At 63.3% G+C, this 112,282-nt stretch carries 106 protein-coding genes and 2 pseudogenes (1 of these 108 cut by a window edge); 54 read left to right on the top strand and 54 right to left on the bottom strand.

Going from position 1 to position 112,282, the window contains the following annotated elements:
* On the top strand, nt 1–212 hold the 3' portion of the coding sequence (locus AC0QUY_RS16600) for a cysteine rich repeat-containing protein (protein ID WP_161854193.1). It extends 10 nt beyond the left edge of the window; only the last 212 of its 222 coding nucleotides appear in the window; its start codon lies beyond the left edge, outside the window; it ends in the stop codon at nt 210–212.
* 40 nt (nt 213–252) lie between these two features.
* Here AC0QUY_RS16600 and alr read toward each other — a convergent pair whose 3' ends face one another.
* The 3 genes from alr to AC0QUY_RS16585 form a co-directional block, all read right to left on the bottom strand.
* Nucleotides 253–1,488 (bottom strand): alanine racemase, encoded by a 1,236-nt coding sequence (gene alr / locus AC0QUY_RS16595; RefSeq protein WP_475387603.1) that lies wholly within the window; start codon nt 1,486–1,488, stop codon nt 253–255.
* A gap of 44 nt (nt 1,489–1,532) precedes the next feature.
* Entirely contained in the window at nt 1,533–3,038 is a 1,506-nt protein-coding gene (locus tag AC0QUY_RS16590; RefSeq protein WP_161854195.1) for a replicative DNA helicase, read from the bottom strand.
* Between the two features lie 803 nt (nt 3,039–3,841).
* Complete coding sequence (locus tag AC0QUY_RS16585; RefSeq protein ID WP_475387602.1) at nt 3,842–5,092, bottom strand: class I SAM-dependent methyltransferase; 1,251 nt, start codon at nt 5,090–5,092, stop codon at nt 3,842–3,844.
* 258 nt (nt 5,093–5,350) lie between these two features.
* Here AC0QUY_RS16585 and AC0QUY_RS16580 point away from each other — a divergent pair, with 258 nt between their 5' ends.
* The 3 genes from AC0QUY_RS16580 (at nt 5,351) to AC0QUY_RS16570 (ending at nt 7,555) form a co-directional block, all read left to right on the top strand.
* Nucleotides 5,351–6,391 (top strand): hypothetical protein, encoded by a 1,041-nt coding sequence (locus tag AC0QUY_RS16580; RefSeq protein ID WP_475387601.1) that lies wholly within the window; start codon nt 5,351–5,353, stop codon nt 6,389–6,391.
* A 97-nt stretch (nt 6,392–6,488) separates the two neighbouring features.
* The gene (locus AC0QUY_RS16575; protein ID WP_475387600.1) at nt 6,489–7,094 is read left to right on the top strand and encodes a TetR/AcrR family transcriptional regulator; all 606 of its coding nucleotides are present in this window, start codon (nt 6,489–6,491) and stop codon (nt 7,092–7,094) included.
* On the top strand, nt 7,091–7,555 hold the full coding sequence (locus AC0QUY_RS16570; RefSeq protein ID WP_475387599.1) for a PaaI family thioesterase: 465 nt from the start codon (nt 7,091–7,093) through the stop codon (nt 7,553–7,555). Before AC0QUY_RS16575 ends, AC0QUY_RS16570 begins: the two co-directional genes overlap by 4 nt.
* A gap of 44 nt (nt 7,556–7,599) precedes the next feature.
* Here AC0QUY_RS16570 and rplI read toward each other — a convergent pair whose 3' ends face one another.
* From rplI to rpsF, 4 genes are all read right to left on the bottom strand, one after another.
* Complete coding sequence (rplI, locus tag AC0QUY_RS16565; protein ID WP_475387598.1) at nt 7,600–8,193, bottom strand: 50S ribosomal protein L9; 594 nt, start codon at nt 8,191–8,193, stop codon at nt 7,600–7,602.
* 49 nt (nt 8,194–8,242) lie between these two features.
* Complete coding sequence (locus AC0QUY_RS16560) at nt 8,243–9,214, bottom strand: DUF2232 domain-containing protein (RefSeq protein ID WP_161854201.1); 972 nt, start codon at nt 9,212–9,214, stop codon at nt 8,243–8,245.
* 123 nt (nt 9,215–9,337) lie between these two features.
* Nucleotides 9,338–9,577 carry a 30S ribosomal protein S18 gene (gene rpsR / locus AC0QUY_RS16555; protein WP_002711478.1) on the bottom strand — a complete coding sequence of 80 codons (240 nt, stop codon included), beginning with the start codon at nt 9,575–9,577 and terminating at the stop codon, nt 9,338–9,340.
* A 5-nt stretch (nt 9,578–9,582) separates the two neighbouring features.
* The gene (rpsF, locus tag AC0QUY_RS16550; RefSeq protein ID WP_161854202.1) at nt 9,583–10,056 is read right to left on the bottom strand and encodes a 30S ribosomal protein S6; all 474 of its coding nucleotides are present in this window, start codon (nt 10,054–10,056) and stop codon (nt 9,583–9,585) included.
* 289 nt (nt 10,057–10,345) lie between these two features.
* On the opposite strand from rpsF, the gene AC0QUY_RS16545 reads away from it, so the two are divergent.
* The 10 genes from AC0QUY_RS16545 (at nt 10,346) to gmk (ending at nt 19,582) form a co-directional block, all read left to right on the top strand.
* A complete protein-coding gene (locus tag AC0QUY_RS16545) occupies nt 10,346–11,056 on the top strand; it encodes a TetR/AcrR family transcriptional regulator C-terminal domain-containing protein (protein WP_202639065.1) in 711 nt (236 codons plus the stop codon).
* Complete coding sequence (locus AC0QUY_RS16540; RefSeq protein WP_475387597.1) at nt 11,053–12,081, top strand: fatty acid desaturase family protein; 1,029 nt, start codon at nt 11,053–11,055, stop codon at nt 12,079–12,081. The genes AC0QUY_RS16545 and AC0QUY_RS16540 overlap by 4 nt, the downstream gene beginning before the upstream one ends.
* A gap of 64 nt (nt 12,082–12,145) precedes the next feature.
* Nucleotides 12,146–12,772: a LysE family translocator gene (locus AC0QUY_RS16535; protein WP_161854204.1), complete on the top strand. Its 627-nt coding sequence runs from the start codon at nt 12,146–12,148 to the stop codon at nt 12,770–12,772.
* Nucleotides 12,773–12,881: 109 nt separating this feature from the next.
* Entirely contained in the window at nt 12,882–13,835 is a 954-nt protein-coding gene (gene fabD / locus AC0QUY_RS16530; protein ID WP_161854205.1) for an ACP S-malonyltransferase, read from the top strand.
* 21 nt (nt 13,836–13,856) lie between these two features.
* Complete coding sequence (gene fabG, locus AC0QUY_RS16525) at nt 13,857–14,594, top strand: 3-oxoacyl-[acyl-carrier-protein] reductase (protein ID WP_475387596.1); 738 nt, start codon at nt 13,857–13,859, stop codon at nt 14,592–14,594.
* Between the two features lie 303 nt (nt 14,595–14,897).
* Nucleotides 14,898–15,137 carry an acyl carrier protein gene (locus AC0QUY_RS16520; protein WP_008969609.1) on the top strand — a complete coding sequence of 80 codons (240 nt, stop codon included), beginning with the start codon at nt 14,898–14,900 and terminating at the stop codon, nt 15,135–15,137.
* Nucleotides 15,138–15,234: 97 nt separating this feature from the next.
* Nucleotides 15,235–16,500, top strand: coding sequence for a beta-ketoacyl-ACP synthase II (gene fabF, locus AC0QUY_RS16515; RefSeq protein ID WP_475387595.1), 1,266 nt, complete (start codon nt 15,235–15,237; stop codon nt 16,498–16,500).
* Between the two features lie 127 nt (nt 16,501–16,627).
* A complete protein-coding gene (gene mltG / locus AC0QUY_RS16510; protein ID WP_161854208.1) occupies nt 16,628–17,920 on the top strand; it encodes an endolytic transglycosylase MltG in 1,293 nt (430 codons plus the stop codon).
* Nucleotides 17,921–18,037: 117 nt separating this feature from the next.
* Nucleotides 18,038–18,925, top strand: a complete 888-nt coding sequence (locus AC0QUY_RS16505; RefSeq protein ID WP_161854209.1) for a YicC/YloC family endoribonuclease — start codon at nt 18,038–18,040, stop codon at nt 18,923–18,925.
* Nucleotides 18,926–18,928: 3 nt separating this feature from the next.
* Complete coding sequence (gene gmk, locus AC0QUY_RS16500; protein ID WP_475387594.1) at nt 18,929–19,582, top strand: guanylate kinase; 654 nt, start codon at nt 18,929–18,931, stop codon at nt 19,580–19,582.
* Nucleotides 19,583–19,600: 18 nt separating this feature from the next.
* On the opposite strand, the gene AC0QUY_RS16495 is transcribed toward gmk, so the two are convergent.
* The 4 genes from AC0QUY_RS16495 to AC0QUY_RS16480 form a co-directional block, all read right to left on the bottom strand.
* Nucleotides 19,601–20,728, bottom strand: coding sequence for a hypothetical protein (locus AC0QUY_RS16495; protein ID WP_475387593.1), 1,128 nt, complete (start codon nt 20,726–20,728; stop codon nt 19,601–19,603).
* Nucleotides 20,729–20,897: 169 nt separating this feature from the next.
* Complete coding sequence (locus AC0QUY_RS16490; RefSeq protein ID WP_475387592.1) at nt 20,898–21,497, bottom strand: hypothetical protein; 600 nt, start codon at nt 21,495–21,497, stop codon at nt 20,898–20,900.
* Complete coding sequence (locus tag AC0QUY_RS16485; protein WP_161854212.1) at nt 21,460–21,969, bottom strand: hypothetical protein; 510 nt, start codon at nt 21,967–21,969, stop codon at nt 21,460–21,462. The genes AC0QUY_RS16490 and AC0QUY_RS16485 overlap by 38 nt, the downstream gene beginning before the upstream one ends.
* Before the next feature lie 34 nt (nt 21,970–22,003).
* Nucleotides 22,004–23,356, bottom strand: a complete 1,353-nt coding sequence (locus tag AC0QUY_RS16480; protein WP_475387591.1) for a caspase family protein — start codon at nt 23,354–23,356, stop codon at nt 22,004–22,006.
* Nucleotides 23,357–24,416: 1,060 nt separating this feature from the next.
* Between AC0QUY_RS16480 and AC0QUY_RS16475 the strand changes: the two genes are divergently transcribed.
* Nucleotides 24,417–26,000 (top strand): N-acyl-D-amino-acid deacylase family protein, encoded by a 1,584-nt coding sequence (locus AC0QUY_RS16475; RefSeq protein WP_475387590.1) that lies wholly within the window; start codon nt 24,417–24,419, stop codon nt 25,998–26,000.
* Nucleotides 26,001–26,046: 46 nt separating this feature from the next.
* On the opposite strand, the gene AC0QUY_RS16470 is transcribed toward AC0QUY_RS16475, so the two are convergent.
* Complete coding sequence (locus AC0QUY_RS16470) at nt 26,047–27,801, bottom strand: extracellular catalytic domain type 1 short-chain-length polyhydroxyalkanoate depolymerase (RefSeq protein ID WP_475387589.1); 1,755 nt, start codon at nt 27,799–27,801, stop codon at nt 26,047–26,049.
* Nucleotides 27,802–28,394: 593 nt separating this feature from the next.
* Here AC0QUY_RS16470 and AC0QUY_RS16465 point away from each other — a divergent pair.
* Nucleotides 28,395–28,565, top strand: coding sequence for a hypothetical protein (locus AC0QUY_RS16465; protein WP_475387588.1), 171 nt, complete (start codon nt 28,395–28,397; stop codon nt 28,563–28,565).
* 133 nt (nt 28,566–28,698) lie between these two features.
* On the opposite strand, the gene AC0QUY_RS16460 is transcribed toward AC0QUY_RS16465, so the two are convergent.
* Entirely contained in the window at nt 28,699–29,076 is a 378-nt protein-coding gene (locus tag AC0QUY_RS16460; protein ID WP_161854216.1) for a PRC-barrel domain-containing protein, read from the bottom strand.
* A gap of 230 nt (nt 29,077–29,306) precedes the next feature.
* Entirely contained in the window at nt 29,307–29,846 is a 540-nt protein-coding gene (locus tag AC0QUY_RS16455; RefSeq protein WP_475387587.1) for an RBBP9/YdeN family alpha/beta hydrolase, read from the bottom strand.
* A 108-nt stretch (nt 29,847–29,954) separates the two neighbouring features.
* Here AC0QUY_RS16455 and AC0QUY_RS16450 point away from each other — a divergent pair, with 108 nt between their 5' ends.
* Together AC0QUY_RS16450 and AC0QUY_RS16445 are read left to right on the top strand one after the other, a co-directional pair.
* Nucleotides 29,955–30,452, top strand: coding sequence for an Lrp/AsnC family transcriptional regulator (locus AC0QUY_RS16450; protein WP_475387586.1), 498 nt, complete (start codon nt 29,955–29,957; stop codon nt 30,450–30,452).
* Between the two features lie 98 nt (nt 30,453–30,550).
* Entirely contained in the window at nt 30,551–31,036 is a 486-nt protein-coding gene (locus AC0QUY_RS16445; RefSeq protein WP_475387585.1) for a VOC family protein, read from the top strand.
* 42 nt (nt 31,037–31,078) lie between these two features.
* Here the strand turns inward: AC0QUY_RS16445 and AC0QUY_RS16440 are convergent, their stop codons facing one another.
* From AC0QUY_RS16440 to lptF, 8 genes are all read right to left on the bottom strand, one after another.
* A complete protein-coding gene (locus AC0QUY_RS16440) occupies nt 31,079–31,663 on the bottom strand; it encodes a LysE family translocator (protein WP_475387584.1) in 585 nt (194 codons plus the stop codon).
* Nucleotides 31,664–31,976: 313 nt separating this feature from the next.
* Nucleotides 31,977–33,035, bottom strand: coding sequence for an alcohol dehydrogenase (locus AC0QUY_RS16435; protein ID WP_161854221.1), 1,059 nt, complete (start codon nt 33,033–33,035; stop codon nt 31,977–31,979).
* A 23-nt stretch (nt 33,036–33,058) separates the two neighbouring features.
* Nucleotides 33,059–33,913, bottom strand: a complete 855-nt coding sequence (gene rsmA / locus AC0QUY_RS16430) for a 16S rRNA (adenine(1518)-N(6)/adenine(1519)-N(6))-dimethyltransferase RsmA (RefSeq protein ID WP_475387583.1) — start codon at nt 33,911–33,913, stop codon at nt 33,059–33,061.
* The gene (gene pdxA, locus AC0QUY_RS16425) at nt 33,910–34,914 is read right to left on the bottom strand and encodes a 4-hydroxythreonine-4-phosphate dehydrogenase PdxA (RefSeq protein WP_161854223.1); all 1,005 of its coding nucleotides are present in this window, start codon (nt 34,912–34,914) and stop codon (nt 33,910–33,912) included. The genes rsmA and pdxA overlap by 4 nt, the downstream gene beginning before the upstream one ends.
* Before the next feature lie 3 nt (nt 34,915–34,917).
* Nucleotides 34,918–35,859, bottom strand: a complete 942-nt coding sequence (locus tag AC0QUY_RS16420; RefSeq protein WP_371419478.1) for a peptidylprolyl isomerase — start codon at nt 35,857–35,859, stop codon at nt 34,918–34,920.
* Nucleotides 35,860–35,930: 71 nt separating this feature from the next.
* On the bottom strand, nt 35,931–38,369 hold the full coding sequence (locus AC0QUY_RS16415) for an LPS-assembly protein LptD (RefSeq protein WP_475387676.1): 2,439 nt from the start codon (nt 38,367–38,369) through the stop codon (nt 35,931–35,933).
* A 56-nt stretch (nt 38,370–38,425) separates the two neighbouring features.
* Entirely contained in the window at nt 38,426–39,523 is a 1,098-nt protein-coding gene (lptG, locus tag AC0QUY_RS16410) for an LPS export ABC transporter permease LptG (RefSeq protein WP_475387582.1), read from the bottom strand.
* A complete protein-coding gene (lptF, locus tag AC0QUY_RS16405) occupies nt 39,520–40,689 on the bottom strand; it encodes an LPS export ABC transporter permease LptF (RefSeq protein ID WP_161854226.1) in 1,170 nt (389 codons plus the stop codon). The genes lptG and lptF overlap by 4 nt, the downstream gene beginning before the upstream one ends.
* Nucleotides 40,690–41,036: 347 nt before the next feature.
* Between lptF and AC0QUY_RS16400 the strand changes: the two genes are divergently transcribed.
* The 3 genes from AC0QUY_RS16400 to AC0QUY_RS16390 all read left to right on the top strand — a co-directional run bounded on the left by AC0QUY_RS16400 (nt 41,037) and on the right by AC0QUY_RS16390 (nt 43,659).
* The gene (locus AC0QUY_RS16400; RefSeq protein WP_475387581.1) at nt 41,037–42,539 is read left to right on the top strand and encodes a leucyl aminopeptidase; all 1,503 of its coding nucleotides are present in this window, start codon (nt 41,037–41,039) and stop codon (nt 42,537–42,539) included.
* A gap of 15 nt (nt 42,540–42,554) precedes the next feature.
* Nucleotides 42,555–43,007 carry a DNA polymerase III subunit chi gene (locus AC0QUY_RS16395; RefSeq protein ID WP_161854228.1) on the top strand — a complete coding sequence of 151 codons (453 nt, stop codon included), beginning with the start codon at nt 42,555–42,557 and terminating at the stop codon, nt 43,005–43,007.
* Between the two features lie 160 nt (nt 43,008–43,167).
* The gene (locus AC0QUY_RS16390) at nt 43,168–43,659 is read left to right on the top strand and encodes a hypothetical protein (RefSeq protein WP_475387675.1); all 492 of its coding nucleotides are present in this window, start codon (nt 43,168–43,170) and stop codon (nt 43,657–43,659) included.
* A gap of 20 nt (nt 43,660–43,679) precedes the next feature.
* Here the strand turns inward: AC0QUY_RS16390 and abc-f are convergent, their stop codons facing one another.
* From abc-f to AC0QUY_RS16375, 3 genes are all read right to left on the bottom strand, one after another.
* A complete protein-coding gene (gene abc-f, locus AC0QUY_RS16385; RefSeq protein ID WP_475387580.1) occupies nt 43,680–45,542 on the bottom strand; it encodes a ribosomal protection-like ABC-F family protein in 1,863 nt (620 codons plus the stop codon).
* A 70-nt stretch (nt 45,543–45,612) separates the two neighbouring features.
* Entirely contained in the window at nt 45,613–45,756 is a 144-nt protein-coding gene (locus tag AC0QUY_RS16380; protein ID WP_202639371.1) for a hypothetical protein, read from the bottom strand.
* 236 nt (nt 45,757–45,992) lie between these two features.
* Complete coding sequence (locus tag AC0QUY_RS16375; RefSeq protein ID WP_475387579.1) at nt 45,993–46,244, bottom strand: sulfur globule protein precursor; 252 nt, start codon at nt 46,242–46,244, stop codon at nt 45,993–45,995.
* Between the two features lie 322 nt (nt 46,245–46,566).
* Between AC0QUY_RS16375 and ndk the strand changes: the two genes are divergently transcribed.
* The gene (ndk, locus tag AC0QUY_RS16370; RefSeq protein ID WP_161854232.1) at nt 46,567–46,989 is read left to right on the top strand and encodes a nucleoside-diphosphate kinase; all 423 of its coding nucleotides are present in this window, start codon (nt 46,567–46,569) and stop codon (nt 46,987–46,989) included.
* Nucleotides 46,990–47,053: 64 nt separating this feature from the next.
* Nucleotides 47,054–47,893, top strand: a complete 840-nt coding sequence (locus tag AC0QUY_RS16365) for a TerC family protein (protein ID WP_475387578.1) — start codon at nt 47,054–47,056, stop codon at nt 47,891–47,893.
* Nucleotides 47,894–48,028: 135 nt separating this feature from the next.
* Here AC0QUY_RS16365 and AC0QUY_RS16360 read toward each other — a convergent pair.
* Nucleotides 48,029–48,148, bottom strand: a pseudogene (locus AC0QUY_RS16360) (PEPxxWA-CTERM sorting domain-containing protein); the annotation flags it as partial.
* 233 nt (nt 48,149–48,381) lie between these two features.
* Nucleotides 48,382–49,350: a hypothetical protein gene (locus tag AC0QUY_RS16355; protein ID WP_475387577.1), complete on the bottom strand. Its 969-nt coding sequence runs from the start codon at nt 49,348–49,350 to the stop codon at nt 48,382–48,384.
* Between the two features lie 286 nt (nt 49,351–49,636).
* Between AC0QUY_RS16355 and AC0QUY_RS16350 the strand changes: the two genes are divergently transcribed.
* Nucleotides 49,637–51,985, top strand: coding sequence for a xanthine dehydrogenase family protein molybdopterin-binding subunit (locus AC0QUY_RS16350; RefSeq protein WP_475387576.1), 2,349 nt, complete (start codon nt 49,637–49,639; stop codon nt 51,983–51,985).
* Between the two features lie 29 nt (nt 51,986–52,014).
* On the opposite strand, the gene AC0QUY_RS16345 is transcribed toward AC0QUY_RS16350, so the two are convergent.
* Both AC0QUY_RS16345 and AC0QUY_RS16340 read right to left on the bottom strand, forming a co-directional pair.
* Nucleotides 52,015–53,283: a DUF892 family protein gene (locus tag AC0QUY_RS16345; protein ID WP_475387575.1), complete on the bottom strand. Its 1,269-nt coding sequence runs from the start codon at nt 53,281–53,283 to the stop codon at nt 52,015–52,017.
* 809 nt (nt 53,284–54,092) lie between these two features.
* Nucleotides 54,093–55,070 carry a LysR family transcriptional regulator gene (locus AC0QUY_RS16340; RefSeq protein WP_161854237.1) on the bottom strand — a complete coding sequence of 326 codons (978 nt, stop codon included), beginning with the start codon at nt 55,068–55,070 and terminating at the stop codon, nt 54,093–54,095.
* A gap of 121 nt (nt 55,071–55,191) precedes the next feature.
* Between AC0QUY_RS16340 and AC0QUY_RS16335 the strand changes: the two genes are divergently transcribed.
* From AC0QUY_RS16335 to AC0QUY_RS16320, 4 genes and pseudogenes are all read left to right on the top strand, one after another.
* The gene (locus tag AC0QUY_RS16335; RefSeq protein WP_161854238.1) at nt 55,192–56,148 is read left to right on the top strand and encodes a hydroxymethylglutaryl-CoA lyase; all 957 of its coding nucleotides are present in this window, start codon (nt 55,192–55,194) and stop codon (nt 56,146–56,148) included.
* The gene (locus AC0QUY_RS16330; RefSeq protein ID WP_475387574.1) at nt 56,145–57,362 is read left to right on the top strand and encodes a CaiB/BaiF CoA transferase family protein; all 1,218 of its coding nucleotides are present in this window, start codon (nt 56,145–56,147) and stop codon (nt 57,360–57,362) included. The genes AC0QUY_RS16335 and AC0QUY_RS16330 overlap by 4 nt, the downstream gene beginning before the upstream one ends.
* A gap of 65 nt (nt 57,363–57,427) precedes the next feature.
* Nucleotides 57,428–58,414: a Bug family tripartite tricarboxylate transporter substrate binding protein gene (locus tag AC0QUY_RS16325; protein WP_475387573.1), complete on the top strand. Its 987-nt coding sequence runs from the start codon at nt 57,428–57,430 to the stop codon at nt 58,412–58,414.
* 83 nt (nt 58,415–58,497) lie between these two features.
* Nucleotides 58,498–60,386: pseudogene (locus AC0QUY_RS16320) on the top strand (aconitase family protein).
* Nucleotides 60,387–60,407: 21 nt separating this feature from the next.
* Here the strand turns inward: AC0QUY_RS16320 and AC0QUY_RS16315 are convergent.
* The 5 genes from AC0QUY_RS16315 to AC0QUY_RS16295 are packed head-to-tail and all read right to left on the bottom strand — an operon-like array spanning nt 60,408 to nt 62,388.
* Nucleotides 60,408–60,857, bottom strand: a complete 450-nt coding sequence (locus AC0QUY_RS16315) for a DUF1801 domain-containing protein (RefSeq protein WP_161854241.1) — start codon at nt 60,855–60,857, stop codon at nt 60,408–60,410.
* A gap of 17 nt (nt 60,858–60,874) precedes the next feature.
* Nucleotides 60,875–61,360, bottom strand: coding sequence for a DUF1801 domain-containing protein (locus AC0QUY_RS16310; RefSeq protein WP_475387572.1), 486 nt, complete (start codon nt 61,358–61,360; stop codon nt 60,875–60,877).
* Nucleotides 61,361–61,383: 23 nt separating this feature from the next.
* Entirely contained in the window at nt 61,384–61,590 is a 207-nt protein-coding gene (locus tag AC0QUY_RS16305; RefSeq protein ID WP_161854243.1) for a hypothetical protein, read from the bottom strand.
* A gap of 43 nt (nt 61,591–61,633) precedes the next feature.
* Nucleotides 61,634–62,068 carry an SRPBCC family protein gene (locus tag AC0QUY_RS16300; RefSeq protein WP_475387571.1) on the bottom strand — a complete coding sequence of 145 codons (435 nt, stop codon included), beginning with the start codon at nt 62,066–62,068 and terminating at the stop codon, nt 61,634–61,636.
* A complete protein-coding gene (locus AC0QUY_RS16295; protein WP_161854245.1) occupies nt 62,065–62,388 on the bottom strand; it encodes an ArsR/SmtB family transcription factor in 324 nt (107 codons plus the stop codon). Before AC0QUY_RS16295 ends, AC0QUY_RS16300 begins: the two co-directional genes overlap by 4 nt.
* A gap of 238 nt (nt 62,389–62,626) precedes the next feature.
* On the opposite strand from AC0QUY_RS16295, the gene AC0QUY_RS16290 reads away from it, so the two are divergent.
* Nucleotides 62,627–63,262: a class I SAM-dependent methyltransferase gene (locus AC0QUY_RS16290; protein WP_475387570.1), complete on the top strand. Its 636-nt coding sequence runs from the start codon at nt 62,627–62,629 to the stop codon at nt 63,260–63,262.
* 19 nt (nt 63,263–63,281) lie between these two features.
* Here the strand turns inward: AC0QUY_RS16290 and AC0QUY_RS16285 are convergent, their stop codons facing one another.
* Complete coding sequence (locus AC0QUY_RS16285; protein WP_475387569.1) at nt 63,282–63,686, bottom strand: four-helix bundle copper-binding protein; 405 nt, start codon at nt 63,684–63,686, stop codon at nt 63,282–63,284.
* A 216-nt stretch (nt 63,687–63,902) separates the two neighbouring features.
* Here AC0QUY_RS16285 and AC0QUY_RS16280 point away from each other — a divergent pair, with 216 nt between their 5' ends.
* The 11 genes from AC0QUY_RS16280 (at nt 63,903) to AC0QUY_RS16230 (ending at nt 76,475) form a co-directional block, all read left to right on the top strand.
* Nucleotides 63,903–64,277 (top strand): hypothetical protein, encoded by a 375-nt coding sequence (locus tag AC0QUY_RS16280; RefSeq protein WP_475387568.1) that lies wholly within the window; start codon nt 63,903–63,905, stop codon nt 64,275–64,277.
* A 79-nt stretch (nt 64,278–64,356) separates the two neighbouring features.
* Complete coding sequence (locus AC0QUY_RS16275) at nt 64,357–64,764, top strand: FixH family protein (RefSeq protein ID WP_475387567.1); 408 nt, start codon at nt 64,357–64,359, stop codon at nt 64,762–64,764.
* Nucleotides 64,761–66,164 (top strand): efflux RND transporter periplasmic adaptor subunit, encoded by a 1,404-nt coding sequence (locus AC0QUY_RS16270; RefSeq protein WP_475387566.1) that lies wholly within the window; start codon nt 64,761–64,763, stop codon nt 66,162–66,164. The genes AC0QUY_RS16275 and AC0QUY_RS16270 overlap by 4 nt, the downstream gene beginning before the upstream one ends.
* Nucleotides 66,161–69,322, top strand: a complete 3,162-nt coding sequence (locus tag AC0QUY_RS16265) for an efflux RND transporter permease subunit (RefSeq protein WP_475387565.1) — start codon at nt 66,161–66,163, stop codon at nt 69,320–69,322. The genes AC0QUY_RS16270 and AC0QUY_RS16265 overlap by 4 nt, the downstream gene beginning before the upstream one ends.
* 28 nt (nt 69,323–69,350) lie before the next feature.
* The gene (locus tag AC0QUY_RS16260; protein WP_475387564.1) at nt 69,351–70,856 is read left to right on the top strand and encodes an FAD-dependent oxidoreductase; all 1,506 of its coding nucleotides are present in this window, start codon (nt 69,351–69,353) and stop codon (nt 70,854–70,856) included.
* A 22-nt stretch (nt 70,857–70,878) separates the two neighbouring features.
* Nucleotides 70,879–71,832 carry an alpha/beta fold hydrolase gene (locus AC0QUY_RS16255; protein ID WP_475387563.1) on the top strand — a complete coding sequence of 318 codons (954 nt, stop codon included), beginning with the start codon at nt 70,879–70,881 and terminating at the stop codon, nt 71,830–71,832.
* Between the two features lie 322 nt (nt 71,833–72,154).
* Nucleotides 72,155–73,261: a TRAP transporter substrate-binding protein gene (locus tag AC0QUY_RS16250; RefSeq protein ID WP_475387562.1), complete on the top strand. Its 1,107-nt coding sequence runs from the start codon at nt 72,155–72,157 to the stop codon at nt 73,259–73,261.
* Between the two features lie 105 nt (nt 73,262–73,366).
* A complete protein-coding gene (locus tag AC0QUY_RS16245; RefSeq protein ID WP_475387561.1) occupies nt 73,367–73,930 on the top strand; it encodes a TRAP transporter small permease subunit in 564 nt (187 codons plus the stop codon).
* Complete coding sequence (locus AC0QUY_RS16240; RefSeq protein ID WP_161854256.1) at nt 73,927–75,351, top strand: TRAP transporter large permease; 1,425 nt, start codon at nt 73,927–73,929, stop codon at nt 75,349–75,351. The genes AC0QUY_RS16245 and AC0QUY_RS16240 overlap by 4 nt, the downstream gene beginning before the upstream one ends.
* Nucleotides 75,352–75,729: 378 nt before the next feature.
* Nucleotides 75,730–76,188, top strand: a complete 459-nt coding sequence (locus tag AC0QUY_RS16235; RefSeq protein ID WP_161854257.1) for a YidB family protein — start codon at nt 75,730–75,732, stop codon at nt 76,186–76,188.
* Between the two features lie 26 nt (nt 76,189–76,214).
* The gene (locus AC0QUY_RS16230; RefSeq protein WP_475387560.1) at nt 76,215–76,475 is read left to right on the top strand and encodes a GlsB/YeaQ/YmgE family stress response membrane protein; all 261 of its coding nucleotides are present in this window, start codon (nt 76,215–76,217) and stop codon (nt 76,473–76,475) included.
* A gap of 48 nt (nt 76,476–76,523) precedes the next feature.
* Here the strand turns inward: AC0QUY_RS16230 and ppx are convergent, their stop codons facing one another.
* The 4 genes from ppx to AC0QUY_RS16210 form a co-directional block, all read right to left on the bottom strand.
* Nucleotides 76,524–78,026, bottom strand: a complete 1,503-nt coding sequence (gene ppx, locus AC0QUY_RS16225) for an exopolyphosphatase (RefSeq protein ID WP_475387559.1) — start codon at nt 78,024–78,026, stop codon at nt 76,524–76,526.
* 12 nt (nt 78,027–78,038) lie between these two features.
* Entirely contained in the window at nt 78,039–80,237 is a 2,199-nt protein-coding gene (locus AC0QUY_RS16220; protein WP_161854260.1) for an RNA degradosome polyphosphate kinase, read from the bottom strand.
* A gap of 151 nt (nt 80,238–80,388) precedes the next feature.
* Nucleotides 80,389–81,066, bottom strand: coding sequence for a P-loop NTPase family protein (locus AC0QUY_RS16215; protein WP_161854261.1), 678 nt, complete (start codon nt 81,064–81,066; stop codon nt 80,389–80,391).
* A gap of 97 nt (nt 81,067–81,163) precedes the next feature.
* Entirely contained in the window at nt 81,164–81,706 is a 543-nt protein-coding gene (locus tag AC0QUY_RS16210) for a CDP-alcohol phosphatidyltransferase family protein (RefSeq protein ID WP_057839971.1), read from the bottom strand.
* Between the two features lie 150 nt (nt 81,707–81,856).
* Between AC0QUY_RS16210 and purM the strand changes: the two genes are divergently transcribed.
* From purM to AC0QUY_RS16195, 3 genes are all read left to right on the top strand, one after another.
* Complete coding sequence (gene purM, locus AC0QUY_RS16205) at nt 81,857–82,930, top strand: phosphoribosylformylglycinamidine cyclo-ligase (RefSeq protein WP_475387558.1); 1,074 nt, start codon at nt 81,857–81,859, stop codon at nt 82,928–82,930.
* Nucleotides 82,927–83,580 carry a phosphoribosylglycinamide formyltransferase gene (gene purN, locus AC0QUY_RS16200; RefSeq protein WP_475387557.1) on the top strand — a complete coding sequence of 218 codons (654 nt, stop codon included), beginning with the start codon at nt 82,927–82,929 and terminating at the stop codon, nt 83,578–83,580. Before purM ends, purN begins: the two co-directional genes overlap by 4 nt.
* Before the next feature lie 65 nt (nt 83,581–83,645).
* Nucleotides 83,646–84,377, top strand: a complete 732-nt coding sequence (locus AC0QUY_RS16195) for a glutathione S-transferase family protein (protein ID WP_161854264.1) — start codon at nt 83,646–83,648, stop codon at nt 84,375–84,377.
* Nucleotides 84,378–84,436: 59 nt separating this feature from the next.
* On the opposite strand, the gene AC0QUY_RS16190 is transcribed toward AC0QUY_RS16195, so the two are convergent.
* Nucleotides 84,437–84,640, bottom strand: a complete 204-nt coding sequence (locus tag AC0QUY_RS16190; RefSeq protein WP_057857829.1) for a cold-shock protein — start codon at nt 84,638–84,640, stop codon at nt 84,437–84,439.
* A 373-nt stretch (nt 84,641–85,013) separates the two neighbouring features.
* On the opposite strand from AC0QUY_RS16190, the gene AC0QUY_RS16185 reads away from it, so the two are divergent.
* The gene (locus AC0QUY_RS16185) at nt 85,014–86,153 is read left to right on the top strand and encodes an autotransporter outer membrane beta-barrel domain-containing protein (protein ID WP_475387556.1); all 1,140 of its coding nucleotides are present in this window, start codon (nt 85,014–85,016) and stop codon (nt 86,151–86,153) included.
* Nucleotides 86,154–86,199: 46 nt separating this feature from the next.
* Here AC0QUY_RS16185 and rnd read toward each other — a convergent pair whose 3' ends face one another.
* Nucleotides 86,200–87,348 (bottom strand): ribonuclease D, encoded by a 1,149-nt coding sequence (gene rnd, locus AC0QUY_RS16180; RefSeq protein WP_161854266.1) that lies wholly within the window; start codon nt 87,346–87,348, stop codon nt 86,200–86,202.
* Between the two features lie 534 nt (nt 87,349–87,882).
* The gene (locus AC0QUY_RS16175; protein WP_475387555.1) at nt 87,883–89,355 is read right to left on the bottom strand and encodes a protein adenylyltransferase SelO; all 1,473 of its coding nucleotides are present in this window, start codon (nt 89,353–89,355) and stop codon (nt 87,883–87,885) included.
* A gap of 193 nt (nt 89,356–89,548) precedes the next feature.
* On the opposite strand from AC0QUY_RS16175, the gene aspS reads away from it, so the two are divergent.
* Nucleotides 89,549–91,321 (top strand): aspartate--tRNA ligase, encoded by a 1,773-nt coding sequence (gene aspS, locus AC0QUY_RS16170; protein ID WP_475387554.1) that lies wholly within the window; start codon nt 89,549–89,551, stop codon nt 91,319–91,321.
* 1 nt (nt 91,322) lies between these two features.
* Here aspS and AC0QUY_RS16165 read toward each other — a convergent pair whose 3' ends face one another.
* A complete protein-coding gene (locus AC0QUY_RS16165; protein ID WP_475387553.1) occupies nt 91,323–93,305 on the bottom strand; it encodes a hypothetical protein in 1,983 nt (660 codons plus the stop codon).
* A 259-nt stretch (nt 93,306–93,564) separates the two neighbouring features.
* Here AC0QUY_RS16165 and AC0QUY_RS16160 point away from each other — a divergent pair, with 259 nt between their 5' ends.
* Nucleotides 93,565–95,874: an NADP-dependent malic enzyme gene (locus tag AC0QUY_RS16160; RefSeq protein ID WP_161854270.1), complete on the top strand. Its 2,310-nt coding sequence runs from the start codon at nt 93,565–93,567 to the stop codon at nt 95,872–95,874.
* A gap of 289 nt (nt 95,875–96,163) precedes the next feature.
* Complete coding sequence (locus AC0QUY_RS16155) at nt 96,164–96,616, top strand: DoxX family protein (protein WP_161854271.1); 453 nt, start codon at nt 96,164–96,166, stop codon at nt 96,614–96,616.
* 7 nt (nt 96,617–96,623) lie between these two features.
* Here AC0QUY_RS16155 and AC0QUY_RS16150 read toward each other — a convergent pair whose 3' ends face one another.
* The 7 genes from AC0QUY_RS16150 to AC0QUY_RS16120 all read right to left on the bottom strand — a co-directional run bounded on the left by AC0QUY_RS16150 (nt 96,624) and on the right by AC0QUY_RS16120 (nt 103,888).
* Nucleotides 96,624–98,042 (bottom strand): TRAP transporter large permease, encoded by a 1,419-nt coding sequence (locus AC0QUY_RS16150; RefSeq protein WP_161854272.1) that lies wholly within the window; start codon nt 98,040–98,042, stop codon nt 96,624–96,626.
* Nucleotides 98,039–98,632 carry a TRAP transporter small permease subunit gene (locus tag AC0QUY_RS16145; RefSeq protein WP_475387552.1) on the bottom strand — a complete coding sequence of 198 codons (594 nt, stop codon included), beginning with the start codon at nt 98,630–98,632 and terminating at the stop codon, nt 98,039–98,041. Before AC0QUY_RS16145 ends, AC0QUY_RS16150 begins: the two co-directional genes overlap by 4 nt.
* A 73-nt stretch (nt 98,633–98,705) precedes the next feature.
* Complete coding sequence (locus AC0QUY_RS16140; RefSeq protein WP_246738197.1) at nt 98,706–99,806, bottom strand: TRAP transporter substrate-binding protein; 1,101 nt, start codon at nt 99,804–99,806, stop codon at nt 98,706–98,708.
* 146 nt (nt 99,807–99,952) lie between these two features.
* The gene (locus AC0QUY_RS16135) at nt 99,953–100,462 is read right to left on the bottom strand and encodes a dihydrofolate reductase family protein (protein WP_475387674.1); all 510 of its coding nucleotides are present in this window, start codon (nt 100,460–100,462) and stop codon (nt 99,953–99,955) included.
* Between the two features lie 62 nt (nt 100,463–100,524).
* Nucleotides 100,525–101,481, bottom strand: coding sequence for a polysaccharide deacetylase family protein (locus tag AC0QUY_RS16130; protein ID WP_161854275.1), 957 nt, complete (start codon nt 101,479–101,481; stop codon nt 100,525–100,527).
* 157 nt (nt 101,482–101,638) lie between these two features.
* Nucleotides 101,639–102,211 carry a glutathione peroxidase gene (locus tag AC0QUY_RS16125; protein ID WP_475387551.1) on the bottom strand — a complete coding sequence of 191 codons (573 nt, stop codon included), beginning with the start codon at nt 102,209–102,211 and terminating at the stop codon, nt 101,639–101,641.
* A gap of 72 nt (nt 102,212–102,283) precedes the next feature.
* On the bottom strand, nt 102,284–103,888 hold the full coding sequence (locus AC0QUY_RS16120; RefSeq protein WP_475387550.1) for a L,D-transpeptidase: 1,605 nt from the start codon (nt 103,886–103,888) through the stop codon (nt 102,284–102,286).
* A 356-nt stretch (nt 103,889–104,244) separates the two neighbouring features.
* Between AC0QUY_RS16120 and AC0QUY_RS16115 the strand changes: the two genes are divergently transcribed.
* Nucleotides 104,245–104,793 carry a CreA family protein gene (locus tag AC0QUY_RS16115; protein WP_475387549.1) on the top strand — a complete coding sequence of 183 codons (549 nt, stop codon included), beginning with the start codon at nt 104,245–104,247 and terminating at the stop codon, nt 104,791–104,793.
* 40 nt (nt 104,794–104,833) lie between these two features.
* Here AC0QUY_RS16115 and AC0QUY_RS16110 read toward each other — a convergent pair whose 3' ends face one another.
* Nucleotides 104,834–105,124: a hypothetical protein gene (locus AC0QUY_RS16110; RefSeq protein WP_161854279.1), complete on the bottom strand. Its 291-nt coding sequence runs from the start codon at nt 105,122–105,124 to the stop codon at nt 104,834–104,836.
* A 382-nt stretch (nt 105,125–105,506) separates the two neighbouring features.
* Between AC0QUY_RS16110 and AC0QUY_RS16105 the strand changes: the two genes are divergently transcribed.
* The 4 genes from AC0QUY_RS16105 to AC0QUY_RS16090 all read left to right on the top strand — a co-directional run bounded on the left by AC0QUY_RS16105 (nt 105,507) and on the right by AC0QUY_RS16090 (nt 107,928).
* Nucleotides 105,507–105,668 (top strand): hypothetical protein, encoded by a 162-nt coding sequence (locus tag AC0QUY_RS16105; protein WP_202639068.1) that lies wholly within the window; start codon nt 105,507–105,509, stop codon nt 105,666–105,668.
* 44 nt (nt 105,669–105,712) lie between these two features.
* Nucleotides 105,713–106,111, top strand: coding sequence for a hypothetical protein (locus AC0QUY_RS16100; protein WP_161854280.1), 399 nt, complete (start codon nt 105,713–105,715; stop codon nt 106,109–106,111).
* Nucleotides 106,112–106,211: 100 nt separating this feature from the next.
* Nucleotides 106,212–107,438 (top strand): serine hydrolase domain-containing protein, encoded by a 1,227-nt coding sequence (locus tag AC0QUY_RS16095; RefSeq protein ID WP_475387548.1) that lies wholly within the window; start codon nt 106,212–106,214, stop codon nt 107,436–107,438.
* Between the two features lie 40 nt (nt 107,439–107,478).
* Nucleotides 107,479–107,928: a nuclear transport factor 2 family protein gene (locus tag AC0QUY_RS16090; RefSeq protein ID WP_161854282.1), complete on the top strand. Its 450-nt coding sequence runs from the start codon at nt 107,479–107,481 to the stop codon at nt 107,926–107,928.
* An 18-nt stretch (nt 107,929–107,946) separates the two neighbouring features.
* Here the strand turns inward: AC0QUY_RS16090 and AC0QUY_RS16085 are convergent, their stop codons facing one another.
* From AC0QUY_RS16085 to pdxR, 3 genes are all read right to left on the bottom strand, one after another.
* Entirely contained in the window at nt 107,947–108,174 is a 228-nt protein-coding gene (locus AC0QUY_RS16085; protein WP_161856652.1) for a DUF6719 family protein, read from the bottom strand.
* A gap of 20 nt (nt 108,175–108,194) precedes the next feature.
* Nucleotides 108,195–108,347 carry a hypothetical protein gene (locus tag AC0QUY_RS16080; RefSeq protein WP_202639069.1) on the bottom strand — a complete coding sequence of 51 codons (153 nt, stop codon included), beginning with the start codon at nt 108,345–108,347 and terminating at the stop codon, nt 108,195–108,197.
* Nucleotides 108,348–108,434: 87 nt separating this feature from the next.
* Nucleotides 108,435–109,934, bottom strand: a complete 1,500-nt coding sequence (gene pdxR / locus AC0QUY_RS16075) for a MocR-like pyridoxine biosynthesis transcription factor PdxR (protein WP_475387547.1) — start codon at nt 109,932–109,934, stop codon at nt 108,435–108,437.
* 62 nt (nt 109,935–109,996) lie between these two features.
* Between pdxR and AC0QUY_RS16070 the strand changes: the two genes are divergently transcribed.
* On the top strand, nt 109,997–110,734 hold the full coding sequence (locus AC0QUY_RS16070; RefSeq protein ID WP_475387546.1) for a pyridoxamine 5'-phosphate oxidase family protein: 738 nt from the start codon (nt 109,997–109,999) through the stop codon (nt 110,732–110,734).
* Nucleotides 110,735–110,789: 55 nt separating this feature from the next.
* Nucleotides 110,790–112,067, top strand: a complete 1,278-nt coding sequence (locus AC0QUY_RS16065) for an ArgE/DapE family deacylase (protein ID WP_475387545.1) — start codon at nt 110,790–110,792, stop codon at nt 112,065–112,067.
* Nucleotides 112,068–112,282 lie beyond the last annotated feature (215 nt).

Raw genomic sequence — 112,282 nt, 5'->3', positions numbered from 1 at the left:
TGCGCTTCGTCATTCCCGTGCTCGCCATCGGATGCTCCGGATCAGCGGTTGCTCAAACCACCGACCAGCGCGGCGCCTGCAAGGCGGACTATGACAAGTATTGCGCCGGTACGCTGCCCGGCGGTGGCCGTGTCGTTGCATGTCTAAACAAGCAGCAGCACCAACTCAGCGATGCCTGCAGACAAGTGTTGGCTAGCCGGAAGAAACAGTAGAACAGGGCAACACGCCGCGGAGCAACACAGAGAGCAACAACTAAGTGGAAGCGGCAGCCGGCTCCGCCGGAGGCGGAGCAGGGACCTCTGCAGTGGCATTGCCGCCCTTGTAGATCCGCGCATAGCGCTTGCCGAGGCTGGTCATCACTTCGTAGCCGATGGTGCCGAAGTGATGGGCGAGTTCGTCGACCGTAATGCCTTCGCCGATCAGCGTCACCATATGGCCGCGCCGCACCGCGTTCTTGTCGAGATCGGTGATGTCGACCGCCGTCAGATCCATTGAAATCCGCCCCGCGATCGGGCAGCGCTTGCCGGCAACCACCACCTCGGCGCCGCGGGTACCGTCATTGGAGCTGGCCGCGCGGAAGTAACCGTCGGCATAGCCCGCGGCGACGATCGCTATTCGGGTCGGACGCCGCGCCGTCCAGGTGCCGCCATAGCCGACGGTATCGCCGCGCTCGACGTTGCGGATCTGCACGATGCGGGCCTTCAGTTCGACGACCGGCTGCATCGGGTTGTCGGCCTCGGGCGTCGGATTGATGCCATAGAGCGCGCAGCCCGGCCGCACCATGTCGAACTGGAACTGGGCGCCGAGGAAGATGCCGGACGAGTTCGCCAGCGACGCCGGAACGCCCGAGAACAGGCTGGCGATTTCGCGGAAGGCTGTGAGCTGCCTGGCATTGGCGGGATTGTTGAGCAGTTCCGCCGAGGCGAGGTGGCTCATCACGAGCGTGATGCCGTGATCCCCGGCATTGATGCGCGGGATGATGCCCTGCGCCTCGGTCACAGTCAGGCCGAGCCGGTTCATGCCGGTATCGATATGGATGGCGGCGCCGCCCGACCAGCCGGAGCGGCGGCAGAACACGTCCCATTCAGCGAGTTCGTTGAGGTCGCCGATTACCGGCTTGCAGTCGATCTTGGCATAGGCGTCGCCGGTGTTCTGGAAGAAGCCGCCGAGCACGTAGAGCGCCGCTTCCGGCACCGCCGCACGGACCACGCGGGCCTCATCGAGCGTGGCGACGAAAAACGTCTTGCAGCCGGCGCCGGCAAGCGCACGCGCCACCTGCTCGGCACCGCAGCCATAGCCGTCCGCCTTGACGACACCGGCGCATTCGGCCGGCACCGCCGTCTTCTCGAGCTTGCGCCAGTTGGCGACGATGGCGTCGAGGTCGACCGTCAGCACGCCGGTTGCGGCGGCAAGTACGGCAGCCTGGTTCGCCTCGGGCGAGAGCAGGGTGCCCTGCGGAATGGATTTGGGATCAGGAGCGACGTTCATGCCACGGTTTTACGCGGCGGAACGCTGCGGTTCAACTGCTGCGCTCAGTGCTCATAGCTGCGGTCGGGCAGACTACCGTCGTGCGCAAGGTCGCTGAATCGCGTGAACTGGCCCTCGAACTGCAGGTCCACGGTGCCGGTCGGGCCGTGGCGCTGCTTGGCAATGATAACTTCGGCCTTGCCGTGCACCAGCGACATGTCGAGCTGCCACTTCTCGTATTCGGGGGTACCGATGCGCGGCTCCTTGTTCTGGAGGTAATATTCCTCGCGGTACACAAAGATCACGACATCGGCGTCCTGTTCGATCGAACCGGATTCACGCAGATCGGACAGTTGCGGGCGCTTGTCGTCACGGTTTTCGACCTGACGCGAGAGCTGCGACAGTGCGATGATGGGAACGTTGAGCTCCTTGGCGAGTGCCTTCAAACCGGTGGTGATTTCCGTCACTTCCTGCACGCGATTGTCCGAGCGCTTGCCCGATCCCTGCAGCAGCTGGATGTAGTCGATCACGATGAGGTCGAGCCCCTTCTGCCGCTTCAGCCGCCGCGCCCGTGCGGTAAGCGCAGAGATCGAAAGGCCGCCGGTTTCGTCGACATAGAGCGGCAGCGACTGTAATTCGATCGAGTAATCGCGGATCTTCTCGAAGTCGGCCTCGCTGATGCCGCCGCGGCGGATCATGCTGGAGGAAATGCTGGTCTGTTCGGCCAGGATACGTGTGGCCAGCTGCTCGCCCGACATTTCGCAGGAGAAGAAGCCGACGATGCCGCCATTGACGGTCTTCATCGTGCCATCGGCCTGAACTTCGGCGCGGTGCGCCTTGGCGATGTTGTAGGCGATGTTGGTGGCGAGCGACGTCTTGCCCATGCCGGGGCGGCCGGCGAGGATGATCAAGTCGGACGCCTGCAGGCCGCCCATCTTGGTGTCGAGGTCGCGCAGGCCGGTGGCAACGCCCGACAGGCTTCCGTCGCGCTGGAAGGCCTTGGCCGCCATGTCGACGGCGGTGGTCAGCGCCTGCGAGAAGCGCTGGAAGCCGCCGTCATAACGGCCGGATTCGGCGAGTTCGTAGAGCTGGCGCTCGGCGTCCTCGATCTGCGCGCGCGGGGCAAAATCCACCGGCGCGTCGAAGGCGACATTGACCATGTCCTCGCCGATCCGGATCAGGTCGCGGCGCAGCGACATGTCGTAGACCGTGCGGCCGTAATCCTGCGCGTTGATAATCGTGGTGGCTTCCGCCGCCAGCCGCGCGAGGTATTGGCCAACCGTCATGCCGCCGATATCGGTGTCAGCCGGCAGGAAGGTTTTCAACGTCACGGGCGTCGCGACCTTGCCCATCCGGATCAGGCTGCTGGCGGTCTCGAAAATGGTCTGGTGGATCGGCTCGAAGAAGTGCTTCGGCTCCAGAAAGTCGGAAACCCGGTAGAACGCGTCGTTGTTGACCAGGATAGCACCCAGCAGGCTCTGTTCCGCCTCGATATTGTGCGGCGCGCTCCGGAAGGCGGGAGTTCCCGCGTCGGGAGCAAGCTTGAGAACGTTCGAATCAGTCAGAGCCATGGCGTCAGGTTATGCAGTTGGTTTCCGGCGTTGCCAGCATTTCCGCAAGGGGGGCGGCGATAAAGCGCCTGTCCCGGGCAAAGCGGAAGCAAAAGCTCGCCGCTATGCACCGTTCTTCAAAAATGTGGATGAATCCGACGCGTGGTCGGCGCGAAGCTTGACGGGGTTTCGGCCGAAATCGGGCGCTGCCGGAGCGGCTTCCACGAAAATGCCAGGTAAAATCTTAGGAGAGCCTGAACCTTATCGTCACCCGGACAGACCTATTCCGACGGGGCGACGTTTTCGAGCCGCGACCTTAAGCGTTGATCAAACCAGCATCAGGTAGAGGAACGCGAACAGGGCGGCGGCCACGCCGATTGCTATCAAGGCATAATCGATCCGGATGTCGGACTCGAACGGAGCTGGGTAGGTCTGCTGGCTCATGGCGCGAGATGTACGACGGACCGCCAAAGGTCTCTGTGAAGTAGATCACATCGGATGTGATTTTCTTCGCGGCAGAATGGATTGGTTACGAAATCGGGAACGCGCTGGCGATTTTCGAGTTGCCAGTTGTAACGACCAAAGGGACAAGGCGATGGGTCAGCAACTCCAGGGATGGCGATCGGCAAGCAGCCAGCGCTTGTGGCTGTCGATGCTGATTGACGCTATGGAAGAGACTTCGCGCCCGGAACGGCGTGCCGAGCCCTGCGATGGTGAGTTGCTAGCCGCGCTGCGAGCCCAGCTCGCCCGTCCGGCCCTTCTTCGCACGCCTTACACTTCAGCTTACAGCCTGCGGAACTGACCCGCCCCCCACTTGCGGCGGCCTATTCGCCCGCCAGCCGCAGCCGCGGCTTCTTTCCGAGTTCCATGCGCCGCAGCCTCGCTTCTTCCCGGGTAATGTAGCCGCGCGTCATCGGCACGATCCCTTGGCGCTTGGTGAGCTGGATCTGGAAATTCATCAGGTTCTGCTTCCGGAACGACATCTCGGACGCCGCCAGATAAAATTCCCACATGCGGGCAAACCGCTCGTCGTAAAGGCGTACCGCCTCATCACGCCGCGCCATGAAGCGGTCGCGCCACGCCTTGAGCGTTTCGGCGTAGTGAAGCCGCAGGATTTCGATGTCGCAGACCAGAAGGCCCGCCTTCTCGATCGCAGGGATGACTTCGGAAAGGGCCGGGATATAGCCGCCGGGGAAGATGTATTTCGTAATCCACGGGCTCGACACATCGGGCCCTGTCGAGCGGCCGATCGAATGCAGCACCATGACGCCGTCGTCGCTGAGAAGTTCGGCGCAACGCCGGAAAAACGTTTCATAGAAATCGATGCCGACATGCTCGAACATGCCGACCGATACGATCCGGTCAAACGGGCCGGCAATGTCGCGGTAGTCGCTCAGCACGAATCTGGCCGACCCCGACAGGCCGTTCTCAGCGGCGCGGGCATTTGACGCCTGCAATTGCTCCGAAGACAGCGTGATGCCGGTAACATCGGCTCTGGCCATTTCGGCGAGATAGAGGCCGAGGCCACCCCAGCCCGAGCCAACGTCGAGCACGCGATTGCCGCGTCCGATCAGGAGCTTGGCGGCGAGGTGGCGCTTCTTGGCGAGTTGGGCATCGTCGAGCGTGGTATCCGGCGTTTCGAAATAGGCGCAACTGTATTGTCTGTCGGCGTCGAGGAAGAGCGAATAGAGCCGCCCGTCGAGATCGTAGTGATGGGCGACGTTGTTTTTCGCCCGGCCGCGCCAATTGAATTGTCTGATGTGCCTGCCGAAATAACGCAGCCACCACTGCAGCTTGGCCCAGCGCGGCAGCATTTCGGGCTGGCCGAGCAGGATCTCCAGCGCGTCCGCGATCGAGCCGTTCTCGACCACGAACGTGCCGTCCATATAGGCTTCGCCCAGCGCCAGTTCGGGATTGAGAAGAATCCGCAGTTGCGTGCGTTCGTTCAGGAATCTCGCCGATACTGCGTGGCCGGTTCCATCCCCGCAGGTAAATCTGGCCCCACTCGCGGACGTGAAGGTCATCGTGCCGCGGCGAATGAATTGACTGAGGAAATAACGCAACAACCGATCCATCGAAGCACCAATGGAGCCAGCGATTCGTTACATCGACACACCCAGGAAAAGTTGGTTCCAGAATGGCTCCATATTATCATAAGTACGATGGTGCCGCGGCGCTAGTGTGTTGGAGTCAAAGCCCTTATTCCCGAAAGCCACAATCACGCAGATGCGCAATAAGCGCGCTTCCATTCGCGTCATAATCGTCTAAAAGGTGACCCCGCCGGCGGCACGTGAGGACGCGTGCAGGCGATTCTACCTCTGGAGAAGCAGGGAATGTTGAGCCGAGCGCTCAGTTCAGCGACGGTGATGCTCCTGATCGGCTGCTTCATGGCAGGCGTGGCGCGGGCGCAAAATCTCGACGCCGGCAAGAGCCCCTCCCAAATCTTCTCGAGCACCTGCAATGCCTGCCACAAGAGCCCGCGTGGCCTGTTGAAGAACGTGTCGACGTCGTCGTTGCCGGGCTTTCTGCGCCAGCATTACACGACCGGTACTGACATGGCCTCGGTGCTGTCCTCCTACCTGATATCCAACGGTGCTGCCGACCCCCGGTACCAGAGCAAGGATCAGGCGAAGAAGGACGCCAGGCAGAAGGATGCCAAACAGGACGGCAGGACGGATCAGCCCGACCGATTCAGCTTCGGCCGCCGGCAGCCGCCGGCCCAGGAGGCCCGGCCGGACGCCGCCGGAACCTCGCCGCAAGGCGAGGGCACGCGTCCCGGCCGCGACGCGAAGCGGGCCGCACGGCCACAAACACCGCCCGAGGCGGCCAAGCCTGCAGATGGCGAGGCCCCGGTACGGGCGGCGACCGACAGCAAATCGGGCGGCAGGCAGAAGCAGGGCCGGCGCGGCAGGCCTCCGGTTGAGGAACCGCCGAAAACCGAGCAGCCGGTCCAGGGCGAAGCCTCAAAGGAGGATGCGTCCAGGGATGCCGCCAAGGATGCCGCCAAGGCCGAAACCGACGCGACCGATCCCGGCAAGACCGACGCGATCAAGAGCGAAGGCGACAAACCGGCCAGCGAGGCGGCGAAGTCCGTAGGCGAGCCGGAAAGACCGGCACGTGAGAGCCAATCCGAGACGGCCAAGGTCGATGCTCCCAAGGAGAGCGTCGGCAGCGAGCCGAATCCGCTGCGGCCCGATCCGGTGCCTCCGATCACACCTGCGCCGCCAGCATCCGCGGCCACCGCGCCCGATCCGGCTGCGAGCTCCCTCGAGGCCACGCCAGTGCCCGCGGCCCCTCCGCCGGCGACCGCTACGGCCCCCGCCGCACCGCCGGTCGCGCCCGCCGGCCCGCCCATGCCGCCTATCTCACGATAAAAATTCCAGATGCGGAATGTCGGTCGGCCACACCGCTTGACCATATCTAGAGCGTTGCTCTAGAGTGCTGATCTAGTCGAGATCGAGGCGACGGCGAATGAGCGCGGCACGCGAGGATCTGCTGGAAGCGGGATTGGCGGTGTTCGACCGCGACGGTTTCGAGGGCGCCACCGTGGCTGCCATCAGAACCCGCGCCCGGGCGTCCAACGGCAGCTTTTTCCACTTCTTCGGCTCGAAGAAGGAACTGGCCGGCACGCTCTTTCTGGAAATTCTCGCCCGCTACCATGCAGCCGTCATTGCCGCAGTCGATGAGCGCTGCGGCGCGCGGGAAGGCGTGGCGCGCCTGATCCGCGCCCATCTCGAATGGGTCGTCAGCTCCAGGCGCGAGGCGCGCTATCTGTTCGAGATTTCCCGCAGCGAGTGGACCGAGGAGATCCGCGGCGCGCAGCGCGCACAGAATTCGCGTCTGGTGGAAGCCGTCGAGCGATGGCGCGCACCGCTGGTCGAGCGCGGCGAATTGTTGCCGATGACGTCGTCGGTGTTCTTTAGCCAAATCATCGGACCGGCGCAGATATTTTGTCGCGCATGGCTGTCGGGCCGCGACCGCGCCGATCCAAGAGAGCAGGCCGAATTGCTGATCGCCTGCGCCATCCGCGCGGTGGTCGCGCCCGATGCGATCCAACAACCGGGAGAAGCCAAATGAATGCGAACAACGATCCCGACTTCGCCCCGATCGCGATCCGGATCCGCGACAATGTCGGCCGCCAGGGATTCATGAATCATATAGGGGCCGAACTGTCCGAACTGACCCGCGGCACGTGCACGCTTGAGGTCAACCGTCGGCCGGAGTTGCTGCAGCAGAACGGCCTGTTCCACGGCGGCGTCACCGCCTTTCTCGTCGACAACGCCACCACGATTGCTGCTGCGGCATCGCGCGGCCAATCGGCGCTGACGGCCGAATACAAGCTGAACCTGCTGTCGCCGGCGACAGGCGAGCGCCTGATCTGCCGCGCGCGCGTGATCAAGCCCGGACGTCAGGTTGCCGTGGTTGCGGCCGACGTGTTTTGCGTAACCGGTGGCATCGAGAAGCACACCGCGACCGCGCTCGCCTCGATCGCGATGCTGGACGAGAAGGCGGCTGCCAGAATTCCAAGCCCGGCCTGAGGGCCGGGCTTGATGTCGTCTTGAAGCGCCAGAGCGACAGAGGCTTACTTCTCGGTCGCGGCTGGGGCGACCTCGTCGTGCTGGGCTTCCGGATCGAAGAACTCGCCCGCGGCGGCGAGCGCCTCGGCGGCGGCGTCCTGATCTTCTTGACGGGTCGAAATGTCCTCGCCGCGGTTGATGCGCTCGGCTTCGTCGGCGCTGCGCGCCACGGTGACGCTCACGCTGACTTCGACTTCCGGATGCACGGCAATGGCGATCTCGTGCTTGCCGATGGTCTTGATCGGGGCGTCGAGCAGAACCTGGCTGCGGCTGATGGTGACGCCGTCGGCCTCGAACGAAGCGATGATATCGCGCACGCTCACCGAGCCGAACAGCTGGCCGGTCTCAGAGGCCTGACGCAGCACGATCACGTTGCGGCCGTTAATCTTCTCCGCGACCTTGGTGGCTTCGCCCTTGGCCTTGAGGTTGTTGGCCTCGAGTTCGGCCTTCATGCCGTCGAACTTGGCGCGGTTGTCGGCGGTGGCGCGCAACGCCTTGCCGCGCTTGAGCAGAAAGTTGCGGGCGTAGCCGTCGCGTACTTTGACGACTTCGCCCATCTGACCGAGCTTGGCGACGCGTTCCAACAAGATGACTTCCATTTTCGTTCTCCTTTGATGTTCGTATTCGATTGCGTGGATGTTTGCAGTTTCAGGATGCGGGCAGCGGTGGCGGCTTGCCGCGCAGATAGCGTTGGCGAAGTCCGAAGACGGCGTCGGCAAGCCCGAGCGCGATCATTGCGAGAACGGGCCAGCCGAACACGATAACGATCGCGTAGGCACAGCAGAGCCAGAAGCCGCGACTTTTGAGCGCCAGCGTCAGCGTGTGCAGCACGGCAAAGCCGGTGAGGCCATAGGCCATCATCAGCGCGGTGGTCGCGATCTGCGCGAACATCGCGGCGAGCCCGCCGATAAAACAAAAAGCCAGCGCGACCGATAGCGCCACCAGCGTCATCGGCGGCAATTCCGCGCTCCTCAGGTCAGGCCACGGCCGCTGCAGCCGGCCCGAGGTCGCGGTGACCTTTCCGGCAAGCCAGAGATTGAGCGTCAGCGTCATCGTGGCGACGACCGTTGCGGCGGCGGGAGCGATGATGGCGAGAGCGGTTACCCAGCGCTCGATATCTGCCGATGGCGTAGTTCCTCGCGGCGTCAGAATTCGCATGAGACCCCGGCGCAGCACGCCGTTGATGGCCTCGGCGTCGCCACCAAGCGTCAGCATGGCCGCGATCGTGGTCAGCGCGGCAAAGCCGGCGATCCAGAGCAGGATACGGCCGACCGGATACCATTCGAGCTGAACCGCAGCGGGTGCCGAACCGTCTTCAGCGGCGGCGGCAGGCAGCGGCCGTCCCAGCAGGGCAAGATGGCCGAGCCACCAGGCCGGCACGGCCACGGTAATCGCAAAGGCGATGCAATAGGCCAGGCCAAAAATCGCACCGAGGCCTGCGGCCGCGGCGATGCCGCCGATCGTCGCCGCTAGCGGACCCCATCCGAGCGCCACCACCATCAGCGGCAGCGGCGCCAGATAGAACAGCAGCAATGAGATCAGCGCGCCCGAGATGATCGAGGCGAACATCAGCGCCGACGCGCAGCCGGCGGCAAGACCAATGAGGACAATCGCGATCATCAGCTGTCCCGCTCCTTTCGAGCGGTTAGAGGTCGTCTCGACCCCAACCATCGGCGACCGGACGACCCCGGAAGCCTTATGAATGAATACGACCGGCGGCGCGGACGCCGCCGGTCGAAGATATTAGCGAATGACGTAGGGCAAGAGGCCGAGGAAACGCGAGCGCTTGATGGCGCGCGCGAGTTCGCGCTGCTTCTTGGCAGAGACGGCGGTGATGCGGCTCGGCACGATCTTGCCGCGCTCGGAGACGTAACGCATCAACAGCTTGGAATCCTTGTAGTCGATCTTCGGCGCATTCGGACCCGTGAACGGGCAGGTCTTGCGGCGACGGAAAAACGGACGGCGTGCACCAGCTTCAGCCATGATTCTTACTCCTCTTCCGTCGCTTCAACGGCTTCTTCGCGCGGACGGCGCGGGCCACGGTCGCCACGGAAGCCGCCGCCTTCACGATCGCCACGGAAGCCACCTTCGCGGTCGCCGCGGAAGCCGCCGCCACGATCGTCGCGCTCGCGGTCACGATCGGCCTTGCGCATCATCGCCGAGGGACCTTCCTCGTGCTCTTCGACGCGGACGGTGAGGTAGCGGATGACGTCTTCGGAGATTCGCTCCTGGCGCTCGATCTCGGTGACCGCAGCAGAGGGCGCATCGATGTTCATCAGCACGAAGTGTGCCTTGCGGTTCTTGTTCATGCGGTAGGTGAGGGAACGCACGCCCCAGTTCTCGGTCTTGGTGACCTTGCCGCCGAGCCCTTCGACGATGCCCGTCATCTGGGTGGTCAGCTCTTCGACCTGCTGGGTGCTCGCATCCTGACGCGCGAGAAAAACATGCTCATAAAGAGGCATGGGTGTCCTTTCCTGGTGTTGGCGCGGTTCCCGGCGGCAAGCCCTTCGAGACCTTCGGAAAGGACTCGATATTGCTCAGAAGGCGGAAGCACGGGACGACGGGCCGACTGGCCCTGCCACATCAATCCGAACGATGAATTGCTGAGACCGTCCGTTCAGCTCCCGGCCGGGATCCACGGATGCGCGGGTTATAAGGATTTTGCGCGGACTGGCAAGGCTTCGCGTGCTTCGAAAAAGCCGATCTTGACATATTTGTTTGTATATCATACAAATAAGGATCGGAGGTAAAATGGCTCCCAAGTCCGTTCAAACAACTCCGGAAATGCCGGCCGACGATCCCAGGCACGCGGCCCGCGCAACCAGGACCGCCGGGCGCCAGATGCGCTCGCGCCTGCTCGATGGCGCCAGCCGCCTGTTCAAGGAGCGGGGCCTTGCCGGCACCTCGATCTCCGACATTGCGGCGGCCGCAGACGCGTTTCCGAGCCAGATCACCTATTATTTCCGCACCAAGGAGGCGCTGTTCGTCGAGGCCGCTTGCCGCGAGATGCTCTATCTGGCGCGCGCGACCGAGCAGGCGGCACTCCAGGCCCACACGCCGCGGCAATACACCCTCGCACTGGCGGAGACGGTGACGGCGACAGATTCAGTGGCCTTCTTCGCCGAAGCCCTGACGCTCACCAGACGCCGCCAGGATCTCGCGCCGCTGGTTGAGCGCACGATCGAGCGCCTGCACAGCGAAGGCGCGCGCGCCTATGCGAGCCAGGTCGAGCGCCACGGCTGGCGCTCGCTCCGCGCGCCCGAGGAAAGCTCGCGGCGATTTTGGGCGGTCGCGATCGGCGTCATGGTCGAAGGTAATGCGATGGGGCGATCGGCCGAGGATTTGTGCGGCGAAATGCTGCGCGTACTCGGCGAGCAGGCCACGCCGCCGCCGGGGGCCGACAGCGCCAGGCTGCGTTTGGTTGACGACCATGACAAACCCGACGGGGAGGGATCATCATGACCGCACTCCGCATGCGTGCTCGCGATTTTCTGAGCGAGGATCAATTGATCGCCGTCCGCGAGCGCGTGACGTGGAAAGGCATCGCCCTGATCGCCCATGCCTGGGCGCTGATATTGGGCTCGATCGCGCTGGTCGCGTGGTGGCCCAACCCGCTGACCTTTCTGGTGGCGGTCGGCATCATCGGTTCGCGCCAGCTCGGGCTCGCGATCCTGATGCATGACGGCGCGCATGGATGCTTGTCGGCGGACGAGAAGGTCAATCTGACGCTCAGCCAATGGTTCTGCGCTTACCCGGTCTTTGCCGAAACCCGAGCCTATCGCCGCTATCACCTGCAGCATCATGCGCGCACGCAGCAGGAAGACGATCCCGATCTGATCTTGTCGGCGCCGTTTCCGATCACGTCGATGAGCTATCGGCGCAAGTTCTTCCGCGATATCACCGGACAGACCGGCTATCAGCAGCGCAAGGCGCAGTTCTTGAATGCGCTGGGGCCGAAGGAGTGGCCGCTGTCGCAACGCGCGGCGCATTTCTGGGAAAAACTTGGCCCGCAATGTGCGGTCAATGCCGTGATGTTTGCAGGCCTTGCCGCCGCCGGCGTGTGGTGGGCCTATCCGCTGTTGTGGCTATTGCCGCTGCTCACGTGGCAGATGGTGATCACGCGCATCCGCAACATTGCCGAGCACGCGGTCGTTCCCGACTCGAGCGATCCCTTGCGCAATACCCGCACCACGCACGCCAATTTCCTCGAACGGCTGTTCATCGCGCCTTATTATGTGAACTATCACCTCGAGCACCATTTGCTGTTCTACGTGCCCTGTTACAACCTGCCGCGCGTCCACCGCATCCTGTCTGAAAGCAGCTACGCGGAGCGGATGGAAGTGCAGCCGGGTTACGCTGCCGTGCTGCGGCTCGCGACCGCCAGACCCAACCACGAGGACCGTCCCGGCAAACTGGCAAGCATCGCGCGCCGGGCGCGGGCCGGGGCGGCGGAGGTTGGTGGCGACCAGGCCACAGGCGGGTTCTAGACAACACCTTGCGTACCCATAGGTGATGGCCTTGAGTGCCATCGGTCGTGGAGGACCTGCGCCAATGATCGATCTGACCACCTTGGTTGCCTATGCGGCGGTTGTGCTCGGCTTTGTTTTCATTCCGGGCCCTGCCACGCTCCTCACAGTCGCACGGGCAACGAGTTCGGGCACAAGGGCGGGAATCGCTACCGGCTTCGGGATCGCGGCCGGCGACATGATTCATACTTTCACGGCGATTGTCGGTATCTCGGCGATCATTGCCACTTCGGCGGTGCTGTTCAGCATCATCAAATATATTGGCGCCGCATATCTCGTTTACCTCGGCATTCGGGCGATTCTTGAGAGGGCGCCGGCAAATCCGACAGCAGGCACACTGCCAATTTCGGCCGGCAAGGCGTTCAGGCAGGCTATCTTGGCCGAGGTGCTGAACCCAAAAACCGCGCTTTTCTTCCTTGCGTTTCTCCCCCAGTTCGTGGTGCCTGAAAACGGATCGGTTGCGCTTCAACTGACGATCCTGGGGATCCTTTTTGTCCTGTTGGGGCTGGTCAGCACAGTGGTCTTTGCGGTGTGTGCGGGACGGCTAGGCAACTTTCTCCGTCGAAACCCCACCGTGCTGAAATGGCAGGGCAAGGTCGTTGGCGGCATCTATTGCGCGTTGGGCGCCCGGTTGGCGCTGCAGGAACGCTAAGCCTGCCGCCCCAATTCCGGCCTTCCAGATAATGCGTCATTCCGCAGCGCGGCTTGACATCCCGGCCTCGGTCAGTGTCTTACGGCCCCATTCTAACGAGGGAGCGCCGATGACGGCTGCATTTACGTTTCCGGGCCAGGGTTCCCAGGCGGTCGGTATGGGTAAGGCCTTGGCGGAGGCCTTTCCGGCCGCGCGGGCAGTGTTCGACGAGGTTGATTCGGCGCTCGGTGAGAAGCTGACGGCGATCATCTGGGATGGCCCCGCGGAGACCCTCCAGCTCACCGAAAATGCCCAGCCAGCGCTGATGGCGGTATCGATCGCCACGCTGCGGGTGTTGGAGACCGAGGCGGGCTTTTCCGTCGGGCGGGATGCGGCCTTCGTAGCCGGCCATTCGCTCGGCGAATATTCCGCACTGGCCGCGGCCGGCAGCCTCAGCGTCAGCGACACCGCGCGCCTGCTGCGCACCCGTGGTCTTGCGATGCAAAAGGCGGTGCCGGTCGGCGTCGGCGCGATGGCAGCACTGCTCGGGCTCGACTATGAGGCCGCGATGGCCGTCGCCAGCGAAGCCGCGCAAGGGCAGGTCTGCCAGGCGGCCAACGACAATGGCGGTGGGCAGGTGGTGGTGTCCGGCGACAAGGCGGCCGTCGATCGTGCCGTAGAAATCGCCAAAACGAAGGGCGCCAAGCGCGCGATGTTGCTCCCGGTATCGGCGCCTTTCCATTGCAAGTTGATGCAACCCGCCGCCGACGCGATGGCGCAAGCGCTGGTCGGTGTAACGATCAAGGCGCCGGCCTCGCCGCTGGTGTCGAACGTGCTTGCTTCGCCGATCACCGACCCCGACGAAATTCGCCGCCGCCTGATCGAGCAGGTCACCGGCACCGTTCGCTGGCGCGAGTCGGTCGCCTACATGGCAGCGCACGGCGTCACGCGATTCTTCGAAATCGGCGCCGGCAAGGTGCTGAGCGGACTGGTGAAGCGTATCGCCGACGGCGCGGTCGGCGTGTCGGTCGGGGGACCCAATGACATTGCCGCCGCCAAGGATGCATTGGCGGCTTCGGCCTAAAGCTCCCGGAAGGAGAGATTGATGTTCGATTTGACAGGCAGGACAGCGCTGGTGACCGGCGCGACCGGCGGCATTGGTGGGGTGATTGCGCAAGCATTGCACGGGCAGGGTGCGACGGTGGCAATTTCCGGCACGCGCCGCGACGTGCTGGAGTCGTTTGCCGGCAAGCTTGGCGATCGCGTCCACGTGCTGCCCTGCAATCTCTCCGACAGCGCGCAAGTCGAGGGGCTGGTGCCGGCGGCGGAAGCCGCGATGGGGCAGGTCGATATTCTGATCGCCAATGCCGGCATCACGCGCGACAATCTTTTTGTGCAGTTGCGTGACGAGGATTGGGATGATGTCATCCAGGTCAATCTGACTGCGACTTTCCGTCTCGCCCGCGCCGCAACCAAGCTGATGATGCGCAAGCGCTTCGGCCGGATTATTGCGATCACCTCGATCGTCGGCGTGACCGGCAATCCCGGCCAGGCCAACTACACCGCGTCGAAGGCGGGAATCATCGGCCTGATCAAGACGCTGGGCGCGGAATACGCCAAGCGTAACGTAACCGCCAATTGCATCGCGCCGGGCTTCATCAAGACGCCGATGACGGATGCGCTCAACGACAAGCAGCGCGAGACCATCCTGGCAAAGGTTCCTGCAGCGCGGCTGGGGACGCCCGAGGACATCGCCGCGGCGGCCGTCTATCTCGCCTCGAACGAGGCGGCTTACGTCACCGGCCAGACGATTCACGTCAACGGCGGAATGGCCATGATTTGAGCGAGTTATTGCCCCGATCAATGCGGCCAAAGGCCGTTTTCCGGGGTGGGTGAGGCTTGTAGTCAAGGCTTGGGAAGTATGGTAACCGAACCCCCGACGGATGGGCAAACAAGGCCATTGCAGGATTTTGAAACCCTGTATATTGGCGTGGCGACGCCTGCCGTTCGCCGGGGCTTTGTCGGCTACCACCGTGCCGAATCAAGACTATGCGCGATAGCGAAGGAAGTTTAACGACCACGATAGCTCGTAGCGTCTCTGTAGCGTCTTGGGGTCGGGTCCAATGGAACAAGCACGAGGTTGAAGATGAGTGAGATTGGCGAGCGGGTTAAGAAGATTGTGGTCGAACACCTCGGTGTTGAACCCGATAAGGTTGTCGACAACGCAAGTTTCATCGATGACCTCGGCGCCGACAGTCTCGACACCGTCGAGCTTGTGATGGCATTTGAAGAAGAGTTCGGTTGCGAGATTCCCGACGACGCCGCCGAGACGATTTTGACCGTTGGCGACGCGACGAAGTTTCTTGAGAAGAACGCGAAAAGCTGACGTCCCGGGCGGGTAGAGACAGAGCCGGACGGGCCGTTGTCGAACGGTCCCCCGGTTTCTTGTTTTGGGCCGCCGGTTTCGGCCTGGAGTTTCTGACATGAGACGTGTTGTCGTCACGGGGCTGGGCATGGTTACGCCGCTCGGCTGCGGCGTTGACACAACGTGGACGCGCATCCTCAACGGCCAGAGCGGCGCCAAGAAGATCGACACTTTCGAGGTCGCCGATCTCGCCAGCCAGATCGCTTGCGTGATTCCGCGCGGCGACGGCTCGGACGGCACGTACAATCCCGACCAGTGGATGGAGCCGAAGGAACAGCGCAAGGTCGACGACTTCATCGTCTTTGCCATGGCTGCGGCGCGCCAGGCGCTCGACGACGCCAACTGGCATCCTTCGGCCGAAGAAGACAAATGCGCGACCGGTACCCTGATCGGCTCCGGGATCGGCGGCCTGTCCGGCATTGCCGAAACGTCGCTGCTTTTGAAGGAGCGTGGGCCGCGCAGGGTATCGCCTTTCTTCATTCCGGGACGATTGATCAATCTCGCTTCCGGCTATGTCTCGATCGAGCACGGCCTCAAGGGCCCCAACCATTCTGTCGTGACCGCCTGTTCGACCGGCGCGCATGCGATCGGCGACGGTGCCCGCCTCATTGCGCTTGGCGACGCCGACGTCATGGTCGCTGGCGGAACGGAATCGCCGATCTGCCGGCTGGCAATGGCGGGCTTTTGCGCCGCCCGCGCGCTCTCGACCGGTTATAACGATGCGCCGCAAAAGGCATCGCGTCCCTACGACAAGGATCGCGACGGGTTCGTGATGGGCGAGGGCGCGGGCATCGTCGTGCTCGAGGAATACGAGCACGCGAAAAAGCGCGGTGCGCGAATCTATTGCGAAGTGGTGGGCTACGGCCTGTCGGGCGACGCCTATCACATCACCTCGCCGTCGCCGGATGGCGATGGCGGCTTCCGCAGCATGAGCGCGGCGATCAAGCGCGCCGGAATCGCGGTATCCGATATCGACTACATCAACGCCCACGGCACTTCGACGCAGATCGGCGACGAGATCGAGCTCGGCGCCGTGGAGCGGTTGCTTGGCAACGCCGCCTCGAAGGTGTCGATGTCGTCGACGAAATCGTCGACCGGGCACCTGCTCGGTGCTGCCGGCGCGATCGAGGCCATTTTCAGTATTCTTGCGATTCGCGATAACATTGCTCCGCCCACTATCAATTTGGAAAATCCGTCGGTGGAAACGGCGATCGATCTAGTGCCGCAGACGGCGCGCAAGCGCGAGATCAACGTCGCGCTGTCGAATTCCTTCGGTTTCGGTGGCACCAACGCCTCCGTGATCGTTCGGCGTGTGGCTGACTAACAAGTGTTTCGAACTACTCCACCGTTTTGCCGTATTCGGCGATGACTTCTACACGTGGGCGTATGCTATCGGCTGGGCAGGGGGATTGCCGGGCTGCGATTGAACCGGCAGGATTCAGGTTGCATCGATGAGTGAGAGGCCGCCCATTTCGCCACGAAGTCCGCGCGCTGCGCTGGAGCCGGAGCGGGTGCCGCCACCGCCGAAGCGGTCGGAGCGCGCCCGCAATCCATTCGTGGTGGTCGGCAATGCCATCATCACCATCCTGATCATTCTCATGATCGGGGCGGGGACAGTCTATTATTACGGCAGGCAGATCCTGGAGACGCCGGGCCCGCTCAAGGAAGACAAGATCGTCAACATTCCCGCGCGGGCCGGCAAGCGCGACATCGCCGATGTGCTGCTGCGCGAAGGGGTGATCAACGTCAATCCCTGGGCATTCATCGGCGGTGTGTTTGCGCTGAAGGCGAGCTCCGACCTCAAGCCCGGCGAGTATTCCTTCCAGAAGAATGCCAGCCTGCGCGATGTCATCGCCACCATCGTCGAGGGCAAGGTGGTGCAGCACGCCGTCACCATTCCCGAAGGCCTGACCTCCGAACAGATCGTGACGCGCCTGCTCGACAACGACATCTTCGCCGGCTCGGTGCGGGAAATCCCGCGGGAAGGTACGTTGCTGCCCGAGACCTACAAATTCCCGCGCGGGACCACGCGCGAGCAGGTGATCCAGCGCATGCAGCAGACCCAGAAGCGGGTGCTTGCGGAAATCTGGGAGCGCCGCAATCCGGATGTTCTGGTCAGGTCGCCGGAGCAGCTGATCACGCTGGCCTCGATCATTGAGAAGGAAACCGGCCGGGCCGACGAGCGCAGCCGCGTAGCGGCGGTATTCACCAATCGCCTGCGACAGAGGATCAAGCTGCAGTCGGATCCGACCATCATCTACGGCCTGGTTGGCGGCAAGGGAACGCTGGGCCGGCCGATCAAGCGCAGCGAGATTACGCAGCCGTCGCCCTACAACACCTACGTCATCGAAGGCCTGCCGCCGGGACCGATCGCCAATCCGGGCCGCGCGTCGCTTGAAGCCGCCGCCAACCCGGCGCGCACGCGCGACCTGTTCTTCGTGGCGGATGGAACGGGCGGGCACGCCTTCACCGAAACCTACGACGCGCACCAGAAAAACGTCGCCAAGCTCCGGGCGATGGAAAAGCAGATCCAGAACGACACCGTCGAACCAACAGAGGATGCGCCGCCGCCGACGGCGGCCGGCGGCGCGCCGGCCGACACTAATCCGACCGCGACGACGCGGCCGGGAGGGCAGAAAAAGCCGCCGCGTCCGGCAACACCCCCGGCGCCTGCGGCGGCACCGGCACCGGGCCGCCAGGGCGCCGCGCAGTCGACCACGACGCCGCCGGTGGTTCAGCGCTAAGGCCGGGGTTGTGCAGGTGTTCCGGCGACCGTCGGAACACAATTCCACTTTGGCGGAAATCGGCTTAAGGTCGCGCCGTCCCTATCGAGTCTCGAAATCCCAGGAAAGTGTTACGCGATGGCGCTATCGAGCATGACCGGTTTTGCCCGGAGCCACGGCGCCAGCGGTCCCTATACGTTCGAATGGGAATTGAAGTCGGTCAACGCCAAGGGCTTTGACCTGCGGTTGCGCCTGCCGCCCGGCTGGGATGAACTGGAAGCGTTGGCCAAGAAGCGCGCCGGCGAGGTGCTGTCGCGGGGCACGGTCTATGCCAATCTCAACGTCAAGCGCGCCAACGCGGTCTCGACCGTGCGCATCAATGAAGACGTGCTCGCTTCCGTCGTGAAGGTCGCGGGCGAACTCGCCGCCCGGATCGATGCGGTGGCGCCCAGCATCGACGGGCTGCTCGGCATCAAGGGCGTCATCGAGGTCGTCGAGCCCGAAAGCGACGAGGCGGAAGACAAGGCGGCAAGGGACGCGGCGGCCGCCGCCTTCGAGCAGGCGCTCGGCAACCTCGTCGAAATGCGCCGCCGCGAAGGTGCGACGCTTGGGCAAATCCTCAATCAGCGCATGGATGAAATCGAGAGGCTGGCGAAGAAAGCCGAGGCCGCGCCCGGTCGCAAGCCGGAGGCGATCAGGGCGCGCCTTGCCGAGCAGGTGGCGGCGCTATTGGAAACTTCCGAACGCTTCGACGCTGACAGGCTCAGTCAGGAAGCGATCCTGATCGCGACCAAGGCCGACATCCGCGAGGAGCTCGACCGCATCGCCTCGCATGTCGCGCAGGCCCGCGAGATGATCGGCAAGGGCGGACCGATCGGGCGGCGGCTCGACTTCCTCGCCCAGGAATTCAACCGCGAGGTCAACACCTGCTGCTCCAAGTCGAACGATCTGGAATTGACCCAGACCGGGCTCGAGATGAAGAACGTGGTCGAGCAATTCCGCGAGCAGGTCCAGAATCTGGAGTGACGGATGGTGGCTTCTGGTTTCGACGGGGTTGAGCGGCGTGGGCTGATGTTCGTGCTGTCGTCGCCGTCCGGCGCGGGCAAGACGACGCTGTCGCGTCTTCTGATCGAGCGGATGCCGGGTCTGAGAATGTCGGTGTCCGCCACCACGCGGCCGATGCGGCCAGGCGAGGTCGACGGCCGCGATTATTTCTTCGTCGACAAGCCAAAATTCGAAGCGATGGTCGAGCAGGGCGAATTGCTGGAATGGGCGACCGTGTTCGACAACCGCTACGGCACGCCGCGCGCGCCGGTCGAGGCCGCACTGTCGGCCGGGCAGGACGTGCTGTTCGACATCGACTGGCAGGGCACGCAGCAATTGCGCGAGAAGGCCCGCGCTGATGTCGTCAGCGTTTTCATTCTGCCGCCGTCCGCCGCCGATCTCGAGAAACGGCTGCATACGCGGGCGCAGGATTCGGACGAGGTCATTCGCGGGCGCATGAGCCGCGCCACCCACGAACTCAGCCATTGGGCGGAGTACGACTATATCGTCGTCAACCAGAACGTCGATGAAGCCTTTGCCGAGGTGCAGTCGATCCTCAAGGCAGAGCGGCTCAAGCGTGAGCGCCGCACGGGTCTCACCGAGTTCGTTCGCAAGCTGCAGCGGCAGCTGGAAAAATAGCCGACGCTTTCGTTTCGGTCAGGTCTGCGCGCTGCGGGCGAGGCGGGCCAGCATTTCCGTCACCTGCTGTTCGCGCTCCCGATCCTGCGGCACGCGCGCCCGCTCCTGAGGTACGCGCACTCGCTCTCGCTCTTGGGGTACGCGCGCGCGCTCTTGGGGTACTCGCACGCGCTCCTGCGGCATGCGGGCGCGCTCCTGCGGCACACGCGGCCACTCCTTGGGCACGCGGGTTTGCTGCACGGTCTCGGTGCGGCGCAGCCGGGCATCCTCGCCATGGAACATCGGCTGGGGCGAGGGCTGGGGCGCGCGCCGGGTGCGAGCGGAATCCCACATCTTGCCCCGCTTCTTGCGCATGGCGCGGCGTGCCCGCATGCGGCCGATCCTCACCATTGCACTGACCGTGATGCCGGCCAGCGCGAGCGCGGCGGCCACGACGAGAAACAGCATCTGCAGCGACGCGGTCGGCTTTGCCGGCACCGCCACCGGTTCTGCCGGGGCGGGCGTAATCTGATCCACTGCGGGCTGCTGCACTTCCGCAGCCGGCGGCGGCTGGTTTGCGGGCGTCGCGGCGGCGGCGACCTGGATAGCGGCCGGCGTGGTCGAAACGCTCGCGGCGGTCGGAGCATCGTTCCAGCGCATCGACGACAGCGGCGCCGGGGCCAGCACGTTCGGCATGGCTGCGCGCGGGCTGTTCTGAGCGAGCACCGTGCCGGTCGTGGGCGGCTCGGCTCTGGCGGGCTCGGCGCGGGCCGGCTGGGACACCCATTCGGCGCGCGCGTCGGAGATCGATTTGCGTGGGGCTGGCTGTGGCTGCGGCGCTTCTGCTGCGGCCGAAGACGGCGCAGGCGCCGAGGCAGGCGGTGCGGCACGCGCGAACTTGTCGTCGGCCTTGTCGTTCTCCTCGCGCAGATACCAGCACTGGCGCTTGGTCGTGCGATCGATGCGATAGTACCAGTGGCTGCCCGCAGGCGTCGCGCCCTTCGGCGCGGACAGGCAACTGTCCGCGGCCGCCTGGGCCACTTGCACGCCGGCTTCCGCCGCTGGCTCCGCCGCTTGGGCCCGGAGATCCGTCACAGTGGCCAGATTGGTTGCTGCCACAATGCCAGCAACGAACGCCGGGACGAATTTCACGGAACGGTACGACATCGATAACCCCGGCAACGCTACGCAACGCGACGCTTGATGCGCCCAATCTGGTCAGAGACTTGGGTCGCAATGAGCCGCAATTTCGGAGCGGTTGGGGTTTAATTGGGGCTTGCGCGCTGCCTCATATGAGGCAGGCTAAGGCCATGAAAGATCTGTGGAAAACTGGCTTCTATTGTTTAGAAGCAGTCCAACGTCCGGAACATCCGTCCGATCGCACGAACGAGCCGGAGCCGCTGCGGCCCGAGAAACGCCCGGTACTGGTCCAGCTCAAGCCCTGGACGGATCCGCCGCTCCGCGTCGCGCCATTGGCGCTGACCGATCCGGAGCTCAATTCGCCGGAAATACTGCCCCCGGAGATGACGAATCGCTCGGTGGCGCTGCCGCAGGGCGTGCCCACGGCAACGGAAACCCATGAGCCGTCGAAATTGCCGCCGCCACCGCCGCTGCCTTCACCGCCGCTTCGGCGCGACGCCCGTCGAGGCTCGTCGGATTCGGGCTTGGCACGGCGCACCGGTTTTGAGGGTTCGACCGTGCGCGGCGCCTCGCGCGAACCGGACAGCGATTTTTCGTCGTTGCCGATGCTGCCGCCGGCGCTGCCGGATTGCGCCAGCGCGGCGCTGTTGATCGCAACCAAAATTGCGAGTGGGAGGAGGCCAATTCGAAGCGAAGGTTGAGCCGAGTATTTCATAATGAAATGTTCCACAATTCCCCGGCTGTGATGGACAGCCGCGCTATTGCTTGGATGCTGTCCATCGGCCGCTGCATCCATCGGATTGCCGGAAAGTCCCGGAGCCGCTGCGGCCGGAAAGTCGGCCGACGCTGGTGGCGGTGACGCCGCTGGAATTGTTGATCGCGCTGACTGCGCCGTTCGGGCTGACCCGTCCGCTCACACCCTGCCCAATGATTCTGCCGCTGCTCACCACGACAGCGTTGCGGCTGCTGCCAGAGCACGTGGTGCCCACACTGTTGACGACCCACGCGCCGTCGAAACTGCCAACACCTCCACCGCTGCCCTGCGAAGCGCGGCGCGGCTCGTCCACCTCGGGCTTGCTGCGCCGTGCGGGCTTTTCCGATTCAGTTGCGCGGGGCGGCTCGCGCGAGCCGGACAGCGATTTTTCGTCATTGCCGATGCTGCCGCCGGCGCTGCCGGATTGCGCCTGCGCAAGGCCGGAGCCGAACGCGAGCGTGATCGACAATGCGAGGAGAACGGTCCAGATCGAATGGCGGGCGGCATCTTGCATGAACAGGTGCTTCCAAATCTCTTGAACAAAAATTCTAGCGGCCCGATCCATCCGCACAGACCGCGCCAATAATACGGCAAGATTTGCCAGCCTTGCCGCACTCGTCAAGCGCCGCGTCCCTGGCGCGCTGAACGGTGTCGCGCTGAACCAGCGACCAGGATTTTCCCGAAATCGCGAACGCGCCGCACCGCGCGCCGTAAAAACTCAGCTCGACCGGACATTTGCTGGTGCCGCAATTCTTCAGCGCATCATCGATCGCCGCTCGCCGCGACGAATGATTCCACGACATGCCCCATTTGTCGCTGTCGGGGCCGAACACGATCGAGCCCCACGGCTTCAGGTCTTCCATCTTGCGCAGCCGCGTCAGCACGCCTTCGGTGGCGTCGCCGGTCGGCGTCATCTTCACCTTCTCCTGAAACTTGGAGATCGCGGCGCGCATGCCGTTCTTGCTGTCGAGCGGCTCCGGATCGTAATTGAGCTCGAACAGGCGATCGCTCAATTCGCGCAGCAGGATGGGATCCTGGATCGGCGTGCGGTCGGGATCAGGGCGCAGCGTCGAGGTCAGCGGTTGAGGCGGTGGCGCGACGGCGACCTGCTGGGCTGATGGAGCAGGCGGCACGAAATAGAAATTGCCGTCGATCGGCGAGGACGACACCCAGGGCTGCTGCGATCCACCGGTCTGGCGTTTTACGGCAAGGCCGACCTGGTTGAAGGTCTGGAAGATATCGAGCCCGGCCTGCTTGATCGTCGTGGCAAGCGCCCTGGTGTAGGGACTGTGGCCGTCGGTGCCGTCGAGCGCGACATTGCCGGGCTGCGTCGCATAGGAGATCAGCGTGCCCTCCGGCGCGCGCATTTGCGCCAGACCGCCGTCGGAGGCGCGCAAGCCGCGCGCGCCGAACGGATTGTTCCGGCAGGCATCGAGGATCACCATGTTGAGCCGCGTGCCCGAGCCCTGCATCTGGCGCAGCACGAGATTGACGTCCACCATCTGGAAATCGACATCGGCCTCGCGCGTCGGATTGGCGCCGACCGGCACCAGATAATTCGAGCCGGACACCTGCACGCCGTGGCCGGCATAATAGAACAGCGCAACATCGGCGCCCTGGACCTGGCGGCCGAAATTCTGCACGGCGATATCCATCGCCGGCTTGTCCAGATCGAGCTGGGCACGGCCGCCGATCAGCGTGAAGCCGAGCGAGGCCAACGTCTCCGCCATCAGCGCCGCATCGTGGCGCGGGTTATCGAGCCGGGTCACGTTGTGATAGGCGGAATTGCCGATGACGAGCGCAACGCGCTTTTCGGCGGCGGCAGGCGTAACGAACAGCAGGGCGACCAAAACCGCCAGCGCCGCGATTTTCCAGATTTTCCCGCCGAAAGCCCCGCGCATAATCAAATAAAACCCATAATGAAACGACGACAGATTATCAGGCCGCGCGCGCTGCGAAAAGCGGTGCGGCAGTGCAAACAGGGGCTCATAGGGATTGTGCCGGTGCTCCGATGCGCGGATAGTTGTTTTCGATAGGTGCGACCGGCGGCTGGATACGACATTACGATCTCGCGGCGCGGGTGGCGCCCGAAGTTATGCGATCTACGATGCCCTCCTGAGATAGAGGGCGCAGGGAAAGCCGGGTGCCCATGACACCCGCAGTCGTGCGCAAGAATGCACACGGTGGACCGCAGGTGCGCCGGAACACCCGGCTTTCCCTGCACAGTGGTTTTAACGGCTTATGGCGCGCTCTCCCCGGAGACGAATTCCTCTTGCCTCCGTCGCTGACGGATTGGCGATCGATCGAAGGCCCGGTTGGACCCGACAATCTCCATCAGCTTGACACCAGCAACGGGTGCCAGAACCACACGCTTTTGCCGTCCGCAGCTTCCTCGAGCCATACGCCTCGACCGGCCCGTATGCTGCCGGAAGAAGTTTCGACTGAAGCGTTTAAGCGCCGGTCGTCTGCGCGCCATGTCCGCTCACGGAAGACCCGCCCTGCGAACACACCTCGCGCCCGACGCTGCCGCGTCCACCGCAACCCGTCCCAACGTTCGTGACGATGGCCAACGCCCCTCTAGCGGGACGGGATGGCAGGAGTTGTAGGTTTGATTTGGGTCACGCGTTAAGCGAAAAATTTTGAGCGAGGGGGAAATAAGTTTCTTGCCAGGAGGGGCAAATCAGTGATTGGGGCGCACGAGAAAATCGCGGGGGCGCGAAATCTCCATTGAGTGTCACCGTAATTCCCTGTCACTGCAATTATCGTGTCTCACTTATGGGTGCAGTCCAGGGCGGTCCAGCACAGTCACCGTAATTCCGCCCATAGGCAGCTGGCAGACCTCGCGTCCAATGCGAATTTTGCATTGGATGATGCAGGTGATGCGAATTAATCTGACAAGAGGTATCCACGACTAATTCGCGAGGCGCTGGAGCCTTACCGCCGCGCCGGAGATTCCGAAAAATGAAGTGCATCCCTGTCCTGTTGGCCGCAATGTCACTCGGCGTCATCCTGAACGACGGCGTATCCGCCGCAGGGACGGCCGACCTCGTCATCAGCGGCGGGACGATCTACACCGGGGCAGATGAAGCCCCGTTCGTGGGCGATATTGCGGTCACCGACGACAAGATCGTCTATATCGGCCCCCATGCCGGCGCGCCGACCGCAAAAACGGGCATCGACGCGCAGGGCATGATTGTCGCGCCCGGATTCATCGACGTTCACACCCATCCGGAGAGCTATATCCGCTCGAACGATGCGGCCAAGCGCCTGAACGCGCCGTGGCAGATGCAGGGGGTTTCAACCATATTCATTGGCGTCGATGGCAGGGGGGTGCCCGAGGTGGCCGCCGATCAGGCACAGCTCGAAGCGCAGAAGATTGGCACCAACGTCGTCAGCTATGTCGGTTTTGGCGCCGTGCGCGAGGCGGTGCTGGGCAAGGATGCCCGTGCGCCCAATCCTTCCGAACTGGAGCGCATGAAGCAGCTCGTCGCCAAGGGGATGTGCGAGGGCGCCATCGGCCTTTCCGCCGGCCTGTTCTATGCACCGCAGAGTTTCGCCCGCACCGACGAGGTGGTCGCGCTGGCCAGGGAGGCCGCCCGGCGCGGTGGCATCTACGACACCCACCAGCGCGACGAGAGCTCTTACTCCATCGGTCTCATGAACTCGGTGAGGGAGGTGCTGCAAATCGGCCGTGAGGCGGAAATCCCCGTGCATTTCGCGCACCTGAAAGCGCTCGGTATCGATCTGCAGGGACAAACGCCGGAAGTGATCCGCCTGATCGATGAGGCGCGGGCGACCGGTCAGAAGGTGACGGCCGACCAGTATCCATGGTTGGCGTCCAGCACCAGCCTCGACGCGGCGCTGGTGCCGCGCTGGGCGGTCGATGGCGGCTACGCGGCGATGATCCAGCGCTTCGACGACCCGACGGCGATGGCCAAAATTCGCGGTGAGATGATCGAGAATTTGCGCCGCCGTGGCGGCGCGGAATCGATCCTGCTGACCAGCATCGACCGGCCCTGGACCGGCAAGCGGCTGTCGGAAATGGCTGATACATGGAAGATCGAGCCGATCGACGCCGCCGTCAAGATTCTCCGCGCCAATGTCAGAGATTCGATCGCCTCGTTTAACATGATCGATAGCGACGTCGACCTGGTGATGAAGCAGCCATGGATCGTCACCGGTTCGGACGGTACCGATGGTCATCCCCGCCAGTACGCCACCTTTCCGCGGAAGTACGCTGTCTATGTGCAAGAGCGGCATGTCATCGACTTGAAGACTTTCATCCGGCAATCGACCGGCCTGTCGGCCGATATCTTCAAGCTCGATCGGCGCGGCTACCTGCGTCCCGGTTATTTCGCTGACGTCGTGGTGTTCGACCCCGCGCGCTACGCACCCAAGGCAGACTATGTGCGTCCGCGGGAATTGAGCGTCGGCGTGCAAACGCTGGTGGTCAACGGCGCGCTGTCCATTCAGGACGGCAAGATGACTGCCGTTGCCGCCGGCCGGGCGCTCAAGCACACGCCGCCGCCCGGGACTTGCCCTTAAGCGAGCGCCTAGAGCGGATTGGCCGAAGGCGTAATCCGCCAAGCCCTCAGGGTATGCTCTCCGGCCGCACATACCAGTCTTTGGAGGTCGCTTTCCTGTGCAGTGGGAAGGGATTGAACTGGTTGGCGAGGAAGATTTCGGAAAATCCCTGATCGCACGAACCAAAGCCAACGCTCGCGCACGGCGCTGAGTAGACCCGTAACCTGCCAGCACCCATGTGGGCCTGCCAATTGGCGGTCACGGCCTGCAAATTGCTCACGGTCACGTCGGGGCCCGAGCTGACTGAGCTCGTCGCGCCGGCGCGGTCCGTCGCCTGGGCTCGGGTCGAGTAGGTTCCTCCCGGCAGCCCGCATTCCTGGTATTTGAACTTGTCCTGGTTCACGCCTGCGGGTTTTCGTGCCCGCGTCCCCAGCTCGACTTCGACGCTGGCGAGCTGTCCCTCGGGATCGGATGCGGAGCCCGCCACCGTGATACAGTCGCCGCTGACCGAGGCGCTGCTGATCGTGACGCTGGGTGGGGCATTCGGCGGCGGCGATCCAAGCGTGATCGGATTGCCTGCTATGTTCGTGCTGGCGCCGTCGTTGTCTTTCGCGGTCGCGACCGGCACGTAGATGGCGTCCATATGCAGATTATCGAACGTCACGGCCCAATCGCTGGTCCCCGAAGCGGTTTTCGCTGGTTGAGGAAAGCGGCCATCGAGCCGCACCGTCACGCTCGCAACCGAGCCCGCGGAGGCGGACGCCGTCCCGTTCACGCTGATCGAATTTCCGGTGGCCTGAGCCGCGCTGATTGAGATCGACGGGGGTGGGGCTTCGAGGAACGGATGCGCCTTGAAGAAAGCCCATTGCAACTCGGTGGCGCTCGGCCCGGTTGGGTCGGCGAATTGTCCGCTGTTGTCGCCGACCCAATAGTGAGTACCGGTGCCGATGAAATCGCCACGCTTGCCTTCGTAAAAGACGGTCTCGACCACGGAGCGCTGCGGGCTGCCATACCTCGTCTGGGTGCAGGGCACGCCTTCAGCCGTACAATCCAGTGTCGCAGTCGGAGAGGGGCTAAGTCCGTAACGGCGGATCCAGGCATCCCGTATGTTTTCGGAGGCCAATTTATTCACCACGCAATCGTTGCGCGAATGAATGGCCATGATCGGAACTGGACGCTGCTCCTCGGGTTGCTGCTGCTCCGCTTTCATCGCGGCCACATTGGCGGAGACCGGCTTGAAACTGCCCGGATTGACGCAGACGAAACCTACTGCGGAGGAGGTCTCCGCGTAGGGCAAGCCCTCGACAGAGCCGGCCGCGGCAAAATAGTCGCTGTGAGCGACGGCGAGCGCCACCGACATTCCGGCGCCGGAGGACAGGCCGGTCACATAGCGACGGTTGGGATCGATCTTCAATTCGGCCTCGATCTCGCGTGCGATCTGGTGCAGGTCCTCGACCTCGCCGGCGCCCTTGTGAATGTGCTGGTCGAGAAAGAAGCCCCAGCAATTCGTCTCCCGCATGCCGTCATAGGAGGTGATGAAGGGATAAACCGCGATGAAGTTATCGCGCTCCGCCAGATCCTTGAAGCGCGTCTCGTTGATCATGTTGGCCTCGGTCTGGCGGCAGCCGTGCAAGATCATCACAAGCGGCACCGCATCCTGTCCCGTGTAGGTAGACGGCACGAAGACCTGATAGTGGCGATCGCGCGAACCTGCGTAGGATTTTGCCGTGAACACCTTCTGCCGCAACTCGCCGGCAGAAGCAGCTCCGCTGACCAGCCAGCAAAGAACGAGCGTCAACAATCGCCACAGGATGGGAAACATCGGACCCTCCGATCTTCAACGACACCGGTCATGCGACGCCGACTTTTGACATCCGATCAAAGTTTCGGCGTCACCAGATCGATAAGCCGTTGGCAGCGACAACAGTCGCATTGCGGCGATGGCGGTCGTGTGATCTAAAACACAGGTCCAAAGCATCTTTTCTTTGCGAAGAGACGGTGGAACAAAGGCAAGCTGAGAGGCGACGGAAAACTCCGCGGCCGGCGGACAGCGATGCTGCGGCAAGGATTACGGTGACAGTGCGCTTAATCCGCCGCCCGCGAAGCGCAATTGAGTGCACTGTCACCTTAATCCCAGTCTCGCAATTTGGGATCGGTTCGTTGCCGTGCCCCGGAGCGTATGAAGTAGTTGCGAAGTTGTCGTTGGCAGCTTCTTCGCTGGTCTGGTTTTGGGACGCGCTCGCAAGCGGCTTTGAGTCAAGGAACTCGAAAGTCGAGTAGGAGACCACCTGCTTTTCCTGCTGATCTCGCGGCAGCCGGCACGGATTCACTAGATAGAAACCATAGAAAATTATCTGGAAACTTTAGCGAAACAACTCGGCCGCTGGCGCGTCGGTTTGCCGGAGGGCAATCGTCATGACAGAGCGCCAGTTCAGAGAGCTAGAAACTGATATCGCGCGCTATCGGCTGCTGGAACGGGAGGTCACCGATCCACTTGCCGCGTGCCTGATCCACGTCATCATCCAGGAACTTGAAGCTGACCTTCAGAAGGATCGCGAGCCCGGTCAGCGACCTTGCCAGGGGTGACCAGCAAGCGTCGCCCGGCTAAACCAACGGGTCGTGCGAATGCGTGCCCGAGCCAGGCTCCGCGATATCCGGGCCTCACGTCCAGCAGGCCCGCATATCGCGTGCGCTCATGCGGTGTACTTGCTGCCTGGCGTTATAGACCACCTCGTCCTTCCCAGTACGTAGGCGTGCCGTAGTACTGGTGAGTGCGTGTTTCCCAGTCTCGATCCTGCCAGGAGTCATCACTGAACTCAGGCGCATCCCTCAGTTGTTGCTCGGTGATATCAGTTCGAAAACCAAGGAGCGATCTGTCATATTTCAGAGCGGCCCACGGGATGGGATAATGGCTATGGCCCAGCCCAACAAATCCGCCAAAGCTCATGACGGCATAGGCTACGCGACCTGACATCTTGTCGATGATGAGGTGATCGATCTCACCGATATTCTTTCCATCTGCTCCATAAACCTCGGTTCCATGAATGTCTTCGCTTGAGATGCACTGATGATCTGGATGGGCTGTTGCGCGGGCCATGGCTTCGGCTCCCTTCATAAGTGGGTTTTGTCGCCTTAACTCGGCCGCGACGGGGTCGTTCCTCGCGGCGAGAACATTTCACGGCGCGGCCAATAGTTCTTGTTGCGACGCAGGGAATTGCGATGAAAGCGCACTCAGCAGACGCTTAGGCTTCCCGGTACCAAGTTAAGTACACTGCAGCCGCAATTCGCGAGTGCTGTCGCTGTACTTCCGGCGTTACGCTCCGGATGTTAATCTGCCACTCCGGCCGCAAATGCCGTGAACAATGCCTTTCCCTGCGGCCAATCCCCAAGGTCGCTGGCCTCGTTGATGTGCCCGAGCGCTCCCACTTCGACAATGCTGCTGCCCCATTGGTTCGCTCTCTCGCGGGCATAGTCGACCGTGCCATATGGATCGTTCGCGCTCGCGACGATGAGTGAGGGGAAACGGAATTTGCTCGATGGCGGATTGGCGAAACGGGCGGCCTCGATGGGGAAGGCCTGCGCTTGCGGATCAGGGACGGCAGCGAGGAATGCGCCCGAGACCTGCGCGGTGGACGCCTGCTGCCAGTGGGCAACCAGAAGACAGGCGAGGCTGTGAGCGACAAGGATCGGCGGTCGTGACGCTGCGGCGACAGCGCGATCCAGCGCTTCGATCCAGTCCTTGAGGTCGGGCCGGTCCCAGTCGGCGGGCTGGAGGCGGCGGCAGCGCGGGTTGATGTTTTCCCATCGGGTTTGCCAGTGCTTCTCACCCGATCCGCCAATTCCTGGCAGGATAATGATGTCGGTCATGTCAGCTCCGTTGTTCTTGCAACGGGGCAGAATTGACGGCTTCCGCTCCGGGCTGGAATGGGCAATCATCGGAAAAGACGTCTTCTTGCCGATGGATTCAAGGTCTTCATGTCTTTTCGAGAAAGTTCTGTCCCCGCGCTGGACCCGACCGATGTTGCGATTATCGAAGCGATGCAGGAGGATGGGCGCATCGCGATTTCAGAGCTTGGCCGCAGAATAGGGCTCTCACAGCCCGCGACCTCGGAGCGGGTCAAGCGGCTGGAGGAGCGCGGAATCATCACCGGCTATACCGCCAAGATCAATCCGGCCGCGCTCGGCTTGCGGATGATGGCCGTCATCCGCCTGCGCACGACCCACGAGCATATCCAGTCCTGCCTCAAGCAGTTTTCCAAGATGCCTCAAATCATGGAGGTGCTGCGGCTGACCGGCGAGGATTGCTTCATTCTCAAGGTGTTCGTGCCCTCGCCGCAGGAGCTCGAAACGATCGTGGATACGGTCGCCCGGCACGGCGCGGTCACGACGTCGCTGGTCCTGCGCAGCGAGCCGCCAAAGCCGATCGGTCGCGCGCTGATGCGGAGAGGGGAGGCGTCTGCGCTCGATATATGACGGGCGTGTGTCGAGGCAGATTGAAATGCTGGGCTGGAGCAAATTGACGGGGTTGCCTATCTTGGCGGGAAGTGAAGTGGAACCGAAAGGGACGCGCGATGGCCAAGAACACAGCAAAGAACACGATTTGTCTCTGGTACGACAAGGACGCCGAGGCTGCGGCCCGCTTCTACGCCGAGACCTTTCCCGACAGCGCAGTGCACGCCGTCCACCGCGCGCCCAGCGACTATCCATCCGGCAAGGCCGGGGATGTGCTGACGGTCGATTTCACGGTTGCCGGCGTCGCTTGCCTCGGCCTCAACGGTGGTCCCGCCTTCAAGCACAACGAAGCCTTCTCATTCCAGATTGCCACCGACGATCAGGAAGAGACCGACCGCTACTGGAACGCCATCGTCGGCAATGGCGGGCAGGAAAGCGCGTGCGGCTGGTGCAAGGACAGATGGGGCGTTTCCTGGCAAATCACCCCGCGCGTGCTGATCGAGGCGCTGGCGGTTGGCGGCGCCGAAGCCAAGCGCGCGTTCGATGCGATGATGGAGATGAAAAAGATCGACGTCGCCGCGATCGAGGCAGCGCGGCGCGGCTGACGCTGCGGTTGCGGGCGGGGTTACGGCGGCAGGTGCGCTCAATCAAAACGCTGCGAGCGACGGCAGCCAGATCAGGCCCGCAATCGCGACCAGCGCGAATGCACCAAGCCGGTTGACGAGATCAGGATGCGTCAGGCGGTTAACGCCACGTCCCAGCATGGCGCCGAAGACGAGCCACGCAGCGCCGGCGGTGACGATCTGCAGCGATATCACGGTTAACCACGGCAACAATTCAAGCGGCGCAAGCTGAAGCGGCAACAGCAGGAAGGCGAAGATGATCGCTTTTGGATTGAGGAGGGTGGTGATGAGGACGTGGCTGAACGTTACTGCGGGGCCATCGCCGAACTCGCGCGAGCGGTGGCGCCAGAGCGTGACGGCGAGGCAGAGAATGTAGATCGTGACGATGGCGCGCAGGATGACCGCAACAATCGGGACGTCGAGCATCACGGGGCCGAGAACCAGCCGCAGCAATGCGATCGCCATGAGGTAGCCGCAGAGCTCGGCCGCCAGCAAATGCAGCGATCGGGAAATGCCGACGCCTGCGCCTGATGTGGCGAGCAAGGTGTTGGTCGGCCCGGGTACCGCCAGCAGGGAATAGGATGTCACGAGGAAGGTGAGGAAGGTCATGCAGCCATCTAACCGAGCTTGGGCTGCAGGATATTGATTTGCATCATGGGAGAGCGACGCGTTCGTCGTAACCGTCATCCCTGCGCAACGGCTTCGCCCGTCATGACCGGCCTTGTGTCCGCCTTCGCTAAAGCTTCGGCGGACTGGCACCTGAGCCCGGCGAAGCCTTGGCGTAGCCGGCTGCCGGGCATCCACGTCTTTGCTTCAATATAGCGAGAAAGACGTAGATGGCCGGGCATAGGCGAGCGGAAGCGACGCCGTCCTTCGGACGGCTATGACGGAAAAAGCTCACTCGACAGCCGCGCGTGCCGCTTCAGTTCTTCAGCACGATCCGCCCGACCACTTTCCCGGCGCGCAGTTCGTCGATCCATTTCTGGACGTCGGCCATCGGCTCTTCCTTCATCGGCGTCGGCTTGATCTTGCCGGCGCGGGCAAGCGCCATCAGTTCCTTGCCTTCGGCCAGCGTGCCGACCATGAAGCCTTCGATGGTCATGCGCTTGTAGACCCATTGCACCATCGGCAGGCTGAAACTGCCGCCCATCAGGCCGGAGACCACGACCTTGCCGCCGCGCGCGACCGTCGCAACCGCGAACGCCATCGATTTCTCGTTGCCGGCGAAATCGATGACGCCGTCAAAACCGCCTTCGGTCTCCTTGAGGATGCGCCTGACGACTTCCGGCTCGGCCGGATCGTAGGCGACCGCCGCGCCGTTCTGGAGCGCGGTCTCGCGTGCGGCGGGGGAGAGATCGGCGACGGTGATGTTCTGCTTGAACATCGCTTGCGCAAACGAAAGCCCCATCATGCCGACGCCGCCGAGACCGATCAGCAGCAGATTGCGCTGGCGCGGACGGTCGACCAGCCGCTTCAGCGCGCCATAGGCGGTCACCCCCGAGCACATCAGCGTCGCCGCCTGGTTGACCGGCAGCGGATCGTAGTCGAGCAGGTACTTGGCGTCGGGCACCAGCACGTGGGTGGCAAAACCGCCGTCGATGGAGACGCCGAGGAAGCGCTGCTTGACGCAGAGGTTTTCATCGCCAGCGGCGCAGTCGCGGCACTGGCCGCAGCCGATCCAGGGAAATACCGCCTGCTTCTTGCCGATCAGCTCCTTAGGCGCTTCGGGACCGACTTCATCGACGACGCCGGCGATCTCATGGCCGAGCGTGAACGGCAGCGTCATGCCGCGCGTGGTGTCGAGCCGTTTGCCGCCGCCGAGATCGGCATAGCCGTCCTGGATGTGCAGATCGGAATGGCAGAGCCCGCAGCGCTCGATGCGGACGAGGACTTCTCGGCCTTGCGGCTTCGGCGTGTCGATGATGGTCTCGCACAACGGCGCATCGAACTTGACGAGGGATTGACGGACCATTCGCGCCATGGCGTTCACTCCTTAGACGACATTTATTTTGTGTTTCGTATATCGGCCAATTCGCGGGCCATGGCAACAAAGCCGGAAATCGGAATGGTTTCGGCGCGCCGTGTCGGGTCGATCTGTGCGGCGGCAGCTAGCCTGGCCGGATCGACCGACAGCGATTTGAGGCTCTGGCGCAGCATTTTGCGGCGCTGGCCGAAGGCCGCGGCCGCCACCTGTTCGAGCGCGCGGCGGTCGCAGGGCTCAGGTGCCGTGCGCGGCAGCAGGCGCACCACCGAGGAGGTGACTTTCGGCTGCGGCACGAACGCGGCCGGCGAAATATCGAACAGGATTTTGGTCTCGCTGCGCCAGTTGGCGAGCACCGCGAGCCTGCCATAGGCCTCGTCGTTCTCTCTGGCGACGATGCGCTCGGCGACCTCGCGCTGAAACATCAGGACCATCATGTCGTACCAGGGCGGCCATGGCTCGATCGAGAGCCAATCCACCAGCAGCGCGGTCGCGATGTTATAGGGCAGATTGGCGACGATCTTGGCGCGCTCGCCACCGAGCATCGGGCGGGGATCGAAGGCTTGCGCGTCGGCATGCACGATTTCGAGCCTACCGGGATAGCGCTTGGCGATATAATCCAATGGCGCCAGCGCGCGCTCGTCGCGCTCGACCGCGATGACGCGTTTGGCGCCGAGCGCCAATAGCGCACGCGTCAGGCCGCCGGGGCCGGGGCCGACCTCGATGATGGTTGCGCCTTCGAGCGGACCTGCGGCGCGCGCGATCCGCGCGGTGAGGTTGAGGTCGAGCAGAAAGTTCTGGCCGAGCGATTTGCGGGCCGACAGGGAATGTTCGCGGATGACTTCGCGCAGCGGCGGCAGATCGTCGATCGCGCTCATTTAGGCTTGGTCGCCGCCATGCGCGCGGCGAGCCGCAACGCCGCGGCGAGACTGGACGGATTGGCCTTGCCGGTTCCGGCAATGTCGAAGGCGGTGCCGTGATCCGGCGACGTGCGAATGAACGGCAATCCCAGCGTGACGTTGACGGCGTCCTCGAACGCAATGGTCTTGATCGGGATCAGCGCCTGGTCGTGATACATGCAGATGGCGCAGTCGTAGCTCTTGCGCGCCGCGGCGTGGAACATGGTGTCCGCGGGCAGGGGGCCGCGGGCGTCGATGCCTTCCTGGCGCAGCGCCTCGACGGCAGGGGCGACGATGTCGATGTCCTCGCGGCCGAGCGAGCCGTCTTCGCCGGCGTGCGGGTTGAGGCCTGATAGCGCAAGGCGCGGACTAGCGAGGCCGAAATGGGCTTTCAGATCCGCAACCGCAATCCGGGCGGTCGCCACGATCAGGTCGGTCGAAAGCTGGGCCAGCGCCTCGCGCAGCGACAGATGGATGGTGACGGGAACGACGGCGAGCGCCGGCGACCACAGCATCATCACCGGCTGCGGCAGCTTCCCGCCATCGGCGGCCAGTTCGGCGAGAAACTCGGTGTGGCCGGGGTGGCGGAAGCCGGCGCGGTACAGCACGCTCTTGGCGATCGGGTTGGTGACGACGGCGCCGGCGCGGCCTTGCCTGACATGGTCGACCGCCTGGCGGATGGAGGCGAGCGCCGCGTTTGCGCTGGTGTCGTCGGGCTGTCCGGGCTGCGCGGTTGCGACTTCGCCGGTCGCGACCACGGGGAGGGCTTTCGCAAACGCCGCGCTCGCTTCCTCGGGGCAGGCATCTGCGAGTTCGACCGGCAATCCCAGGATCTTCGCACGCTCCGCGAAGAAGGCGCGGTCGCCGAGCAGGTAGAACGGCGGCAGGTCCAGCTCGCCGCGCCGCCGCCACGCTTCAAGGGCGATGTCGGGGCCGATGCCCGCGGGCTCGCCGGATGTCAGCGCGAGAGGCTTTGCCATGCATCAACGACATTCGATCATTGCGGCCTTGCGGAGATCGTTCAGATACGATTTCGACTTCGCCTCGTATTTCTGGGTGTACATCTTTTCCCGGATCTCCCGCTTCTTCGGCGTATCGATCTTGGTCGGCTTCCGTTCGCACAGCGCCACCATTTCCACGCCCTGCTTGGTGATTTCGGGCGGGGTCAGGCGGCCGACCGGCGTCTTGTCCAGGAGCTCGCGCAGCGGGCCCGGAATATCGGCCGAGGTCTTGGTGACGATGTCGCGGATCGCGGCGTTCTGCATCGACTTGAAGTAGGAGTTGGCCTGTTCACAGGACTGCACACGCTCGCGCAGGGATTCCGCCTCCTTGCGCCGCTGATCGATCGCGCCTTGCGCCGAGCCGCGCGGCACGATCAGCACGATCGGCTGCAGCCTGTATTCGAACGCGTCCACCTGGGTCGACTCGCCGCTTTGCTGGGCGGCAGCGTCCACGTCCTTTTCGCCGACCTGCAGGCTCTCCTTGTAGCGGCCGCGCACCAGGCTGCCCCAGACCATCTCGGCCTTGAGGCGGGCCTTCATCGTTTCCGCCCGGACACCCTGGCTCTCCAGCGATTTGGTCAACTGCTCCGGCGTAATCCGCATCCGCTGGCTCATTCCGGCATAGGCCTGATCGAGGTCGCTGCCGGTGGGATCGACGCCGTATCGCTTGGCTTCCTTGATCTTGACCTTGTCGCTGATCAGCTCGTCGATCACTTCCTGCCGCGGCATCTGCTTGCGCGTGGTCAGGAAGTTGAGCTTGGTGCGCTGCTCGATATCGAGGCTGGTGATGGGTTCGCCGTTGACCATGCAGGCCACCGTCTGCGCCTGCAGTGGCGAGACGCCGCCGGCCAGCACGGCGAGCGCGATGGCACAGCCGGCGGTCAGGGACCGAAGCCGGCGATGGAAAAGCGTCATGGTCGTCATGATCATGTCAGCCGTATCAACCAATCGTACCGCGTTGCGCGGCGTACTGTCCGGCAAGGTCGCGCCTCACGCTACTGGATGCCGCTGCTGCCGGACGTCGTGGACGAATTCGCAATGGTCCGCAGGCCGATCTGCAGCATGAAAGCGTGATTGAGCACCGGCGGCGTCGTCCCGGCCTGGTAGGTATAGGACGTGACATAGTTGGCAGCCAGCACGAAGCAATCGTCCACATAACCGGCGCCGATGATGTACTGGTTCAGCTTGTTGGCTTCAAGATCCCAGCGCGCGCCGCCTGATACTACCCAGTTCGACGCCAGCTTGATCGATGCAGTGCCGAGCAGGCCTTCGCGCCGGGTCAGATAGCCGAGCTCCGGCTGGGCGGCATAGTTGCCGTACAGCATGCTGACCGACCAGCGGTCGAACGAAGCACGTCCTTCGGCTTCGAAGCGATTGACGTTCCAGGTCGCTTCATCCATGCGCGAGCGCACGCTGAATGTGTAGGTCCGGTTCGGCGAATAGTTGACGCGGGCGACGTAGTCGGACCGGGTGTTCTGCAGGCCGGATTCGAGACCCGTGTTAGTCGCATCCCGCACCGCATACGAATTCAGGCCGAACAACTGGTAGGATTGTCCGAACAGCACATTGACGCTGCCGCCGCGATCGAATTGCGTGGTCGACTGAACGCCGACATTGGCGCGGCCGCCGCCTTCGACGCGGTCGTAGCCGGAGAACTTGTCGACCGCGAACAGGTTGGAAGCGTCGAACACCATGCTCTGCGCGTCTTCGTTCGGGAGCCGGCCGGCGAAGGTCTCGTTCGGACGAGCGATGACCTGCGCGATCGGCTCGATCGTGGTCGTGCCCCACGGCTGAACGTTGATGAAGGGGTAGCGATATTCGAGGCCGACCGCCGGCATCAGGCGGACCGCCTCGGTGTCGCCGACCGGAAGGAAGTTCGAGACGCCGGGCTGGTTCGAGATCGAGGCGCTGATGGCGTCGGCGCGCATGATCGCAAACGGCGTCCAGATCTGGCCGATGGGATCGGTGTACGAGCGCCGCCACTGCGCCTGAGCCGTCAGTCGCGTATAGGTGCCGGGCATACCTCGCAGCAGGCACTGCGAGGGGGTCCGGGCCAGCGGATCGGCCGATGCGTTCAGGCACAGGCCACCGGTGTTCGCCAACGTCGTGATCGGGTCGAAGGCCGCGGTCGTGCGCGACAGGCTGGTGAAATTCGTCAGGTAGCTGACCTCGCCGCCGAGGATCGGGTGGTTGATGACGTTGTTGTAGTCGATCACCGGATGGATCACCGGGACCTTGTCCTGGTTGCCGGAGAAGGAGAGGTAATAGATCGTGCGCGCGTCGAAGAAGCTGCGGTTGCCGACGCCGGTCAGATAGAGCTGCGAGATGGCTTCTGTCGGCAGGCTGAGGAACGAGCCCAGCGGATCCTTGTATTGGGCCAGCCGGTAGTCCGAGAAGAAGTAGTAGTCCGACAGCAGAACGCCGTCCCAGCCCCAGACCCATTTGTCGTTCAGCGCGAACTGGCCCTTGGTGTCGATGCCGCCGCGGAACTCGCGGTCGCCCGGCTGCCCGGCAAACGCGCCGGGGTCGAGTTGGTTAATGCCATAGCCGCGGATCTGGTACGAGCCGTTGATCAGCCGCTGGCGGAATTCGCCTTGGAACAGCACGCCCTGACGCGTGGTGAAGCGCGGGTTGAAGGTCGCGTCATAGTCCGGCGCGATCGCCCAGTAGAACGGGGTCTCGACAGCGTAGCCATAGGTCGAGTTGGTGCTGAAGATGGGCATCAGGAAGCCGGTCTTGCGCTTCACCGTCGGATCGGGCGTCGAGAAATACGGAAGATACGCCATCGGCACGCCGAAGAACTCGAGCTGCGCGTTTTCGAAGTACAGCATCTTGTCGGTCTGGTCGTGGATGATGCGCGCACCCTTGACCTGCCACAGCGGAGGCTTCTTCGGATTGTCCTTGCACGGCGCGCAGGCGGTATAGACGCCGTTTTCGAACACGGTGTAATTGCCGGCGGAGCGGTCGGCGCGCGTCGCCGCCATGCGCGTGTCATCAGGCGTATCGACGCGCAGCGAATCGACGAAACCGTCACGGTAGTCGTCGCTCAGATCCATGATGTTGGCGTAGGTGACTTTGCCTTCCGCATCCGTCAGGCGGATGTTGCCTTCCGCATGCAGACGCTTGGTCTTCTGGTCGTAGATGACCTTGTCGGCCTCCACGCTGGTGCCGTTGTAGAACATCTGCACGTTGCCGACCGCCGACACGCGCTGATTGTTGTAGTCGTAATCCACCTCGACCGCTTGCACGAGCATCCGGCCGTCATTGTTGGCCGGCCGCGGCGGCGGCTTGGGCGGGCGCGGATTGTAGGTGAAGCTTTGCGCCGAAGCCGGCACCGTCAGGGCAAGCTCAAGCGAGCCCGCAAACGCCAATCCGGCGAGCAGGGCAATCATAGGTACGCCAACGGCGGCCAAGCGGGCTCGATAGCAGCGCACGGTTGTGCGCCGCCTGAACGCAGGCGACCTCAACTGGCGGGCGGCGACAACGGCCACTACCCGTCCTCCTGGTACAGCAAAGCTAAGAAGCCGGTGAGGCCGCCCACACAGACGGGCAACCACGCCGCAGCGATGGGATGCATCAACTCAGCCTTGCTCAAATCCTCAGTAACTTTCGATAGAACGTAGAGCAGAAAGCCTGCGCCCACGCCACTCAAAACCATCTTCTGCACGCCGCCCATCCGGAAGAAGCGAAGACTGACGGAAGCCGCCAACATCACCATTGCAGCCAGCAAAAACGGCTGTGCGATGAGCTTATGGTACTGCAGACGGTAGCCTGCGGTCGCGAAGCCCGAGCTTTCGGACGAACGGATATAGCCAGGCAGTTGCCAAAAAGACACGGTTTCGGGGGTGGAGAAACTGTTGCGAACCTGGGCCGGGGTTAGCGTCGTCGAGAGGTAAAAGCTCTCCTGATCAACCGGAGGTTTATCAAGGGAGTATCTGCGTACCGATTTGAAGGCCCAGCGGCCTTCCTCGAGGGCGGCTTCGCGCGCTTCGATTCGCTCCTTGAACTGCAGCTCGGTATCGAATCGGAACACGGTCAGTCCGGTCAGCCGGACACCCTGCTGCTCGCTGCGGGCCGCGTTGATGATCGACTGGCCGTCGCTGTTGATCTGGTTCAGCCAGAAGCCGGATGCATCCTGGATGCCGCCACCGGGCGCCGAGCCGAACAGTTCGGCCTCCATCCGCTTGGACAATTCGCGCAGGTTCGCCGACATCGGGTTGTAGGCGACCGTTGCGAGGGTGCCGAGGATGATCGAGCTCGCCAGCGCGGGCGAGATGAATTGCCAGGCGGACACGCCGGCCGCGCGGGCGACCACAAGCTCAAGCCGCCGCGACAGCGCCAGATAGCAGGTCATGGCGCCGATCAGGACGCAGAACGGCATCAGCTTTTCGAGCAGTTGCGGCACGCGGTACAACGACGTCTGCGCCACCGTGATCGCGGATGCCGACGCCAGCCCGGAGGTCTTGCGGACCATCTCGATGTAGTCGACCAGCACCAGCAGTACGAAAATGCTCGCAAACACGCCCACCGCCGAGACCAGGAAGCGGCCGGCAAAATATCGCCCGAGCGTGTTGGTCATCATGCTCATGCGGTGGCCGGCCGTCCGAAGAGCCGCGCGAGGCGTGCGTTCGACCTGTTGATGGCCTCCATCAGCGCGGCCGGCGGCTCCACCACGACGCCGCCGACGATCATCCACAGCCCGATGGCGATGGCGGCGAACAGCATCGAATACTGGACGAGCGCCATGACCGGCGTCTTCACCGCCATGACCGAGCAGGCAAATCCCGCCATGCGCAGGCCGAACACCGCCAGGATGGATCCGCCGATCGAAAAATTGCGGCTCTGCCGCGTCGTGCGTGGCGTGCCGAGGAAGGCAAAGGTCAGGACGGCGAATGCGAAGGGATAGACCGGGGCCAGTATGCGGTCATGCAACTCGGCGCGAAACTGCCCGGACAGTTGCTTGAATACCGGATCGTCCTCCGAGGGCGAGATCAGTTCCCAGAGATAGCGTTCGCGAATTCCGAATGTGATGTCGCGGCCCCGATTGGAGAATTTCGACATGTCGAAGGCGTAGCGGCCGAATGCCACCAGCGCCGGATCGCGCTTTCCCGCCTCGAAACGTTCGAGGTTGCCGTCCTCCAGCACCAGATAGGAGCCGCTCTCGTTCTTCAGCACCGTGCCGTGGTCGGCGATGATGGTGATGCGCTCCTTGGGATCGCGGCGGTCATCGACGAAGATGCCGGCGAGCACGCCGCCCGGCTGCCGCTCCCGGATGCGAATCGTCAGGTTCGGATCGAGCTGGGCGAAACGTCCGGGCTGCAGGATGTTGGTCAGCACGTCGGCGGTGATTTCGGCGTCCCATTGCTTGATCCGGCGCATGCCGTCGGGGGCGAGATAGGAGCCGATGAAGGCAACGATCAGGGCCACCACGCAGGTGGCGTAGAAAAACGGCCGGAACAGCCGGAATGGCGAGAAGCCGGCGGCGTTCATCACGATGATTTCGGAATCGGTGGCGAGCTTGTTCAGCGTGTGCGAGATCGCGATCATCAGCGCGATCGGCGCGATGATCAAAACCAGCGCCGGGATCACGAGGCCGGTGATGCCGAGGAAGGTGATGATGGTCTGGCCCTGGCTCGTCATCAGGTCGATGCCGCGCAACGCCTGCGTAATCCAGATCACGCCGGTGAGGCTGACCAGGACCAGCGCAAACGACGCGAGCGTCGTGCGGAAAATGTACCTGTCGATCGACCCCATCGTTACCGCACGATCCCACCTTGTGCGCCCAGAGGGCAGCTTCCGACCAATCCCTTTTCAGGGTTCCCCTTTGGTCGGGCCACCTTTCGTCAGCCGTCTACACTCTCACTACCATCCCTTTGATCCGTCAACAAAATGGCCGGGCCGTGGCACCCCCTCGGTATGGTTAATAAATACCATCATGTGGCGTTCCGGTCACGGCAGTGCTTGGCAGCGCGGCGGCTGACAGGCCATAGTGCCGAAAACATCAGGTCCGGAGCGATTTGGACCGCTACTGAGAGAACAATTCCATAAATCCGGGCCGATTCTGGACCCGCAAGACAGCCCTGAATTCTGGAGGATTACCTATGTCCGACGCCGTCAAGGTCGGCTTTGTCGCCTTTTCCACAGCCCCCCGCGGCGTTCTCGTGGTGTTTTGCGACGACGCATTGAAGTTCGGCGAGGCGACGCGGAAGGCGCTGGGGAAGGCATCCGATACCGTCAAACGGGCGGCGGCGGCCAACCAGTTCAAGGGCAAGAGCGGCTCGACGCTCGATATCCCGGCGCCAGAGGGAATCAAGGCGGAGCGCCTGATCGTCGTCGGCGTCGGCAAGGCGGCCGATATCAAGGAGAAGGATTTTCTCAAATTCGGCGGGGTGACGGCGGGCAAGCTCAATGCCGCCAGCGAAGCGGTCACCGTGATTGCCGAACTCCCTGAGGGGGCGATGCAGGCCGATTCTGCCGCCGCGATCGCATCGGGCCTCCGGCTGCGCGCGTATAAGTTCGACCGCTACAAGACCAAGAAGAAGGACGGCGAGAACGGAGAGCTTCGCGCCGACGTTTCGATTGCGGTCGAGGATGTCGCCGCCGCGCGCAAGGCGCTTGCGCCTGCGTCCCATGTCGTGGACGGCGTGATCATCGCCCGCGAACTCGTCAACGAGCCGCCGAACGTGTTGTACCCGGTGGAATTCGCGCGCCGTGCGAGCCAGCTCAAGAAGCTCGGCGTCGATGTCGAGGTGCTCGACGTCAAGGAGATGAAGAAGCTCGGCATGGGCGCCTTGCTCGGCGTCGCGCAGGGCTCGACCCAGCCCGGCCGCACCGTGATCATGCGCTGGAACGGCGGCAAGAAGGGCGATCAGCCGGTCGCTTTCGTCGGCAAGGGCGTATGTTTCGATACCGGCGGCATTTCCATCAAGGGTGCCGCCAGCATGGAGGACATGAAGGGCGACATGGGCGGGGCGGCCTGCGTGGTCGGGCTGATGCATGCGCTGGCCGCGCGCAAGGCGAAGGTCAACGCGGTCGGCGCAATCGGCCTGGTCGAGAACATGCCCGACGGCAACGCGCAGCGCCCCGGCGATATCGTCACCTCGATGTCGGGCCAGACCATCGAGATCATCAACACCGACGCCGAAGGCCGGCTCGTGCTGGCCGACGTGCTCTGGTACGTGGCGAAGAAGTTCAAGCCCAAATTCATGGTCGATCTGGCAACGCTCACCGGCGCGATCATGGTCGCGCTCGGAACCGAATACGCCGGCATGTTTTCCAACAACGACGAACTGGCTGACAGGCTGAGCAAGATCGGAACCGAAACCGGCGAACGTGTCTGGCGCATGCCGCTCGGCCCCGAATACGACAAGCAGATCGATTCGCAGTTTGCCGACATGAAGAACACCGGCGGCCGCCACGGCGGTTCAATCACCGCCGCACAATTCCTGCAGCGGTTCGTCGACAACACGCCGTGGGCGCATCTCGACGTCGCGGGAACCGCGATGGGCGCGCCGAAAACCGATATCAACCACAGTTGGGGATCCGGCTATGGCGTTCGCCTGCTGGATCGGCTGGTAGCGGAATATTACGAAGCCACGAAGTAATCCGGTCGCAGCCGCATGACGGAAGTCCTGTTCTATCATTTGCAGGGCATGTCGCTCGAAAGCGTATTGCCGCCGCTGTTGGAGAAATCGCTCGAGCGCGGCTGGCGCGTGGTCGTGCAATCGACCTCGCCCGAGCGCACCGAGGCGCTCGACGCGCACTTATGGACCTATAGCGACGATTCGTTCCTGCCGCACGCGACATGGCGTGCGGGCGATGCACAGGACCAGCCGATCATCCTCTCGATTGAGGACGGCAATCCGAACCAGGCCAATGTCAGGTTCCTGATCGACAACGCGGCGCTGCCGGCCGATTGCGACAGCTACGAACGGGTGGTGCTGGTGTTCAACGGCGACGATGCCGACGCGCTGACCGCAGCGCGCGGCGCCTGGGCCGATTGCAAGGCGAGGGGTTTCGAGGTGACGTATTGGCAGGCCGATGAGCGGGGACGCTGGCAGCGGCGGCAATAGCGAATCCATGGGAATTAATGATAATCTGCGGTTTCTGCGCCGGACCTTGCGGGCAGCCATGGTCGTGCCGCAAAGTGATGGTCCGACAAGCCGTTACAGTTGAAAGCGGGAGCGTGGGTTTAGCGTGCGACGCGGAACGATCGATCGAAAACCACTGCTGATGTTGTTGCTGCTCGGGCCTGCGCTGGCGGGTTGCTCGGGTGGAGCAGATCTTCTCTCGAAGGATGCGGACTGGTTTTCGCGCTCCGGACGCGTGTTCATTCGCAACGTGTCGATCGAGACGCCGCCGCTCACCCCGACCAAGCAAGTCGGGCCGGATGAACTTGTCGCGGCCGATGGCGGCTGTCCCGGCATGGCAGCGCCGGGCACCGACGCCGCCGCGTTGGCCGCCGGCAGCCCGCCGCCCTCGACGACGGGATCGGTTGCGCTCGGTCATACCGAATGCGACGTCGTGCGCGGCATCGGCGCGCCCGACAATGTCAGCCTTTCCAACAATCCGCGCGGGGATCGTGTCGCGGTCGTCACCTATTCGCGCGGTCAGCGGGCCGGCCTCTACACCTTCACCGCGGGACGCCTGACGTCGATCGAGCGTGCACCGGAAGCGGCGGCGCCGGCAAAGGGCGCCAAGCCGAAGAAGAAGCCGGCGGCGTAGCTCGCCGGCATCGACTGATTTCAACCCGCCGCTTCGTCGAATTCCGAACTGGCTTCCAGCCAAGCTTCCTCGGCGCGCCGCAGCGCGCTTTCGGCGCCGGCGCGGGCCTTGCTTAGTTGTGCGGCCTGCTTGGGATCGCGCGTAAAGATATCCGGCAAGGCGAGGGCAGTGTCGATCTTGGCGATGATGCCGTTGATGCGCTCGATCTCGGCCTCGGCTTCGGCGATCCGCTGCTTCACCGGCGTTCGTCTCTCGCTCCTGGCGCGCCCGGACTTTGCGGTCTCCTTGGATCGCTCGCGCGAACCGTTGCGCGTATCGCCGATCGACAACACCAGTCGCCTGTAGTCGTCGAGGTCACCGTCGTAGCTCGTCACGGTCTGATTGGCGACGACCCACAATTGATCGGCGCAGGCTTCGATCAGATAGCGATCGTGCGAGACCATGATGACGGCGCCGGGAAAGTCGTTGATCGCCTCGGCGAGCGCCGCGCGGCTGTCGATGTCGAGATGGTTGGTCGGCTCGTCGAGGATGATCATGTTCGGAGCGAAGAAGGTGGCGAGCCCAAGCAGCAGCCGCGCCTTCTCGCCGCCCGAAAGACTCTTGACCAGGGTGTCACCGGCCTTGCCGGAAAACCCGATCGCGCCGGTGCGGCCGCGCACCTTGGTTTCGGGCGCGTCCGCCATGAGCCTGCGGACGTGATCGTAGGGCGATGCATCGAGGTTGAGTTCGTCGACCTGATGCTGCGCGAAATAGCCGACCGAGAGTTTTTCCGCGCGCGTGACCCGGCCGGAGAAAGGCTGCAGCTTGCCCGCCAGCAGCTTGACCAGCGTCGATTTGCCGTTGCCGTTGGAGCCGAGCAGGGCGATGCGGTCGTCGGTGTCGACGCGCAGCGTCACGCGATTGAGCACCGGCTTTTTCGGATCGTAGCCGACCGAGACGTCATCGACGGCGATGATCGGCGGCGACAGCATTTTCTCCGGCGTCGGGAACGTGATTTCGCGCACGTCCTGGGTCACCAGCGCCGTGACCGGCTTCATCCGTTCCAGCATTTTCACGCGGGATTGTGCCTGGCGCGCCTTGGAAGCCTTCGCCTTGAAGCGGTCGACGAAGGCCTGTAGCCGCTTGCGCTCGTCCGCTTGGCGCTTGGCATGCTTGGCGTCCAGCATTTCGCGCATGGCGCGCTGTTCCTCGAACGAGGAATAGGTTCCCTTGTAGAGCATCAGCTTGCCGCGATCGAGGTGGAGGATCTGGTCGACCGAGGTGTCGAGCAGGTCGCGGTCATGACTGATGACGATGACGGTGCGTGGATAGTTCGCCAGATGGTCTTCCAGCCACAGCGTGCCTTCGAGATCGAGATAGTTGGTCGGCTCGTCCAGCAGCAACAGATCGGGCGCTGAAAACAGCGTCGCCGCCAGCGCCACCCGCATGCGCCAGCCGCCGGAGAATTCCGAACACGGCCGCGTCTGGTCCGCGGCGGAAAATCCGAGGCCGCTCAGGATCGCGGCGGCGCGCGCCGGCGCCGAGTGCGCGTCGATGTCCACAAGGCGCGTCTGGATTTCAGCGATCCGGTGTGGATCGGTGGCGGTTTCCGCTTCATGGAGCAGCGCGTCGCGCTCCAGGTCCGCCTTCAGCACGACATTGATGAGGCTCTCCGGTCCATCAGGCGCTTCCTGCGCCAGGCTGCCGATGCGCCACCGCGGCGGTAGGGTGATGCTACCGGACTCGGTTGGGAGGTCGCCGCGAATCGCATGAAACAGCGTCGATTTGCCGACGCCGTTGCGGCCGACGAAGCCGACGCGCGCGCCGGGCGCGATCTGCACCGTGCTATCGTCGATCAGGAGCCGCCCGGCAATCCGGACCGAAATATCCGTGATGGAAAGCATGCGGCCTTGTCACCGGAGCGGCCGCTAAACGCAACTCCTTTATCGGTAAAATTCGGCTGTGCAGCGGCCCTCAATGCAACTCGTTGTCGCGGCGGCTCAGCTCGTCGACGAGCTCCCGCAGACGCGGTGGCAGTTCGGTTTCGGTACGCATGCTCTGCTGCAACCGTTCACCAATGGCGTCGCAGATCGACACGCAGGTTTTGTGATCGATCAATTCGGAATCGTTATTGATTCGTACATTCATGGGCGGCCTCTGCCGAGTTCCACCTCGCAGTGCTCGCAAGGCTTGAGTTATATTTGATGGATCAAGTCACAACGGCGAAATTGGTTTCCCGTGCAGATCCCCATGCGTTCGCGTGAAAGTAGTCGAATCACCGAAGGGCTGTTGGTTCCGCATAAAAAAGCCCCGGCGCGGCGGCCGGGGCTCAGTCAGGGGGAGCTCAAATCAGGTCAGTAGCAGCGGTTCACCAGCCGCCAGCGCGGGCCCCAGGGGGTCGGAACCAGACGCCGCACGTAACAGCCGCCATAGCCGCCGGCGTAATAGGCCGGGCCGCCGATGAAGACGCGGGGGCCACCCCAACCGTGATGATGATGATGCCAGCCGCCATGGTGCCAGCCGCCGGCCGATGCCGCTGTCGGCGCCAGCGCGGCTGCACCCAGCGACGCCGCGGCCGCAGCAACGAGCAAGAGTTTGCGTAACATGATCGTCTCCTCAAAGTTTCGGCGCCAGTTGGCACCCATCAGTGAGATCGGGTCCCGTGACGCCCGGGGCCGGCGGATGCGCGTGCCCTGCGTTCGATCGTCGGTAAGTCTATGGCCGCGAAGCTGAATGAAGGTGCCACAGCCGTTTCAGACAGGGTTCACCTCCATGAAATTGCAGCAATCTTTGCCCCACGGGGCGAAGTGCCGCACAAAAAGGCGCCCAAAAGGGGTGGCAGGCGCGTCACCGGTCGCTTGCCGTCGTGAGGTGGCGCCGATATAAGCCCCGCAACCCACTTATCAGCGTTTTGTAAGGACGTAAGCAATGGCGATTGAACGCACTTTCTCGATCATCAAACCGGACGCGACCGCGCGCAATCTGACCGGCGCGGTCAACGCGCTGATCGAGAAGGCTGGCCTGCGGATCGTCGCCCAGAAGCGCATTCGCATGACCCGCGACCAGGCGGAAACCTTCTATGCCGTCCACAAAGCGCGTCCGTTCTTCGGCGAACTGGTCGACTTCATGACCTCGGGGCCGGTCGTGGTGCAGGTGCTGGAAGGCGAGGGCGCCATCGCCAAATACCGCGACGTGATGGGAGCCACCGATCCGTCGAAGGCGGCGGACGGCACGATCCGCAAGGTCCATGCGAAATCGATCGGCGAGAACTCGGTGCACGGTTCGGACGCGCCGGAGACGGCCGCGATCGAAATCGCGCAGTTCTTTTCCGGCAACGAAATCGTCGGCTGATTTTATCGAAACGGCGGCCGCAATAGCCGCGAGCAACGGCTGAAGAGGCCGAGGGGGGAACGCTGTGAACTGGCTGTGGCAAATCTTCGATCCTGCGACGATCTCGGCATTCTTCACCCAGTTCAATGCCGAGATGCAGACGCCGGCCTTCTGGGTCGCGCTCGGCAAGATCATGTGGATCAACATCCTGCTGTCGGGTGACAACGCGCTTGTCATCGCGATGGCGTGCCGCAGCCTGCCGCCGCGCCAGAAGTTCTGGGGCATGATCCTCGGCGCCGGCGTCGCCGTTCTCTTGCGCATCATCTTCACCGGCATCGTCGTGACGTTGATGGGGCTGCCGTTCCTCAAGCTGGTCGGCGGTCTCGCGCTGCTCTTCATCGCAGCGAAGCTGCTGGTGCCTGAACACGAGGGCGAGGGCGATGTTGACGCGGCGGCGCATCTATGGGCGGCCGTGCAGATCGTGGCGATTGCTGACATCGTCATGAGCCTCGACAACGTCATCGCGGTCGCCGCCGCCGCCAATGGCAGCATTCCGCTGCTGGTCATCGGGCTTGCGATCAGCGTTCCCTTGATCGTCGCAGGCGCAGCGTTGATCATGGCACTGCTCTCGCGTCTGCCCGCTTTGGTATGGGCCGGCGCCGCCTTGCTTGGCTGGATCGCGGGCGAGGTGATGGCGACCGACCCTGTCATCCAGCCGTCGATGCACGCGTTCTTCAACGGCCCGGTCGGTGTCGGACTCGATGGCGTGCTCAAATCGATCGGCATCGGGCCGCAGTTCACCAATGGCGGACACGGCAGCGAGATCGTGCTCGGGCTCGTCGGCATCGCCGTCGTGCTGGTCGTGGGATCGATCTGGCGCAAGCGCAAGCTCGAGGGTGCGGCCGAGCATTCTGCTGCGGCATAACGCAACCGATTCGATTGCAAATAGCGGCGCGGGCAGGAGCCCGCGCTCGCGGCGCCCGAAGCGACAGCTCAGCTAAAAAAGGTCCCAGCGTTGCCGCTGGGGCCTCTTCTATGGGTTTCTCAGTGAGATTTAGATTTAGGCAGTCGCAAGCGCGGCTGCCCGGTTGCGGCGGCGATAGGCCAGGAAGCCGATCCCGGCAAAGCCCAGGATCATCATGGCCCAGGTGGAGGGCTCGGGAACGGCAGTAATTGCCGTCATCGTGCCTGTGAAAAGACCGTCGCCGGTGAAGGTCACCTTGGTCACAAACGCCGTCGAGTTGTTGGGATCGAGTCCCAGGCTTTCGTCGATACCCAGGACTTTGAACTTGCTGACGCCGCCCGGGCCGAAATCGTACAGCGTGTTTGCCAGAAGATCGGCTGCGTGGACGTAGGTGCTCCCGTTCCAGATGTAGAGGCCGTAGGGGTGCCCCAGGCCCAATTCCGGTAATATCACGCTCGCGAATTCGGACCGGTCGCGCCGACCGAAAAGATGTAACCCAGCGCGGCGGCCGGATCCAAATTGTAGGACTGGCCGTGAGTGACGTCGATATGGAAGCTGTAGACCGTCTCACCCACAGCATTCAAAGACGAGACCGGCACGTAAACCGGACCATTGAACTGTGAAATCGCGGTAGGATGAAAATCGAAGAAGCTGTGCGAGCTGGCGCCGGTGGTCGCGTTGCTTTGGATCCGGTAGTCGTCCCGGATCACGATGCCATAATGACCGTTAGCCGAGAGGTTGGCCGCCGCCGGAATGGTGTAGCTGGTCTGGCTCGACGGCAGGTCCGCCCTCCAGATCGTCTGCTTGTTGTTGTTGAGATCGACAATGAAGATTCTGGTCGCCTGATTGTAGCCGCTCGGCGGGGTGAAGGCCGGCGCGTTCCAGGTAATCGTCGGAGTCGTTGTCGCATTCGAGGCGCCGCTGATCGCAATTCCCGTGATGAAGGGAGGCGCTCCGATGTTGGGATTGATGGCGGCTGTATTAACGACGAGCGGCGAGTTGCTGTAGTTCGGGTTGGTGACGGTGAGCTGCCACGATCCGAGAAGGTTCGGATTATAGGCAATCCTTCGGTCAAAAAGATTGGGGTCGGGGATCGAATTGCCAGCGGGGACATTAAACGTGACGCCGTTCTGCGTTGCAGTGACGGTGGTGCTGGCCAGGAAGGCTGCATCTGCATTCGATCCCTGCGGATGAAACCGTCCGCCGAACTCCAAGAATTTGGATGCAACGGGCTGTCCGAATGCCACGTTCGAGGAATTGTATCCGATGAAGTTGAAGGTGCCGGGGAAACCGGTCACCCCGGTGTTCTGTACGATGACGTCTGCTCGGGCGGCAGCCGGAGCGGCGATCGCAACGGCCACTGCAAGGATCTTCGGATTGTGGAATAGCTTCCCAAGCGGTGATTTAAATAGCCGCATAACATCCCCCATGATATAAATTTTATTAAAACTTAATCAGGCTAACACGCGCATTTAGAATTTGCCAAGCCGCATTTTAATGCTCGATGGTCGTGCGGTACGTTGTCACCGGCATAAGCATTCACGTAGCGATGACAACTTTTGGTAGCGGCCTCTGGCGCGCCTCCTTGTAGGCGCCGGTCAGGCGGCTTTACTCGGCGGGGCGCTTCAACCAGCGACGGGACGCCCAGTGCACTGACGCGGCTAGCGATTGCCTTTGCCGCCGCCCGGCTCCATACAGTTTCACATGACCGAACCGTTATTGGGGCGCAGCATCGACCGCCTTGAAGACGCGCGCTTCGTGCAGGGGCGCGGGCGCTATGTCGCCGATCTCGCGGCGCCAAATGCACTTCATGGCGTCGTCGTTCGCTCGCCGCACGCCCATGCCCGCATCGCCGCGATCGGCGCCGAGGCGGCGCGGAAGGTGCCGGGCGTTGCCGCCGTGCTGACGGGGGCCGAACTGGCCGCCGACAAGATCGGCCCAATGCCGTGCGCGGTGACCGCGATCCCGATGACGACGCCGCTGGTAGTGCCGCCCTATCACGCGCTGGCGCAGGGCGTCGTTCGCTACGTCGGCGAGCCGGTCGCGTTCGTGGTCGCGGCAAGCGCGGAAGCCGCGCGCGATGCCGCCGAGGCCGTGGTCGTCGATTATGAGCCGCTGCCGCCGGTCGTCGCGATCGCAGATGCCATCTCGCCGGACGCGCCGTCGATCTGGCCGGAGGCAAGCGGCAATTTCGCGTTCCAGTTCAACCGTGGCGAGATCGGCCCGGTGCAAACGGCGCTCCGCGATGCCGCCCACGTCGTCGAATGCGAACTGATCAACAACCGCGTCGTCGCCGCGCCGATGGAGACACGCGGCGCGATCGGGGAATTCGACGCCGCGAGCGGCCGGCTGCATCTGACCGCCTCGGCCGCCGGCGCACATGCGATCCGCGACCTGCTTGCCCACGGCGTCTTTCGCATCGATAGAGAAAAGCTTCGCGTCAGCATTCCCGACGTCGGCGGCGGCTTCGGCATGAAGAACGTGCTCTATCCGGAATGGGTGCTGGTGCTGTGGGCGGCGCGTCGCCTCGGCCGTCCCGTCAGGTGGATCGGCGACCGCAGCGAGGATTTCACCGGCTCTGCACATGGCCGCGACAGCCTGATCCGCGTTCGCCTTGGGCTTGATCGCGACGGCCGCTTGCTGGCACTCGAGACAAAAGTGTTCGCCAATCTCGGCGCCTATGTCTCCACGGTTGCGCCGGCCGTGCCGACCATGGCGATGGCAAGCGCGATGGGCGGCGTCTACGACATTCCGCTGATCGCATTCGAGACCAGGGGCGTGTTCACCAACACGACGCCGGTCGACGCCTATCGCGGCGCCGGCAAGCCGGAGGCGAACTATCTGATCGAGCGCTGCATCGACATCGCAGCTCACCAGCTTGGGATGGATGCGCTGAAGCTGCGGCGCAAGAACATCATGCGGCGCTTTCCTTACGCGAGCGTGATGGGACTTAACGTCGAGCAGGGCAGCTTTGCCCACGCAATCGATCACGCGGCCACGGCTGCGGAGGGCTTCAAGGCGCGCGCGAGAAGTTCGCGCAAGCAGGGGCGGCTGCGCGGTCTTGGGCTTGCCTGCTTTCTTGAAACGGCGCGCGGCCAGCCCAATGAAGTGGCGGAGGTAGGTTTTTGCGAGGACGGGCTGATCGACCTGAAGGTCGGCACGCATTCGAGCGGCCAGGGGCACGAGACCACTTACGCCCAGATCGCGGCGAATGCGCTCGGCCTGCCGCTGGAGCGCTTCCGGTTTCGCCAGGGCGATACGAACGATCTCGATTCCGGCGGCGGCCATGGCGGGGCGCGCTCGATGCACCAGGGCGGCACGGCGCTGTTGATGGCGGCGGAAGGGTTGATCGAAAATGCGCGGCGCCTTGCCGCCCGCCTGCTGCAGGCCGGCGTGGATGCGATTCAATACCAGGCAGGAATGTTGCGCGTGGCCGCGACGGGGCAGGAGATCAGCCTTGACGAGGTGGCGCGCGCCTCCTTTCAGTCGGCCGGCGACGACGTTGCGCCCGGCCTGGCGCACAAGGCGACGCATCTATGCGACCGCTACACCTTTCCCAACGGCTGCCATGTCGCCGAAGTCGAGATCGATCCGGCGACCGGCGAAGTCAGGCTCGATCGTTATGTCATCTTTGATGATTACGGTCGCCTGCTCGATCCGCGCCAGACGCTGGGACAGGTCCATGGCGGCGTCGTACAGGGCATCGGCCAGGCCTTGTTCGAGCAGGCGCTGTTCGATGCCGAGACGGGGCAGATCCTATCGGGCTCGCTGATGGATTATGCGCTGCCGCGCGCCGGCGATCTCCCCGCGTTCGAGGGCAGCCTCACGCCTGATTTTCCAAGCCGCGCCAACCGCCTCGGGGTCAAGGGAAGCGGTCAGGCCGGCGCTATCGCAGCACCCGCGACCATCATGAACGCCGTGATGAACGCACTGGCGCCGCTCGGCGTGCAGCATCTCGACATGCCGGCCACGCCCTCCCGCATCTGGCACGCGATCCAGACGGCGGCGCGCTCACCGAACGCCAGAGTGGATGCGGCCGCGTCGGCGGACTGACGTGATGTCCGCCGAGCTCTGCGGGACAATTAGACCCGCTCGATCGCAGCAGGCATCCTGGCGACCGACATCAGCGACCGCGCCACCTGATTGAGAAGCTGGTCGGCGTTTTCTTCTTCCGCCAGCGATTTCGACAGCAAGGCGACGATGGCGCTGTGGCGTAATTGCTGGGCCAGATTCTTCGCCGTCGTATATCCCGACATCTCGTAATGCTCGACGCGTTGCGCGGCGCCGATCAATGCGAGATCGGCGGCGGCATCTTCCTTCTCTTCGCCTTCGGCCATGATCTCCTGGCCTTCCTCGACCAAACCCATCATGCCCTTGCAGGGCTTGGCGCGGGCGGTTTTGCCAAGCAGTTCGAAGCACTCGTTGATGCGCTCGATCTGATTTTCCGTCTCGACCAGATGCTGCTCGAAGAGTTCGCGCAGTTGATCGAACCGTGCCGCCTCTGCCATCTTGGGCAATGCCTTGGTGAGCTGTTTTTCCGCATGCAGGATGTCGCGCAATTCGTCGATGAGCAGCTCATTGAGTCCGGCTTCATCGACCGGCGGCGAGCTTTCGGTGACGATCGCGGTCGCTGCTCCCGGGTCGCCAGCCTGGATGGCCGGAGATTCCGTGAATACCCAGCCGTTGCCTTCGTTCCAGGGGCCACGCGTGTCGATCTCGCCGTGTTCTCCGGTTCCTGTGGAATCGTTGAAGAACTGCTCGACAAGGCCGGGCGTCGGCGCGATGCGTCCGATGCTGAAGGCCGGCTTGCTCATGCTTTCGAGCGCCAGCGCAAACGCTTTCATATGGGTGATTTCACGCGTCATCAGGAATTGCAGGGCATCCTTTGAGCCGGCGTCGTCGCAGAAGTTGATCAGGCGCTCATAGACGATCTTGGCTCGTGCCTCGGCCGCGATGTTGCTGCGGAGATCGACGTCCAGCTCCCCGGTGATCTTGAGATAATCGGCGGTCCAGGGATTGCCTTGCGAGTTGAACAGGTTAACTCCGCCTCCGCCGGCGATGGCGATCAGCGGATCAGCTTCGGCGGCCTGACGGTCGAACTTGGAAGGCTTGAGGTGCATGCGCGCGAGGCAGCCGACGACTTCGAGATGGCTTAGTTCCTCGGTGCCGATGTCCATCAACAGATCCTTGCGGGCGGGATCCTCGCAATTAAGGCCCTGTATCGAATATTGCATCGCGGCCGCCAACTCGCCATTGGCGCCGCCGAACTGCTCGAGCAGCATGTTGCCAAAACGAGGATCGGGTTCGTCGACTCGAACGGTGAACATCAGTTTCTTGACATGGTGGTACATGGGAGAGCCTCGCGAGGTTGAGAGATCTCGAACGGCACGCCATGTGGTTTGTTCCTAATTCGCGTGCTGGCTCGTCGCGTCGGACCAGAACAGAGAAAGAGCTCGGGCTCTTACAGCGCGGTCGGTGGGGCATCCTGCCGCAAGGCACAGAAGGCCGACAGTTTCGGCGTCAAAGTCGACGATGCATCTCGAAATCATCTGGCCGATCGGCGCGATGACTATCACTGTGGTCGGGTATGGCCGGCAGTGGGCAGATGATTGTCGGAAGGGCGTCCATCCAGGGCAACAGAACCGACGATGTTTGTATCGGCTGGGGCGAGCCCTGTTCTTGCGCCAATGGCTATGTTTGCTGCATTTGAGCCGATCGTTATCCGTTCCCCGAAGGCGCGGCATTACGCGCAATTAAAGGTGTACGGCTAAGTAATCCACCGGACAGACCGTACGATTATGGCTGATACCGTTTTGTCGTCGCCGCGCGGCCCCTGAGGACAATCGGTGATGAGAACGCCCGATGCGCTCTCGCTGTCCTCCAACCGGAAACGAGCGGATCATGCAAAAGCGGCGCCGTTTTAAACAGACAACCACTCTCGAAGAGCGCCTGGCCGAAGAAGCCAAGCAGTTGCGCGCGGAAGCAGGGATGCTGCCGCCAGGTCCCGTTCGGGACGGGTTGTTGCGGAGAGCCCGTCAGGACGAGACGGCCGCGCATATGACCGAGTGGTTGAACTCGCGGGGTTTGCAGCCCCCACGAGGTTAATGCTGTTCAAGCGAACGGCTTTGCGTACCGTTGCAGCACTTACGACGCCCGCAGATCAATGGCGGGGCCGGTGGGCTCGCGTCGCCGCCTGTTGGTCGCGCCGTCCGTCTGCTTTTGTCGGCCATCGCTTGTCGCTGATGGCGGCATGGACGACCTCGATCATGGTCTTGCGCACCTCGAGGAAAGCTTTTGTCAGTGGCCGGTCCGCCAGCGAAACCAGCGCGAGTGCGCGCGTCAGCGGCGGATCGATAATGCGGCGCGCGTGATATTTCTCCGCTTCGAGGTCGGCAAGCACGCTGGCGCGGGCGAGGATGGCGCAGCCTAATCCGGCCTCCAGCGCCATGCGCAGCGCAGACAGGGAACCGACTTCGAGCGTGTCGCTCGGGATGATTTGATTGCGCAGAACCTGGGTCTGGATGATGGCGCGCGAAGCCGGCATCGGCGCCAGTCCGAGCACGCTTCGTTGCGGAATGGCGGAGAAGGCGACCGGACCGGATGATCGGCCGATCAGACTCGGATGCCCGACGAGATAGAGGTCTTCTTCCCCGAGCAACTCGACGTCCAGGCGGGCGTCCCTCGGCGGGTTATAGGCGAGCGCGAGATCAACGGTCCCTGAGAATACGCGCTCGATCAGCGCCGGCGACAGCGCCTCGACGACCGTCAGGTGCACGCCCGGAGATTTCGTTCGCACCGCCTTCATGACATCGAGCGCGACCATGGAGATCGCGGTGTGGCTGAGGCCGATGCAGACCGGACCGGCCGCGGCCTCGTTATAGGTCCGCACATCCTCTTCGGCCTTGCCGAGCGCCGACAGCACGGCGCTGGCGTGCTCGTAAAGCCGCCGGCCGGCCGCAGTCAGTGCGATGCCGCGCGGCCGTCGCTCCAGCAGCTTGACGCCAAGATCGGTTTCGAGCGCGGCGATGTGGTGGCTTAGCGCCGATTGGGCGACATTGAGCGCCTCCGCGGCGCGCGACAATACGCCGGCGTCGGCGATGGCGATGAAATAGCGAAGCTGCCGCAATCCGAGCGCCATTGAACCGCTCCTGCCATCGAATTATCAGAACAGAATGATCTTCATATTATATTTGTCAGATGTCTAGGCGCGCGGCAAGCTGGCCGGCAACCAAAGGGACTTTCAGGAGGAGCGCCGGCACATGGATCTGCCTGATAGTGTCGTGATCACCGAGGAGGGGCCCCGCGAAGGCTTTCAGATCGAGCCCGGCCCGGTGGCCACCGCCGACAAGATCGCGCTGATCGACGCGCTCTCCGCCTGCGGGCTTCGCCGGATCCAGGCCGGCTCCTTCGTCAATCCTAAGCACGTTCCGGGCTGGGCCGACGCCGAGGCTGTGATGGAAGGATTCACTCCGCGTGAAGGCGTCGAATACTCCGCGCTGTGGTTCAACGAGAGCGGACTGCAGCGCGCGCTTGCCTTCAGGAGGAAGCTGACCCTTGCCGGCTTCATTTCGCTGAGCGCATCCGAACCGTTCGCAATCAGAAACCTCAACCGCGACCGCGCCGGACAAATTGAGGCGATGCGCAACTATGTGCGAGTGCACCGGGAAGCCGATGTACCGATTGCCAAAATCATCATTATGGCCGCGTTCGGCTGCAATTTTGCGGGCGACGTCTCGCCGGCGAAGGTCGTCGAGACGGTGGCGGACGGGCTTGCGATTGCGCGCGAAGCCGGCGTGGACGTGCGGGACATTTCGCTTGCGGACTCCATGGGCTGGGCCACGCCCTGGCGTGTAGCTGCCGCCATTGGCGCCGTTCGCGAGCGCTGGGGCGATATGCGGATCGCGCTGCACCTCCACGACACCCGCGGGCAGGGCATCGCCTGCGCTTACGAAGGCCTGCGGCTCGGCGTGACTGCATTCGACGCGGCGGTGGCCGGGCTCGGCGGGTGTCCGTTTGCCGGCCAGCCAGGCGCGCCGGGCAACATCGCCACCGAAGAACTGGCCTTGCTCTGCGAGGAGATGGGCATCTCCACGGGCCTCGACATCGAGGCGCTGATCGAGGCCGGGCGGCTTGCCGAGCGGATCGTCGGACACCGACTGCCGAGCGCCGCGTTGCGATCGGGAACGCTCGCCGCATTCAGGAGACGGGCTGCATGACGACGTCCTCCAGGCCGCTTGCGGGGCTGAAAGTGCTCGATTTCGGCCACACCATCATGGGGCCGTGCGCCGGCGTCCTGTTCGCCGATCTCGGCGCCGACGTCGTCAAGATCGAGCCGGCCGACGGCGATCCGACGCGGCGGTTGCCGGGCTTTGCCGCCGGTTTCTTCGCGACCTACAACCGCAACAAGCGCTCGATCGCGATCGACCTGAAGCGGCCGGAGGGGCAGGCGGTTGTGCATCGGCTGGTCAGAGATGCCGATGTCGTGCTGGAGAATTTCGGTCCAGGCACTATCGAACGTCTCAAATGCAGTTGGGAGGATCTGCGTCAGATCAATCCGCGCCTCGTCTATCTCTCGATGAAAGGTTTTCTGAAGGGACCGTACGAGAACCGTGGTGCGCTGGATGAAGTGGTGCAGATGCAGTCCGGGCTCGCCTACATGACCGGCCCTCCCGGCCGGCCGTTGCGCGCCGGCGCGCCTGTGATCGACATTCTCGGCGGCGTGTTCGGCGTCGTGGCCGCGTTGTCGGCGCTACGCGAGCGCGACGTCACCGGCGTCGGGCAAAAGGTTGCGAGTTCGCTGTTTGAAAGCGCAACTTTCATGCTCGGCGCGGTCGTCGTCGGCAGCGCGGTAACGGGCGGGCCGATGCCGCCGATGCCGGCACGGAAAAATGCCTGGGGCGTGTATGACGTTTTCACCGCCTCCGACGGCGGTCAGGTCTTCATCGGCTGCACCTCGGATGGTCATTGGCAGCGCTTTTGCGATGCGTTCGGCTTCGACGAATGGCGCGACGATCCGAGGCTTACCGGCAACGCCAACCGCTGCGAGGCGCGGGAGTGGATGCTGCCCGAACTGGAGCGGCGGATCAGCAAACTGCCGCTGAACGAAATCCTCCAAAAGTGCGAGGCGGCCCGCATCGCCTATTCGCGGGTGGGGCGGCCCGATGAACTGTCGATCGATCCGCATCTGCTCGCCAATGGCGGGCTGCTTGCGACCGCCGTATCGGCATTCGGTGGCGGACCGCTGGTTGGAATTCCGGCCTTGCCTGTTGAATTCGGCGAGGCGCGCGAAAGGCCGGGGCTCGTGCGGCAGCCACCGCGGGTCGGCGAGCACGCCGACGAAATCCTGCAGGCGGCCGGATATTCGGAACGTGAAATTGCGGACTTGCGCTCGGCTGGTGTGCTGGGGGCGGTTGTGAGCGTACCTGCGTAGCAGCGAACAAAAAGAGCGGTTCAACCGCCTGCGCGAAACAAAAATAGTCAGGGAGGAGACGGAACATGATTTCCGACAGCCTGCTTCGAGCGAAAGCACACATTCTCGGCGTCGCGATGGCGCTGGTTGCGATGGTGCCAGGTGCCAATGCGCAGCCATACCCATCGCGGTCGATTACCATGCTCGTCGGCTATTCCGCGGGCGGGCAGGCCGATGCGCTGGCCAGGATCATCGGCAAGCAGCTCGGCGAGAACCTCAAGATATCCGTCGTCATCGAGAACAAGACGGGCGCCAACGGCATGATCGCGGCGCAGGCGGCAGCACGGTCCGAGCCCGACGGATACACCGTCCTGATGGTGACGGATGCGATGGTCACCATCGATCCGCACCTCGCCACCAGCAACCATTTCGACCTTTCGACGGCGATGGAGCCGGTCGTCAACGTGGCGTGGTCGCCGCTTCTGCTGGCCGCGGCCAACAATGTGCCGGCGAATTCGGTGGCCGAGCTGGTCGCGCTCGGCAAGCAGAAGACGCAGAATTTGAGTTTCGGCAGTCCGGGCAGCTCGACGCCGCACCGTCTCGCCGGCGAGATGCTACAGAAGTATGGCGGCTTCACCATGACCCATATTCCCTACAAGGGAACGGCGGCCTCGGTGAACGACCTCCTGGGCGGGCAGATCCCGCTGCTGTTCGGCGCGCCCACGGCGGTGGAGCCGCTGGCGACCGCGGGGAAGATCAAGGTGCTCGGCGTCACCTCGGAGAAGCGCCATCCGCTGCTGCCCAACGTGCCCGCGATCAGCGAGACGTTCCCAGGGTTCAAGACCATCAGCTATATCGGCTTCATGCTGCCGAAGAAGACCCCGGCGCCCGTGATCGCGACCCTGAACAAGGAAGTGAACCAGATACTTGCATCAGACACGATGCGCGTCTGGCTGGACAAGCAGGGCATGGTCGCCGTCGGCGGCACGCCTGATGATTTCAAGCGCCAGATCGCGGTCGACTATCAGGCGCGCGGTGAACTGGTCCGCGCTCTCGGTATTACCGCCGAGTGAGAAAGGGTGGCATCGTGGCGACCGCATCGAACGAACAGGTCCGGTTTGACGGCCGCATCCTGTTTCTTTCTGAGAACGCCGACATGGTTGAGCGCCAATTGCATGGAGCGGATATTTCGCTGGCCGACGCGTTGCCGTTGCGCAGCGACGTGTCGACCGACGAAATCACGCCGGCCGCGATCTGCTACTATTACGACGAGAAACTCGGGGATTATCCCTATCACGGCCTGAAATGCGGTCAGCGCCTGCCGGTGTCGGTGGGCAGCGTCAAGGCTGGCGGATTCGGTGTGACGGTGGCTGGACGCCGCTATGGCAAGGGCTCTTCGCGCGAGGCCAGCCCTTATGCCGAGTGGTGCGCCGGCATCCGGCTGGTGATTGCGGAAAGTTTTGAGCGCATCTATCGGCAGAACTGCCGTAATCTCGGCATCTACACCTCGACCGACTTCGGGTTGGTCGAACGCATCCGCCGCGGCGAGAGCATTCCGATCAGCGAGTTTACGCACGGGGAGGACGAACTCACCGCGGAGCTCATTCGCCGGGGAGGGCTGTTCAAGCTGACACGGGCACGAAAAGACGGATGGTCGCCGGCGGCGCACGTTACCGCATCGCGGCCGATGACCTATGCCGAAAAGATCATCGCGCGCGCTTCCACCGGCAATCGCGATGCGGTCTGTCCCGGCCAGGCCATCTTCGCGACGGCCGACTGGCGCTATGCCCATGAATACGTGACGCCGATGTGCGTCAGCTTTCTCGAGCGGGAAATGGGCGATCAGATTGCGTTGCACGACCGCGCGAGCATCGTCTGCTTCGGCGATCACTTGCCTTTCATTCATCGGAGCATGTCACCGGAGCGGCGTGCGCGGGGGCTGCTTGAAGCGGCGCAGGCCCTGGCCAAGGTCCAGCAGCAATTCTGCGAGACGCACGGGCTGCGCTTGCACGGCTACCTCGTGGACCGCGATGGTTCGGAAGGCATCAGCCACTCGATCATGGCCGAGCGCTACGTGAAACCGGGCCAATTGGTCGTCGGCACCGACTCCCATACGCCCCATTGCGGTGCCTTGGGCGCATTGGCGTTCGGCATCGGTACGACCGAGATGGCGAATGCCTGGGTGACGGGAGAGGTGCGCGTCGAAGTGCCTCGGACCTGCCGCGTGCGGCTCAATGGCCGGATACCGGCAGGCGTCGAGGCAAAGGATATCGTCCTGCATTTGCTGCGCTTGCCGTACGTTCGCGGGGGAAGGGCGATCGGTCAGGTGATCGAGTATTGCGGCGAAGCGCTATCGAGCCTGTCCACCGACGAACGCGCAACCCTGACCAACATGGTGGCGGAGATAGGTGGTTTCAGCGGGATTGTGGTCCCGACGAGGAGACGTGCCGATTTGTCAGGGAGCGCCGCGGTATCGAGCTGCAGCTTGAGCCGTGGATGTGTAGCGACGACGAGGCTGAGTTCGCGCAGCTCATCGACGTTGAATGCGACCGGCTAGAGCCGATGCTGGCGAGGCCCGGCGATCCCGGATACGGCGTCGCCATATCGGAGTTGGCTGAGACGGTGGGAATCGATATCGCCTATGGCGGCTCATGCACCGGCGGCAAGCGTGAGGATCTCTTGCATTACCATGCCGTGCTCGAATGGGCTGCAAAGCATGGCATGCGCGTTGCCTCGGGAACGCGGTTCTTCCTTCAGTTCGGCAGCCAGGATGTTCGCGACTATTGCCTGCAGCGCGGAATGCTCGACGTGTTCGAACGCGCCGGCGTCGAATTGATCGAGCCGGGATGTGGCGCCTGCGTGAATGCTGGTCCCGGTGTCTCGGAGCGCGCCGATCAGGTGACGGTGAGTGCGATCAATCGCAATTTCCCGGGACGCTCCGGACCGGGACAGGTCTGGCTGGCAAGCCCGTCGACGGTCGCGGCCAGCGCGATCGCCGGCCGGATCGTGAGCTTTGAGCAACTGCGTGCCCAGTTATCGTCCTGAAAGGCTGTCGCCTCAGGCGCTCTACGATTTCTTCCGAGCGCGCGAGGTCGCTCTCGCTGATGTATTCAGCGCGGCGGCCTCGCGGATCAGCGCCTTCAACGCCTTCTCATCGATCTTGTCGCCCTGATGGAAATCGATGGCGCGTCGGGTGTTGCCTTCGAGGCTGGAGTTGAAGAGGTCCGTCGGGTCGTCCAGCGAGGCGCCCTTGGCGAAGGTCATCTTCACGACCGCCTTGTAGGTCTCGCCGGTGCAGATGATTCCGTCGTGCTCCCACACCGGAACGCCGCGCCACTTCCACTCTTCGACCACGTCGGGAACGGCCCGCTTGATGATGCTTCTGATCCGCGCGAGCATCTCGCCTCGCCAATCGCCCAGCTCCTTGATACGCGCATCGATATTCTGAGAGGGAGAGCTTCCGCCTTTTGCTTCGCTCGCGCCGCTCTTCGTCATGCTTGTCGTCGCCTTCTTCATAGCTGTTGTCGTTCCGCTCACAATTGTTCGCCAGGCAATTGGCTCGCCTGCTTCACCCAGGCGACGAACTGCGCTTCGTCAAGGGCACCCTCATGGATGTCGAGATAACGCACTTCATTATGCTTGGATTCGCCTGAAGGGACAGGGCGCAGCGATGTACCGCGGAAGAATGTCACCTTGACGTACTTGGTGAAGCAATGAAAGCTGAGGAACCAGGGGCCCTGTTCCTCGACACCATAAAACGGCGAATTCCATTTGACCGCCTTGTGCACGCCGGGGACGGTGCGCACGATCAGCGCGTCGAGTTGGCGCCCGAGGTCGCGTTTCCAGCCGGGCATGGCCGCGATGTAGGCCTGCACGGGGGCGTCGCCGTACCCCTTGGCGATCTGAGGGTTGCCGCCCGAGAGCAACACAGGCTTTGTGGCGGGCTGCTTGGCAACGGCCTTCTTGGCAGCGACCTTCTTGGCCGCCTTCGCCGGCCGTTTCGACGTCGTTTGCGCCATGGCGTTCACTCCCGTCCGGTGCTTCAGCCGCTACGCCATTTGGCGGCATAGGGCAATGCGAACATGTAGAGGCCGGTGACGAGGAGCAAGATGAGCGGAAGCAGCGCCAGCATGCCTACCCAGACGGCTGGTTGCCCTTGCATCATGGCGACGACGTTGACGATGACAGCTACCGTGAAGGCAATGGATAGCCAACGGTGGATCTGCCGTATCCGATTGTTCCAGTTCAATGAGATCTCCCTTTGAAGACGAGCATAAGGGCAACGCGGCGGTTCAGTCCGCCCGCGCCACCAGCTCTTCCAGCTTCTCGAAGAACTGCTTCCATCCGGCGTGGGCGCCGCCATAGGCCTGCTTCTGATCCGGCCGGAAGCCGGTCTGCTCCACGCGAAGCAGCGTGCCTGTGCGCGTCGGTGTCAGCGTGAACGTCACCACGCTCTGCAGCGCGAACGCCGCATCGTCATGGTTGAAATTCCAGGTGTAGGACAGCGCCTTGTTCGGCTCGATGGCGAGAACCTCGCAGTCGAGCACGCCGCCCCATTCGCCGCGAAGATTGAACTGGTGGCCGACGACCGGCTTGAAGTCGTTCTTCATCAGCCACTCCTCCATCAAGTGCGGTTGGGTGAGCGCCCGCCAGAGCTTTTCCGGCGGATGAGGCATCTCGCGTTCGACGACGACGGAACGCGTTTCGGTCGCAGCACTATTGGTCATTGGTCCATCCGTTTGAGCAGGTCTTCGAGATCGTCGAACCGCCGCTGCCAGAACCCGGCCATCTCGCTGGTCCAGTCGATCAGCGGGGCGAGGGCACCGAGCTGCGCGCTGTAATGGGTCTGCCGGCCTTGATGACGGTCGCGCACCAGCCCGGCCTGCTTCAGCACGCCGAGATGTTTTGAGACGGCCGGCTGCGAGATGCCGGCCCGCGCCGTCAGCGCCCCGACGGTCTGCTCGCCCTCGCGGCACAGGCGCTCGAAGATCGCCCGACGGGTCGGATCGGCGAGTGTTTTGAAGAGCACGTCGTGGGTGTTGGGCATCGGAGATCGATAACTTGCGGGTTATTGATTGTCTATAACTACCGAGCTATGGGTCAGTCAAGCATGGAAACGCGTTTGCGCACCGCAGCCCCTTGCGCTGCGAAAATTGCGATTTGGCAGGGTTCCATCCGCGGCTAGCGGGGCACACCCGCTGGTTATGGATCATTTGCGGAATCTGATGCTCCGTTGTGCAGGACCGGGACTCATATATTGAACCTCCGCGATTGGGAGAGTTTCGATGGACGCGGCCGGCCGCAAGGCCCATTGGGAGAACGTCTACACGACGAAGGGCGAGAGCGAGGTCAGCTGGTTTCAGCAAAGCGCGGCACCTTCGCTCGACCTGATCGTGCAGGCGGGCGCAACGCGTGAGTCCGCCATCATCGACATCGGCGGCGGCGCTTCGCGGCTGGTCGACAGTCTCATCGAGCAGGGCTTTGAGGATGTCACGGTGCTCGATCTGTCCGCCGCAGCTTTGACCGTCGCGCGCAGCCGGCTTGAGAGTCATCTCGGCGCCAGCGCAGAGAAGGTCGGGTGGATCGTCGCTGATGTGACGACCTGGAAGCCGGCGCGGACCTACGATATCTGGCATGACCGGGCGGCCTTCCACTTTCTCACCGACGCCAGCGATCGCGAAGCCTACATCGCCTGCCTCGGGTCTGGCCTGAGGATCGGCGGTCACGCCATCATCGCCACGTTCGCGCCCGACGGCCCGGAGAAATGCAGCGGCCTGCCGGTCTCGCGCTACGACAGCGCGAGCCTCGGCCAAACCCTCGGCGCAGCGTTCCAGTTGGTTGATACGCAGCGGCACGAGCATTCCACGCCCTGGGGCGCGCGGCAGGCCTTTCAGTTCAGCATATTCCGGCGCGAGGGCTGATCCGCGCCCGCGGCGCGCCCTAATGCGCCATGCCGCGCGCCAACTCCTGGCAGGCCTCCATGCAGCGGCGGCAGCTTTCGGCGCAGATGCGACAATGTTCATGCAGGGCGGCGTGCTTCTGGCATTCCTCTGCGCACAGCCGGCAGGCGGCGGCGCAGACACTGAGCATGCGGCGCATCACTTCGTCGTCGGAGCCGGTCCGGCGGGTCATGATGCGGCCGGTGATGTTGCAGATGTCGGCGCAATCGAGATCCAGCCGGATGCACTGGGTCAGCTCCTGCACCATGCGCTCGGACAGGCAGGCATCCGCACAGGAAGTGCAGATCTGGGCGCAGGAGTAGCATTCCTCGATGCAGCGGATCAGGGCGTCGTTGACCTGGCCCTGGACGGCCGGGTGGGTGCCGATCATTTCGCGGGCATGCATGGCTGGGCTCCTTGGCTGCGGGGCAGACCGCTAGCGGGGCGGTCACCCCTTCAAGTCGTGGCATCGAAAAATGTTCTGGCGGCGCTGAATTCGGGCCGCGGCTGGTTGAGTCATCGCGAATGCGACCTTCCACCGCCAGGATGTGTTAAGGAAACCCGCGACTTCGTGATGGAACTTCGCTTCCCATCGCGGGCCTTGGTGTGCGAAACTGGCGCCGTGAAAGGTTCGATCCACCTTAGCCGGCTGCTGGCGGTCCTCGTGATCGTTGGTCTCGTCATTGCCCCGCTCACGGCGCGGGCGAACGCGAGTGGTATGGCATCGATGGCGATGACGTCGATGGCCGATGACGCAGCCGCCATGGCCGACGACATGCCGTGCTGCCCGGATAAGTCGGCGCCCGCCGATTGCGGCCAGTGCCCGTTGATGGCGCTGTGCGTGTCGACGACGTTGCAGGCGCCGCTGCCGGCTGCTGTCACCGAAATCCGGCCCGTGACGCTTCGCATGCTGCTCCCCGGCAGTGATCCCGAAACGGAAGGCGTTGGATACTCACCTCCGCCAAAACCTCCCCGATCCCAGGTCCTTTCGGCGTAACGCCGAATCGTGCGCGGCGCCTTGCGGCGCGCGTGCCATGCCGCCATGGCGGCTGACCCAGGAGATCGAGGATACACTGATGAAAGCTCTTCCGTTTTCGCGCGGCCTGCGGGTCGCGCTGACCGGCGTTGCCCTGAGCTGCGCCGTCACCGTCGCGTTTGCCGACATCAAGGATTACGAATTCAAACTGGTCGAGCCGACCGTCAAGGTCGGTCCCGGCCAGACGATCGCGGTCAAGCTGGAAGACAAGCGGACGGGCAAGGCCGTTCCCGACGCAGTGATCTTTGCGACGCGTCTGGATATGGCGCCGGATGCCATGCAGGAGATGGTGAGCGAGTTGACGCCGCTGCCGGGGTCGGAGCCGGGCACCTACCGCTTCAACGCCGACTTCACCATGGCCGGCCGATGGCAATTGTCGCTCGGCGCCAAAGTGCAGGGTGAAACTGGCACCGTCGATAACAAGCTCGTCATTCAGGCCGACAAATGAAGCTGTCAGCTCAGATTGCGATTGCTGCTGCCGTGACGGCGGCCGTGGTCGCCGGCGTTATCGCGCGCCCCTATCTCTGGCCGGGCGGAGAGCCGAAGCATGCGCATGTAGTGGGTCAGGCGAACGCTCCGGTGGGCCCCGCGATCTACTATCAGGATCCGGACGGCAAGCCGTTCTACTCGCTGACACCGAAGAAGACGGCGGATGGCCGCGATTACCGTGCCGTCCCTCGGGGCGCTGACATCAGTTTTGACGATCCCGAGGAGAGCGCGGCGGCGGCACCCACCGGCCGCAAGATCAAGTACTACCGCAATCCGATGGGTCTGCCGGATGTCTCTTCGACGCCGAAGAAGGATTCGATGGGGATGGATTACATCCCCGTCTATGAGGGCGAGGACAGCGACGACGGATCGGTCAAGGTCTCGCCGGGCAAGATCCAGCGCACCGGAGTCAAGTCGGAGCCGGCCGCCCGTCGCGTGATCCGTACGACAGTTCGCGCCCCCGGCACCATCCAGCTCGATGAGCGCCGCGTCTCCGTGATCGCGATGCGCGCCGAAAGCTATGTCCAAAAGGTCGCTGATGTCACGACCGGCGCGCATGTCGTCAAGGGTCAGCCGCTGATGGAGATCTACAGTCCTGCGATATCGTCTGCTGCGGCGGAATACATCTCGACGCTCAATTCCAAGGTCACCGGCGGAGGTGAAGGAGCCTACGGCAGGGGATCGCGCCAGCGGCTGATGAATCTCGACGTGCCGGAAGCGGCCATCGTTACCATCGAGAAAGGCCGCAACGTTCCGATCGGGATCGAATGGACCTCGCCGCGCGACGGCATCGTGCTTGAACGCAACGTGGTCGAGGGCATGCGCGCCCAACCGGGCGAGACTTTATTCCGAATTGCCGATCACTCGGTGATGTGGGCGATCATCGACGTCGCCGAGCGCGATCTCGGGGCCATGGCCGTCGGCCAGCGCGTCGTGGTGCGCGCACGAAGTTTTCCGGGCCGGGAGTTCTCGGGCAAGATCAGTGTGATCTATCCGCAGATCATCAAGGAGACGCGGACGGCGCGCGTGCGCGTCGAACTCTCCAATCCGGAGCTGCTGCTGATCCACGACATGTATGTCGACGCCGAAATCGAGACCGGCAGCGGGGCGGCCGTGCTGGCCGTTCCGGAAAGCGCGGTCATGGATACCGGCAGCCGGCAGGCGGTGCTGGTCGACAAGGGGGAAGGGCGGTTCGAGCCGCGCGAGGTCAAGCTCGGCCATCGCGGCGAGGGCTATGTGGAGATCCGCGAGGGGCTTGCCGATAACGATCCGGTGGTGACGTCGGCCAACTTCCTGATCGATGCCGAAAGCAATCTGAAGGCGGCGCTGAAAGGCTTTGCCGAGGGGACCCAGCCATGATCGCCCGTCTCATCGCGTGGTCGGCGCGCAACATTGTGCTGGTGTTCTTCGGCACCGGCTTTGCTGCCGCCGCCGGTCTCTACGCGCTCGCGCATCTGCCGCTCGACGCCATTCCTGATCTCTCGGATACCCAGGTGATTGTCTACACCGAATATCCGGGCCAGGCGCCGCAGGTGATCGAGGACCAGGTCACCTATCCCCTGACCACGGCGATGCTCACGGTGCCGCGCTCCAAGGTGGTGCGCGGGTTTTCGTTCTTCGGCGTGTCGTTCGTCTATGTCATCTTCGAGGACGGCACCGACATCTACTGGGCGCGCTCGCGCGTGCTGGAATTCCTCAACGGCGCGGCCTCGCGGCTGCCGGCCGGCGTGACGCCGACCATCGGCCCCGATGCCACCGGTGTCGGCTGGGTCTACCAATATGCCGTGATGTCGAAAGAGCTGAACCTCTCCGACACCCGCGCCATCCAGGACTGGAACCTGAAATTCGCGCTGGCGAAAGCGGAAGGCGTCGCCGAGGTCGCGAGCGTCGGCGGTTTCGTGCGGCAATACAACGTCGTCCTCGATCCGCAGCGGATGCGGGATCTCGGCATCACCATGCAGAAGATGCGCGATGCGATCCGCGCCAGCAACGCCGATGTCGGCGGCCGCACCGTCGAACTCTCCGAATTCGAATACGTCATCCGCGGCAAGGGCTATCTGAAGGGGATCAACGATCTCGGCAATATCGTGCTCAAGGCCAGTAACGGCACGCCGGTGCTGCTCAGGGACATCGCCCGCGTCGAGCTCGGGCCAGACGAGCGCCGCGGCATAGGCGAACTCAACGGCGAGGGCGAAGCGGCCAGCGGCATCGTGCTGCAGCGTTTTGGCGTCAATGCGCTGGATGTGATTCACAACGTCAAGAAGCGGTTTGCCGAGATCGCAAGCAGCCTGCCGAAATCGGTCGAGATCGTGCCGGTCTATGACCGCTCCAACCTGATCAACGCCGCCATTGCCACGCTCAAGAACACGTTGCTGGAGGAGTGCATCATCGTCGCATTGGTATGCATCGTGTTCCTGTTGCACGTCCGCAGCGCGCTGGTCGCGATCCTGATGCTGCCGGTCGGCGTGCTGATGGCGTTCGGCGCGATGAAGCTGCTCGGCATCGGTTCCAACATCATGAGCCTGGGCGGCATCGCGATCGCGATCGGCGCAATGGTCGATGCTGCCATCGTCATGATCGAGAATGCCCACAAGCATCTGGAGCGGGCGGAACCAGGCCAATCCCGCGTGACAATCCTGATCGAGGCGGCATCGCAGGTCGGGCCGGCGCTGTTCTTCAGCCTGTTGATCATCACCGTCTCGTTCATGCCGATCTTCACGCTGGAGTCGCAGGAGGGGCGGCTGTTCAGCCCGCTCGCCTTCACCAAGACCTTTGCGATGGCGGCGGCGGCGCTGTTGTCGGTGACGCTGGTGCCGGCGCTGATGGTGCTGTTCGTGCGCGGCAAGATCATGCCGGAGCACAGAAATCCGATCAACCGCTTCCTGATCTGGATCTATCGCCCGGTCATCAAGGGCGTGATGCGCGCGAAAATACTGGTGATCCTGATCGCGGTCGGCATTCTGGCCGCAACGGTGTGGCCGGCCCGGCAGCTCGGCACCGAGTTCATGCCGAACCTGAACGAGGGCACGCTGCTCTATATGCCGACCACGCTGCCCGGCCTTTCCGTCACCAAGGCCAGCGAATTGCTGCAGGTGCAGGACCGGATCATCCGCAGCTTTCCGGAGGTGGACTCGGTGTACGGCAAGGCCGGCCGCGCCGCGACTGCGACCGATCCGGCGCCGACAGAGATGTTCGAGACCATCATCAACCTGAAACCGAAATCCGAGTGGCGGGCAGGGCTGACGCTGGAAAGCCTGACGGCGGAGATGGACAGGGCGTTGCAGTTTCCCGGCGTCTCCAACGCCTGGACGCAGCCGATCAAGGCGCGCATCGACATGCTCTCGACCGGTATCCGCACCCCGATCGGCGTCAAGGTGATCGGCACTGATCTGGTCGAGATCGACCGCCTGGCCAAACAGGTCGAGCAGGTGCTGCGGACGGTGCCGGGCACATCCTCGGCCTATGCCGAACGAGGCATCGGCGGCTACTATCTCGATATCGTGCCGGACCGCGCGGCGCTGGCGCGTTACGGCATCATGGTGCAGGACGTGCAGGATGTCATCGCCACCGCGCTCGGCGGCCAGACCGTGACGACCACGGTCGAGGGCCGGCAGCGCTTCTCCGTCAACATGCGCTATCCCCGCGACCTGCGTAGCGACCCCACCGCCATCGCGCGCGACGTCCTGGTGCCAATGCCCGCAGGCGGCGCGGTGCCGCTCGGCGAGGTCGCAAAAGTCTCGCCCGCGCGCGGGCCGACCTCGATCCGGACCGAGAACGGCCAGCTCGCGGTCTATGTCTATGTCGATATCAGGGATCGCGACATCGGCGGTTATGTCGCCGACGCGCAGGCGGCAGTGAAGGCCAGCATCGAGTTTCCGCCCGGTGCCTACGTCATGTGGAGCGGGCAATATGAATATCTGGAGCGGGCCACGGCGCGGCTCAAGATCGTGGTGCCCGTGACGCTCGCGATCATCTTCCTCTTGCTCTATCTCAACTTTCGCTCGCTGACGGAAACCCTGATCGTGATGCTGTCGCTGCCGTTCGCGCTGGTCGGCGGCCTCTGGCTGATGTGGTGGCTCGGCTTCAATCTGTCGGTCGCTGTCGTGGTCGGCTTCATCGCGCTGGCCGGCGTTGCCGCCGAGACCGGTGTGGTGATGCTGATCTACCTCGACCAGGCGCTCGACCAGCGACGGGCGCGCAAGGCGGCCGAAGGCGGTGCGCTGACGCGCGCCGATCTCTACGACGCCATCATGGAGGGCGCGGTGGAGCGGGTGCGTCCGAAGATGATGACGGTGGTCGCCATCATGGCGGGCCTGTTGCCGATCATGTGGAGCACCGGCGCCGGCTCGGAGATCATGCAGCGCATCGCCGTGCCGATGATCGGCGGCATGATTTCGTCGACGCTGCTGACGCTGATCGTGATCCCCGCGATCTACGCGCTGGTCAAAGGGGCGGGGATCGGAAAGGTGTCTGTAACGAAAGTTGAGCCCGGACAAGCAGGAGCCGCTGTAACCTAGGCGCTGTTTGCAGCGTGGCGATGACCTTTTGGCGGGACTCCCGCCCCAAACCTGTGATGCGTTTCACCATCGCCGCAAAAAAGATCGGATAGGCTCAGCTACCCGGCTGGGCCGGGCGTACGCGTCCGTTGATCCATTTTGGATCGCATCCATTCCGGGTCCCATCCATTTTGGGTCCCATTTGCATACTCCGTTCCGGGAGGAAAATGTGCCAGATGCTGCAAGAAGTCATGCCGTGGTTATTGGCGCCGGCATGGCTGGCCTTACGGCCGCTCAGGCGATCTCCAGGCATTTCGGAAAGGTCACGGTCATCGAGCGGGACGTGCTTCCCGCCGAGGCCGAGCCGCGGAGGGGGACACCGCAATGCCAGCACGCCCACATGCTGCTCGCGGGTGGGCTGAAGGCGCTGCAGACGCTGTTTCCGGGGTTTGAGAACGATCTGGCGGAAGCTGGCGCGGTGAAGATCCGTGCCGGGAAGGACCTCCGCTTCGAACGCCCCGGCTTCGATCCATTCCCCATTCGCGATCTCGGCTTCGATATTTTCAGCATGTCACGCCCGCTGCTCGAAGCCGTTACGCGGCGACGGGTCCTACAGGCCCCGAACATAGGTATTTGCATGCGCTCCCGCGTGACCGGACTTGTCGCCGCGCGCGATGCGACTCGGATCGAGGCGATCCGTTATGAAAGCGGGGATGGTCCTGCTGTAACTGTTGAAGCCGACCTGGTGGTTGAGGCCTCCGGCCGCTGCGGCCTGACGCTGCAACTGCTCGAGGAGCTCTCTCTCAAGAGGCCCGAAGAAACCGAGATCGGCATTGATCAGGCGTATGCGAGCACGATCCTCGAGCGGCCGCTCGATCGCAATGCCGACTGGCTCGGCAATATCGTCCTGCCGTCCGCACCCGACAGCAGCCGCGGGGCGTTCCTGTTTCCGATCGAGAAGCAGCGATGGCTGCTTTCCATCGGAGGCAATCATGGCGATGCGCCTCCGGACGACCGCGCGGGATTTATGGATTTCGTCAGGAGCCTGCGCACTTCGACGATCTATGGCGCGGTCAAAGACGCGCGTCCGCTGACGGATATCGTCCGCTACCAGTTGCCGTGCAGCATACGGCGCCATTTCGAGCGGCTGGAGTCGTTCCCGGCAGGATTGCTTGCGATTGGCGATTCCGTTTGCCGCTTTAATCCGGTTTTCGGCCAGGGCATGAGCGTGGCGGCGCAGGAAGCCGTGATCCTGGGCCGGTTGCTGGCGGAAGATGTCCCGATGGACCGGCTGGCGCGCGACTTCTTTGCCGCCATCCAGGACACCATCGCAACGCCGTGGGGCGTTGCCGTCTCCGATTTCGTCTACCCCGCCACGCGCGGCGTTCGGCCCGCCGATCTAGCGCAGCGCTTGCAATACGGTATGGCCCTGACCAAACTCGCCGCTGACGATCCCGAGGTACACCGGCTGACGACGGAAGTCTCGCAATTGCTCAAGCCGCAGGCCGCCTTGCGCGAGCCGGCGCTCGCGGCGCGCGTGATGTCGCTGATGTGACGGGCAAGGATGGGGGAGCGTGATGGACTTTGTCACCGTGAAGAACGGAGCGATCGAGCTTAATGTATCCGTCAGCGGCTCGGGCCCGCTGATCGTCTGCGTCCACGGTTTCCCGGAACTCTGGTACTCCTGGCGGCACCAGATCGCGCACTTCGCGGCACGGGGGTTTCGGGTGGCAGCCCTCGACGTGCGTGGCTATGGGCGAAGCTCGAAGCCAGTAGAAATTGCGGCCTATACGCTGCGTCATCTCGCATCCGACGTCGTTGCCGTGATTGAGCACATCGGAGATGGCCCGGCCGTTCTGTTAGGCCACGACTGGGGCGCGCCCATCGTGTGGCACACCGCAATGCTTCACCCCGACAAGATCAGGGCGGTAGCTGGCCTTAGCGTCCCGTACCGGCCGCGCGGACCTGCGCCTTTCATCGAGCTCGCGCGATCCGTCTACAAGGGACGATTCTTCTATCAGATCTACTTCCAGGAAGAGGGCGCCGCGGAAGCCGAACTGGAGGCCGACATCGCAGGCGCCCTGCGCAAGGTGTATTTCGCGCTGTCTGGGGCGGCGCCCCACAACAAGTGGCTCGAGCCGAAGCCTCCGGAGGCAAGGGTGCTCGATGGGCTCGTCGATCCGGAGTCTTTCCCAGGCTGGATGGATGAGGCCGATATGGCCGTCTATGTCGATGCCTTCAGGGCCGGTGGCTTCCGCGGTCCGCTCAACCGGTACCGCGCGCAGACAATCGATTTCGCCGAACTGGCCGAATTGAGCGGGCGCAATGTTGCGCAGCCGTCGGTCTTCATCGCCGGCGAACGCGACCCCGTGCGCGCCTTCGTCCCGGGCGTCGACCTTTACGCCGACCCCGGAATCGCTTGCTCAGATTTTCGCGGGTCCACCATCATCCCAGGTATCGGACATTGGGTGCAGCAGGAAGCGCCAAGAGAAACTAACGCGGCGCTCGAAGCGTTTGTGCGCGGACTGTAGCGGAGGCGGCGCCTTGCGCGACAAGTTTCGCCGAGCGTGGACGTCGGATCTAGAGAGATATCATCTAACGCTTCTCGCCACACGTTCCACGTGCTGGCGTCGGCAGGATCGACGCCGTCAACAGCAGCGGTAACTCCGTTGGCGTACCCCGCGCAAAGAGCACGACGCAGCCTGCCGGCGCTCGCTGCGGCCAGAAAGCAAGATGACAACTTGAGGCGATGGTGGCAGAATGGTGGCAGACGTGGTTTGAAGACCAGGCGACTAAGAACAACGAAGAAAAAGCGATCGCCGAAGTCACGTCGTCCAAGGGAGGAGATAGCTCATGAAACGCTTGTTTCTGGGGTTGATCGCCGTTGCCCTGATCGCTTCGGCGTTTGTCGTATCTACCACTGCAGTCATGGCGCAGACGAAGGTGCTGAAGATGCAGGCCTCATGGCCGGCATCGCTCACGCTCTATGATAACTTCACCTACTTCGCCGAACGGGTGAACAAGTTGTCGGCCGGCACGCTGAAGATCGACGCGATGCCCGCCGGCCAGGTCGTGCCGGCCTTCGAGGTGCTGGACGCGACCCACAAGAAGGTGCTCGACGGCTCGCATGCGTGGGCCGGTTACTGGACCGGCAAGAACAAGACCGCGATCCTTTTCACCGGTGGTCCCGGCGGCACCTTCGGCATGGACTACATGGACGTGATGGGCTGGTTCTATCATGGCGGCGGGCTCGAGCTTTACAACGACTTTTATCAGAAGGAGCTCAAGCTCAACGTCGTCGTGTTCCCCATCCTGCCTGCAGGGCCGCAGGCGTTCGGCTGGTTCAAGAAGCCGATCCAGACGGTCGAGGACATGAAGGGAATGAAATGCCGCCAGACCGGCATGGCCGGCGAAGTGTGGCAGGCGCTCGGCTTCACGGTGGTCAACATGCCGGGCGGCGAGATCATTCCCTCCGCGCAGCGCGGCGTGATCGATTGTGCGGAATGGGTCGGCGGCATCGAGGACATGCAGCTCGGCTTCCACAACGTCTGGAAGTACCACTATTCGCCCGGCCTGCACGAGAACGTCACGGTCGGCGAAATCGTGATCAATGGCGATGTGTGGAAGGAGCTCAGCCCGCAGCACCAGGAGATCATCAAGTCGGCGGCCAACGAGACATTCCTCGTCTGGTGGACCAAGTGGCAGCGCCAGAACGCCGATGCGCTGATTGAGATGCAGCAGAAGCACGGCGTACAGATCCTGCGCACGCCAACCGAGATCCTGCTGACCTTCATCAAGAAGTGGGACGAGATCGCGGCGGCCGAGGGCGCCAGGAACCCGTTCTTCAAGAAGGTGCACGACTCGCAGAAGGCCTATGCCAGCGCTGTGGTGCCGTACAAGCGGTCCTATTTCCCGCCATACTCCTTCATGGCGAACTACTACTTCCCGGTCGAGAAATAGGGCTTCGTCCGAGGGCGGCCGGTTGGGCCGCCCTCCATTCGCTGGCGGGCGGCCTGCGTCACGCCGCCGTCCGCGCCGCACGAACGATCGGCGGTAGGGGGAGGGATGGCTGAGGCAACAGACAGGCAGTCGCCGGCGCTGCTGGCCATGATCCGGATCATCGACGGATTCACGGATCGAACCGGCACGATCATCTCGTGGCTGGCGGTGCCGCTGGTTCTGGCCGTCGCCTACGAGGTTGGAGCGCGCTACCTGTTCAACGCGCCGACCATATGGGCCTACGATGCAACCTACATGCTCTACGGTTCGCTGTTCATGCTCGGCGCCGCTTACGCGCTGCACAAGGGCGCTCACATCCGCACCGACTTCTTCTGGGAGAAGTTCTCCATCCGCAGGAAGGGTTTTATCGACACGATCTCCTATATCGTTTTCTTCTTCCCAAGCCTGATCATGCTGTTGCTGATCAGCTGGAACGAGTTTCATTACTCCTGGCAGATCAACGAGATGTCAGACCAGACACCGTGGCGGCCGGTGCTGTGGCCGTTCAAGTTCGTCGTGCCGCTCGCCTGCCTGTTGCTGCTGATCCAGGGCGTGTCCGAGTTGATCAAGAGCATCTACATGGTGCGCACCGGCGTCGAGCTCGAGCACAAGGAGAAGGTCGAGATATGACCGCGGAAGCGCTCATCGGCCTCATCATGCTCCTGGTGCTGCTCGGAGCGATTTTCATCGGCGTGCCGATCTCGTTCACGCTGCTGTTTCTCGCCTTTGCGTTCGGCTACCTTGGCATAGGCGCGACGGTCTTCGACCTTGCCTACTTCCAGACCATCGGCCTGATGAAGGAGGAACTGCTGGCCGCCGTGCCGCTATTCATCTTCATGGGTTTCATCACCGAACAGGCGGGGCTGATGGAGCGCCTGTTCACGGCGTTCCGCATGCTGCTTGCGCCGGTGCGCGGCGCACTCTTCCTCGTCGTCATCCTGACCTCGACCGTGTTCGCGATGGCGACGGGCATCGTCGGAGCAGCCGTCACCGTTCTTGGCATCATGGCCTCGCCGATCATGACGAAGGCGGGTTATGACGCCAAGCTTTCAGCGGGCACCATCACTGCGGGCGGCACGCTCGGCATTCTCATTCCCCCGTCGGTCATGCTGATCGTGATGGGGCCGGTGCTCGGGGTGTCGGTCGCCGATCTCTATGCTGCAGCTTTCGGGCCGGGCTTCCTGCTGGCCGGCCTCTACATCGTCTATCTGATGGGCCGCGCCTTCATGAACCCTAAACTCGGGCCGCCGGTGCCAAAGGACGAGCGGATCTACTCGGCGGGGTACATTGCGCGCGAGGTGATCGTCGGCACGCTGCCCCTGATCGGGCTCATTACTGCGACGCTCGGCTCGATCATCGGGGGTCTTGCGACGCCGACGGAGGCCGCCGGCATCGGCAGCGTCGGCGCGGTGATCCTGGCCATCGCATATCGCAGGTTCTCGCTCGGCGGACTGCAACGAGCGCTGATCTCGACGATGGCGACGTCGAGCATGGTCCTGCTGCTGGCGGTCACGTCGAACATTTTCGGTGCAGTGTTCGCCCGCCTCGGCTCGGCGAACTGGATCACCGAGACGATGCTCGGCCTCCAGTTGCCGCCAAGCCTCATGCTGATTGTCGTGCTGTTCCTCATTTTCCTGCTGGGTTGGCCGTTTGAGTGGCCAGCCATTATCCTGGTGTTCCTGCCGATCTTCTACCCCGTCGTGAAGGGCATGGGCATCGACCTCATATGGTTCGGCGCATTGGTTGCGGTGGTGCTGCAGACTGCCTTCCTGTCGCCGCCGGTCGCCATGTCGGCGTACTATCTCAAGCAGGTGGTCAAGGGCTGGAGTCTCGCGACGATTTACGCCGGCATGTTCCAATTCATGATTCTGCAAGTGATCTGCGTCGGGCTGATGATCGCCTTTCCGGGCATTGCGACCTGGTTTCCGCATACACTGCATGAGGCATCGCGCAGTCAGGTGATCCCTGAGGAGCACAGGAAAATCCTGGAACAGCAGAAGCGGGCGCCGTCCCTGGAAGACGACGACTGGCTGACGCCAAAAAAGAAGTAGCCGGGCGTTGTGCGTACCGGGTGACGCCCGCACGGCTCCAAAAGCCGGCTGTGGCGAAAAGGGCGACGAACGGAAGCGGTATTGCGACCAATCGATCGGATCGTAATGTAGTCGACGACGATCCATTTTCCTCCAATCCTGGCCAGGTCGGAGAAGGACGATCGGGTGGTTCCGCCAGCCATGTTGACCTAGATCAAACTTCGCGTCGCGGTCCAGGCGTTCGCTGCCGGCATGACCGCTGAGCCTACGGCCGGCTTGGCGGCGTGCAGCTCGGCGAGGCTGAGAATGCGGCCTTGGCCGAACATTCCGGCGCTCCCGGGGTTTAACAGGCCTGATCGGCCAAACACCGACTGAAACACAGATGTCACGGAGGCCAAAATGAGCCGCGGAATGCCATCGATGACTGCACTCCTTGGGATGCTTGCCCTTGCGGGATATCAAAATCGCGACAAGCTCGCGGAAATATTCAACAGCGCTGTGGGATCCCCTTCCAAACCCGAAGGCGGCAAACAGCCGCCGGGGCAAAGTGATGTGCTGAGTAACATGCTGGGCGGTGCGGGTATCGGAGGCCTGCTTGGTGGCGGTCTCGGCGAATTGTTCGAACAATTCAAGAAGAACGGTCAAGGCGAGGCTGCGGAATCGTGGATCGGCCACGGCCCCAATAAGGAGATTTCGCCTCCCGAGCTCAAGCAAGCCATCGGTCAGGATGTTTTGGCGACGTTGACGCAGCAGACGGGACTTTCGCAAGAAGAAATTCTCGACCGACTTTCGCGAGAACTGCCAACAGCCGTCGACAAATACACGCCGGACGGTCGTCTACCTCCGCGCGACGCTTAATTCATCGAGCACAGGGAAATGGTAGGATGAGCATAATCTGGACCATCATTATCGGATTTTTGGCGGGTGTCGTTGCAAAGTTTATCATGCCCGGAAACAATGAGCCGTCAGGGTTCATTATGACGACCATTCTGGGCATCGTAGGCGCGTTCGTTGCCTCCTATCTCGGGCAAGCTCTCGGTTGGTACAACGCGGGCGAGGGGGCCGGTTTCATTGGTGCTGTCGTCGGGGCGATTATCGTGCTGCTGATATATGGGTTCTTTGCTGGGAGGCAGCGAGCGGTTTGAGCGCTCTGCTCAATTGGATGCCGCGTTATCGACGCGAGAGACCAACGTTCACTTCCGCACGATCGATCCGGCGCGCCCGACCAGGCGCGCCAATTGCTTGAAGCGGCTGCCGACGCGGTCGGCGACGAGGTCGACCATGCGATGCTCGAACACCAGCATCAGCTTGCGGCCCTGGGTGCGGAAGTGGGTCGCGGGCAACACGCCGGTGCGCGCCGCCGAGATCAGGTGCGCGACGCGGAAGGCGGCGCCGAGAATGCGAGCGCGTTCGTCCATCGCCGGCGGCACCAGCTCGCGGATGCGCTCCGGCGGCTCGTTTTCCTCGCTGAGGCCTGCGTAGCGATAAAACACTGACAGCGCGACGAAGGCGCGGCCCTGATGGCTGATCGAGCCGAAATTGCCGTTGGTGATCAGGCTCAGCGTCTCCTCGCCGCGATGATCGGGATGCACGCGCCAGCCGATGTCGGAAAGCAGGCAGGCGGCATGGCGCAGCCTTCGGTCTTCGTCGGTCTCACGCAGCCTCACCACGCGCACCAGCCGATCGGTCCAGCCGACCAGTTCTTCGGCGTGGCGGGCCGAGCGCGACAGCAGCCCGTTCAGGGTTTGGGCGGCACAGATAAAACCGTCCTTGGCGCGCTCCTGTTGCGGGAGCATTTCATAGAGCAGGCCTTCACGGACGCCGAAGGTCGAGAACACGATCGTCTTCGGCCGGCCGACAAGGATGATGTATTCGAGAACCAGCGCCGCGTAGGTCAGCAGCGGCCGCCGCGCATCGGCGACTACCTCGATATCGGCGAGCATGTTGGCGGCCGCGAGCCGGCGCAAGCGTCGGGCGAAATCAAGCGCGTCGGCGGCGGGTATCGAATAGCCATGCATCACGCGCAGCGGATAGCCGCTTTGGATGATGTGGATGCGCGCCAGTGCGCGCCAGGTGCCGCCGACGGCGTAAAAGGTGCGGCCGCGGGCGGCCTTGAGCTGGGCAACACCGGACAGATCGTCGCGCACGATGCGTTCGGCGCGCTTCAACGATTTGTCGGACAGGTCCTGCAGCGCGAGGCTTCCCAGCGGCAACGTGACGCCGCTGTGAACCCGGCTTTTCTGCACGTCGATCAATTCAAGCGAGCCGCCGCCGAGATCGCCGACGATGCCGTCGGGATAGTGGATTCCAGAGACGACACCGAGCGCGGAAAGCTTTGCTTCGCGCGGTCCCGAAAGGATTTGAATCGGCGTGCCGCAGATACGCTCGGCCTTGGCGATGAAGTCAGGACCGTTCTTGGCGTCGCGGCAGGCGGCAGTCGCAATGGCGAAGACGCGTCCCACCTGCTGGATACGGCACAGCGCCCGGAATCGCCTGAGCGCCGTCAGCGCCCTGGCAACGGCATCCTCGGCCATCAGACCGGTGCTCTGCACCTCGCGGCCGAGCCCGCACAGCGCCTTCTCATTGAAGATGGTGACAAGGCTGCGCGCCATCGTCTCATAGACGACGAGACGAACCGAGTTCGAACCGATGTCGATGACGGCGACGCTGGAAGCGCGCTTTCGCGGCCGCTTCACAGCCGCGGCCCCTTATGACGATGGTTGGCGCTCGTTACGGCGCGTGAGCCGGCGCGGCGAAGATTCCTTGAGAGACTTTCCACGACCAGACAGGCTCGGATTCGTCATGAAGTAATTGTGCAAGTTGAACGGCTCTTCGCCTTTCGCGGCCTTCATACGCGTTGAGGACCCATCCGGCAACAACTGCCAGCTCTGCTCGGTATCCTTCAGGTTCGCGACCATGATCTGTTCGAGAACCTGCTGATGTACCGTGGGATTTTGCAGTGGACAGAGCACTTCGACGCGGCGGTCGAGGTTCCGCGGCATCATGTCGGCGGACGAGATATACACAGCCGACTTCGGGCCGGGCAGGCCTTGCCCCATACCAAAGCAGTAGATTCGGCCGTGCTCAAGGAAGCGGCCGATGATCGATTTGACCCGGATGTTCTCGGAAAATCCGGGAATGCCCGGCCGCAGGCAGCAGATGCCACGCACCACCAGGTCGATCGACACGCCGGCCTGCGACGCTTCGTACAGCGCGTCGATGACATCGGGATCGACCAGCGAGTTCATCTTCATCCAGATCGCTCCCGGCTTGCCGTGTCGGGCGTGATTGGTCTCGCCTTTGATATGTTCGATGATGCGCTTGCGCAGCGTCAGCGGCGACACCGCCATCCGCTCGATGTCGCTCGGCTCGGCATAGCCGGTGATGTAGTTGAACACCCGCGCCGCATCGCGGCCGATGATGGGGTCCGAGGTGAAGTAGGAGAGGTCGGTATAGATGCGTGCGGTGACCGGATGATAATTGCCGGTGCCGGTATGCACATAGGTCGTGAGGTTACCACCCTCGCGCCGCACCACCATCGAAAGCTTCGCGTGCGTCTTCAGTTCGAGGAAGCCGTACACGACCTGCACGCCGGCGCGTTCGAGGTCGCGCGCCCAGCGGATATTGGCCTCCTCGTCGAACCGCGCCTTCAACTCGATCAGCGCCGTCACCGACTTGCCGGCCTCGGCGGCCTCGGCCAGCGCGCGCACGATCGGTGAATTGTTCGAGGTGCGATAGAGCGTCTGCTTGATGGCGACGACGTCAGGATCGCGCGCCGCCTGCTGCAGGAACTGCACGACGACGTCGAAGGATTCATAGGGGTGATGGACGATCAGGTCCTTTTGCCGGATCGCCGCGAAGATGTCGCCGCCATGGTCGCGCACCCGCTCGGGATGCCGCGGCACATAGGGTGTGAATTCGAGGTCGGGCCGGTCGAGCCGCGTGAGCTGCGAGAGCTCGTTCATCGCCAGCACGCCATCGACCAGAAACACTTCGTCGTCCGCCGCCGAAAGCGCTTGCCGCACAAAGGCGCACAGCTCTTCGGGCATCTTGGCTTCCATCTCCAGCCGGATCACCGAGCCGCGCCGCCGCCGCTTCAACGCGGTCTCGAACAGGCGGACCAGGTCTTCGGCCTCTTCCTCGATTTCGAGTTCGGAGTCTCTGATGATGCGGAAAGCGCCTTGGCCCTTCACGGTGTAGCCGGGGAACAGGCGGCCGATGAACAGGCCGGTGGCCTGCTCCAGCGGGATCAGATGCACGGCGCCATCGCCGGTCGGAGGCATGCGGATGAAGCGGTCGATCTTGCCGGGCATGCGGATCAGCGCGTTCATCGCCTTGCCGTCGGAAGTCCGCGCCAATTGCAGCGCGATGGTGAAGCCGAGGCTCGGGATGAAGGGGAAGGGGTGCGCCGGATCGATCGCCAGCGGCGTCAGCAGCGGGAAGATGTTACGGAGGAAGTGATCCTCGAGCCAGCCGCGCTCCGTCTTGGTGAAGTCGTGGCCGTCGACCAGCTTGATGCCGGCATCCGAAAGCATGGCGCGCAGATCGCGCCAGATCGCCTGCTGGTCGGAAGCGAGCTCCGAAACCGTCTTGTTGATGAGGGAGAGCTGCTCGGACGGCGTGAGCCCGTCGGGGCTGCGTTCGGCAATGCCTTCGCGGACCTGTGCCTTGATACCGGCGACGCGGACCATGAAGAACTCATCAAGGTTATTGGCGGAAATCGACAGGAACCGCACCCGCTCCAGCGCGGGATGGCCGGGATTGACCGATTCCTCGAGCACCCGACGGTTGAAATGCAGCCAGGATAGTTCCCGGTTGATGAACCGCTCGGGGCTGGTGGCAATCGCGGGAGGCGCCTCGGCAATTTGTTCTTTTTCTTTGATATCAATAACTTGGGCCGATTCCATGAGGCTTTGATCCATCTCGGGCTGGGGCGCCGGCATTTATTTAAGCGAATGCCGCCCAAACCATGTGATATTCCGATGACGTTTCAATGACATTGATGTTCCGCCCAAAGCCGCCGTCAAGGCGACAGGACGCAGCACGCACCCTCGCCGTTCAGGCGTTCCGCAGCAGTTCTGCGGCCAGGGCCCGGGTCACGGGCCGGCCGAGCCGCAGCGCCTCGGTATCCAGAAGCTCGATCGCCCGGCGGGCGGCGGCATAGGAGCGCTCGATCCGGCTGGCGAGATAGCTCACAACCGTCTCGTCGATGCTCAACTGGCGGTCGGCGCAGAATTTAACGATCAGGCCGCGAAACAACAGGTCGTCGGGCGGCAACAGCGACACGGCGGGTGCGGCGCGCAGCCGCGACCTGAGATCGCGCAATTCGAGCTCGAACGAAGCCGGCGGAACGCGAGCCGTGATCAGGATGAAAGCCCCGTCCTCGCGCGCCAGATTCAGGAGGTGAAACATTGCGCGCTCATCGAAGTCGGCCGGCTTCAGGTCTTCGACCACCAATGCCCCGGTTGTGAGCGCACCGGGGACGGAAGCGGGGGTAAGCGCGTGTGCCGATATCGAGCGCGCGCCGGCCTGTTCGGCCCAGATCGCGGCGAGGTGGCTCTTGCCGGAGCCCTCCGGTCCCATCAGCACCATCACGCGGTTCGGCCAGTCCGGCCAGCTTTCGATCAGCGCGAGCGCGGCTTCATTGGCAGGCCCTTCCAGGAAATTGTCGCGGGTCAGGCTCTCCGCATGCGGCAGCGAGAAAGCAAGCTGACGAGGTTGAACGCGAACTGCCACGCAAGTCTCCAGGCCGGGATTCCAGGGCATTCATAGCGTTTTCAAGCGAAATGGCTACGGGTTCGCGTGAGGAAAACGCATCAAATAAAGGAAGAAGCTAGCGCGCTTCGATCGTGCTCATGTGCCGAACCCACTCGACGAGATAGAGCGAGACCGAAACCAAAGTAAAGACTGTAACAAAACCCATCAGGATCACGTCATAGGGCGCCGGCTTGAAATTGAAACCGAGCGAGGCCAGCACCAGCGCTGCGAACGCCACCTGCGCCACCGTGTTGAGCTTCGACACCATCAGGGGTTTCATTGGGATCGGCTTGTCGAACAGCCATGACACGATCACCGCCGTGACGATCATGATGTCGCGCGACACCACCAGGATGACGAGCCAGCGCGGAACCGCGCCCCAGATGCCGAGCGCCACGAAGATCGAAACCAGGAGCGCCTTGTCGGCGAGCGGGTCGAGCAGGGCGCCGAGCTCGCTCGACATGTTGAAGCGCTTGGCGAGAAAGCCATCGACGGCGTCGCTGACGCCTGCAACGACGAAGATCGCAAACGCAATTTCCATCTGGCTGGAAACGATCGCCCAGACGATGACCGGGACCAGAATGATGCGCCCCAGCGTAATGATGTTCGGAATACTCAACTCGGTCGCTTCCCGGCTCCCGGCCTTAGATCCGGCCCCTGGCGGGTTCAGCCGGCTCTTATCTACATAGTATATGCGCCAAGCGCTTGCGAGCCATTGCAGGATCGCGGAATTCCTCGTAACCAGCGGTCATCATACTGGAATTTGGGCATGAACGACCGCAAAAACGGGCTGACTTACGCGGATTCGGGGGTCGATATCGACGCAGGCAACCGCCTGGTCGACCTCATCAAGCCGATGGTGCGCGCCACCGCCCGGGCCGGCGCCGACGCCGAAATCGGCGGATTCGGCGGGCTGTTCGACCTCAAGGCGGCGGGGTTCAAGGACCCCGTCCTGGTGGCGGCGACCGACGGCGTCGGTACCAAGGTCAAGATCGCGATCGAGACCGGGCTGCATGGCGGCATCGGCATCGACCTGGTGGCGATGTCGGTCAACGACCTCGTGGTGCAGGGCGCGGAACCGCTGTTCTTCCTCGACTATTTTGCCTGCGGCAAGCTCGACCCCGAGGCCGCGGCGGCCATCGTGGCCGGCGTCGCCGAGGGGTGCCGGGAGTCCGGTTGCGCCCTGATCGGCGGCGAGACCGCCGAGATGCCGGGCCTCTACAAGGACGGCGATTACGACCTCGCGGGCTTTGCGGTCGGGGCTGCCGAGCGCGGCACGCTGTTGCCGAGCGCGGATATCGCGGTGGGCGATGCCGTGATCGGACTGGCCTCGTCGGGCGTTCACTCCAACGGCTTTTCGCTGGTCCGCAAGATCGTGGAAAACTCCGGCCTCGGCTTCGGTGCGCCGGCGCCGTTCTCGCCGGTCATGACGCTGGGCGGCGCGCTGCTGGCGCCGACGCGGCTCTATGTGAAATCGTGCCTGCGCGCGATCCGCGAGACCGGCGCGATCAAAGGCCTCGCCCACATCACCGGCGGCGGCTTCACCGACAACATTCCGCGCGTGCTGCCAAAACATCTCGGCGTCGGCATCGATCTGGCGCGGCTGCCGGTATTGCCGGTGTTCAAATGGCTGGCCGAGCAGGGCGGTATCGCCGAGCTCGAATTGCTGCGCACCTTCAACTGCGGCATCGGCATGATCGCGATCGTCAAGCCGGATGCGGTCGAGAAGGTGACGGAGATCCTCACCGAAAGCGGCGAGACCGTCGCCTTGCTCGGCGAAGTGATCCCGGCGGCGGGCGAACATCGCGTAGTCTATAACGGCCATCTCGATCTCGCCCCATGAAACGCCGTGTCGCCATCCTGATCTCGGGGCGCGGATCGAACATGGCCGCGCTGATCGATGCGGCGAAAGCTGCCGACTTTCCGGCCGAGATCGTCGCCGTCATCTCCAACCGGGGCGATGCGCTGGGGCTCGAGCGGGCAGCTGCGAACGGCGTCCCGACGATCGTCATCGAGAGTAAGCCGTTCGGCAAGGATCGCGCCGGCTTCGAAACGGTCCTGCAGCGGGCGCTGGAAGAACGGAAGGTCGAACTGATCTGCCTCGGCGGCTTCATGCGCCTGTTCACCGCGGAGTTCGTGCAGCGGTGGTACGGCAAGATGCTCAACATCCATCCCTCGCTGCTGCCGTCCTTTCCGGGCCTCGATCCGCACGGCCAGGCGTTGCAGGCCGGGGTGAAGATCTCGGGCGCCACCGTGCATTTCGTGATTCCCGAAACCGACGCCGGCCCGATCGTGATGCAGGGCGCGGTTGAAGTGGCCGATGACGATACGCCGGAGACGCTATCGCAGCGCATCCTTGGCATCGAGCATCGCATCTATCCCGAGGCGCTACGTTTGCTTGCTAGCGGCAAGCTTCGCCTCGAAGGCGACATCTGCAAGACCGCCGGCGGGTCCGACCGCGACGGCACCCTGATTTCGCCGCGGACGATCTGATATTATCTGCCGGTGTGCGCGAACGAGCGCGAGAGCCGCACCCCGCAAGATACATCGAGGGTTCCATGATCACGCTCTATGGCTCCGGGCCCAATTTTGGCCTTCCCGACGCAAGCCCCTTCGTGACCAAGGCCGAGACCTTGCTGCGGATGTCGAAGCTGCCGTTCGAAAAGGCGCTGATGAGTTTTTCGAAGGCGCCGAAGGGCAAGATTCCCTACATCGAGGATGACGGCCAGTTGCTCGGCGACTCCACGCTGATCCGCTGGCATCTCGAAAAGAAATACGGCATCGATTTCGATCAGGGACTCAGCGCCGAGCAGCTCGCCGTCGCCTGGGCCTTCGAGAAGATGGCGGAGGATAATTTATACTGGGCGAGCGTCTACTTCCGCTGGATGATCGACGACAATTTCCGCAAAGGGCCGGTCAACTTCTTCAAGGGCGTGCCTGCGCCAGTCCGGCCCGTCGTCGTCTCGATGATCCGCCGCCGCCTGCGCAAGACGCTGCACGGGCAGGGGATCGGCCGTCACTCCGCCGACGAGATCACCGCGATCGGAATCCGCTCGATCGATGCGATGGCGGCCTATCTCGGGGACAAGCTGTTCTTCATGGGCAAGGAGCCCACCGGCATCGACGCCACGATATTCGCCTTCGCGGTTAGCGCGATCTGTCCCCTGTTCGAATCGGATTTGCAGCGGGCGGCGGCGGGCCACGCCAATTTGCGGCGCTATGTCAGCCGGATGACTGCGCGATTCTATCCGGAACTCCGCGAGATCGCGGGTTGCGAGGCGGCGGCCTAAGTTCAGGGCAAAAGCAAAATCCCCCGGCGAGGCCGGGGGCAATTTGCGTGGATGGAGTCTTAAGTGACCTTGAGGTTTTCCGCGGACGTCTTGCCGCGGTTTTCGACAAGGTCGTACTCAATGTGCTGGTTCTCGTTGAGAGTGGTGAGTCCCGCGCGCTCGACGGCCGAGATGTGGACGAACACGTCCTTCTCGCCGACCGCCGGCTTGATGAACCCATACCCCTTGGTGGGGTTGAACCACTTGACGCTGCCCTTCTGCATCGCCATCGCCTGTCTCCAAGTTTAGACTAGATACAAAAAAGACGCGGCCACGTTCTCCACGTGCCACGCCACAAACGGGCTCCCCGGTAGCTGCTAGATTTCCTGGTCGCGAAACGCACAGTCGAACGGCCTGAATCCGATTGTGCGTCGGATTGCAACACGAAATTTTGGCGTTCGCAAGAGTTCTGGCGCGCGACGAAACTTGGTCACGATGCCGCGCGAGCTGTGGCAGCCGAACAACAATGACGCGTATTCGGTGACGGGCTGGGGGGCTGACCGATTGACCCTTCGGGTGAACCGGGTGCAAATCGCTGCAGTTGATCGGGATTTTGCGCATTTTCGGGCCGCGCTTCTGCCCTTGGGAATGGATTGCATGCGCTGCTCATGGCGGCTTTCGCGGGCACGAAGAAGGGGGGCCTGTCGCGCGCTCGCGCGGCTGCTTGCGATCGTGGCCGTTCTTGTCGCCGTGATGTCGACAGCGCAGGCGCAATCGCCGACGCCCACGCCCACCCCGACCCCCACGCCTTCGCCGACGCCGAGCCCGACACCGACGGTGATCAACTCGGCGGTCTCGTCCGGCGCGGCGCTGACCAATCTCGGCAGCAATTTCCTGGAGCGGCTGGGCGATCAGTCGAGCAACGGCTTCAACCGCCTGCAGCGGACCAATCCGGGCGGCGGTGGCGCTTCCGAGAGCACGGAAGCGCCGCGCTACCGGACCTGGTTCGAGGCTTATGGGAACTCGACCAGGAACGGCGCGGTCGGCGATTTCGTCGGCGACAACAGAAAGACTTGGGGCGGCGTAGCCGGGGTCGGGGCGCGGGTGGCGCCGGGCATCAATATCGGCCTCTCGGTCGATCAGAGCCGATCATCAATCGACATTCCGCTGGCGCTGCAATCGGCGACGATCGACCTGACCCAGCTTGGTTTCACCGCCTCCATCGACAGCGGGCCGTGGACGTGGGCCAGCGCGGTGGTGCACGGGTTCGGCAACGTCAACTCGCGCCGCGATACCGGCCTTGGGCTGGCGACCGCCGGATACAATGCGCGGCTCGACGGTGTCTTGAGCGAGATCAGCTATTACTGGTCAAAGGACCAGGGCCGCATTGTGCCGAAGGGCGCGTTCGAATATGTCCGCGCCCAGACCGGGGCGTTGCAGGAGATCGGCGGCCTCGATCCCGTAACGGCGACCGGCGCCACCGTGCAGCGGGCGCGGCTCCTGATCGGCGCCGAGATCGGCCATTACTGGATCCTCGACGGCAAGATTCTCGACCTGTCAGGCTACGGCAAGTTCGTCGACAACCTCGTGCAGAATTTCTCCGATATCACCGTCAGCCAGGGCGTGCAGAGTATTACGTTCCAGGGCATCGGCGAGAGCCGATACGGCGCCGATGCCGGTGCTTCGGCCTCGCTGAGCCTGACCAATACCGCGCGGCTATATGTGAACTACGACGCCAAGGTCCGCGCCGCGATGCAGTCGCATCAGGGCACGGTGGGGCTGGAGTTGAAGTGGTAGTTATTCTCCCTCGCCCCGCTCTTGCGGGGAGAGGTTAAGAGACAGCCTACGCCCGATCGACCCTGACGACGCGGCCTTTTTCGATCGCGAGCGCTAGCCTGCCGTGCTTCAGCGCAATCGCGGCTTCGCCGAACAATTCGCGGCGCCATCCGTGCAGGGCCGGAACGTCGGCGTGGTCGTCGGCGGCGATCTGGTCGAGGTCGTCGACGGTGGCGATCACCTTGCTGGCGACGGCGTGGCGCTCCGAGGTCATCCGCAGCAGCACCTTCAACAATTCGACAGTCGCCGCGCCGTTCGAATTGCCGCGCGGCTTTTCGATCTTCGGCAGCGTGTGCGGATCGCGGGCGAGGCCGCGCTGGACGGCTGCGATGATGTCGGTGCCCCATTTCGAGCGGTCAAAGCCCTTCGGCAGCGAACGCAGGCTGGCGAGACGTTCGAGCGAGGTCGGGGCATGGGTGGCTATGTCGCCGACCGCATCGTCCTTCATAACGCGTGAGCGCGGCACGTCGCGGCTTTGCGCTTCCTGCTCTCGCCAGGCCGCGACTTCCATCAGCACCGCGAGTTCCTTCGGCTTGCGCACCCGCGTCTTCAGCCGCTCCCAGGCCCGCTCGGGGTGGAAATCGTAGGTCTTGGGCGAGGTCAAAACTTCCATCTCCTCGCTGACCCAGTCGTTGCGGCCGCGCTTCTTCAGATCGGCGTCGAGCGCTGCGAACACATCGCGCAAATGGGTGACGTCAGAGACGGCGTAATGCATCTGCTCGGGCGTCAGCGGCCGGCGCGACCAGTCGGTGAAGCGGTGGGTCTTGTCGGGCCGGTGGCCGGTGACGCGTTCGACGAGCTGGTCATAGGCGATGCTGTCGCCATAGCCCAGCACCATGGCGGCGACCTGGGTATCGAAGATCGGATGTGGAATGGTGCCGGACTGATGCCAGACGATTTCGATGTCCTGGCGGGCGGCGTGGAACACCTTCAGCACCGCTTCGTTCCCCATCAGCTCGAAGAACGGCTTGAGGTCGATGCCGGGCGCCAGCGTGTCAATGACGACGGCTTCGTCCGGGCTCGCCATCTGCACGACGCAGAGCAGGGGATAGTAGGTCGTCTCCCGCAGGAACTCGGTGTCGACCGTGATGACCTTGTGCTGGGCGAGCCGGGAGCAGGCGGCGGCGAGGTCGGGAGTGGTAGTAATCAGATCCATGAACAATCCATGACGCGTCGGGACAGGCGTTCTGCCGAAAACGCTGATATGTCAAGGGTGTCGCGGTGGATTTGAGCCCTGCATTTGAGCCTGGGCATGGCTTTTTTGCGTCCCAACGGGGGCCGGGAGACGTCCTGTAGCCATTCCGGTCGTCAGGCGTCGGCCGGACGGTAAAAACTGCTCACTCGTAACGGATGTGCCGCGACCGGCGTCGGCCCGACGGGATCGCGAGCACAGCGAGACAGAGGGCAATCATCACCATTCCCATGAATGCGAAAGCAAAGGCGTCCACGGCAATTCTCCCGCGATAAACCGTTAGATTTGTGGGGAGCGCGTTGACGGGTTCTTAATTTATGTAACCTGGCGAGGCGTGCATGCGCAGATGGTGGATAGGCGCTTAACGAGTTGGGTTAACGGCAGCCCGTAGGACCGGTAGAGCGAAGCGAAAGCCATCAGCCCCCGCGCGAGACATTGATGGGTTTCGCTTCGCTCTACCCATCCTACAATCCATCTGCGCGAGGAGAAGATCTCGCCTCACGTCCCGCAGAATGTCCGCAGCACGCGCTGATCGGGAAGCGGCGGCTCTGTGTAGGCCGCGAACTCCGGTTGATCCTCATACGGCTTCGACAGCACCGTCAGCAATTCCTCGAACGGGGCGTAGTCGTTGTTGACGGCGGCAGCGATCACGGCTTCGACGCGGTGGTTGCGGGGGATGAAGGCTGGATTGACGGCGCGCATCGCCGCCTGTCGCTCCGTGGCGGATTGCGGCTCCTCGGTCAGGCGCTTGCGCCATCGCACGGCCCATTCGTCGAACGCGGCGGGGTCTGTGAACTGCGCTCTAACGCTATCGTCGTCGGGATCTGCGGCGGCATCGCTCAGGCGGCGGAAGGTGAGGGTGAAGTCGGCCGCATTCTTCGCCATCGCGTCCAGCAGGTCCTGGATCAACGCTTCATCGCCATCGTGCGTGGTAAAGAGCCCGATCTTTTTGCGCAGGCCCGCCTGATAGGCAGTGGTGAACTTTTCGGCGAAGTCGCCGAGGATGAATTGCGCCTGTTCGATCGCCTTGTCCTGGTCGTCGGAGAACAGCGGCAGCAGGCATTCGGCGAGCCGGGTCAGATTCCACAGCGCGATGCGCGGCTGGTTGGCGTAGGCGTAGCGGCCGAGTTCGTCGATCGAGGAGAACACCTGCGCGGGGTTGTATTCGTCCATGAAGGCGCAGGGGCCGTAATCGATGGTCTCGCCAGAGATCGAAGTGTTGTCGGTGTTCATGACGCCGTGGATGAAGCCGACCAGCAGCCAGCGCGCGACGAGATCGGCCTGGCGGGCGACGACGCCTTCGAGCAGCGCGTGATAGGGGCGCTCAGCGTTGGCGATATCCGGATAGTGCCGCGCGATGACATGATCGGCGAGCGCGCGCACGCCGTCGGTGTCGCCGCGCGCGGCGAAGAACTGGAATGTGCCGACACGGACGTGGCTGGCGGCGACGCGCGTGAGCACCGCGCCCGGCAACATGGTCTCGCGCTGAACGCGCTCACCCGAGGTTACGGCCGCGAGCGATCGGGTAGTCGGAATGCCAAGCGCAAACATCGCCTCGCTGACGATGTATTCCCGCAGGACCGGCCCAAGCGCGGCGCGGCCGTCGCCGCGGCGCGAGAATGGGGTCGGCCCGCTTCCCTTGAGCTGGATGTCACAGCGGACGCCGTCCTTGTCGATGACTTCGCCGAGCAGGATGGCCCGGCCATCGCCGAGCTGGGGCACGAACTGGCCGAACTGGTGACCGGCATAGGCCATCGCGATCGGGTCGGCGCCGTCAGGCAGGCGCTTTCCGGCGAGGATTTCCGCGCCCTCAGGGCTGTCCAGGACGTCCGGATCGAGGCCGAGATGGACGGCCAGCGCCCGGTTCAGCTTGATCAGCCGGGGGCTGGCGACGGGGGTCGGCGCCACGCGGGCGAAAAAGTTCGCCGGCAGGGCCGAATAGGTGTTCTGGAACGGGAAATGGACGGTCATAGGCTAAAGATAGGCGCGGGCAGGGAATAGGCAAACGGTTCGGATACGGTCTTGCCCAAATGGCCGTTTTTGAGCCGAAAACAGCTCCGCCATTGGTTGCCGCCCCCGGCGGTGTCGGGTAAACCCTCCGCAACTTCGGACCGGCTTTGGCCTCCGATTCCTGACCTCCGACATCCGTTTTTTTGGGACTTCCATGCATCGCTACCGGTCACATACATGCGGCGCGCTCCGCGACAGCGACATCGGGCAGACCGCCCGCCTTTCCGGCTGGTGCCATCGCATCCGCGACCATGGCGGCGTGCTGTTTATCGATCTGCGCGACCACTACGGCATCACCCAATGCGTGGCCGACCCGGATTCGCCGGCGTTCAAGGAAGTCGAAAAGTTCCGTTCGGAATGGGTGGTGCGGATCGACGGCAAGGTGCGCCGGCGTCCCGAGGGTACCGACAATCCGGAACTGCCCACCGGCGCGGTGGAAGTCTACGTCAGCGAGATCGAGGTGCTGGGACCTGCCGGCGAGCTGCCGCTGCCGGTGTTCGGCGAGCAGGAATATCCTGAAGACATCAGGCTCAAGTACCGCTTCCTCGACCTCCGCCGCGAGAAGCTGCACCAGAACATCATGACCCGCGGCGCCATCGTCGATTCCATGCGCAAGCGGATGAAGGAGCAGGGCTTCTTCGAGTTCCAGACCCCGATCCTGACGGCGTCCTCGCCGGAAGGCGCGCGCGACTTCCTGGTGCCGTCGCGCATTCATCCCGGCAAGTTCTATGCGCTGCCGCAGGCGCCGCAGCAGTACAAGCAGCTCCTGATGATGTCGGGCTTCGACCGCTACTTCCAGATCGCGCCCTGCTTCCGCGACGAGGATCCGCGCGCCGACCGCCTGCCGGGCGAGTTCTATCAGCTCGATGTCGAGATGAGCTTCGTCACGCAGGAGGACGTGTTTGCGGCGATGGAGCCTGTTGTCACCGGTGTGTTCGAGGAGTTTGCCAAGGGCAAGCCGGTCACCAAAGGCTGGCCGCGGATTCCGTTTGCGGAAGCCCTGCGCAAATACGGCACCGACAAGCCGGACCTGCGCAACCCGATCGTGATGCAGGACGTCTCCGAGCACTTCCGCGGCTCCGGCTTCAAGGTGTTCGCGCGGATGCTGGAAGACCCGAAGAACCAGGTCTGGGCGATCCCCGGACCTACGGGCGGTAGCCGCGCCTTCTGCGACCGCATGAACTCGTGGGCGCAAGGCGAGGGACAGCCAGGCCTCGGCTACATCATGTGGCGCGAGGGCGGCGAAGGTGCGGGCCCGCTTGCCAACAACATCGGCGCGGAGCGGACGGCGGCGATTCGTGCGCAGCTCGGCTTGAAGGAGGGCGATGCGGCGTTCTTCGTCGCCGGCGATCCGGAAAAATTCTGGAAGTTTTCAGGCCTCGCCCGCACCAAGGTGGGCGAGGAATTGAACCTGATCGACAAGGACCGGTTCGAGCTCGCCTGGATCGTCGACTTCCCGATGTACGAGTACAACGAGGAAGACAAGAAGGTCGACTTCTCGCACAACCCGTTCTCGATGCCGCAGGGTGGCCTCGATGCGCTCAAGGGGCAGGACCCGCTGACCATCAAGGCTTTCCAGTACGACATCACCTGCAACGGCTACGAGATCGCCTCCGGCGGCATCCGCAACCACAAGCCGGAAGCGATGGTGAAGGCGTTCGAGATCGCGGGCTATGGCGAGAAGGATGTCGTCGAGCGTTTCGGCGGCATGTATCGCGCGTTCCAGTACGGCGCCCCGCCGCATGGCGGCATGGCGGCCGGCGTCGACCGCATCGTGATGCTGCTCTGCGGCACCACGAACCTGCGCGAAATCTCGCTGTTCCCGATGAACCAGCAGGCCGTGGACCTGCTGATGGGGGCGCCATCGGAGGTCACGACCAAGCAGCTTCGCGAGCTTCACATCCGGCTCAATCTGCCGGACAAGTAGTTCACAGCGCCGTGGTGCTCTCGATCCGGAACTTCGAGAGCGCATCGAGCGGGTCGGTTTTCAACGCCTGGAAGAGCTGCATTGCCGGCACCTTGCCGAGCGGCGTGAGCTTGAGCGTCAGCGTCGTCCGCGGCGTTTCGATGAAGCGCGCCAGCGCCTCGGCAGCGGCCACAGCATCGGCGTTGCTTGTGCCCGATGTCGCTGCGCTGCTTCTGATGTCCTCAACGATCGCTTGTCGTGCCGCGTCGCGGCTGACGTTCTGCGTCCTTGCATAATGGGCGACCGCGAGATCGACGACGCCCAAATCGCGCACCGTGAGCTCGATGGTGCCCGCCTCAATCAGGGTTGCCACGGCGACTGCCTGAAGCGGATTGATCGAGAACGCCTCGCGCGGCACGTTGGCGAGCGAAATTCTTGCGGACGCTTTCAGCATGCCGCCAAGCTCGACCGTCACAGGCTCCAGCACGAATGAGCGTGATGCTTCGGTCCATGCCGTGCCGAGGTCGAGATCGATCGCCATCTTGTCGAGGCCCGCGGCGATCAGCATTCGCTGGCCGGGATGGGTTGCGTCAAGTGGGCCGGACATCTTGGCGGTCAGCCGAGCCTTGCTCGGGATAGGCCCGACGAACTGCCCCCAGTCCAGGCTGACAAGGTCCACGTTGATCGGCCTGCCCGTGTTCTTGTAAGGCGCAGCGAAGCCCTTCAGCTCGGCGCCCTCGAGCAGGGCGATCATGCCGAGCGCCTGGTCGGGCGCCGGCGGTTGCGCTGGGTTCGAAAACAGCGCGGTCATACGCAACAGACCGGCGATATCCACGCTCTTGAGGGCGAAGCGGGCGAGCTTGACGGGACCCTGCGGTGTGCGGCCGTCAAAACCTTCGACCGCAAATTCGCCGGTCTTTCCGTTCTCCAGACTGAAGCGCAGCGAGGCGAGCTTGAAGCCACCCTCCGGCATATCCATCGAAAGGCCGCGCATCTCGGCGCTTCCAATGCGCACGCCCTCGTAGATCCTGGCCATCCTCTCCATCATTTCGCGGGCCTGCGCCGGCGTGGGCTGGGCCGAACCTGATGGTATCGTTGCCAGCAGCGTGGCCAGTTGCAGCCGCGAGGGCCGTGCCCCGATATCATCGGCCGTCAGCCCGTCGATACGCACCGTCGGACCTTGCCCCGAACTGATCGTATAGGCGCCGGCGGTAAGCTGCCGGTAGACGCGGTAGTATTGGTCGTCATTGGCGCGTTGCGGATCGAGGATGGCTGCGGCAGCGACCATATCGACGTCTTGCGCCGCGAGATTGGCGAGGTCCCCGGTGACCTTCTCGGGCTTGCCCTTCGGCTGCGAGGTCGCTGTGAAGGTCATTCGGTCGAGAGTGACGGCGGCGATCTTGCCGGCCTTGATGTCGCGCACCGCCAGGTTGGAATAGGCGAATTCGCCGTTCCCCAGTGCCGGGTTTCCGGAGTTCATGGTACCGGCGACACTGGGTGCCGTGATCGAGGAGGCGGTGACTGCACCAAGCTGTTCGATGACCAGCCGATATAGGTCGATCACCGAGGAGGTTGCCGGCGGCCGCGGCAGGTTTGCCGGTCCGGAAAAATCCTTCGCCGTGATCCGCGGCACCTTGTAGGTGACTTGCCAATCTGCCCCTGCAGGCATCCTGGTGTTGAGCTCGAGATCGCTCGCCTCGATGGCATCGGCCGAGAAGCGCGTCGCGTCCGGCTGACCGACACCGAGCGCGGTGAAGCTGCCAATCTTGAGTGTTACCGGCGGCTGCGACGCCGATTCAGTGGTAATGTCGGCAATCCTGAGCGTTCGGCTCTTCAGATCGAACGACACCTTGCCATGGCTTGCCTTGCCGCCGCCGGCTCTGATCTGCTCGAACGCGGTCTCGACCTCGCTGGCAATCCGGTGCTGCGTGTAAAACTCGAAGCCGAAGAAGCCGCCCACCGCGATCGCGACCGCGGCGACCAGACCCAGCAGTATCTTTACCATTAGTTGTGCTCCGGACGCCGGCATTCGCGGGAGGCAAAATTGCCACAATGTCGGTCAAGGGGACGGGTAGGGAGGATATTATGCTACCGGCTTTGACGCGTTGCGTCGATGCCCCCTGTTGATGGGAAAGCTCTCGGATGTTGCATCCAAGCGGTTGCCCGTGCTTCACATCCGGCTCAATCTGCCGCAAAGCTAACGGTTCACATGAAGACCGGCCTCGGCACGTAATTCGGGGTCGTTGAAGCCCGTGGGGGAGTGTATGTCGTCCTATTCTGAAGAGCTCCATTCCGCGGCGCTTGCGTATCACCGGCTGCCGCGCCCCGGCAAACTCGAGATCCAGGCGACCAAGCCGCTCGCCAACCAGCGCGACCTCGCGCTGGCCTATTCGCCGGGGGTTGCGGCCGCTTGCACTGAAATTGCCAACAATCCGGCGGAAGCGGCGGCCCTGACCTCCCGTGCGAATCTGGTGGCCGTGGTTTCCAACGGTACCGCGGTGTTGGGGCTTGGCAACATCGGCCCGCTCGCCTCGAAGCCCGTCATGGAGGGCAAGGCGGTCCTGTTCAAGAAATTCGCTGGGATCGACGTCTTCGACATCGAAATCGCCGCCGACACCATCGAGCGCGTGGTCGAGACGGTGGCCGCGCTGGAGCCGACCTTCGGCGGAATCAACCTCGAGGACATCAAGGGACCGGAATGCTTCGAGATCGAGGCGCAGCTCAAGGAGCGCATGAAGATCCCTGTGTTCCATGACGACCAGCATGGCACGGCGATCATCGTGGGAGCCGCCATCGTCAACGGCCTGCTGCTGAACGGCAAGAAGCTATCGGATGTGAAGATCGTCTGCTCCGGCGCCGGGGCTGCGGCGATCGCGTGCCTCAATCTCTTGGTATCGATGGGCGCGCAGCGCAAGAACATCTGGGTCTGCGACATCGACGGCGTCGTGCACGAGGGACGCAACACGCTGATGGATCGCTGGAAGGCGGTCTACGCGCAGAAGACGAGCGCGCGCGTGCTGGCGGACGTGATCGGCGGTGCCGATATTTTCCTGGGGCTTTCAGCGCCGAACGTGCTGAAGCCCGAGATGGTCCAGTCGATGGCCGACAATCCGCTGGTGATGGCGCTGGCCAACCCGGTCCCGGAAATCATGCCGGACGAGGCTCGGAAAGCGCGCCCCGACGCGATGATCTGCACCGGACGCTCCGACTTTCCGAACCAGGTCAACAATGTCCTGTGTTTCCCGTTCATATTCCGCGGAGCGCTCGATGTCGGCGCCACCGGGATCAACGAGGCAATGAAACATGCGGCCGTCGAAGCGATCGCGCAGCTCGCACGCGATCCGCCGTCGGATGCGGTGGCCCAGGGTTTCGACAGCGGCGAGACGCAAGGGTTTGGCCCGGGCTCGCTGATCCCGAGCCCGTTCGATCCGCGGCTAATCCTGCGCATCGCGCCGGCGGTGGCGAGGGCTGCGATGGAATCCGGCGTCGCGACGCGCCCGATCAAGAATTTCGAGGAATATACCGCGCTGCTGGAGCGTTTCGCGTTCCGCTCCGGCCTGACCATGAAGCCGGTATTCGCCAAGGCCAAGACCCAGCCGGTTCGCGTGATCTATGCCGAGGGCGAGGACCAGCGCGTGCTGCGCGCGACGCAAGTGGTGCTGGAAGAGAAACTGGCGCGGCCGATCCTGGTCGGGCGACCTTCCGTGGTCGAAGCGCGGATCAAGCGGTTCGGCCTTTCGATCAAGGCCGGCAAGGACTTCGACCTCGTCAATCCCGAGGACGATCCGCGCTACCGCTCCTATGTACAGACCTATATCGACGTCGCCGGGCGGCGCGGCGTAACGCCCGAGGCGGCGCGTACCGTGGTTCGCACCAACAACACCGTGATCGCCGCCCTTGCAGTGATGCGCGGCGAGGCCGACGCCATGATATGCGGCGTCGAAGGCCGCTATATGAGCCATCTGCGCCATGTCCGCGAGATCATCGGCTTCCTTCCCGGCGTCAGCGATTTCGCGGCGCTGGCGATGATGATCACCAGCAAGGGTTCCTATTTCATCGCCGATACGCAGGTGCGGCCCAATCCGAGCGCCGAAGAACTCGCCGAGGTCGCCTCGCTGGCTTCGATCCACGTGCAGCGATTCAACATGAAGCCGCGCATCGCGTTCGTGTCACATTCCGACTTCGGAAGTTATGATAGCGACTCCTCGCGCAAGATGCGCCGCGCCACCGCGCTTCTGAAGGAAAAGCATCCGGAGATCGAGGCCGACGGCGAGATGCAGGGCGACACCGCGCTCTCGGCCGCCGCGCGAAAACTCGTGCTGCCGCATTCGAAGCTGGAAGGCGACGCCAATATCCTGATCATGCCGAGCCTCGATACCGCCAACGTCGCCTACCAGATGATCAAGACGCTGGCGGACGCGCTGCCGGTGGGCCCGATCCTGATCGGTCCGGCGCGCCCGGCGCATATCCTCACCCCCGGCGTGACGGCGCGCGGCGTGCTCAACATGACGGCCGTGGCCGCCGTCGAAGCCCAGGAGCGCGCCGGCCGTCAGCAGCCGACCCTGTTCGGGTAGATCCCAATTCAGATTGAATCAAAATTGGGATTTAGCCTTTTGTTCTGACGCGCTTTCTTCGAGCGAAATCCCGCCGCCCCGGCTCAAGTCCGGGGAGGCATGCGTTGCGCGAAACGCTATCATCAAGAAAGCGCCTTGGTTCTGCTTCTATCGGTAGGTCTGGTGGAGCCGCGCGCAGGTCCCTGCGTGGACGGTTTCGATTTGAGCGTTTGAAAAGCGGACACGAAACGCCCATAATCGTTTCGCGCCGCCTGCTATCTTTTGCAAGCTATTCAGTGAGGCCGATCCCATGCCAGCGTTAGTTACCTTCGGGCGAGTCCTGTTCGCCGTGCTCTTCATGTACACGGGAGCGACCAAGCTTTTCGCGATTCAAGCGACGGCGGACTTCATCGCATCCAAGGTGGCCATTCCGACGGTGCTTGTGCCCTATACCTCGCAGCTCGAAACCATGACCGGCGTGCCGATGCCGCAATTGCTGGCGATGGGCGTCGGCGGTTTCGAGATCCTCGCCGGGCTGATGATCGCAGTCAATTTCGGCGCACGCTTCTTCGCGATCCTGCTGATCTTCTTCGTGATCGCCACGACGTTCTACTTCCATGATTTCTGGAATCAGCCGGCGCCCGAGAATGCCAAGACGCTGATCGAAGCCCTGAAAAACCTGTCGATCATCGGCGCTCTGTTCATGATCGCGGGCTACGGCAAGGGTCCGCGGCCGAATGAGCCGGCCTACGGGGACATCTGAGCCGAGGTCAAAAATTCCGGATCGCCACCCGTGAACCGTCTAGCGTCGCGGCCGCATTTTGCGGCGGCGCGACGTATTCGATCTGCGCGGTGCGTGCCGCGATCCGGCGCGCCTGCAGCCAGTTCGGGAACCACATCGCGATCGCCGGGAAGATCAGCACCAGCGCCACGCAAGCGACTTGCAGCACCATGAAGTCGGCCATGCCGCGGTAGATCAGCCGCAGATTCCATTCCTTGACGACCTGCTTGAGATAATAGGCCGACATCGCGACCGGCGGTGACAGGAAGGCGGTCTGCAGCACGACCGCGACGATGCAGCCGAACCAGACCATGTCGTAGCCGAGGCCCTTCGCCACCGGTGCCAGCATCGGCAGGAAAATGAAAACGATGGCGGGCCATTCGAACGGCCAGCCGAGCAGGAATATCAGGGTCAGGAGCAGGGACATCGTGCCCCAGGCAGGCAACGGTGAGGCCAGCAAGGCCTTGGTCATCCAGGTCGCGGTACCGAGCCATGAGAAGACGGCGCCGAATACGTTGGAGGCGACGGCTAGCAACAGCACCATGCTGGTCGTTGCCAGTGTGGCATAGCAGGCATCCAGCAGCCCGCGCCATGTGAACCGGCCGTAGGCAATGACGAGGAGGATCGCCCCCAGTGCGCCGACCGCCGCTGCTTCCGCGGCGGTCGTGATACCGGCGAGGATGGCGCCGAGGGTCAGAATCGTCAGGACGGTCACCGGCACGAGGCCGACCAAGCACTCCCACAGCACGATCCGCACCGAATCCGGCCGGTCCTCGACAGGTACCGGCGGGCCGAGCTTCGGATTGAAGTAACAACGGATCAAGGTATAGGCGATGAACATCGCGGACAGCAGGAAGCCCGGACCGAACGCGGCCGCATAGAGATCGATGATCGAGATATCGAGCACGGGCGCCATCACAACCAGCATCACCGACGGCGGGATCAAGATACCCAGCGTGCCGCCGGCCGCAATGGCGCCGGCCGACATCCGCACATCGTAGCCCGCGCGGATCATCATCGGCCCCGCCATGATGCCGAGCAGCGCGACCGTTGCGCCGACGGTCCCCGCAGCGATCCCGAACAGCGTCGCCGTGAGGATGACAACCACATAGAGCGCGCCATTGAGCGGCGCAAACAGGTCGCGGAACGCTTTGAACAGCCGTTCCATCAGTCCGGCCTGGTCGCAGACAAATCCCATCAGGATGAACATCGGCACCGCGACAAGTTCGTCCTGCTTCATGAGGCCGATGGTTTGCAGGTAGGCGAGATTGAACACGCGCTCGCCCATGCCGACATAGCCGAACGACAGCGCCAGGAACAGCAGCGTGAAGCTGATCGGCAGGCCGATGAAGATCGCCCCCAGCATCACGAGGAGCATGACAACTCCGAGCAGTTCGACTCCGGTCATATCTCGATCTTTTCCTTGTGCTCGAACTCGCGTCCGAATTGGACCTGGTACCAGCACTTAAGTACCTCGGACACGCCCTGGATCATGAGAAGGAGGGCTGCCAGCGGGACCGTGGCCCGGAAGGGCCACATGATCGCGCGCCAAACGCTTTCCTGCGACCGTTCACCGGTGTCATAGGAGTGCAAGGCATCGTCATAGCTGATCAGCATGAACGTGATCATGGCCGGATAGAAAAACAACAGATAGGAGATGAGGTCGACGATACCCTTCTTCCGCTCCGAGTAATTCTCCCAATAGATGTCGGTGCGAACATGCGCGCCCTTCAACAGCGCGTATCCAGATCCGAGCATGAAGGCCGCGCCGTTGACCATGAAGCTGGATTCGTAGACCCAAACGGTTGGCGCGCCGAACCCATAGCGCATGACGACCTCGTAGGAGATCGTCACCACCAGAAACAACATCGACATGGCAATGAGTTTGCCGGTCACATCCGTAAAGCCATCGATCGCCCGAATGATCGAGTAAAAAGCGCGCGGGAATTCGCCGCCCGGATTGCTGGCGACCGAAGCACTGCTGGTGTCCGCGGACATGATCGCTCCTCTTCAGACAGTGCTGGCGTCCGGCGGTTCGGACGCCAGCAGCTTCGCTAGCTGCGAAGAGAGATCACTTCTTGGTCAGGTAGATCTTGTTCTTCCAGTAGTACTCGCCGGCGAAACTGTACGGCGGGAACCAGGAGAGCTTGAACGGCACGATCTGCTCCGCATAGGCCTTCTGGCTGTCGATCACCTTCCGGTAGAAGGGATTCTTTGCCGCGTGCTCGGCCTGAATCTTCTCCCACTCGTCGAGGAAGTTCTTCAGGACTTCGTCGGGCGTGCGATGCATCTGGACGCCTGCCTTGAGCAGTTCCTGGCAAGCGTGCGCCGTTTCGCGGTTGAAGGCGAAGTTGCGCTGCGTCGTTGCATAGACACTCGCCACCTTGATGATTTCCTGCAAGTCGGGCGTGAGCTTCTTCCAGACATCGCCGTTAATCATCAACTGGCCGCCGGTGACGGGCTCATGCATGCCCGGCGTGTAGTAGTGCTTGGCGACCTGGTGCAGACCGAGCTTCTTGTCCTCTTCGCAGTTGATCCATTCGGCGCCTTCGATCACGCCGCGCTCCATTGCGGGCACGATCTCGCCGCCGGGAATGGTGACAACCGAGACGCCGAGCCGGCCGTAGGTTTCCGCACCAATGCCGTAGATGCGGTACTTCAAGCCCTTGAGGTCGGCCAGGCTGTTGATCTCTTTCTTGAACCAGCCCATTCCCTGCGGGTAATCGGTCGGGATCGGGAAACCGACAACATTCAGCTTGAGGACGTCCTTGTAGAACTCATCGAGCAGCTTCATGCCGCCGCCGTCATAGTACCAGGCCCAGTAGTCCGAGCCGTCCATGCCGTACAGCGGACCGTGCGACATCGGTATCGTCGCGGTGTTGCGACCGAGAATGTAGCCGAACGGCCCCATGCCGACATCGAGCACGTTCTTGGAGGTGGCGTCGAACACCTCGAACGGAGGTACGATCGCGCCCGCCGGAAGCGTCTCGATCTTGAGACGTCCGGCCGTCATCTTTTCGACGGTCTCCGCCCACAATTTGAAGATGAGATGGAAGTTCGAGGATGCGGGGTGGGTCGACTGACCCTTCAGTACTAGCGGCTTTTCAGTAGTTTGAGCATGAGCCGGCTCAGCCAAAACGGTGACCAATCCAAGAGTCACCGTTGCAAGCATAGTTGAAGCGTACCTCAACATGTTGTGGTCCTCCCGATGATGATAAGTGTTTTTTTCTTTTCAGGGTGGAACCGCGCTCGCGTACTGTCAAGCGATCTCTGGCCGAGGCTGGCTTCGGCGAGGCTGATTGTACGAAAGAATGACGCCTAGGCGCCGCGCCGCCACGGCGTAACGGTCACGTCATGGGCGGCGTCGAGCATCTGGGGCTCGCCGGCACGTAAGCCATGCGCGGCCAGGATGTCCTGCGGCGAACGGGCTGGCACGCCTGGGAAGCACGGCTCGCCACCGGGCAGGCGGACATGCGGCGCGGTCGACAGCCAGAACTCGTCGTAGCGGTCCATGAACATGCCGAACACGCCGGGGCCGCCGATCACGGCGACGGTGCCGGTATCCACGCCAGCATGCTGGCAGGCGGCTTCGAAGGACGCGCCCGCGGGATTCCACAGCGTCGCTTTCGGATTGGACGGATCGGGCGCGATCGCAGCTACCGTCCGCGTCAGGATGACCCGTTTGCGCCCCGGCGAATTTGGCTGGTCTTCGTAGGAATTGCGCCCGTGCAGGATCAGGTCGGCGCGGTCGAGGGCGGCGGTGAAAAACGCCTTGTCGCCCTCGAACTTCAATTCGTCAGGCATGACGTTGCGCGCATCCGCCAGCATGCCGTCGGCGGAAACGATGACATAGCCTTCGATGCGCAGCGCCACCTGTGCGTCGCGTCGCTTTATTCCGAGACCGTCTGCACGACGCTGGAAACCGGGCGCGAGCTCACGGTCGGCAGCTTCAGGTCCTTGACGATCTCTTCGTCATATTGCGCGATGGTCTGCACCGGCGTCTTGGCCCGCATCGCGACCACCTTGTAGCCGCCGGCCTTCAGCTTCTTCAGAAGTTCGGGCAGGGCTTCGGCGGTGTGTTTCTGGAAGTCGTGCATCAGGATAATGCCCTTGCCGTTTTTCTCGACCTTGCGCATCACGTTGTCGATGATCGTCTGCGCCTTGCTCGCCTTGAAGTCGAAGGAATCGAGGTCGCAGGAGAAGATCCCGATGTTGCGCTCGCCGAGATAGGTGACCATTTCCGGCGGGTGCTGCAGCGCGGGGAAGCGGAAGAACGGCGCCGGCGCCTTGCCGCCGAGCGCCCATTTCACGGCGCTGAAGCCCTTTTCGATTTCCTCCTTGCGCTGCTGATCCGTCAGCTTCTTGTTGACGAGCGCGGCATGCGACCAGGTGTGCGACCCGATCGAATGGCCGCCCGCCATCACCTGCTTGAGGATCTCAGGATAATAGGTGGCGTGCTTGCCGATCGGGAAGAAGATGCCGGTGGTGCATTCTTCCGCGAGCGTCTTCAGCACCGCAGGCGTATTCACCGGCCACGGGCCGTCATCGAAGGTCAGCACCACCTCCTTGTCGCGCAGGAAGTCGAGCTCCTTGAAATGCTCGAAGCCAAAGCCTGGACCGCCCGTGGTGTCGATCTCGACGGTACGGCCGATGCCGAGCGCGTTCGGATTGTTGCAGGGCGGACGGGTCGAGACCGGTGCTGGCGGCGGGGCGGGGGCTGGCGCCGCCGCGGGAGTGGCCTGGGGAGCCGCCGTCGCGCCCTTGGTGGGTATCGCCTGCGACCACGCCGCGCTTGATGCCAACAGCGAAACCGCGCCTGCAAAGATCATCCCTGCCGCAACACGCATCTTGTTTTCCTTAAATTTGAATCCCGCACCCGGTCGCGGCGCTTCGGCCGTCCGGTCTGCCTCCATTCCCCGAAGCGGATAGTAGCCTAGTTGGAGTGCTCGCGCCAACGCAACCGTTGCGATCACGCGCAGCGAATTTGTCCCCGAGCCGGTTAATTCAGGAAGCGGCCAGTGCCCGAGCGATGGCGGTTTTTACCCGTGTATCCACGGGGTCGACGGATTCCGGGAAGACCTCGGCGATGTAGCCGTCGCGGCCGATCAGGTATTTATGGAAGTTCCAGCGTGGAACATCCTTCGGCCGCGCCTCTGCCGCCCATTTGTAGAACGGATGCGCGTTAGGTCCCTTGACGACGGCCTTCGCGGCGATCGGGAAGGAGACGTGGTGATTTTGCGTGGTCGCGGTGATTTCGGTCGCGCCGCCCGGCTCCTGGCCGCCGAAATCGTTGGACGGAATGCCGACGATCATCAGGCCGCGGCCGCCGAATTCGGTCCACAATTCCTGCAAGCTACCATATTGCGGCGTGTAACCGCAGAGCGAAGCGGTGTTGACGATCAGGATCGGCCGGCCGGCAAATTCCGAAAGCCTGATATCGCCGCCGGAAAGTCCCGGAAACGAAAACGCGTAGGCCGTGATCCGGCTCATGCCGGCCTGCGCCAGGGATTGCCTGTTCGAGGCGGCGGCTGCGATCGCGGCCAGCGCCGCTGATATCACGCTCCTGCGGTCGATCATGAAACGCCTCGGCTGTGGTTCAACAGCGCAAAGCATAGCGCAACGTCCGGACGGTCGCCGCTCAACAAGCCGTTATGGCCGGACCGCGCGCAGAGGAACGATGAAATCGGTGCCTTCGCCGGTCTCGCCGCCCTGGTTGATGCTGTGATCGGACACAATGATCGAGCCGCCGGTGGTCAGGACCTCTGCTATCCGCACGAGCGCGTCCTGCGGGATCGTGATGCGGTCCAGCGCCTCGGCCGGGCTGTTCTGAGCCGGCAGCGGCTTCGCCTCGGTGGCTGAACCGCCGGCCGGCCTGCGCCGAACAGGACGTTCGTCCTCGCTGACGGGAGCTGCGTTGCGGGCCGCCGGCAGCGACACCACCGACCAGCGCAGCAGGTTGGGATCGTTCTTGTCGGCTTCCGCAGTGAAGACATGTGTGCCCAGCGGCCGGTCGCCCGGCGCGATCGTTACGGGAACGTCGAACTGCGGCTTGAAGTTCTCGCGGACGTAGAGCTTGGCGTCCTTGCGGCTGACGAACACGGCGATCTGACCGGCACGCCGGGGCGCTTCGACCTTGGCAGCCTTTTCCGCACCACCGGGCAGACGCGTCGTATCTTTCTTCGCGTCAGGTGCAATGGCCTGTGCATCGGTGACCGCCTTGACGGGCTCTGTCGGCTTTTCGGTCACCTTCGATTCAGTCGCGTTGGATTCCGCCGCTTCGACCTTGGCAGGCTCCGCATTGACGATCGCGGCCGTCGGGGCCTCGCTGTTCACCTCATCGGACTTCGTTTCCGACTTCGCTTCGACTTTCGCCTCGCCGGACTTGTCCCAGGCCTCCGTGTTCGCCGTATCGCCGGCCGGCTGCGCCTTGGCTGCAGACGGTGCTGCATCGGACATGACCGCGTTCTTCGCCGCCAGCGCGCGGCTGGCATCGGCTGTATGGGTTTGTTCGCGCAACGGGGCGGTGTGGCCAACGGTGGATCTGAGATCGAGACTTGGCTCCGAGTTCGCCAGGCCGGCATTCTCCGGCTTGGTCGCGCGGCCGGCGTCCGCGCCCTTGTCGCTCTTTATCGCGGGCGCATCGAGCTTGGGGTCGTCGGCGATCAGGGGCTGCGGCACGACCTTCTGCGCCACCAGCAAGGGGTGCGAGATACTGGCCGGCGTGATCTGGCCGGGCGTGATGATGACGCGCGCGCCCATCCTCGTCCAATTCCACATCTTCACGGCAAAGGCCGTCGGCATGCGGATGCAGCCGTGCGACGCCGGATAGCCCGGCAGCACGCCGGCATGCAGCGCAACACCCGACCAGGTGATGCGTTGCATGTAAGGCATCGGTGCGCCGCTGTAGATGTTGGAGCGGTGCATCTTGTGCTTCTGGATGACGCTGAACACGCCCATCGGGGTCGAGTGACCTTTCATGCCCGTCGAAACCGGGCTTTCGGCGAACAACCCGTTGGCGTCGTAGACGCGGAGCTTCTGCTGCTCGATCGAGATCGCGATGATCAGCGGACCCTGCGGCTTGGCTTTGGATTCCTTGACGGCCGCCTCGACCTTGGCCGAAGGCCGGCGTGCCTTTGGCTTGCGCGGCTGCGCCGGCGGCATGGGCCGGTAATAGCTCGGATCGGAATCCTGCCAGTAGAAGAGGGCTGCGGCATCTGCATTGGAAGCGGCGGCGACGGCACCGGCCGCGGTCAAAATCGCTATCTGCCAAAATCGCTGTTTGGAAATCTTGCCCGCACCACTCGCACTGAAAAATCGATGCCCGTTCACGCGCATACCCTCAAATCCAGCTACTCGAATCTACTGTCCTGCCAATTCATTTGTTGTCGCAGAGGCGAAAAGCGTTCACCAGCGTAAGCCTTCTAATTTCAGTGCTTTTCGCCCTAATCGTAGCAAAAAAGCCTCACATTCCGTTAAACCGCGTCGGCTCGATCTGACGCCATCCATAAGGCGGTACTTGGGCCTGTACTTGGGCCTACCAATCTTCCCGTGGCCTTCCTGTGTGACATTCCGGCACTACATAGGCGATGAGCCCTTCATCGGAGATATCAATGACATCCAAGGCCGTCGTTACGTGTGACAAGAAGTGGAAGATTCTGGCCTTGGTGGTAGTGGCGCTGGCGTTGTGGCAGGCCGGCCCGGCCTTTGCCGCTGATGAGCCCGATCTGATTTTTCGCCGGTCGACGGTGTTCAAATGGCTGAGCCCGAACGACAAGCTCGCAACCTACGCCGTCGACGATCCCGAGGTCGACGGGGTGGCCTGTCACTTCACGGTGCCGGAAAAGGGCGGTTTCAAGGGCTGGCTCGGGCTTGCCGAGGAGGTCTCGGACATCTCGTTGGCCTGCCGCCAGATCGGCCCCGTCAAGTTCAAGCACAAGCTGGAGCAGGGCGATGACATGTTTCGCCAGCGCCGCTCGCTGTTCTTCAAGAAGATGCAGATCGTTCGCGGCTGCGACGCCAAGCGCAACGTGTTGGTCTACATGGTCTATTCGGACAGGCTGATCGAAGGTTCACCCAAGAACTCGACCTCCTCGGTGCCGATCATGCCCTGGGGGACGACCGACGCCGCGGTTCAGAAATGCGGTGAATTCATCCAGTAAGCCCCGATGGCCTCCCGCGTCCGGGATGGGGGTTTTGGGCTTACCGTTTGAGCGGATTGGAATATTGGCGGGCCTCCGGGCCGGGAACGACCTTGCGGTCGCGGCAACCGACCAGATGCACCAATTTCTGCGGCGCCGAAACATTGCCGCGGAATTCGCTGCCTTGCTGCGACATCGCACCACAAACGCTTGACGGATGCGCTGAGGCTTTTTCCTGGTGCTTCAGGGAAGGATCGATCCGCGAGTTACTCCCGGACAAATTTCCAACAACCGGCTGGCCGGGTTTGCGGGTCGGGGTGTCATTGCCAACATCGATGTTGCGATGGCCCACGACTGCTGTCCTTTGTTGAGGAGGGGTCGAAACGCACGAGCCCGCGCAAAGTTGCACGGTGTCCGGTTGAGTCGGCCGGACCGAAGCTTCGGTTCATCCGGTAAGCCTGCGAACGAGACGTTCCTCGTCCACTGGACGAGGGTCAAGTTCCAATGGCCGGCTTGCAGTGTTCAGCCGGAACATCTGAAGCGAGGGCGGCCTGGCTGAATTCATTGGGCTTTTCCCGCCATTGTTTCGTCGGGCAGCGGCGACGAAACAATTCTCCTGTGTGACGAAACCATTTTTCGTTTTCGGCGCAGAGGTCCGGAAACGGCCCGCGGCTATCCAGATTGGCAACGAGACGGCGGCGGCTAGCGGCCACCGACAACCGGAGACAGTTCAGATGCGGAACCTCAGCTTCATCCTCGCCTTTGCCTTCGTTCTGGCGGGTCCCTCGATGGCTGGTTCCTCCGATCAGGCCCTGCCGGGCGTCGGCACCTTTGCCTATAGCGGCTCGCCGGTTGCGACCACGGCCGATCAGCAGATGGTCTTGGCCGCCAAGTAAGCGTGGCGTATCCGTTGCAACGAGATCGCCGATAAAGGCCCTGCATGCTGGCACGTATCTGTTTGACCGTAATTCTGACGTCCCTCCTTCTCAGCGGTGCGGCGCAGGCTCAGGTCCAGTTTCAGCCGCCGCAGACCTCATTCCGTTCGCTCTTCAAGGTGCCTGACCCGCGCGGCGAGTTCGTGCGGCTCTGCGCGCCCCATATGGTCGGACGCTGGGCCCATCCCGAAAGCGTCTGCGGCTGCCTGCATGATTACGCCGCCGCGACCGTGGAAGATGCCGACCTGCGCGAAGCGCTGCTGCGCGGCATCAGCGAGACCGGGGTGCCGACGATCGAAACCGCATGGGTCCCGGCGTCGAAGCAAGCCCTGATCGGCCCGACCTTCACCAAGATCGCCAAGCCGACGCTGCAATGCATGTTCGAGCCGGCGACGAACCAGTAACGTCGGCGTTACTTAGTCTCCTACAATTCCCTCAGTCTCGACACGCCGATAACGCCCATTGTAAGCAACGGTCGGTCGACGATCTGTGCGGGGCCTGTCAATGCAGCCGGGACGAATCCTGCTCTCATGCGCGGTGCTTCTCGTGCTGGGCGTGCCAGCCGCCGCTGCGCCCGATGAGGACCTGTTGGGAAAGGCGGCCGGCTACCCGATCGGCTCGCGCGCCAACTGGTTTTATGACGAGCATGTCCGGGTCGGATCGTTCAGCCACCTCGACAGCATCCTGCCGCACTACACGCTGAAGAAGGCGGCTTCTCCGCGGCCGCTACGGAAAGTTTCCACCGAGCCGAAGATCGACTATCGGTTCGAACAGCAGACCTACACGCTTGACGACTTTCTCAACCATCAGCGCGTCACCGGCTTTCTGCTGATCAAGGACGGCGAACTCCTGGCCGAACGCTATCAGTACCATCGCAATGCGGACCACCGTCTCGTTTCGCATTCGATGGCGAAGTCCATTGTCAGCATTGCAGTGGGGATGGCGCTGGCCGAAAAGAAGATTGCCTCGCTCGACGACACCATCGCCAAATACGTGCCAGGGCTTGCCGGCAATCCCTATGGCGAGACGACGATCCGCAACATGCTGCGGATGGCGTCCGGCGTGCCGTTCCAGGAAATCTATGACGGCAAGGACGATCTGGCGAAATTCAACAGGATCCGCCTGACGCAGGACTCGGTCGCGGCGCTGCGCGCGTTCACGACGCGCGAGGTCGAGCAGGGGACGCGCTTTCACTATGCGTCCAACCAGACCGTTGCTCTCACGCTGTTGGTCCGCGCGGTGACCGGCACGTCGGTGAGCGAATATCTGACGACGCGCCTGTGGCAGCCGATGGGTGCAGAGGCCGATGCGACCTGGGTCAGGATCAAGGACGGCACCGAAACCGGCTCGGGGAGTTTCAATGCGGTCCTGCGCGACTATGGCCGCCTGGGCTTATTGCTGGCGAACGACGGCGCCCTGGGCGACAGGCAGATCGTGCCGAAGGATTATCTGCTCGACGCCACCGATTGGCACCGCCAGCCCGAGGCGTTCACGCCGCGCAAGGCCACGCCCTATTTCGGCTATGGCTACCAGTTCTGGCTGTTTCCGGGCGAGAAGCGACGGTTCGCGCTGCTCGGCGTCTACGGCCAGTCGATCTTCGTCGATCCCGAGCTCAAGCTGGTGATGGTCATTACCGCGGCGGCGAAGAACGCCAGCGTCGGCAAGGAGCCGTTCGCGCGCGAGCGCGATGCGCTGTGGCGCGGGGTCGTCGCCAAATATGGCAGCTGGTAGGCTGGGCTCAACATCGAACAGATAGCACAGGGGAAAGACCATGCGATCCATCATCATCGGGCTCATCAGCATATTGCCGTTCGTTGTGTCTCCGGCTTCGGCCGCCGACGCGGCCAGTGAGGAAGCCAACAAAAAGGCGGTACTCGAATTCTACGATGCGGCGCTGAACCGGAAGGACTTTGACGCCGCCGCGAAGTATTTCGGGCCGCACTATATCCAGCACAATCCGACGGCGCCTGATGGCATCGAAGGTTTCAAGACCTTCCTCGGTTTCCTCAAGGAGAAGTTTCCGGACTCCCGCAGCGAGATCAAGCGTGTCTTTGCCGACGGTGACTACGTGATCCTGCACGTCCACAGCGTACGCGAAAAGGGCACGCGCGGCCGCGCCATCGTCGACATTTTCAGGCTCGAGAACGGCAAGATCGTCGAGCACTGGGATGTTATCCAGGAAGTGCCGGAGAAGGCCGCCAACACCAACGGCATGTTCTAGCGCCTCGCGAGCGCGCCGCTATCGTTTCTTCGTCCCCAGCCGCGGAATGCACTTGCGCGTGCGCACCACGCCAGACGTCGTCATCTGCGAGCCCTGGACTTCCTTGATCTGTCCCGCCGGGCACGATCCGTCGTCGACCAGAACACGCTGGCCGAGCCTGAGGTCGACGATGTCCTGCTCGCGCGAGACCGCTTGAGCGAACGCAGGCGTGGCGAGCAACGACAGAACGAGGGCGGCGGCTTTCATCGGCGTCAAATCGGTCTTCCTCACTTGGTCTTGATCTTCAGCCCGTCGGGACCGACATTGATCTGCAGGCCCTCGGGTTCTTGCTTGGCCTTATAGAGATTGTAGCTGAGCGCGCCGACCGCGACGATCAACACGCCGATAATGAGATAGAGGACGTTGCGATTGCCTGGCATCCGCCATTTCCGCCGTGAAATTGATTTGAGGCATTGAGCTTAGTGACGCGGCGGCGATTCTGATAGAGCGCCGGCCGGCCGGAGCGGTCAGCTCGCGGCTTTCCGCTGTTTGCCTCGATCGGTTCCACGGGCCTTCCGAGCTGCCTGCAACACGGCGAGCGATGACTTCGCCAGCCGTTCGGCCGAGGCGACCAGTTGCGGCAGCTTGTGGCCGGCAAATCCCAGCACAAAGCCGGGGAGCGGCCGCGCGCGAAAATAGGTTTCCGCCAACAGCCAGCCTGCGACACCGGCATCCGCCTTTGCCTTTGCGGCAACCAGCGGATCGGTCGATGGATCGAACCGCGCGACCAGATGCAGGCCCTGCGAGGGCACCGGCACCGAGAGCATTCCCTGCGATGCCGCCGACAGGGTCGAGGCCAGCACGTCGCGCGCTTCGCGATAGATCCCGCGCACCTTGCGCAGGTTGGCCGCGAACGCGCCGGAATTGAGCATGTCCGCCACGGCGCCTTCGAGCAGCGTGCCGGGAAAGCGGTCGAGCGCAGCGCGGGCCGTCGTCACCGGCCCGACCAGCCGCTCGGGCAGGGCGCAGTAACCGATCCGCAATCCTGGAAACAATGTCTTGGCAAACGTGCCCATATAGATGACGCGCGAGAGGTGGTCGATGCCGGCGAGCGACAGCAGTGGTGCACCGTCGTATCGAAACTCGCTGTCGTAATCGTCCTCGATTACGAAGGCGCCGGCGTCCCTGGCCCAGTCGAGCAGCTCCAGCCGCCGCGGCATCGACATCTGGACGCCCAGCGGAAACTGGTGCGACGGGGTGACGTAGGCCGCGCCCGCCGCGGCAGCGAGAGCCCGGCCCCGGGCCACGATCATGCCTGATACATCGACAGCCACGGCGACGGGACGCAGGCCGCAATGTCCGATCGCTCGTCTTGCGGCGGGATAGCCGGGGTCCTCGCACCAGATCTGATCGCCAGGCTTGAGGATCGCGCTGAGCACGATCCGCAACGCGTGCTGCGTGCCCGACGTCAGCATGATCTGGTCCGGATCGCAGCGCAGCCCGCGCGCCGACAGCAGGTGATCGGCAATCGCGGCGCGGAGTTCATGGCTGCCTCGCGGGTCGCCGTAGTGAAGGTGCTCGGTGCCGAAGGCGCGCATGCGCCGGCCGGCAAACGCCCGGAAGCGCTGCAGCGCCCGCTCGTCGATATGCGTGCAGCCGAGCGCCAGCGGGCCCTGCTGCTGCAGCTCGACCGCGATCTTGGTCTTGCGTGCCTCGTTGGCTGGGGCAGGGATGCGCGCGGCGACGAAGGTGCCGGAGCCGACGGTGGCCACGGCAAAGCCATCCGCGATCAGCCGCTCATAAGCCGAGGTGACGGCGTTGCGGCGGAAACCGGTCTGTTTTGCAAGGGTGCGCGACGGCGGCAGCGGCTCGCCGGGTTTTGCGATCCCGCCCGTGATGGCGTGACACAGCGCCTGATAGAGCCGGTGCTGGGAAGAGGCGCCCGGCGTGACGTGCGCACCCGAGAGATCGAGCGCGAGTTCAGCCTTGCGTCGCGGCGGCGGCAAATTGGTCGGAATTTTTTGCATGGAATTGGCACTATCGCAGACCAAATTGGCCGGTACAACTGTCAACGACCGCACTCAATTGGATGGGGACTGCCGTGACCGACGCCGTGACCGCCGACGCGTATCCGTTATCGCCGCGAAACCAGGTGAAGCGGCGCCACGATCGCGGCTTCTACGACCATGCCACGGTCCATCACCTGCTCGACGCCTCGATGCTGTGCCACGTCTCCTATGTGATCGACGGTCAGCCCTATTGCACGCCGACGTTCTTCTGGCGCGAGGGCAGCAAACTGTACTGGCACGGCAGCAGCGCCAGCCGCATGCTGCGCAACCAGTCCGAGGGCGAGCGGGTCTGTCTTACGGTCGCACATCTCGACAGCCTGGTGCTGGCCCGCTGCGGCTTCAACCATTCGGCGGACTACCGCGCCGTGATGGCGTTCGGCACTGCCTATCTTGTCACCGATCCGATCGAGAAGGAACGCGCGCTGGTGGCCATGGTCGACCGCTTTTTTCCTGACCGCACCGCGAGCTTGCGACAAAGCACGGTGCAGGAGATCAAGGCGACATCTGTCATCGCGATGGAGATCGAGCAGGCGTCCGCCAAGATCAGGTCGAAGGGCGTCGCCGACGACGATGAGGACTACGAGTTGCCCATTTATGCCGAGCGTATTCCGGTGCGCACAGTGCTGGGGCGACCGGAACCCTGTCCGCGGCTGCTCGACGGCGTCGAGCGCCCGGCGTCGCTACGCGGCTATTCGGAAGGCCGCCTGCTCGAAGATGCATTGCGGGATGCGCATTTTGCGCATTACGCCGGCGGCTGAGATCGGGGTAGGGTGGCGCTCCCGACCTTTAGAATTCCCCGACTGGAGCTGCCGCATGACGACCGATACGCAACAAAGAATCCTCGACGCCGTTGACGCCGGCTTTGACGCGCAACTGGCGACGACACGGGATTTCGTTGCGATCCCCTCGACCCGCGGCGCTGAAGGGCCGTGTCAGGACATGATCGGCGATCTCCTGCGCCAACGCGGCTATGAGGTCGATGACTGGCATATCGATGTCGAGGATTTGAAGGGTCTGCGCGGCTTCGGCCCGATCGAACATGATTTCTCCAAGGCACGCACAGTGGTCGGTACCTACCGTCCCTCCAATAATGCCGGCAGATCGCTGATCCTGCAGGGCCATTGCGACGTCGTTCCGGCAGGTCCCCTCGACATGTGGGAGACGCCGCCGTTCTCGCCCACGATCAAGGATGGCAGGATGTACGGCCGCGGCGCCTGCGACATGAAGTCCGGCACCATTGGCGCGCTCTATGCGCTGGATGCGATCAAGGCCGCGGGACTGAAGCCTACGGCGCGCATCCATTTTCAGTCCGTGATCGAGGAGGAGAGTACCGGCGTCGGCGCGCTCTCGACCTTGCAACGCGGTTATCGCGCGGACGCCTGTTTTATCCCGGAGCCGACCGGCGAGACCATGGTCCGCTCGCAGGTCGGCGTGATCTGGTTTCGGCTGAAGGTGCGCGGCTTCCCGGTGCACGTCTTCGAGGCCGGCGCGGGCGCCAATGCGATCATGGCGGCCTATCATTTGATCCACGCGCTGCAGAAGCTCGAGGCCGACTGGAACGAGCGCGCCAAGGCGGACCGGCATTTCAAGGCAGTCAGCCATCCGCTCAACTTCAACCCCGGCATCATCAAGGGCGGCGATTGGGCCTCTAGCGTGCCGGCCTGGTGCGACGTCGATTGCCGCATCGCGGTCCTGCCGGGCTGGTCGATCGCCGAATGCCAGAAGGAGATTCTGGCCTGCGTCTCGGCTGCCGCGCGCGATCACAGATTCCTCTCCAACAACCCGCCGCAGGTGGAATGGTCGGGCTTCCTGTCGGAGGGCTATGAGCTCACAAATTCTGCCGAGCCGGAGGCCGCATTCGCAAAAGCGTTTGGCGCGGTCTATGGCGGCACGGTGCCGGACCGCGCGTTCACCGCGCTGACGGACACGCGCTTCTATGGCTTGAACTACAACATCCCGAGCCTCTGCTTCGGCGCGAAGGGTGCCGCGATGCACGGCTTCAACGAATATGTCGAACTGGATTCGCTGCGGAAGTCGACGAAAGCGACTGCGCTGTTCATTGCAGAATGGTGTGGGGTGGAGAGGGTGTAGGAGCCGCGCTGCCGTAGGGTGGGCAAAGCGAAGCGTGCCCACCATGACTTGCATCGGATGCTAGAATGGTGGGCACGTCGCTGACGCTCCTTTGCCCACCCTTCTGTAACGGGCCTCGATTAGTCAATCCCTTTGCGTTGTCCGCCCGCCGGGGTCTTGCTTCTGTACGGGGTCGGCGCAGGGCCGCCACCTGATGGGGTTGGAAGAGGATAGGT

It is taken from the genome of Bradyrhizobium sp. WYCCWR15520 (genome assembly GCF_056174665.1).
This window is presented reverse-complemented; position numbering and strand designations above follow the sequence as displayed.

Excerpts from the sequence above, each read along its gene's own strand:
- AC0QUY_RS16100 (WP_161854280.1), top strand. The coding sequence starts at position 105,713 with ATGCTGGCACGTATCTGTTTGACCGTAATTCTGACGTCCCTCCTTCTC.
- AC0QUY_RS16080 (WP_202639069.1), bottom strand. The coding sequence starts at position 108,347 with ATGCCAGGCAATCGCAACGTCCTCTATCTCATTATCGGCGTGTTGATC.
- rpsR (WP_002711478.1), bottom strand. The coding sequence starts at position 9,577 with ATGGCTGAAGCTGGTGCACGCCGTCCGTTTTTCCGTCGCCGCAAGACC.
- AC0QUY_RS16395 (WP_161854228.1), top strand. The coding sequence starts at position 42,555 with ATGACGGAAGTCCTGTTCTATCATTTGCAGGGCATGTCGCTCGAAAGC.
- AC0QUY_RS16435 (WP_161854221.1), bottom strand. The coding sequence starts at position 33,035 with ATGGCGCGAATGGTCCGTCAATCCCTCGTCAAGTTCGATGCGCCGTTG.
- AC0QUY_RS16150 (WP_161854272.1), bottom strand. The coding sequence starts at position 98,042 with ATGACCGGAGTCGAACTGCTCGGAGTTGTCATGCTCCTCGTGATGCTG.
- rnd (WP_161854266.1), bottom strand. The coding sequence starts at position 87,348 with ATGGATCTGATTACTACCACTCCCGACCTCGCCGCCGCCTGCTCCCGG.
- AC0QUY_RS16115 (WP_475387549.1), top strand. The coding sequence starts at position 104,245 with ATGACATCCAAGGCCGTCGTTACGTGTGACAAGAAGTGGAAGATTCTG.
- AC0QUY_RS16300 (WP_475387571.1), bottom strand. The coding sequence starts at position 62,068 with ATGACCAATAGTGCTGCGACCGAAACGCGTTCCGTCGTCGTCGAACGC.
- AC0QUY_RS16095 (WP_475387548.1), top strand. The coding sequence starts at position 106,212 with ATGCAGCCGGGACGAATCCTGCTCTCATGCGCGGTGCTTCTCGTGCTG.
- AC0QUY_RS16580 (WP_475387601.1), top strand. The coding sequence starts at position 5,351 with ATGTTGAGCCGAGCGCTCAGTTCAGCGACGGTGATGCTCCTGATCGGC.
- AC0QUY_RS16185 (WP_475387556.1), top strand. The coding sequence starts at position 85,014 with ATGCGCTGCTCATGGCGGCTTTCGCGGGCACGAAGAAGGGGGGCCTGT.
- AC0QUY_RS16285 (WP_475387569.1), bottom strand. The coding sequence starts at position 63,686 with ATGCATGCCCGCGAAATGATCGGCACCCACCCGGCCGTCCAGGGCCAG.
- AC0QUY_RS16475 (WP_475387590.1), top strand. The coding sequence starts at position 24,417 with ATGAAGTGCATCCCTGTCCTGTTGGCCGCAATGTCACTCGGCGTCATC.
- AC0QUY_RS16175 (WP_475387555.1), bottom strand. The coding sequence starts at position 89,355 with ATGACCGTCCATTTCCCGTTCCAGAACACCTATTCGGCCCTGCCGGCG.
- rpsF (WP_161854202.1), bottom strand. The coding sequence starts at position 10,056 with ATGCCTCTTTATGAGCATGTTTTTCTCGCGCGTCAGGATGCGAGCACC.
- ndk (WP_161854232.1), top strand. The coding sequence starts at position 46,567 with ATGGCGATTGAACGCACTTTCTCGATCATCAAACCGGACGCGACCGCG.
- AC0QUY_RS16485 (WP_161854212.1), bottom strand. The coding sequence starts at position 21,969 with ATGCAAGATGCCGCCCGCCATTCGATCTGGACCGTTCTCCTCGCATTG.
- AC0QUY_RS16590 (WP_161854195.1), bottom strand. The coding sequence starts at position 3,038 with ATGGCTCTGACTGATTCGAACGTTCTCAAGCTTGCTCCCGACGCGGGA.
- AC0QUY_RS16495 (WP_475387593.1), bottom strand. The coding sequence starts at position 20,728 with ATGTCGTACCGTTCCGTGAAATTCGTCCCGGCGTTCGTTGCTGGCATT.
- AC0QUY_RS16270 (WP_475387566.1), top strand. The coding sequence starts at position 64,761 with ATGAAGCTGTCAGCTCAGATTGCGATTGCTGCTGCCGTGACGGCGGCC.
- fabF (WP_475387595.1), top strand. The coding sequence starts at position 15,235 with ATGAGACGTGTTGTCGTCACGGGGCTGGGCATGGTTACGCCGCTCGGC.
- AC0QUY_RS16450 (WP_475387586.1), top strand. The coding sequence starts at position 29,955 with ATGTCTTTTCGAGAAAGTTCTGTCCCCGCGCTGGACCCGACCGATGTT.
- purN (WP_475387557.1), top strand. The coding sequence starts at position 82,927 with ATGAAACGCCGTGTCGCCATCCTGATCTCGGGGCGCGGATCGAACATG.
- AC0QUY_RS16465 (WP_475387588.1), top strand. The coding sequence starts at position 28,395 with ATGACAGAGCGCCAGTTCAGAGAGCTAGAAACTGATATCGCGCGCTAT.
- rsmA (WP_475387583.1), bottom strand. The coding sequence starts at position 33,913 with ATGAGCGCGATCGACGATCTGCCGCCGCTGCGCGAAGTCATCCGCGAA.
- AC0QUY_RS16065 (WP_475387545.1), top strand. The coding sequence starts at position 110,790 with ATGACGACCGATACGCAACAAAGAATCCTCGACGCCGTTGACGCCGGC.
- AC0QUY_RS16535 (WP_161854204.1), top strand. The coding sequence starts at position 12,146 with ATGATCGATCTGACCACCTTGGTTGCCTATGCGGCGGTTGTGCTCGGC.
- AC0QUY_RS16350 (WP_475387576.1), top strand. The coding sequence starts at position 49,637 with ATGACCGAACCGTTATTGGGGCGCAGCATCGACCGCCTTGAAGACGCG.
- AC0QUY_RS16190 (WP_057857829.1), bottom strand. The coding sequence starts at position 84,640 with ATGCAGAAGGGCAGCGTCAAGTGGTTCAACCCCACCAAGGGGTATGGG.
- AC0QUY_RS16455 (WP_475387587.1), bottom strand. The coding sequence starts at position 29,846 with ATGACCGACATCATTATCCTGCCAGGAATTGGCGGATCGGGTGAGAAG.
- AC0QUY_RS16155 (WP_161854271.1), top strand. The coding sequence starts at position 96,164 with ATGCCAGCGTTAGTTACCTTCGGGCGAGTCCTGTTCGCCGTGCTCTTC.
- AC0QUY_RS16355 (WP_475387577.1), bottom strand. The coding sequence starts at position 49,350 with ATGCGGCTATTTAAATCACCGCTTGGGAAGCTATTCCACAATCCGAAG.
- pdxR (WP_475387547.1), bottom strand. The coding sequence starts at position 109,934 with ATGCAAAAAATTCCGACCAATTTGCCGCCGCCGCGACGCAAGGCTGAA.
- AC0QUY_RS16235 (WP_161854257.1), top strand. The coding sequence starts at position 75,730 with ATGAGCCGCGGAATGCCATCGATGACTGCACTCCTTGGGATGCTTGCC.
- AC0QUY_RS16310 (WP_475387572.1), bottom strand. The coding sequence starts at position 61,360 with ATGGCGCAAACGACGTCGAAACGGCCGGCGAAGGCGGCCAAGAAGGTC.
- AC0QUY_RS16240 (WP_161854256.1), top strand. The coding sequence starts at position 73,927 with ATGACCGCGGAAGCGCTCATCGGCCTCATCATGCTCCTGGTGCTGCTC.
- AC0QUY_RS16440 (WP_475387584.1), bottom strand. The coding sequence starts at position 31,663 with ATGACCTTCCTCACCTTCCTCGTGACATCCTATTCCCTGCTGGCGGTA.
- AC0QUY_RS16340 (WP_161854237.1), bottom strand. The coding sequence starts at position 55,070 with ATGGCGCTCGGATTGCGGCAGCTTCGCTATTTCATCGCCATCGCCGAC.
- rplI (WP_475387598.1), bottom strand. The coding sequence starts at position 8,193 with ATGGAAGTCATCTTGTTGGAACGCGTCGCCAAGCTCGGTCAGATGGGC.
- AC0QUY_RS16130 (WP_161854275.1), bottom strand. The coding sequence starts at position 101,481 with ATGCGTGTTGCGGCAGGGATGATCTTTGCAGGCGCGGTTTCGCTGTTG.
- AC0QUY_RS16230 (WP_475387560.1), top strand. The coding sequence starts at position 76,215 with ATGAGCATAATCTGGACCATCATTATCGGATTTTTGGCGGGTGTCGTT.
- alr (WP_475387603.1), bottom strand. The coding sequence starts at position 1,488 with ATGAACGTCGCTCCTGATCCCAAATCCATTCCGCAGGGCACCCTGCTC.
- AC0QUY_RS16420 (WP_371419478.1), bottom strand. The coding sequence starts at position 35,859 with ATGACGACCATGACGCTTTTCCATCGCCGGCTTCGGTCCCTGACCGCC.
- pdxA (WP_161854223.1), bottom strand. The coding sequence starts at position 34,914 with ATGGCAAAGCCTCTCGCGCTGACATCCGGCGAGCCCGCGGGCATCGGC.
- AC0QUY_RS16505 (WP_161854209.1), top strand. The coding sequence starts at position 18,038 with ATGGCGCTATCGAGCATGACCGGTTTTGCCCGGAGCCACGGCGCCAGC.
- AC0QUY_RS16275 (WP_475387567.1), top strand. The coding sequence starts at position 64,357 with ATGAAAGCTCTTCCGTTTTCGCGCGGCCTGCGGGTCGCGCTGACCGGC.
- AC0QUY_RS16245 (WP_475387561.1), top strand. The coding sequence starts at position 73,367 with ATGGCTGAGGCAACAGACAGGCAGTCGCCGGCGCTGCTGGCCATGATC.
- AC0QUY_RS16540 (WP_475387597.1), top strand. The coding sequence starts at position 11,053 with ATGACCGCACTCCGCATGCGTGCTCGCGATTTTCTGAGCGAGGATCAA.
- fabG (WP_475387596.1), top strand. The coding sequence starts at position 13,857 with ATGTTCGATTTGACAGGCAGGACAGCGCTGGTGACCGGCGCGACCGGC.
- AC0QUY_RS16160 (WP_161854270.1), top strand. The coding sequence starts at position 93,565 with ATGTCGTCCTATTCTGAAGAGCTCCATTCCGCGGCGCTTGCGTATCAC.
- AC0QUY_RS16470 (WP_475387589.1), bottom strand. The coding sequence starts at position 27,801 with ATGTTTCCCATCCTGTGGCGATTGTTGACGCTCGTTCTTTGCTGGCTG.
- AC0QUY_RS16560 (WP_161854201.1), bottom strand. The coding sequence starts at position 9,214 with ATGATCGCGATTGTCCTCATTGGTCTTGCCGCCGGCTGCGCGTCGGCG.
- AC0QUY_RS16545 (WP_202639065.1), top strand. The coding sequence starts at position 10,346 with ATGGCTCCCAAGTCCGTTCAAACAACTCCGGAAATGCCGGCCGACGAT.
- AC0QUY_RS16400 (WP_475387581.1), top strand. The coding sequence starts at position 41,037 with ATGTCCGACGCCGTCAAGGTCGGCTTTGTCGCCTTTTCCACAGCCCCC.
- AC0QUY_RS16460 (WP_161854216.1), bottom strand. The coding sequence starts at position 29,076 with ATGGCCCGCGCAACAGCCCATCCAGATCATCAGTGCATCTCAAGCGAA.
- AC0QUY_RS16390 (WP_475387675.1), top strand. The coding sequence starts at position 43,168 with ATGTTGTTGCTGCTCGGGCCTGCGCTGGCGGGTTGCTCGGGTGGAGCA.
- AC0QUY_RS16145 (WP_475387552.1), bottom strand. The coding sequence starts at position 98,632 with ATGTCCGCGGACACCAGCAGTGCTTCGGTCGCCAGCAATCCGGGCGGC.
- AC0QUY_RS16220 (WP_161854260.1), bottom strand. The coding sequence starts at position 80,237 with ATGGAATCGGCCCAAGTTATTGATATCAAAGAAAAAGAACAAATTGCC.
- AC0QUY_RS16250 (WP_475387562.1), top strand. The coding sequence starts at position 72,155 with ATGAAACGCTTGTTTCTGGGGTTGATCGCCGTTGCCCTGATCGCTTCG.
- gmk (WP_475387594.1), top strand. The coding sequence starts at position 18,929 with ATGGTGGCTTCTGGTTTCGACGGGGTTGAGCGGCGTGGGCTGATGTTC.
- AC0QUY_RS16295 (WP_161854245.1), bottom strand. The coding sequence starts at position 62,388 with ATGCCCAACACCCACGACGTGCTCTTCAAAACACTCGCCGATCCGACC.
- AC0QUY_RS16490 (WP_475387592.1), bottom strand. The coding sequence starts at position 21,497 with ATGGATGCAGCGGCCGATGGACAGCATCCAAGCAATAGCGCGGCTGTC.
- AC0QUY_RS16325 (WP_475387573.1), top strand. The coding sequence starts at position 57,428 with ATGATTTCCGACAGCCTGCTTCGAGCGAAAGCACACATTCTCGGCGTC.
- AC0QUY_RS16570 (WP_475387599.1), top strand. The coding sequence starts at position 7,091 with ATGAATGCGAACAACGATCCCGACTTCGCCCCGATCGCGATCCGGATC.
- AC0QUY_RS16315 (WP_161854241.1), bottom strand. The coding sequence starts at position 60,857 with ATGAAGAAGGCGACGACAAGCATGACGAAGAGCGGCGCGAGCGAAGCA.
- AC0QUY_RS16255 (WP_475387563.1), top strand. The coding sequence starts at position 70,879 with ATGGACTTTGTCACCGTGAAGAACGGAGCGATCGAGCTTAATGTATCC.
- AC0QUY_RS16070 (WP_475387546.1), top strand. The coding sequence starts at position 109,997 with ATGGGGACTGCCGTGACCGACGCCGTGACCGCCGACGCGTATCCGTTA.
- mltG (WP_161854208.1), top strand. The coding sequence starts at position 16,628 with ATGAGTGAGAGGCCGCCCATTTCGCCACGAAGTCCGCGCGCTGCGCTG.
- lptG (WP_475387582.1), bottom strand. The coding sequence starts at position 39,523 with ATGAGCATGATGACCAACACGCTCGGGCGATATTTTGCCGGCCGCTTC.
- aspS (WP_475387554.1), top strand. The coding sequence starts at position 89,549 with ATGCATCGCTACCGGTCACATACATGCGGCGCGCTCCGCGACAGCGAC.
- AC0QUY_RS16140 (WP_246738197.1), bottom strand. The coding sequence starts at position 99,806 with ATGCTTGCAACGGTGACTCTTGGATTGGTCACCGTTTTGGCTGAGCCG.
- AC0QUY_RS16265 (WP_475387565.1), top strand. The coding sequence starts at position 66,161 with ATGATCGCCCGTCTCATCGCGTGGTCGGCGCGCAACATTGTGCTGGTG.
- AC0QUY_RS16135 (WP_475387674.1), bottom strand. The coding sequence starts at position 100,462 with ATGCTGGCGGATGCGCGCAACGTCATGCCTGACGAATTGAAGTTCGAG.
- AC0QUY_RS16165 (WP_475387553.1), bottom strand. The coding sequence starts at position 93,305 with ATGGTAAAGATACTGCTGGGTCTGGTCGCCGCGGTCGCGATCGCGGTG.
- purM (WP_475387558.1), top strand. The coding sequence starts at position 81,857 with ATGAACGACCGCAAAAACGGGCTGACTTACGCGGATTCGGGGGTCGAT.
- AC0QUY_RS16330 (WP_475387574.1), top strand. The coding sequence starts at position 56,145 with ATGACGACGTCCTCCAGGCCGCTTGCGGGGCTGAAAGTGCTCGATTTC.
- AC0QUY_RS16290 (WP_475387570.1), top strand. The coding sequence starts at position 62,627 with ATGGACGCGGCCGGCCGCAAGGCCCATTGGGAGAACGTCTACACGACG.
- AC0QUY_RS16575 (WP_475387600.1), top strand. The coding sequence starts at position 6,489 with ATGAGCGCGGCACGCGAGGATCTGCTGGAAGCGGGATTGGCGGTGTTC.
- AC0QUY_RS16445 (WP_475387585.1), top strand. The coding sequence starts at position 30,551 with ATGGCCAAGAACACAGCAAAGAACACGATTTGTCTCTGGTACGACAAG.
- AC0QUY_RS16105 (WP_202639068.1), top strand. The coding sequence starts at position 105,507 with ATGCGGAACCTCAGCTTCATCCTCGCCTTTGCCTTCGTTCTGGCGGGT.
- AC0QUY_RS16520 (WP_008969609.1), top strand. The coding sequence starts at position 14,898 with ATGAGTGAGATTGGCGAGCGGGTTAAGAAGATTGTGGTCGAACACCTC.
- fabD (WP_161854205.1), top strand. The coding sequence starts at position 12,882 with ATGACGGCTGCATTTACGTTTCCGGGCCAGGGTTCCCAGGCGGTCGGT.
- AC0QUY_RS16195 (WP_161854264.1), top strand. The coding sequence starts at position 83,646 with ATGATCACGCTCTATGGCTCCGGGCCCAATTTTGGCCTTCCCGACGCA.
- AC0QUY_RS16345 (WP_475387575.1), bottom strand. The coding sequence starts at position 53,283 with ATGTACCACCATGTCAAGAAACTGATGTTCACCGTTCGAGTCGACGAA.
- AC0QUY_RS16375 (WP_475387579.1), bottom strand. The coding sequence starts at position 46,244 with ATGTTACGCAAACTCTTGCTCGTTGCTGCGGCCGCGGCGTCGCTGGGT.
- AC0QUY_RS16585 (WP_475387602.1), bottom strand. The coding sequence starts at position 5,092 with ATGGATCGGTTGTTGCGTTATTTCCTCAGTCAATTCATTCGCCGCGGC.
- AC0QUY_RS16090 (WP_161854282.1), top strand. The coding sequence starts at position 107,479 with ATGCGATCCATCATCATCGGGCTCATCAGCATATTGCCGTTCGTTGTG.
- AC0QUY_RS16125 (WP_475387551.1), bottom strand. The coding sequence starts at position 102,211 with ATGATCGACCGCAGGAGCGTGATATCAGCGGCGCTGGCCGCGATCGCA.
- AC0QUY_RS16480 (WP_475387591.1), bottom strand. The coding sequence starts at position 23,356 with ATGCGCGGGGCTTTCGGCGGGAAAATCTGGAAAATCGCGGCGCTGGCG.
- abc-f (WP_475387580.1), bottom strand. The coding sequence starts at position 45,542 with ATGCTTTCCATCACGGATATTTCGGTCCGGATTGCCGGGCGGCTCCTG.
- AC0QUY_RS16335 (WP_161854238.1), top strand. The coding sequence starts at position 55,192 with ATGGATCTGCCTGATAGTGTCGTGATCACCGAGGAGGGGCCCCGCGAA.
- AC0QUY_RS16085 (WP_161856652.1), bottom strand. The coding sequence starts at position 108,174 with ATGAAAGCCGCCGCCCTCGTTCTGTCGTTGCTCGCCACGCCTGCGTTC.
- lptF (WP_161854226.1), bottom strand. The coding sequence starts at position 40,689 with ATGGGGTCGATCGACAGGTACATTTTCCGCACGACGCTCGCGTCGTTT.